The organism is Nocardiopsis valliformis DSM 45023 (genome assembly GCF_000340985.1).
Classification (GTDB): domain Bacteria; phylum Actinomycetota; class Actinomycetes; order Streptosporangiales; family Streptosporangiaceae; genus Nocardiopsis; species Nocardiopsis exhalans.
Window position 1 is genome coordinate 229,083 of record NZ_ANAZ01000003.1, and the last position, 114,135, is coordinate 343,217.

Sequence of the window (114,135 nt, forward strand, 5' to 3'; positions counted from 1 at the left end):
AGTGCGCCCAGGAGTGATCCGAGAGTGAGCGCGCCGACCAGCATGCCGATGGCCCGGCGGCTCCGTTCGGGCGAGAGCCGGTCCCGGACCAACCCGATCTCCAAGGGGAGCAGGGCGGCGATCGGGCCGAGCAGGACCCGGCCCAGAAGCAGAACCGTGAGGTTGGGCGCGACCGCGACGACCACACTGCCCACGGCGATGAACAGGAGTGACACCCGCAGCATCCGCCGGTACCCGTACAGGTCGCCGAGCCGCCCGAAGACGGGGACGCTCACCGCGGCCGCCAGGTACTGGACCGCGTGCACCCAGTGGAGTTGGGCGCTGGGGATGTCCAGCTCCGCCTGGATGGAGGGGAGCAGGGGACTGGTCGCGCCCTGGAGCAGGCCGCTGGTCAGCTCGAAGAAGACCAGCAGGCCGACCACGGCGACCACACCGGTGACCGTGTTCTCGGTGGTGACCCCCGCCTTCTCGGCGGCACCCGTTCTCTCCGGGGAATCAGGACTGCGTTCACTCACTTGGTTACGCCCTTCTGTGCACGGGGGGGTTCAGGCGGTCCGGGCCAGGCGGCGCACGGCCAGCTCGGCCAGGAGTGCGGCCTGCCGGGGCAGGACGGCGTCGTCGAACAGGGCGTCCGGTGAGTGGTTGGCCGGGGCCGTGCCCAGGTCGATCCCCTCCGGTGCGGCACCGAGCAGGAGCATCGCCCCGGGCACCTCACGCAGCACGAACGAGAAGTCCTCGGAGCCGGCGCCCGGGACCGGGGAGACGAACCCGCTCTGTGCACCGAACAGGTCGTGCACGGTCTCCATGGCGAAGACGGCCTCGGAATCGTCGTTGACGGTGGGTGGGTACTGGACGTCGTACTCGACCTCGGCGGTCAGCCCGTGGGCCGCCGCGATGCCCCTGATCAGGCCGGGGATGCGTTCCTCGAGAAGTGCGTGGTTGGTTTCGGAGAAGCTGCGGACGGTCGCCTCGAACTCGGCGGCGGCGGGGATCACGTTGCTCTGCGACCCGGCGTTCAGCCGGCCGACGGTGATCACGACCGGGTCGAAGACGTCGTAGGTGCGGGTCACGTGGTTCTGGAGGGCGGTGACCATCTCGCAGACCGCTGGGACAGGGTCTTTGGCGGTATGCGGGGTGGAGCCGTGTCCGCCGACACCGCGCACGACCACCCGCACGGTGTCCGAGGCGCTCATGACCACGCCGGACTTGGTGGCGAGCAGGCCTTGGGGGACCGTGTTCGAGGCGACGTGAATGGCGTAGGCCGCGTCGAGAGGCTTACCCGCCGCGTCCAGGACGCCTTCCCCGATCATCTTCGGGGCACCGCTGTAGCCCTCCTCCCCCGGCTGGAACATGAACACGACGTCGCCGTGCAGCTCCTCGCGCATCTCGCAGAGGATCTTCGCGGCGCCGACCAGACCGGCCACATGCAGGTCGTGCCCGCAGGCGTGCATGCGGCCGTCGATGGTGGAGGCGTAGTCGACGCCGGTGGTCTCCTGGACCGGCAGGGCGTCCATGTCGCCGCGGAGCAGGACGGCACCGCCGGGATTGGCGCCCCGCAGGACGGCGGTCACCGAGGTGAGCGCCCGGCCGACGCTGAGTTCGAGTGGCAGGCCGTCGAGGGCAGCCAGGATCCGGTCCTGGGTGAGGGGCAGGTCCAGTCCGAGTTCGGGCTCGCGGTGCAGGGCCCGGCGCAGCTCCACCATCTCCTCGCGGAACTTCTCCGCCCGGTCGACCATCAGCATCCTGACCTGCCCTTCTTTCGATTGCTTTCGCAGGCCAGAATGGGGCCAGGGACCCAAAAACTGCCGAAATATTCAGGAAATCCGTAGAACTGGAGCACGAGGTGCAGAAAAACCGCATGCTTGACGACGTGGACCAGCAGCTCGTCCACGCCCTCCAGATCTCTCCCCGGGCCGACTGGTCGCTGGTCGGCGGGGTACTCGGTATCGACGCGGTGACCGCGGCCCGACGCTGGCAGCGGATGTCGGAATCGGGCGCGGCCTGGGTGAGCGTGGCACCCGGTACGGGGCTGAGCGGGCAGGGGAAGGGCTGTCTGGCGTTCGTGGAGGTGGACTGCGTGAGCGGGGCGCTGCTCGATGTCGCCCGGGCCTTCACGTCGCTCCCCTACGTGGTCACGGTCGAACACGTCACCGGTGAACGCGACCTGCTGCTGACGGTGATGCTGGAGGACGTGGGGACTCTGTCGCGCTGGGTCGTGGGATTCCTGGACACGATGGAGGGCATCCGTTCCAGCCGCACCCACGTGGCCGGAGCGGTGTTCACCGAGGGCAGCCGGTGGCGGCTGCGCGCTCTCGATCCCCGACAGGCGGACCGGATCGCGAAGGACGTCCCCGCACTCGAACCGGCAGGTGAGCCGGACGCCCTGGACCGGCGGCTGATGGTGGCGCTCTCCGTTGACGGGCGGGCGTCCTACACGGACCTGGCCCGGACCTGTGGCAGCTCACCGGACACCGTGCGCCGCAGGGTCCGCCGCCTGTTCGCCTCTCGCGTGGTCCAGGCCCGCTGTGAGGTGTCCCGGCCGTTGTCGGACTGGCCCGTCGCGGTGATCGTGTGGGCGCAGCTGCCGCCGGACGAGATCACCGCGGCGGCTCAGCGGATCAGCAGCATGCGCGAGGTCCGGTCGTGCGCGGGGGTGACCGGCCGTCACAACCTGATGGTGGCGGCGTGGAGCCGTTCGGTGGAGGACGCCCAGCGGTTCGAGGCGGAGCTGGTGCGGACCGCGCCCAGGCTGGTGGTGGGAGACCGTTCGATCGCGCTGTGGCCGATGAAGCTCAGCGGCCACCTGCTCGACCAGCACGGTTTCCGGACCGGGATGGTACCGGTGGACCCGTGGGACGTGGACACCGGAACGGTGCTCTGAGCCCAGGTCCGGGTCGAGGCGACCCAGCCCAGAAGATACCGGGGCCGGGCCGCCGTGGTTCCTTCGTGCGGCTTCAGCCGGTTCCTGTGTACGGGTTCAGCCGGTGCCGAGGGCCCGGGTCTGCTGCTGGGCGGCGGCCCGCAGGGCGGGCACCGCGACCGCCCGGGCAGCGGGCTCGGGCTGCCCATCGTCCGATCGATCGCCACCGCCCACGGCGCCAGGGCCACCGCGAAAGCCCGCCCGGAAGGGGGTCTGGTCGTGACCGTCGGCTTCCCGGAGCTCTGATCCCCGCCACCCGATCCGAACAGACGGTCAGACAGACGGTCAGACAGGCAGACGGACAGGTCGACAAGTGGACACTCGGGCACACCGTTGCCGTGACGAAGCAGTCGTGACGAAACTACGCAACGAAAGCAAGCCCCAGTGGTAGGGCGATCCCAGGAGCGGAAAACAGGTGGCGGGCGTAACGTTTCTCGGCGCGGGTTATCCACAGCCTGGGGACAGCGGCTGGCACACGCACCCCCACCCGACCTGATGTCGATATCGGGTGAGCCTCCACTCCCGCCCGCTCCGTGCTGCCCGCGTTCCCCCGAAAGACCAAGCAGCAGGGCTGCGGGGGCACGAGTCAAGGCGTCAAGGACAGGACGTCAGGCCCGGGGCTCGGGCTCCTGGGTCTGAACGGCGGACTTGGCGACGCCGTTGGTGGGCACGGTCAGCAGACGGATCCCGTAGGCCGCCACCAGGCCGCACAGCAGGGCGACCGCGCCGCCGAGCCAGCCGCCCGCGTAGGTCTCGCCCATGAACACGACCCCCACCAGCGCCGCCGCCACCGGGTTGGCCAGCGTAGTGACACCCAACGGCGCCCCCAGGTCCATGCCTTGGTAAGCGGCCTGTGCCAGGAAGAGCCCGAAGACCGCGATCACCGCGGTGGCCAGCGCCGACGGGTGCGTGAGCCCGGCCAGCAGGCCGTCGCCGAAGGCCCACACCGCGGTCTTCACCGTCGCCGCGGACACCCCGAAGGCGATTCCGGCCGCGGCGGCGAGCAGGTAGCTGCGCCAGGACGTGGAAGGAACCCGGCCCGCGATCCCGGCGATGGCGGCGAGCAGAACGACAGCCCCGACTCCCACCAGCACCGAATCCTCGGCGGACAGCACCCCGCCCTGGTCACCGGTGACCGTGACCGCAAGCAGTACCCCGAGCGCCAGCATCGTGTAGGCGGCGCCGTGCCACTCCGCGCGGCGGACCTTGCGGTGGGCGAGCCTGGCCGACCACGGAATACCGAAGATCAGCACCAGCACGCCGAGGGGCTGGATGACGGTCAGCGGCGCGAAGCTCACCGCCGCCACCTGGAAACCGGCGCGGCCCCCGTTGAACACCATCGACACCCACCAGAGCGGGTGACGAAGGATCGAACCCAGTTGCCTACGGCCGGTCAGGGGTTCGGTCATCCGAACGGCGAGCCTGCGCTGGGCCACGGCGGCGGCCGTGTACGAGACACAGGACAGAACACCGAAGGTGATCCCGAGCCACATGCCATACGACAAAAGGGTCATGGCACCCATCCTCCCGGGCGGTCAGGAGGGGGGACAACGGGGGTACGGCTGACTCTGCGGGATTACGCGGAGACGCCACGGGGAGCTGGAACCGCGGCGGAGCGTGCCCCCGCGGCCGCCACCCGGTCCTCGCGGGAGCAACGGAAGTACCGGTTGGCGGTGGGTGTGAAGGCCGCCACCGTCGCCACCACCACGGCCACGACGTAGACCAGCGTGTGCGCGATTCGCACGAGCAGGGCGACCCCGTGGCCCTCATAGCCCAGTCCGACGAACACCCCCAGCCCCGACAGCACCCCGATCCCCATGGACACCAGCACGCTCACCAGTCCCACACCGGTCATGAGCACCACCAGGGTGACCCGGGACCAGCCGTGGCCGCGGGCGAACCAGGCCACCAGGAGGGCGGAGAAGGTGTAGAGCAGCGCGCGCGTGACCAGCGCGAGCCACGGCACAGCCCCGCCGTCGGCCAGTCCGGGGGCGACAGCGAGGGAGGTCTCGGTGATCCCCGCCGCGATCGCCACCGCCCACAGGATCGTGGCCCAACGCACCGGATTAGGAAGGGTCAGGTTCGGAAGGGTTCTGTGCATGGAACCCAGGTTCCCGCGCCGGGGCGGCTGTTTCCATGGTGGTGATACCACCACCATCCGTGGTGCGCGCTCCCCTGTTCGCGAAAGTGCTCGGTTGCGGGCAGCACGAAGCGGGCGGGAGTGGAGGCTCCCCCGGTATCGACATCAGGCCGAACGTGAGAGCTCCTTCCAGAGCCGTGCTCCAGCCTGTGGATAACGGGGAACCGCCGCCCCTGACCTCCCTTCCGTTCCTTGCACCGCTTCCACCCCTGCCACCCCTCCTGCCTCTTCCACCGCTTCGGCGCTGACCGCTGCTTCGGCGCCGGCCATCCATCCCTCAACACCGACGCCTTGCTTCAGGCCCGGGTGTTGCCAGCGGGGACCGTGCCGCGGTAGAGGGCAGAGACCACACCCTCGATGTCGGGTTCGCGCAGGGTCAGATCGGCGACCTCCTGTTCCCGGGTGACCTCCGCGATCACCCGGGCCGGGTTGTCCGCCAGCTCCAGCCACTGGCGCGGGCCGTCCACCCGGACCGTGGTCGCCCCGCTGACCTGGATCGCGGGGACCGGGGCGACCAGGTCGACCACCAGCACCCGCGGGGTCGGGACGGTCGCGCGCAGTTCGGGCAGATCGCCGTCGAAGGCCAGTCGGCCCTTGTCGATCACCATCACCCGGTCGCACAACCGCTCCACGTCACCCAGGTCGTGCGTGGTGATGAGGATGGTGGTGCCCCGCTCCCGGTTGATCTTGAGCAGGAACTCGCGGATGGTCGACTTGCTGACCACGTCCAGGCCGATGGTGGGCTCGTCCAGCACCAGCAGGCGCGGGGCGTGCAGCAGGGCGGCGGTCAGGTCACCGCGCATCCGCTGACCCAGGCTGAGCTGGCGGACCGGGGTGTCCAGGAACGGTTCGAGCTCCAGGAGTTCGGTGAGTTCGGCCAGACGCTCGGCGTGGGCGTCGGCGGGTACCCGGTACAAGTGGCGGGTGAGGGTGAGGCTGTCGCGCAAAGGCAGGTCCCACCACAGGGTGGTGCGCTGACCGAACACCACCCCGATCTCCCTGGCCAGGCGGGTGCGCTGGCGGGACGGATTCATCCCGGCCACCCGGACGCTGCCCGCGGAGGGGGTGAGGATTCCGGTGAGCATCTTCATGGTGCTGGACTTCCCGGCGCCGTTCGGGCCCAGGTAGCCGACGATCTCCCCTGGCTGGACTGTGAACGTCACGTCCCGGACCGCGCTCACCGTGCGCCGGGTACGGCGCAAGAGCGGCCCCTCGGAAAGCACGAAGTCACGGCCGAGCCCGACCGCCTCGATGATCGGTTCGGCGGAGGGTGAGGCGGGTGGACCGGGGACGGCAGGGGGAGTGACGGGTTCGGTGATCTGTTCTTCGGTGGGCATCGGTCAGCTCCCGGTGGATCGGTAGTGGCGTAGCCCGAACCGCCACACCAGGGCGGCGACCAGGGCGAGGGCGACGGCGACGAAGGGACCGAAGTAACGCAGGAACTCGGGCAGGCCCATCGGATCGGGGCGATCCAGCAGGTAGAGCGCGGGCTGCCAGCTCACGAAGGCCAGCGGCACCACGAAGGTCACCGCCCGCACCAGGTCGCGGCCGTAGATCGCGATGGGGTACTCAGTGAACGCCTGCCCGCCGTAGGTCACCGAGTTGGCCGCCTCGCGCGCGTCGGCGACGAAGAACTGGAGGCAGCCCGCGAGCAACCACACCGAGGAGCAGATGGCCACGCCCGAGAACAGCAGGACCACGAGCATGAGCACTCGCCCCGGCGACCAGTCGATATCGCATTTGACCAGGGCGAACACCAGCACGATGAGTGCAGGAACCACCCTGCCCAGGCGGCGCGGGGAGAACTGGTCGGTGGCCAGCTGGATGAGCGGTGAGACGGGGCGGACCAGCATCGTGTCGAAACCGCCGGTGCGAATCTGCTCACCGAGCCGGTCCACCGCTCCCATGAGGAACTGCGCACCGCCGAAGGCGAAGGCGGCCAGCGCGTAAATCAGCAGCCCCTCGTACATCGAGAACCCCGCAAGTGTCCCAGCGTGGCCGAAGACCACCACGACGGCGCCCATCTCGGCCAGCGAGGCGAGCACGACACCGGTGGTGAACAGGGACAGCGCCATCGGGTACTGCGCGATGGCCCGGCACCAGGTCCAAGCAAGCAGAACACAGGTTCCGAGCGTCCGGCCCACGCCCCCGAGCGGGTTCCGCAAGCGGGGCGCCTTCGGGGTGCCCGGGATGAGAGCGGAGAGTGTGTCAGCCACCCTGGATCACCACCTTGCGCGTGGCTCTGCTGGTCAGCCAGGCACCGAGGGTAAGCAGCGCCACCGCCCAGCCCGCCTGCAACAACAGCCCGCCGAACACGCTCCCGCCCGGCAGCGTGTCCTTGCCGAGGAAGACCTCCGCGGGGATCTGCACCATGGACGCCCACGGCAGCAGTCGCAGCACGTCGGCGACCCCGGTCGGGAACAGGGTGAGCGGGAGCAGCATCCCGGCCAACACCGGACCGGACGGGCCCGCGATCGCCCACACGCCCCGGGTGTCCAGCAGCCAGAAACCCACCACGGAGTACAGATAGCGCAGCCCGAACCCGACCACGACGGCCAGGGCGAACGACACCAGTGTCAGTATCCAGCGCACGGGGTCGCCGGGCAGGGCCAGGGAGAACAGGAGCGCGCCGATCACGAAGGTGGGCACGCTGCGGAAGAGGAAGTCGAAGGTGACCCGGCCCAGGTCCTGGGCCAGCCACCACCCGAGAACCGGGACCGGGCGGAGCAGGTCGATACCCACCGCACCGCTGCGGATGCGTTCGCTGAGGTCGAGTGCCGGTCCCATGATGGCGAGCGGGGCCAGCAGCGCCTGGGCCACGTACACCTGGGTGACGGCGTCGGTGGCGTCGTATCCGTTGATCTCCGAGCGCGCCGTGAACAGCGCGATCAGCACCATGGCGTTGATCGCGCCGAAGACCGAGTTGGTGAACACCCCGGCGGCGGTGGCCGCACGATAAGTGGAATAGCGGCGCAGCCCACGGGCGTACACCGCGCAGTAGACACGCACGGGCGTGGCTCCCCTGGCAGGTAGAGAACGTGCAGAAGCATCCGGTCTCAACCACGGAGATCCCTCAGGGGACTGCGGGGAGACACGGGTTCGGCACGTCCCTGGGCCGGAAGGCCAGGTCCGGGTCGCCGCGAAGCAGTGACACTAGCACGACCTGTGAGCGGCCGCCCCGGACTCCGCCGAAACCGATCGCCCCGATGACGGCGACTGCCTGGCCCGCGAGGATGCCGAATCGCGATCCGACCATCGAGAACCCCGGACGACCAGGCCTTTTGCAATCCCTGCCCGCTCAGCAGAATCGTTTCCGTGAACAGCGGAGAAGCGCAGAAGCCTGCGCATGGCACCGAGAGAACCCCTACGGAAAAGCATTCCGCGGAAAGAGTCCCCGCGGCGAAGAACACGCGCGTCATCCTGGCGACCGTGCACTCGGACGCGCACATGTGGAACCTCGTCTTTCTCCAGATGCTCCTGGAGGAGCACGGCTGCACCGTCCACAACCTCGGCCAGTGCACCCCCGTGAAGACGGTGCGTGACGCGGCCGTCGCCGAACGCCCCGAGCTGATCGTCATCAGCAGTGTCAACGGGCACGCCCACCTCGACGCGCTCCCCCTCATCGAGTGCCTGCGCGCCGAGCCCGCCCTCGACGACACTCGCATCATCATCGGCGGCAAGCTCGGCATCCAGGGGAAGGCCGACACCGAACGGAACGAACGCCTGGTCGAAGCCGGTTTCAACGCGGTGATCGAGTCCTCCGACAACCCCTCGGCCTCCCAACTCCTGCTCGAACTCGTCTCCGAGCGGCCCCGATCCGAGCAGCTCGTCCCCGGTCAGCCCCGCCCCCGACAGCTCCAGGGGTCATGATGCGCACCAACGGCCGTTTCCAGAACTTCGTCCACTCCGCCGCGGCCCAGGGCCGCCTGGTGGTCCAGCCCCGGATGGGTGTCTCGGATCCGCTCCGCATGCGTGCGGGGCTCCTGGCCGTGCGGGACGCCACGGCCACCACCGTCGGCACCGTGACCGTGGACAGCTACACCCGTGTCAACGACCACGCGGCAGCCCGCCGGGCGCTGGACTCCGGAACCGGACTCAACGGTTTTCCGATCGTTGCGCACGGCGCTCAAGGCACCCGTGACCTACTCGCAGGTGTCGCCGACGCGACCTTCCCAGTCCAGGTGCGGCACGGTTCCGCCCAACCCGAGGAACTCTTCGAGACCCTGATCGAGGCAGACGTCGACGCCACCGAGGGAGGCCCGGTCAGCTACTGCCTGCCTTACAGCAGGGTTCGGCTGGCGGAGGCCGAGAGGTCCTGGCGGCGCTCGGTCAGCCTCGCGGCCTCCTCGAACCGAGACCTCCACATCGAGACCTTCGGCGGCTGCATGCTCGGGCAGCTGTGCCCGCCCGGGCTGCTCATCGCCCTGAGCGTGCTGGAGGCCCTCTACTTCGCCGAGCACGGCATCCGCAGCGTCTCGGTCAGCTACGCCCAGCAGACCCATTTCGGCCAGGACGTGGCGGCCGTGCTCGCCCTGCGCCGCCTGGCCTCCGAGCTGTTGCGGGACATCGACTGGCACACGGTCGTCTACACGTTCATGGGTGTCTACCCGCACACCGAGATCGGAGCTTTCTGCCTACTGGAGGACAGCGCCCGGCTGGCTGTCGCAGGTGGGGCCGAACGTCTCATCGTCAAGACACCGGCGGAGGCGCACCGCATCCCCACCTTCTCCGAGAACGTCTCGGCCCTGGAGTTCGCGGGTGCCGTCGCGGCCTTCACCGAACCGGAGTCGCTCGAGGCGGACGACCCCGATCCGCTGTACGAGGAGGCCGCGCAACTCGTCAGCGCCGCCCTCGCGGGGGCCGAATCAGCAGGGGACGCGCTGGTGAGCGCCTTCAGTCGGGGCCTTCTCGACATCCCCTACTGCCTGCACGAGGACAACGCCAACCGCGCCAGAGCCGGAATCGATCCCAGCGGGCGTCTCCGATGGTCCGACACCGGTCGGATGCCCATCGAGACCGCGGTCGGGGAGAGTTCCTCCGTCGGCGCGGCCCGGCTCCTGGAAATGCTCGACCACAACCGTGACCGGTTCGACCGGATGGCCATCACCGGCATGCCGAGGAGAAGCCTGTGACCAGCATCGAAACCAGCGAAGCGACCAACTCCGGGACCAGCGCCACAGCCAGCACCGGACCCGGCACTGGCACCACCCCCGCCTCCGAACTCGCCGTGATCGCCCGAAGGGGCTTTCTCAGGACCTCCGTCAGCCAGGGAATACCCGGCCTCTCCCAACGTGACGGCCGGGGTCCCTGGCGCGGCATCGACACCGACTTCGCACGTGTCGTAGCCGCGGCGCTGCTCGAGGACTCCGAGGCGATCGAGTGGCGCCCGGTCTCCCCCTCCGAACGCATCGCCTCCGTAGGGTCGGGCGCCTCTGACCTGGGCGCCTGCAACACCAGCTGGACCCTCACCCGGGAGGAGCAGGTCCGCTTCATCGGGGTCCTGTGCCACGACGGCGAGGGGTTCCTGGTCCACTCCGACCTGGGAGTCTCCCGCGCGGAGCAGCTCGGCGGCCGCCGCCTCGTCGTACAGGCCGGAAGCACCTCCACCGAGAACCTCGCACGCTGGCACAACCGCGGCGGCCCCGCCGTCGAGATCGTGGCGGCCCCCACCCCCGAGGAAGCGCTGAGGACCTACGTGGAACGCGAGTGTGACGGCTACGTCCTGGACCGTACAGGGCTGGCCGGAATCCGTTCCACCCTGCCTTCGCCGGAGGAACACACACTCCTGTCCGACACCATCTCCGACGAACCCCTCTCGCCCTTCGTCTCCGCCGCGGCGCCCGGTCTGTTCACCGTGGCCCGCTGGTGCCTGCACCTGCTCATCGCGGCCGAGGCGGCTCAACTGCGCGGTGAGGACATCGCCGCGACCGCCGACCCCCTCGGGCCCCGTATCGGGCTCTCCCCGGGCTGGGCCACCCGTGCGCTCTCCGTGGTCGGCCACTACGGGGACCTGTACGCGCGCAACCTCGGCCACTCCTCACCTCTGGACCTCCCACGCGGCCTCAACGAGCAGTGGTTCAACGGCGGATCCCACTACGCCCCGTTGCCCCGGTGACCGGGCCGATCCGAACCCGCCACCCGGTCTACCGCACCGCGCAGGCAGACCCGCCCCACACACAAGAAAAGTAAGGAAACACCATGATCACCGCAGCAGAGGCTCATACCAGGAAGATCGGGATGGTCGAGTTGACCATCGCGATGCTGGTCTCCGGCACCGTCGGAGTCTTCGTCATCGAGTCGGGGAGCGATCCGTTCACGGTGACCTTCTTCCGATGCGTGTTCGGGGTGGCCGCCCTCGGCCTGTACTGCTGGGTCCGCGGCTACCTCAAGAACACCGGGCTGACCCGCAAGACCCTGCTCCTGGCCTTGGTGGGAGGCGTCTTCCTCGTCTTCAACTGGGCGTTCCTGTTCCTGTCGCTGTCGATGACCTCGATCTCGCTGGCCACGGTCGTATACCACACCCAACCGTTCTACGTGGTCGTGCTCGGCGCCCTCGTCTTCCGTGACCGGATCACCGGCAGCAAGATCGCCTGGATTGTCCTGGCCTTCGTCGGTTTCCTGTTCGTCACCGATCTCAGCACCCTGCTGTCGAGCCCCGCTTACGGGCTCGGCGTCCTGTACGCGCTGATCGCCGCCGTCCTCTACGCCTTCGCGACCATCATCGCCAAGTGGCTCAAGGGCATCCGACCGCACATCATCGCTCTGCTCCAGGTCTCCGTGGGCATCCCCCTGCTGCTGCCCTTCGTCGACTTCGGATCCGCTCCGCAGGCCGCCACGGGCTGGGCCTGGCTGGTGGGTATCGGCGTCATCCACACCTGCCTGCAGTACATCCTCATGTACTCCAGCTACCAGAAGCTCGAAACGCCCGTCATCGCAGTCCTGTCCTTCGTCTACCCAGCGATGGCGATCGTGGTCGACATGGTGGTCTACGGCACGTTCATCACCCTGGGGCAGGCCATGGGCATCGGCCTGATCGTGTTCGCGAGCCTGGCGACCTCCCTCGGATGGACCGTTCCCGGCATGAGTAAGCCCTCGTCGGGAGCGCCCTCACCCGAACAGAGCACCCCGCCGGCAGAGGTCGAGGACCGGTCCGGGGAAACCGCTGAAGCCGACGGCACAGGGGGCCGGTCCGGTTCGGGGACGCACGCACCGAACCAGGACAGCGTCCACTCCTCGTGACCCGTTCCGCTCCACCCATACGCCCCTTCTCCACCCGATCCCTTTCCCTCTTCACCCCTCACCCCCTGGAGGTTCCCGTGTTCCCCAGCCCCCCGCGCGTCGCCGTGGTCGGTGCCACCGGCGCTGTCGGACAGACCTTCCTCTCCTTGTTCGAGGAGCGTTCCTTCCCCCTCTCCGAGCTCCACCTGGTGGCCTCCTCCCGCTCCGCCGGGCGGACGGTGCACGCCCTGGGAACGGAGTACACCGTTCAGGACATTGAGCACTTCGACTTCGGCCGGGTCGACATCGCCTTCTTCTCCGCCGGGGGCTCGGTGAGCAGGCAGTGGGCGCCCAAGGCGGTGGCCGCCGGCGCACTGGTCATCGATAACACCAACACCTTCCGGATGGACCCGGACACCCCGTTGGTAGTGCCCCAGGTCAACGCGAGGACCCTCATCCAGGGCACCACGAGCGGCATCATCGCCAACCCCAACTGCTCCACCATTCCCCTGGTCCGGCTGCTGGATCCGATCCATCGGCGTTGGAGTGTGGAATCGGTGGTGGTCTCCACCTACCAGGCCGCCTCCGGCCGAGGAGTCAGCGGTGTCGAGGAACTGCGGCGTACCAGCGGGGAGTTGGCGGCCTCCCCCCACGGTGAACCGGAGGTGACGGCCTTTCCCGAAGGGCTCGCCTTCAACGCGATCCCCAACATCGACACTCTGCTGGAGAGCGGTTCGACCCTGGAGGAGCGCAAGATGCTCCAGGAGTCCCGCAAGATCCTGGGCGAACCCGACCTGCACGTCACCGCCACATGCGTTCGGGTCCCCGTCGTCAACGGACACTCCGAAGCGGTGCACGTTCGCCTGGGGCGGGAGGCCGACCGGGCGAGCCTGGTCCGTCTGCTCTCCGAACAGCCCGAGGTGAGGGTGCACGACCTGGCGGAACCGGGGGCCTTCCCCACCCCTCGTTCGGCCGCTGCCGAACCCGATCACGTCCATGTGGGGCGCGTGCGCGTCGTCGAGGGAGATCCGCGATCGGTGTGGTTGTGGTTGGTCTCTGACAATCTGCGCGTCGGGGCCGCGCTCAACGCCGTCCAGATCGCCGAATACCTGGCAGAGGAGGCGTCGTGAACCCCAAGCCCACCGTCGCCAAGTTCGGTGGATCAACCTTCGCCGAACTGAGCGACTACGCGAGGATCGCCGTCTACCTCCTCCAGGGGGTTCGTGACCGCGGGGTGCCCTCCGTCGCCGTGGTCAGCGCGATGCCCGGGGAGACCGAATCCCTGCGTGAGCGCCTGGCCGAGGTCAACGCCTCGCCCTCCTACCGGGGTACGGCTGGCCTGCTCACCCTCGCCGACATCGTATCCGCCCAGCTCCTCCAGGAGGCGGTGATCGCCGCGGGCGGTACGGCCCTGGCACTCCCCCCGAACGGGCACGGGATCGTCACCGACCGTGATTGGACCTCGGCTCGCATCCTGTCTCTGTCCGCCGATCCGGTACTGGATGCGGCCCGCGAGCACGACGTCGTCGTGGTCCCCGGAGGGCCCGCGGCCGACGGCACGGGGACGCCCACGTGGATGGGCAAGAACAGTTCGGACCTGGCAGCGGTGGCGCTCACCGCCGCCCTCGGCGGAACCGAGTGCGCCATTCACTCGGATGTGCACAGCGTGTACGACGCCGACCCCGCGCTCGTTCCCACGGCCGCCCCGCTTCCCTCACTCAGTTACGGCACGGCCTCGGCCCTGAGTCTGAACGGAGCCAAGGTGCTGCACCACCGCTCCGTCCGTCTGGCCTGGGAACGCGGGATCACGATCCACTGCCGCGGCAACCGGGATCCCTACGAGTACGGGACCACGATCGGACAGCGGGGCGCGCCCGTGCAGGCGGTTCTCATCGACCTCCGGGCGGAGCTCTTGGGCTTCACCGACGACCAGACGCTCGACAAGGCTCGGGCCGCCCTGAGCTCCCGGAACGTGGACACCATCGAGGTGCCCGGAGACGAAGGACCCCTGATCTCGGTTCCCGGCGGTTACTCCGACTCGGAGCGCCTCCTCGACGACGCCGGTATCGACCACGTGCGTCGCCCCGGGCGGGTCGTCACCGAAATCGACGGAGCCCAAACACACCACCACGTCGTGCCGGACGAGGAATCGGCTCTCCGCCTGGGGAAGCGCCTGCACCACGCTCTGTCCTCCGACCGCCGCTGATCCCCTTCCCCGGCAGCCAGACCAGGAACCGGCGGCCACCCCAGCCCCGGAAACACCCCTTTTCTCAACGAAGGAGACCCCTTTGAGCATTGACACCGCCGCCCCCGCCCGCCCCTCGACCCTCGGACACGTCCAGCTGGCCCCGGACGCCGGTGCGCGGTTGCGGGCCCGGCTCCTGGCCGCCCCCGACCACGTCACCGAACCGGATCTCGCACTGACGGAGATGCACCGCGCCTTCATGGAGCTTCCAGGGGAGTCCCTCCAGGCCATCATCGACTTCGGCCGACACATGGACACTCCCGGTGTGACCCTGGTGGGGGGTCTGCCCGTGGACCCGGGGCTGACCGCCACCCCGACTGACGGCGGGCCGAGCCGGGACAAGCGCACAGCGGTCTCCGAGGGCTGCCTGCTGGGGTTGTCCCGGCTTCTGGGCGAACCCACCGGGGTCACCAGCGAGAAAGACGGACAGATCGTGCACGACGTGATCCCCGTCGCCTCGGGCGCCAAGGCACAGACCAACCAGGGTTCGGCCGTCTTCCTCAACTTCCACAACGACATCGTCTACGATCCGAGCGGCATCTACACACTGAGCAGCCCCGACTTCCTGGTTCTGGTGTGCCTGCGCCAGGACCACGAGGCGCGGGCCCTCACGCACTACGCCGACGCCCGCGACATCTGCGCTCTCCTCGGTTCGGAGACCGTGGCCGAACTGCGCAAACCCCTCTTCCGCCTGAACGCTCCCGGAAGCTTCTGCCGCGAGATGGGCCGGGCCCAGGTGCTCGGGCAGCCCGCGCCGCTGATCAACGGACCGGAGTTCGCTCCCGAAATCTCGGTCTCGGCCAACGGTGTGGAGCCCCTGACCGAGGAGGCCAGGCAGGCAGTCGAGGCCCTCCAGGTCGCTTGCAGGGAGGTCGCGCACCAGGTGGCGCTCGAACCCGGTCAGGCGCTGTTGATCAACAACCGCAAGGGGCTGCACGCCCGGTCCCGGTTCGAGGCACGCCACGACGGCACGGACCGCTGGCTCCAGCGCAGCTACGTGCGTACCTCGCTGTGGCCCATCCGGTACCGGCTGAAGGAGAACCAGCGGCGCGTCTTCTGACCGGGGCCGAACGGAATCGAACCGGGACCGGAGCCGGACGGCACCAGGCCGGGCCCCGACGGAACCGGGCCGGGGAGACCCAGGGGTCTCCCCGGCTTATTCGTGCATGAGCCTGGCCGCGGTAGTGATGAAGGTGCGCAGGACCGTGTCCTGGCGGGTGTCCCGCCAGAGCAGCTGGGTGTGCACCTGGAAGGGCGCCTTCCAGTCCAGGGCGACCAGATTCTTGGCTCTCAGTTCCTCGGCCACCGTGACCGTAGGCAGCAGGGCGACCCCCAGACCGGATCCCACCCCGCGCTTGATGACGTCGGTGTTGCCCAGCTCCAGGACGGGGAAGGGCTCCCCGGTGCCGGTTCCGGAAAGTACCCCTTGGAACAGGTCGCGGTAGGCGCAGCCCGGTTCCGTTCCGATCACCCGTTCCCGCCGCAGTTCCTCCACCGCGATGTCGGAGGTGTCGGCCAGGCGGTGATCGGGCGCGGCCACCAGGCTGAGGGGTTCGGCGCAGAGCACTTCATGGCCCAGGCCCGGGAAGTGATCGAGTTCGGCGATGACGAACCCGCAGTCGTAGGTGCCGCCGCGCAACGCCTCCACGGTCTCGGCGCACAGGCTCGGCCGCAGGGTCAGATCGATCTGGGGAAACCGTAGGTGCATGTGTTCGATGAGCGGTAACAAACGGTAGGCGGTGATGCTCTCCATACTTCCGACGGAGAGCCTTCCCGAAGGAACCTCGTCACGAACGGCCTCGCGGGCCTCAGAAGCCAGTTCGATGAGGTTGACCGCGTAGGGGAACAGCTTCTTCCCCGCATCAGTCAGGCGAATCCTACCGGGGAGACGGTCGAACAGGGTCACACCCAAACTCTTCTCGAGTGCTTGGACGTGCCCTGTGACCGTCGATTGCGAATACGAGAGGTCGGTCGCGGCTCGGGTGAAGCTCTGTTGTCTCACGACTGATACGAAGGATGCCAGGTGACGGTTTTCCATCCGGCCCTTTCAGAGGTCTCTCCACAGGGATGCGGCGCCCGTCCCAACATGATCGACACAGCGCACCAACAACCACCGAACACGGGTCACGGGTCACAGGTACAGCGACTCACAATGCTAACCGAGCCGATAGCCACGCCAAGTCGTTGATACCCCTTTTCTTTGACCGAACCCGGCCACAGGAACCCGCGAAAGAACGAAAGGAGGAAACTCATATCAGCAGTTCAGCAGGGGTTGGGCAACGAAAGGCAGGGGCGTTCGATCCGGATCGTAACCCAGTGGCCTGACAGCTTCAACTCCACATCGAACGAGAAACTGTTCCGACAAACCTCGGACCACCTCGATTTAGTTGACTACAAATATCCCACCAGCAACGATTCCGGTGTCTCCCACCATGGGGCTCCCCGGCGCAGAAGCGGAATGGCCGTATAAACGCCTTCGGGATTCCGGGAATCCGCTGGTCAGCCGATCAGCACCGGACGGGCGGATCAGCCGCGACCGGCGAAAGGCATCTCCCGGGCCATGACCGTCACGGTCGGAACGTTCACGTCCAGGGGCAGGGACACGATGTGCGCGATCGTGTCGGCCACGTGCGCGGCGTCGATGCTCGGCTCCGCACGCACCGAACCGTCGGCCTGGCGGGCCTGGGCGAACCCGGCGGTCATCGCGGTGGCGGCGTTGCCGACGTCGATCTGCGTGCAGGCGATCCCGTAGCCCCGCAGGTCCAGGTTCATCGACGCGGTCAGGCCGCTGATCGCGTGCTTGCTCACCGTGTAGGCCACACTCGACGGCCGCGGCACGTGCGCGGAGATGGAGCCGTTGTTGATGATTCGCCCGCCCTGCGGGGACTGGGCCTTCATCATCCCCGCGGCCTCCCGCGCGCAATTCAGCGATCCGGTGACGTTGGTGTCCAGGACCTCGCGCCAGGCGCTGTCCTCGATCTCGTCCACCGAAGCGGCCGGGCCGAACACCCCGGCGTTGTTGAACAGCGCGTCCACCCGGCCGAAGCGCTCATGCACCGCCCCGAACAGCGCCCGGACCGACTCCGCCGAGGTCACGTCCGTCTCGACGACCACCGCGCCGGGGCTGCCGTCGGCGGTTTCCTCCAGGGTCTTCCTGCGGCGACCGGCCAGCACCACCGAGTGCCCGTCCCCGAGCAGCCGCCGCGCGGTCTCCCGCCCGATCCCGGCGCCTGCCCCGGTGATCACGATGACCTTGTGGTCGTTCCCAGCAGCCACGGCCAGCCCCCTCGTTCGGTCCGATCCAGCAGCAGGAGACTACCGACCGGATCCGACACGGTCGCACCCGGTCCGGTGCCCCCTCACGGGCCCCACTCGTTCAGCACCGGCCAGATGACCACCGCAGCTCAGACCCTGCGCGGTGCCGGGTACCGGGCCGACGTCCTCGACCTCTACTCCGACGCATGGGCCCCCAGCCCTCGCCCGCGAGGAGTTCGCACCGGTGGCAGTCCATTTCACACCGCAGGCCGAGCAGATGCGTGCGGGCGAGAGCCTGGTTCACCAACCCGACACCGTCCTCATCGAGTGCAGCACAGGACCGTCCAGGCTCAGGCCCCTTCCGCCGCATCGAAGAACCAGGCGATGGAGAGCGCGCCCGGGTCGAGGACCTGCTGGGCTCTCTCGCCCAGGTAGCTGGCTCGGCCGCGGTGGGCGATCATGCCGCTGGTGGAGTCGGCGCCGGTGCGGGCAGCTCGGGCGGCTTCCTGGAGGGCCTCGCGCCAGGAGTGGGTTTCGGTGGCGGCGAGGGCCTCGGTGGCGGGGACCATCGCGTCGACCATGGTCTTGTGGCCCACCTCGGCCTTGCCGAGGCGGCGGACGGCGCCGGTGGCGGTGTCGAAGGCCTTGGCGAGGTCGGACACGGCCCATGGAGCGGAGGGGCCTGCGCCCAGGCGGCCGAACCAGAGGCCGAAGAGCGGGCCGCTGGTGCCGCCGGAGGCGAGGAAGGTGTCCGAGACGGACTGGAAGACCTGGGCCGGGCTCTCGCCCTCCAGGTTGGTGCGGGCGCGTTTGAGGGCCGAGCTGATGTTCCAGCCGAAGTCGCCGTCCCCGGCCTGTCTGTCGAGCTCGGTGAGCTCGTCGGCGTCCTTGATCACCCGGTCGGCGAAGGCGAGGATCCAGGCCTTCGTCTGCTCACCGGTGAGTTCGTTGGGTTCGGTCATCTTGGTTCCTCCGCTCACCAGACCAGTGCGGGCGTCCGCACCGGTGCGTCCCAGAACTTCACGAGGTCGTCGGTCAGCGCGGTGAGCGTGATCGACAGCCCCTTCATGTCCAGCGAGGTCACGTACGGCCCGACGAGAGAGCGGGCGATGTTCACGCCCAGGCCGTCGAGGACCCGGCGGGTCTCGCGCGCCGCCACGCCGAGTTCCAGGCCGTGGGTGGCGCCCAGCCCGTTGACGATGGCCAGGACCGAGTCCCCGCGTTTGATTCCCACGGACTCGATCAGGGGTCCTACCAGGCTCTCCACCAGGCCCGCGGCTTCGAGGGCGGGCCGGGTCTCGATGCCGCGTTCACCGTGGATGCCCACCCCGAACTCCATCCGGCCAGGCTTCAGCTCGAAGGACCGCTTGCCGGTCATCGGGTTGGTGCACGCCTCGAAGGCCACGCTGAGGGTGGCCGAGCGCGCCACCACGTCCTGGCCGAGCAGACGCACGTCGGCCAGCGGAACCCCGGCCTCGGCGGCGGCCCCGCAGATCTTCTCCACCGCGACGACCGCGGCGGTCCCCCTGCGTCCGGGACCGCCGTCATCTTCGCGTTGGGTGGCGAGGTCGTCGTCGACCAGCACCTGTTCGACCCGGTGGGTCTCGGCGAGGAGCTCGGCGGCGATGGAGAAGTTCAGGACGTCGCCGGTGTAGTTCTTGACCACCATCACCGTGCCCTCACCGGTGTCCGCGGCGCGGATGGCGGCCCGCACCTGGAGCGCGGTGGGACTGGCGAAGACATCACCCGGGACGGCGGCGTCGAGCATGCCGGAGCCGACGAAGCCGGTGTGCAGCGGTTCGTGCCCGGACCCGCCGCCGGAGATCAGGGCGACCTTCCCCGTGGCGGGCACGCGCCGGGTGACGAACAGGGGGTCGGTGTGCACGTCGACCAGGCCGCCGTGGGCCTCGGCGAGACCCTCCAGCGCCTGTTCGACCAGGGTCTCGCGTTCGTTCATGAAGAACCGGCTCATGCCGCCTCCTGGGTTCGGAAATCCCTTGTCCGGGCACCGCGCGACGAGCAGGGCGTTGTGTCCCACCCCCTGCCTACCCACTCCCCACCCACACCACCTCCAGCCGATCGGCCGAGCAGCTTCTGGCCGATCGGCTGGCCGGTCGGCCGATGCGGCCGACCACCCGGCTGGCAAAGACTGAAAAAAGCTGCCAGGCGTGGCACGACGAGCAGAACCAGACCCAGCAGCACCAAGCGACAGGGGGACAAGTCGACATGTCGGCAACAACCAAGGGCTCCGGCGGGCTCCCGCCCAGGGCACCGCGCAAACTGGCGCCCGATCTGGCCCGCGGTGCCATGCTGCTGCTCATCGCGATGGCCTACGCGGGCGTGTACGCCGGGGTCGGCTTCGGCACGGACGTCTCGGGTGAGGCGTTCTGGGACCGGGCGACATCGCTGTTCACCACACTCTTCCTGGACAACCGGGCCTTCCCGATGTTCGCCATCCTCTTCGGCTACGGCATGGCCTGGATGGTCTCCCGGCAGCGCGCGGGGGGCACTTCAGAGCAGGAGGTCCGCCGGTTGCTCCGTCGCCGTGGCGGCTTCCTGCTGCTGTTCGGCTTCGTGCACGCGTTCTTCGTGTTCCCCGGCGAGATCCTCACTTCGTACGGTCTTGCTGCGCTGGTCACCGGCTGGCTGCTGCTGCGCTCGAACCAGGCGATCGCGCGCGCCGCCGTGGTGTTCGCGGTGTTCTACGCGATCACCGTGCCGCTCTCGATGGTCGGCATGGCCATGAGCGGTACGGCGGAGGGCACGGAGGACAACTGGGTCCTCCCCGGTTACCTCACCGCGGAGGACTGGATCGGACGCCTGGTAGGCCTGCCCATCAGTCCGCTGTTCATCGCCTTCGCCTACCCGCTGCTGCTCCTGGTGGTCATCGGGTACCGGGCGGGCCGCGCCGGTCTGCTGGACGACCCGGCGGCGCACCGGGGGTTCCTCACCGGGATCGCGGTCGTCGGCATCTCGGTCTCCGTGCTGAGCACGCTGCCGATCGCGCTGGCCGTGCAGGGCGTCCTGTCCCCCGGAGCGGTCACCGAAGGGCTGTACATGGCCCTCCAGGTTCTCAGCGGGGTCCTCGGCGGTGCCGGGTACGCGGCGCTGTTCGCCCTGTGGGGCACCCGCCTGGAGCAGACACGGGGCCCACTGACCCGGGCGGTCGCGGCCATGGGCCAGCGCTCCCTGACCTTCTACATTCTCAACTCGGTGCTGGTCGCGGTGGTACTCCACCCGGATCTCGTCGGACTGGGCACCGTGACGGGCGGTGCCGGTGCGCTGCTGGTGGCGGCGCTGGCCTGGTCGGTGAGTCTGGCGCTGGCCGCCTGGCTGGCGGTCCGCGACCGCCCGGGCCCGCTCGACCAGCTGATGCGCCGCTGCGTGTACGGCGGCCGCAAGGCCCGCAGAGCAGCAGCCGAAGCCGAGCGCCGAGGAGCCGAGAAGCCGTAGCTCCGGGTCGGAGCAAGCAGGTTCGGACGGGGGTGGGGGCCTTGCCGGGTCCTCCCCTTTGACCCGGGGCCCGCGCCACCCCCGTCGCTCAGCCTGAACCCGCCCGCGTATGCGGTGGGTTCAGGCGAGTTCGCGGCCGGACGGCTGTCCGGCGACCGAGATGCGCAGCACCGTCGGGAGCCGGTCCAGGTCCAGGGACAGGCGCAGTCTGGCAAGCGCCTCGTTGCGGCACCGTTGCCACACCGCGGCGGGGTCGGCGTCCTGCGCGAGGACCAGGTCCAGCAGCAGGCAGGGTTCGCGCGGGGACTCGGTCAGTTGGGCCCGGCCCCGGCGAACCCCCGGATAGGCGCTGATCTCACTGGCCAGGGCCTTACAGGCAGCGCGAGCGACGACGTCGGTCCGGCCCCCGTCCCCCTCCACCAGGTGGAGTGAGGACACCCGTGCCGAGCGCCCTTGCACGAGCAGCCAGCGCAGTGCCACCACGACCACCAGCACGGCCAGTGCCGCGACCGCGTACGGAACCCAGGGCGCGGCCAGCAGCGGGGCCGCCCGCTCGGCCACCGACCCGAGGGTCTCGTCCGCGACCCCCTCAGCGAAAAGGGGGAAGGGCCCGTACACCAGCAGGGGCACGACCGCCCCCGCGGCCAGCAACAGCACACCCACGAGGGCCAGACCCTGCCGGTTGCCCCGGGCGGTCCGGCGGGCGCGGCGGTGCGGGTAGGGCTTCACCGGAGTCCTCCCTTCACCGACCGGACCTTGGCGCGCACTTGCACCGGGCGGGCCGGGCCGAGTTCGAGGACGCGTTCCCGGACCCCGTTCTCCACCCGCGCCCGCAGTCCGGGGGCGGCGTGCTCGGGGGCGTGGACCACGACCCGGACGGTGCGGCCCCGGATCCGGGCGCGGGCCCCGGTGACGCCGTCCGTCTCCTGGGCCGCGCTCTCGGCGATCCGGCACAGCCCCCGCCGGGACAGGCCGACGACCAGGTCCCGGTCGTCGGTACGCAGCACCATGTGGCTGCTCTTGCCCGGGATGAGTGCGGTGAACAGCAGGTACAGACCGATGACGGCGGTCGCGGCGGAGGCGATCATCATCTCCGGCCCCGCCCAGCGCGCGCCGATGGCCGGTTCGGAGACCCGTTCCACCGGGACGAACCGCAGCGGGGCCCCGGCCAGCACGGCGATCAGCTCGGCGGCGGCCAGGCCCGCGACCAGCACGGTCACGGTGCTGACCACGACGGCGGCGGTGGACCTGCGCGGCCGGAAGGTGCGGACCGCCACGCGGTGGGCGGAGCGCGCGTCGGCTCCGGACACCGGCTGCCCCGGGGCCGTGCCGGGCCCGGCCAGGTCGGGCGCCCCCGGGTTGGAGATCGTCGCGCTCACCACCGCGCACCCCCGCCCTCGTGTTCACGGGTGAAGAGGGTGGACAGGTCCGTCTCCCCGGCGTAGGCGCGCCCGGCCAGGAACCCGGCGATGCCGAGGACCAGGACGAGGAGGAAGGCCCCGAACCCGCCGAAGTAGGCCACCAGGCCGAGGACGGACCCGTAGGCCAGACCGACGATCGACCACATCGTTCTTGCTCCTTACTGCTGTGTGGGGGAGGGATACGTCAGCGGACGCGGGGCTCGGCCGGGGCGTCCTGGGAGTCGTCGTCGGGCAGGTGGATGTCGTCGACGGTCACGTTGACCTCGGTGACCTCCAGCCCGGTCATGCGCTCCACCCCGGTGGTGACGTTGCGGCGGACCACCGCGGCGAGGTCGGGGATGGAGATGCCGTACTCCACGACCAGGTTGATGTCGATGGCGGTCTGGGTCTGGCCGACCTCGACGGAGACGCCGCGGGCGGCGGTGTTGGTGGAGGTGGAGCCGGGGATGCGCTCCCGGACGGCGTCAAAGGCGCGGGCCGCTCCCCCGCCCATCTGGTGGACGCCGCGGACCTCGCGGGCGGCCATCCCGGCGATCTTGGCGACGACGTGGTCGGCGATGTCGGTGCGCCCGTTGTCCGTGGAGCGGTCGGTGCGCTCGGGCGCCCGGTCGGTGCGGGCGATGTCGGGGCGGCTGCCCGTGCCGTTGGAGGTGCTGTTCGACTGGGGGATGTCCAGGTCGGCAGGGGTGGGGGCCTCGTGGATGTCGGTGCGGGCGGTCGCGGGGTTCTTGGCTGCCATGGGGTGCTCCTGTTCGTCGGTGCGGATCGGTCCCGACGGTCCTTCTGTGCGGGCCGTCGTAGGGAGGACACGGGAGAGGGGGGTTGGCTCACGGGAAAAATAGTGTGACCTGGAACACATTTGATGATCGCGAAAATGCTACGTAATGTAGTTAACTTCTGACGACAAGTAGTTGCCCCGGCTTCGGGAAAGCTGGATCCCGCAGATGCACACGGATACGGACACCGCAGCACTACCGGAGAGCGTGCTCGTGGAACGGGCACAGGACGGCGACGACCGCGCCTTCGAGGCCCTCGTGCGCCGCCATCAGGACGTCGTCTACCGCATCGCCCTCCGCACCCTCGGCAACGCCGCCGAGGCCAGGGACACCGCGCAGGAAGCCCTCATCACGGCCTGGCGCAAGCTCCCCGACCTCCGGGACCCGCACACGTTCCCGGCCTGGCTGCACCGCATCGTCGGCCGCCTCGCGCTGAACGCCCTGCGCGCCCGCCGCCCCGAGGAACCCGCCGAGGCGGAGGACTCAGGGCTCAGGGAGAGGGGCGCGGGCCCCGCCGACCGGGCCCTGGCCACAGACCTGAGCGAGGCCCTGCGCGAAGCCCTGTCCGGGTTGCCACCCCCACAGCGGATCTGCTGGGTTCTTCGGGAAATGGAAGGATTGGGCTATGAGGAGATAGCGGAGATCGTCGACACGACCCCGACCGCCGTACGCGGGCGCATCCACCGCGCGCGTACCCATCTCGTGGAGGCGCTCGAACCATGGCGGTAGACCCGTCCGACGACCACGAACTGCTGCCCTGCGGCACCTCCGCCGACGAGCTCCTGGACCACCTCCGGGAGGATACCGCCACGGCGCACGAGCGGACCTGCCCGCACTGCCGGGCCGCCGCGGAGGAGTTCCGGCCCCTGCTGTCCGCGCTGGGATCGGTGCTGGGCGAGGACCGCGAGGTCACCGCCCCGCCCGGGCTCCTGGACGACGTGATGCGCGCGGTACGCGCCGAAGGGCGCTCCAAGGAGACCCTCCGCCTGCCCGGTCCCGGCTCCGGCAGGGGATCCGGTTCCGGCCCGCACTCCGGCGGCGCACCCGGTGACACCCGGATCCGCCACTCCGCGGTCTCGGCGATGCTGCGCGCCTGTGTGGACCCGACAGAGGGGTTGATCGTCGGCCGCTGCCGGATCGAGCGCACCCCGGACGGGTTGGCCGTCACCGCCACCGCCCGGGTCCTGACCGGCACTGTCATCCCCGACGCCACCGCGGCGGCCAGACGGGCCATGGCCGCCTTCGTGGAGGACCGTCTGGGCCTGCGGGTCGCGCGGATCGACATCGACGTAACCGACGTCATCGACCTCGGCTGAAGTGCCCCCGCGGCCGAGCTGATCCCGCACACGCGGGATGCGGAGATCCAGCTGACCGGTACGGCTTCGAGGAAGGGCGGAACTACCGGTCCGCGCTCTTCGACGAGGAGTGCGGTCGAGAGCGGCGGGCCCATGATGAGCTCCTTCTTCCGAAGGCCTCCGGAGAGGTTGCCCTCGCAGGCGACCGCCAGGTCCGGAGGCCCTGACGCCCACGGCCACCCCTGCCCTCTCATTCACCGTGGGTGACAAAGCCTGAGCAAAATCGTGATCGGCATCACTCTCGGTCGTTACCGCGTGGACACAGAACGACGAACGGGCGCAACCTCGGCTTGGCACCTTCGAGGGCATGGACGCTTTCAGTGGCAGCCGTGGAACCAACGACTCTCACGGATTCTTCGGCCGCGAGGTGCTGGAGATGGGGACCCTGCTGTTCGCCGCCGGAGCGGCGCACCTGCTGGTGGTCTCCCTGGGACACAGCGACAGCGGGGTCCGGACCCTGATCGTGCTGGGGGTCCTGCTCCTCGCGTTCTCCGCCCTGCACCGCTGGCGCAGGCACCGCCGAACCCGCCGTCAATCACCCGCCTATCCCGTGGCGGCCGCCCTCGCGCGGCACCGCCCCGACTCCCCCGTGGAGGACCGGCTCTGGAGCGTGCGCGTCACCGTAGCCGACGTCCCCGGCGGGCTGGCCGCCCTCACCGGCCGGTTCGCGGCACTCGGGGTCGACATCCGCCTCATGCAGGTCCACCCGGACGGCACCGACGCCGTCGACGAATTCTTCGTGAGTGTTCCCCCGACCGTCGACGAAGCCGACCTGCGCCGGGCGGTGCGGGATGCCGGAGGCCGCCGCGCCGTGGTGCGCACCGCCGATGTCCACGAGCTCAGCGACACCACGAGCCGCACCCTCACCATGGTGGACGCGCTGGTCACCAGCTCGACCACCCTCGAACGCTGCCTGATCGCCCTCGCCGCCGCCCACGACGTCCGCCGCGCACCGATGCCCGTGGGCTCCGAGGATCACGCGGCCTCCGACGGGTCCCGTGCGCCCCAGCCCCGGGAGGAACTCCTCGGTACCACCATGCTCCTGCCCGCGCCCGGCGGCGGCACCCTGACCGTCCACCGCGCGGGGCTGCCGTTCACCCCCGTGGAGTTCGCCCGCTGCCGTGCCCTGGCCCAGGTGGCCTGTTCCCTGGAGGCCCGTTCCCTGGTGGGGAGACCGGACCACCGTTGACCGGTGGGCTCCGCTCGTGGCCGGGTAAGGATCCGTTGTCGTCCCGTATGCCGCCCGTCGTGAACCGGGGCGGTGCTCGGGGCGTCGGAGCACAGTGGGTCCCGGACGGGACCCACCCCCGGAGCGAAAGGCACCACCATGACATCGGACCTGCCCGGCGCCTGGAAGACGCTGGAGGCGGGCGACGCCCCGGCCGCGGTGCAGTCCCTGCGCGCGAGCGCGGACGACCTTCCGGTGCGGGACCTGGCCGAGTTCACCGCCGCGGTCGCCCGCGCCCAGGGCCTGGACGACCTCGCGACCGTGTCCGAAGCTCTGCGGGAGCAGCCCGACAGCGCCCAGGCCTGCTACGACTTCGGGTTCGAGTGCTTGGAGGTCGGGGCCCCGCACCTGGCGGTCCCGGCACTGCGGGCCGCCCGGGCGCTGGCCCCCGCCGCAGCCCCGGCCCTGTGGGAGCTGGTCTCAGCCATGGAGGACCAGGAACGGCACGCCGACGCGGTGCGAGAGCTGCGCGCCTGGCAGGGCGACCTCCCGGACTGGCCCGGCGGCTACCTGCTCGCCTACAACGCCCTGTGCTCCGGGGACGTGGACACCGCACGGGAGGTCCTCGATCACTTGTCGACCCCCGAGGACGACAGCTGGGACCTGGCCCACGACCGGATCACCCGGATGGTGGACCGCGCTGGGACCGCCCGTACGGCGAGTGCCCTGGACGGCCAGGACCTGCGCGGCTGGCAGTTCACGCTGACCGGGTCGATCCTCGGGCACCTCTCCCCGTTCGGCTTCGACGAGGGCATGAACGGCCGGTTCGCCTACCTCGGCGACCAGTACGCCCTGTGCCGGAACGGTCTGCTGAACCTGGCCGCGGTGCTGGAGGCCGCCGGGGCGCGGCCGGACGCGGTCATGCCGCTGCCGGACCGCTCCAGCCGGATCCTCGGCCTGGCTGCCGCACGGCTGCTGGACCTGCCGGTGGTCCCGGTGGACCCCGAGCGTTCGGACGCCCTGGTGGTCGCCTACGACCTGAACGACACCGAACCCGAACTCCTGCGCGCACTGGCGCCCCGCGCGCCCGGGCAGATCCTGTTCGAGCGCGCTTCCTGCTGGACCTCCCCGCCCGGGGTCAGCGCCGACGTGGTCGCCGTGCTGCACCAGCACATCGTCGAGCCGTGGGGCGAGACCCTCCGCATGCCGCCGGGTCCGGACAGCGAGGTCGAGCGGATCCCAGCGGACGACTCCCCGGAGGAGGAACTGGCCGAGCGGATCCTGGCGGCCGAACCCGAGGAAGGGGAAGAGGATCGGGACGCGGCGCTGGTGCCCTTCGCCGAGGCGGTCGCGGACCACTGGGCCCGGGGCCCGCGCCTGCCGGTGGCGACATCCGGCCCGGTGCGCAGCTCCCGCTTCGAGTAGTCCGGGCAACTCGGGTAGTCGGACCGTCGCCGGAGATCGGACCGTCGCCGAAGAGTCGGAACCCCGGAACCGCCGGTGACCTGGCGGTTCCGACGGCGACTGCCCCGGGGCCGGGACAGCGGCGAACTTGTGGGTAAATGGGACGTATGGTTTCCCCCCGATCACCCTTCGCAAGGAACACCGTCCGAACGACCACCCTCACCCTCGGGGCGGCCTGCGCCCTGGCGGTGGGGTCGCCGCTGCTGGCCGCACCGGCGCACGCCGTACCCGCACCCGCCCCGGCGGCCGCCGTCTCCTCCCCCACCACGGTGGAGGTGACCTCGGACCTGCGCACCGGTGACACCGGCGCCCAGGTGAGCGCGCTCCAGGAACAACTGTCCGCGCTCGGCTACTGGATCGACGGCGTGGACGGCCATTTCGGCCTGCACACCGAGCACGCCGTGCTGGCGCTCCAGAAGGCCGCCGGTATCGACCGGGACGGGATCGTCGGCCCCGACACCCGGGCCGCGCTCAGCGCGGGCACGGTCCCCTCCGCCACCACGGAGGCCGGTTCGGTGGTGGAGATCGACCTCGAACGCCAGTTGCTGCTGGTCGTCACCGGCGGCGAGGTCCAGAGCGTGATCCACACGTCCACCGGTTCCGGTCAGCCCTACGAGGGCTCCGACGGTTCGGAACGGATCGCCACCACGCCCACGGGCGAGTACGCGGTCTTCCGTGACGTCGACGCCTGGGACCCGGGGCCCTACGGGGCGCTGTACCGGCCCAAGTACTTCAACGGCGGTATCGCCGTGCACGGCTACCCCAGCGTCCCGGCCCAGCCCGCCTCCAAGGGCTGCGCCCGGGTGAGCCTGGCCGCCATGGACTGGCTGTGGGAGCAGGGCCACCTGGACGTGCACGCCACCGTGGTCGTGCGCTGACCCGCCCCCTTCCCGGGCCCGCGCCGTTGTGCGTGGGCCCTTTAGTGTTGTTCAGGGGCTTTAGGTGGCTTTCGTGTGCGCGGGACCACATCCTGAGCCGTGTTCGCGCGTGCCTGGCGGGTAGGAGGGAGCTCGTGCCCTTCCTCATCGCCACCTCCCCCGGCCGCCCCGATCACCCGAACGAGGACTTCGCCGCCGCGACCGCCACCTGCGCGGTCCTGCTCGACGGGGTGAGCGCCCCCGCCGACCTCGACAACGGCTGCTCGCACGGGGTCTCCTGGCACACGCGCCGGCTGGGGGCGCTGTTGCTGGCCGGTGCGGACGCGGGGATGAACCTGCGCGACGCGCTGGCGGACGCGATCACCTCGGTCTCCGCCGCGCACGAGGGGACCTGCGACCTCGGGAACCAGCAGTCTCCTTCAGCGACGGTGGTGGCGGTCCGGGTCGGCGCGGACCACCTGGAGTACCTGGTGCTGTCGGACTCGGTGCTGCTCACCGAGGAAGGCGGGAAGGTCCAGCTACTCGCGGACACGAGCCTGGACGACCTTCGGCCCCGGTTGGCCCCGGGGACCCTGGCCCGCTCCTGGCGCAACGTCCCGGGCGGGTTCTGGACGGCGGGCGCCAACCCCCGTGCCGCCGAGGAGGCCCTGGTCGGCACGGTGCCCAGGGGCGCGTTCCTGGCGATGACCGACGGTGCGAGCCGGGCGGTGGAGGTCTTCGGGGACCTGTCGTGGGAGGACTCCTTCGACCTGGCACGGCGGCAGGGACCGGGCGCCCTGGTGAATCGGGTCCGGGTACTGGAGGCGGCGGACCCGTCGTGTCAGAGGTATCCGCGCGGAAAGGTCAGGGACGACTCCACCGCGCTGTGGTGGGAACCCTGATCCTTAGTTACGGACACTCTTAATACACAATTTCGGTCCTGCCATTTATTCAAAAGGGAAGATCATTTTCCAGTGGCAGTCAAGTGAACAGGGAAAAGAATGTTCCTGACATTACGGACGTTTTCCATGGGGCCAGAGATCACCTTTGATCCGTTTTCCTAGAAAAGTCCCCAACAGGACACCCCGTGGCGAAGCTACCGTGTCGGAAAGAGACGCACGCCTCCCACAAACCCGGACACCAGGCGCTTTCGCGTGTCGTCTTCTTCCGGTAGATTTCCCTGTAACCGATCAGTCGGAGTTCCCGCCACAACGCCCCCATCCGACGGCCGGTCTTCTCAGAACCCCCTTGTCCGCACCCGTGCCATACAGGTGCTGGAGATTCTTTCCATGATCCCGGCCGTCTCGCCGACTGCCGAAAAGGAGGCAGTGTGCGTGTCCCGGGCGTCCTCGAACCGACCGGTCCCAACCGCTCACTCCACCGGGCCGGTTGGCTGGACCGCGTCCCCTCCGAGCCCATGACCCTCCCCATCGATCCCACCGAGAGTGTGCGCCCCGGACCGGAGCAGCGCCCCAACCCCATGGACGCGAACACCCCCGCGGAGTTCCTCCTCACCATGCGCCGCTACCTCGCCTGGGCCGGCGACTGGTCGTACCTGGAGCTGGAGTACAAGTGCGGCGGCGTGGTCAGCTCCGCCAAGTTCCAGCGCGCCCTTGAGGGGACCGAGCTCCCCGGCTACGTGTTCCTGATGGCCTTCGTGACCGCCTGCGTCGGCACCGACGAGGGCGAACGCCTCCGTTGGGCCACCTCCTGGCACCGCCTGCGCCGCGCCGCCCGCGCCGAGGAGGACGCCCGCCTGCGCGTCCCCCAGCAGGAGGCCCAGCAGCCCGACAACGGCAACCGGCCGCACGGCAGCTAACCCCTGTCCGCTCTACACCGGCCGCTGACCGCCGCGCTCAGGCGGCGGCTTTCAGGTAGGTAAGCAGGTCGTCCACCAGGCCCGCCGGGTCAGTGCGCCCCTTGTCCGGGGTCAGGTGTCCGGCCAGGGCCAGGTCCACCGCGCCGTGGGTCAGGGCGTGCACCAGCGCTGCCGCGCGTTCGGTGTCCCCCGAGGGCAGGTGCCTCTGCCGCTGGGCCTCGGCGACCACCGTGACCAGTACGGCCCTCGCCTCGGTAGCCGCCCGCCCCAGGGAGGCGGACTCGCTGTTCCAGGCGCCGAAGACCAGCTTAAACCGGGCCGGATGGTCAAGCGCCCAGGTCGTGTAGCGCAGCAGCGCCCCGCGCAGGCTCTCCGGAGCGGCCGGGGGCAGCGTCCGCAGCGACGCCCCCAGGGCGTCGAGCTCACCCGCCGCGACCTCCGCGAGCAGGTCCTCCTTGTCGGCGAAGTGCTTGTACGGGGTGTTGTGCGAGACCCCCGCCAACCGCCCCACCTCGCGTAGCGTCACCGCCTCGGGGCCGCCCGAGTCCAGGAGTCGGGCGGCGGCGTCGAGGAGCTTGTCCCGGGTCGTGGTCGGCATCCCCGCAGACTACCGAGCGGGCCACCAGTTGGCGCGGCCGAGCAACCGCATGGACGCGGGCACCAGCAGGGTGCGGACCAGAGTGGCGTCCAGAACCAGCGCGATGGACAGACCGATACCCAGGGTCGTGATGACCAGCGAGTCCGAGACGATCCCCGTGGTCGCCAGCACCACCACCATGAGCAGGGCCGCGCCGCTCACCACCCCGCCGGTCTGCTGCAGCGCACCGGCCACGGAGCGGGCGGTGTCTCCGGTGCGCTGGTACTCCTCGCGGGCGCGGCTGACGATGAAGAGTTCGTAGTCGGTGGTCAGTCCGAAGGCGATCACCAGGACGATCCCGTACAGCCACAGGTCCGTGGTGCCGACCGGGGCGAACCCCAGGAGCGGGGCGAGGCCGCCCTCCTGGATCGCCCAGGTGAGCAGTCCGAACGTGGCCGCCAGGGAGAGCACCGCGGCCAGTACCGCCTTGACGGGCAGCACCACGGACCGGAAGGCCAGGCCGAGCAGGACCAGGGTGGCCGCCACGACGAAGGCGAGCACCCCGGGCAGGGCGGCGAGGGTCGCCTCGGTGTCGTCCAGGGTCGCGGCCGGGGTGCCCACCCCGCCGACCAGGACCTCCTGCGCCCCGGGCGGGGCGGGTTCGGCACGGATCGCACGGACGAGGTCGAGGTTGACCGGGTCGTCGGGCGCCCCGTCGTAGGAGACCCAGAGGTGCGCGAGCCCTTCCGCGGCGTGCTCGATCCGCGCGCCGGAGGCCCCGGGCAGGGTGTCGAGCCGGTCGGCGAATGACTCCAGCCCGACCGGGTCGGCCGCCCCCTCGCCGACCACCGCGACGTCCAGCACCGCGCTGGCGGGGCCGCCCGCCGGGAACTCCTGTTCCAGAATCCGGGAGCTGATCTGGCCGTCGTTGTCCGGCGGCAGGTAGCGGTGGCTGACGGTTCCGGCGCTGAGGTTCAGCAGGGGCAGGGCGGCCAGGACGAGGACCGCGGTCACGGCGGTCAGACTCAGCCAGGGACGGCGCATCACCCGGTTCGCGAGACGTTCCCACAGCCCGGTGACGCTGCCGGGGGAGGTCAACGCGCGGATCGGCAGCGCGAGCCGGTTCACCCGGTGGCCGAGGACGGCGAGCAGCGCGGGCAGCACCACCACAGCGGCGACGATGTTCAGCAGGACCACGCTGATCCCGCCGAGCCCGATGGAGTGGGAGATGGGCTGGGGAAGCAGGAGCATGCCGCAGAGGGCGATCGCGACGGTGATCCCCGAGTAGGCGACGGTGCGCCCGGCGGTGGCGAGGGTGGGCGGCAGCGCGGCGGCGACGTCACCGGTGCGGGCGAGTTCGTCGCGGAACCGGCCGACCACGAACAGGCCGTAGTCGATGGCCAGGCCCAATCCGAGGAGCACGGTGATCTGCAGGGCGAAGACGGACACCTCGGTGACCTGGGTCCACAGCCGCAGCAGGGCGGTGGCGCCGATGATCGAGAGCACCCCCAAGACCAGCGGCAGGAGGGCGGCGACCAGGCCCCGGAAGACCACGACCAGCAGGAGGAAGAGCAGTGGCAGCGCGATGAGCTGCGCGGTGAACAGGTCGTTCTCGGCGATCACCTGGAGTTCGTGGACGCTGGTGAGCTGCCCGCCCAGGTGGTGCTCGAAGCCGTCGGCGGGCAGGTGTTCCAGGACGGCCTGGTAGGAGGTGAGCCGCTCGGTCTCGTCCGCTCCGGTCAGGGTCAGGGCCAGGTAGGTGGAGCGCTGGTCCTCGGAGATGTAGAGGTCGGGGTCGTACGGCCCCGGGTCCCGGTGGTGGAGCACGGACTCCACGTGTTCCCCGGGGAGCCGGTCGAACACCTCTTGCAGGGCGGCCGCGTGCGCGGGTTCGTCCACGGCGGCGGAGTGGTCGGTCCCGGCGGGCAGCGTGTAGACCGCGACGGCGTCGACCCGCTCGCCCCCGGCCCCCTCGGCCTCTTCCAGCAGGGCGTTGACCCGTGCGGTCTCGGTGCCCGGGGCGTCGTAGCCGGAGGTGCTGAGCACGCCGAAGACACCCGCGCCCCAGAGTCCGGCCAGTGGTACGGCCACCACCGTCACCAGGACGACCGCCCAGCGCCAGCGGTGGGTGAACCGGCCCAGCAGGGAGAACATACGTGCCTCCTTGGTTGACAATGTCAACCCATGGTCGTGAGGGGCGCACGCCACCCCGAAGACAGCCGGGACGGCGTGTAGACACTGACAACTTTAGGCCTCAGGTTGACGCTGTCAACCCCTTCGGGGTGCTCGAAGCCCGCCTGACAAGCCTCTGGTGAGCGCCCTCACCCCGCACGGAATCCCTTATGGGCAGGGGATTTCCACCTGTGGTTCGGATCACCGACAAACCCGGGTCAAGCGGGGATTGCCCTCCCGTGGTCACCCGTTGCACGCGGAGTGTCCCCGCATGGGACCGCCCATCAGGTGCCCCACCCGAAGGTGGCTCACGGCGCCGAACACCAACCCCCAGGTTGACCCTGACCTTCCACAGCCATGCTCTGGAGAGCTCGTGAGCCTTACCGCTGTGCGCTCGAACGCGCGCCGAAACAGCCCGAACGACCGCAACATCCAGCACGACGAGCACGACCGCAACGACGGCGGGCGGAACAGCGGCGCACGTGTTGGCACCCCGCCCTCGCGCCGCTCCGTCGCCATGCTCGTCCTCGTCCTCGGCGTCCTATCGGCCATCGGCCCGCTCGCCACCGACCTCTACCTGCCCGCGCTCCCCGAGATCGCCGCCGACCTCGGGGCCAGTGAGGCCCGGGTCAAGCTGACCCTGACCGCCGTGATGGCGGGCCTGGCCCTCGGCCAGCTGGTGACCGGCCCGCTCAGCGACCGCTGGGGCCGCCGACTGCCCCTGCTCGTGGGGACCGGCGTGTTCACGGCGGTGACGTTCGCGATCGTGTTCGTGTCCTCGGCCGAGTCGTTCATGGCGCTGCGGTTCCTCCAGGGGCTCTCCGCCGCGGCCGGCCTGGTGGTCTCCCGAGCCGTGGTGCGGGACGTGTTCCACGGCGACACCGCCGCCACCTTCTTCTCACGACTCATGCTGCTCACCGGGCTCGCGCCGATGCTCGGCCCGGTGCTGGGCGGACAGCTGCTGCTGTTCGGCCCCTGGCAGCTGATCTTCGGGGTGCTGGGCCTGACCGGGGCGGCCACCTTCACCCTGGTGCTGTTCGCCCTGCCCGAAAGCCTGCCCAAGGAGCAGCGGCGGCGGCAGGACCCCCGGGTCCTGGCCCGCACGTTCGGCCGGCTGCTGCGCGACCCCGGGTTCATCGCGCCGACGATGGTCCTGGCGCTGAGCTTCGGGATGAGCTTCACGTACATCTCGGCGTTCTCGTTCGTGTCCCAGGCCGAGTTCGGGGCGACCGCCCAGCAGTTCAGTCTGATCTTCGGTGTGACCACGCTCGGAATGATCCTCGGCAACCAGGTCAACGTGGTGCTGATCCCCCGGATGGAGCTGCGCCGACGCCTCGGCCTGGGGCTCGCGGGCGCGGTCGCCTCCGTCGGCGGGATGGGCCTGCTGGCCATGATCGGCCGGGCCGACCTGCTGACGGTCACCGCCGCGCTGTTCGTGATGATGGTCTTCACCGGGCTCATCTCGCCCAACGCCACCGCCATGGCGCTGTCCGGACAGCCCTCGGAGATCGCCGGGACCAGCTCGGCGCTGCTGGGCACCCTGCAGTTCGGGGTGGGTTCGGCCCTGGCCGCCACCGCGGGTCTGACCGGCTCCACCACCCTGGCGAGCATGACCGCGGTGATGCTGGCGACGGCGGTGGGCGCCGCCCTGGTGTTCCTGTTCACGGCCGCGCGCGGGCGCACCGTCAACCCGGCCGTCTGACCCGCTGGAGCCAACACCCGCAGAAGTACCCACAAGATCCCCGAACAGCGCGGATCGGGGCCCTTTCCGTCGTTCGCCCACAGGCTATACACACGGGGTATACATGGTGTGTATAGTCGGATCCATGTCACTCGGCCAAACACTGTTGGGGCTGCTGGAAACCCGCCCCCAGCACGGATACGACCTCAAGCGGGCCTACGACGAGCGCTTTGCCACCAAGCGGCCGCTCGCCTACGGGCAGGTGTACGCCACCCTGTCCCGGCTCCTGAAGAACGGGCTGGTGGAGGTGGACTCGGTCGAGCCCGGCGCGGGTCCCGAGCGCAAGCGCTACGCCGTGACCGACGCCGGGGTCACCGACGTCGAGCGGTGGCTCGCCAGCCCGGAGAACCCCGAGCCCTACCTGCAGAGCACCCTGTACACCAAGGTGGTGCTCGCCCTGCTCACTGGCCGTTCGGCCGATGACATCCTCGACGTCCAGCGCGCCGAGCACCTGCGCCAGATGCGCGCGCTCACCCGCCGCAAGTCCGACGGGGACCTCTCCGACCAGCTCATCTGCGACCACGCCCTGTTCCACCTGGAGGCGGACCTGCGGTGGCTGGAACTGACCGCCGCCCGGCTGAACGACCTCGCCGGGGAGGTCCGCAGCCGATGACCACCAGCCTCTCCCCGCGCGGCCGTGACACCCCGGGCACCCCGACCGAACCCCTGCTCACCGCCTCCGGACTGAGCCGCTCCTTCGGTCCCACCACCGCCCTGGTCGACGCCTCCCTCACCCTGTACCCGGGGGAGGTCGTGGCGGTCATGGGCCCCTCCGGCTCCGGCAAGTCCACCCTGCTGCACTGCGTGGCCGGGATCGTGCGGCCCGACGGAGGCCGTGTCGACTACGACGGCACCGACCTCACCGAGGCCTCCGACTCCCGGCTCAGCGATCTGCGCCGCACCGACTTCGGTTTCCTCTTCCAGTTCGGCCAGCTCGTGCCCGAACTCTCCTGCGTGGAGAACGTCGCACTGCCCCTGCGGCTGGGCGGAGAGTCCCGGCGCCGGGCCGAACGCACCGCCCTCGACTGGCTGGAACGGCTGGACGTGGCCGAGGTCGCGGGGAAGACTCCGGGTGAGTGCTCGGGCGGCCAGGGCCAGCGCGTCGCGGTGGCCCGTGCCCTCATCACCCGCCCCCGCGTGGTGTTCGCCGACGAGCCCACCGGTGCCCTCGACTCCCTGAACGGGGAACGGGTGATCCGGCTGCTCACCGACACCGCCCGGGAGAGCGGGGCCGCCGTGGTCCTGGTGACGCACGAGCCACGGGTGGCCGCCTACGCCGACCGCGAGGTCGTGGTCCGGGACGGCCGCACCCGTGACGTCGGAGGGCTCGGATGAGTCTGCGCGAACGCACCCCCGGACAGATCCGGCAGCGCCGGCCCCTCTCGTCTTTCCTGAACGACCTCTGGCTCGGAGCGCAGCTCGCTCTGCGCGGTGGCAGGGAGGTGGTGCTACGAACCGTGCTGACGGCGATGGGGGTGGGTGTGGCCACCGCCGCCCTGCTTCTGGCCACCACCCTGCCGACCATCCTGGAACACCTGGGCGAGCGGCACGCGGCCCGGATGGACTACCAGGTGGCGGAGTACCCACCGCCCCCTGCGGGCGACAGCACCCTCTTGTTCAGGATCGCCGACACCGACTACGAGAGAAACCCGATCCACGGACGGATCGTCCGCGCCGAAGGCTCCAACCCCCCGCTTCCTCCCGGCGTGACCGAAATCCCCGGCCCCGGAGAGATCGTGCTCTCCCCCGCCCTGGCCGACCTCCTCGACGACCCGGAGCACGAGGTACTCCAGCGCAGGTTCGACCACACCGTCATCGGGGAAGTCGGCCCCGAGGGCCTCATGGGGCCGCACGAGCTGGTCTACTACCTCGGTGACGGGGAACTGACCCTGGACAACGCCGGGAATCGGATGACCAGCTACGGCGGCGAGCCCGGGCCCAGGGGGGACGAGCCGGTCATCCTGATGCTCGGTGTGGTGGGCGTGGTCGTCATGCTCACCCCGGTGGTCGTCTTCCTCGGTTCGGCGGTGCGCTTCGGCGGCGAGCAGCGCGACCGGCGTCTGTCGGCGCTGCGGCTCATGGGCGCCGACCGCGGGGCCACCCGGCGTATCGCAGCCGGAGAGACCCTCCCCGGAGTCGCGCTCGGCCTGGTGCTCGGAGCGGGTTTCTTTCTCGCCGGACGCCCGATCGTGGAAGCGGTGCCGGTCGCGTCCGGGCTGTACGCCACCGACGTGACACCGCACCCGGTACTCGGCCCCCTGGTGTTCCTCGCGGTACCGCTGCTGGCCCTGTGGGTGGTGCTCGGCTCCCTGCGCGGTGTGGTGGTCGATCCGCTGGGCACCGTACGCCGAGCCGAACGGCCGCGTCCCCGACTGTGGTGGCGGCTGCTCCTGTTCGTGCTGGGGATCTCCCTCATCGTTGTGAGCATGCGGTTCAGCCTGGGCGGAGGGCTGTGGGTCGCGATGGTCTCGATCGGGCTTTTGGCCGCCCTGTTCGGCATGACGGCCGTTCTTCCCTGGCTGGTCGACCGGCTCTTCGGCCGCGCCTCGGGTGGCCCCCTCTCCCTGCAGCTGGCCCTGCGCCGTCTGGGCGCGGCGGGCGGCGGACCCACCCGCGCGGTCAGCGGGATCGTCGTAACCGTCGCGGGCGCCATCGCCCTCCAGACCCAGTTCGCGAACGCCTGGAACGATTCCACCGTGGAGATCGCGGAGTTCGTCGAGGAGGTGTACGCGACCGACGAGTTCGGCGCGTCCGGGTTCCAGCTCCAGGTCGACCTGCGCTCGGTCCCGCCCGGGAGCGACCCCACCGCCGTGGCGGAGACGCCGGGCGTGGAGGAGGTCCTGGACTACAGCAGGGTCGAGGGCGTCACCGACGACGGCTCCGACGTCCGAGTCCTCGTCGCCGATTGCTCCTCGCTCCAACAGATGGCCGACCTGCCCGTCTGCTCCCCCGGGGACGCCTTCAGCGGGGTGCCGGGGCTGGAACCCGGTGAGACGCTCATGGTCGGGGGCGGCGAAGAGGCGTCCGCGGCCCCGTGGACCGTGCCCGGGTACACCGGCTTCGAGGGGCCCCTGGTCGAACACCCTTGGCAAGGGTTGGGGCACTCGGCACGGGACGTCGTCCTCGCCACCCCGGAGGCGGCCGCTCTGCCCGAGGGGGTCGCGGTTGCGGGCTCGCTCTGGATTCGGGTCGACCCGTCCGTCCCCGCGTTGGAGGAAGAGCTCAGGGCCGCCGTGGCGTCCCTGGACCCGACGGCCCAGGTGCACTTCCCGATCACCAGCGCGACCCTCCCCACCATGGTCAGGATGCGTGCCGCGCTCATCGCCGGGGCGCTCGCCTGCCTGGCGGTGATCGCCGCCGGATTGGTGGTGGGCACGGTCGAGCAGATCCGCGAGCGCAAGAGGGTGCACGCTGTGCTGACCGCCTTCGGCGCCCGCAGACGCACCCTGGTGGCCTCGGTTCTGTGGCAGACCACGCTGCCCGTGCTCCTGGGCCTCGCACTGGCCACGGTGACCGGGATGGCCCTGGGCGCCCTGACCCTGCTCCTGGTCGGGTTCCCCGTGGCCTTCGTGTTAACGGACATCCTGATCATCGTCGGCGCTGGTGCCGGGGTGGCGCTGCTGACCACCCTGCTGGCCCTGCCCGCGCTCCTGCGGACCATGCGCCCGGAGGGTCTGCGCTGGGAGTGAGTGGCCTGGTGGGTCAGCTGCCCCGGGCGGACCCACCGTCCGGGTCCGGGCCCTTCTGGCGGGAGGGCCCGGACCCGGCCTAAGCTGGGGCAATGTCCGAATCCGGCGGGATGCCCGAAACCGAGGAATCACCCGGGGAAGGGTCGCCCGGCGCCGAGTCACCTGTGGCCGGGGCGGTCTGGCCCGGGGAGCTGCGCCCCTACCAGCGCGAGGCGCTGGCGAAGGTGGACCGGCGCTGGTCGGAAGGGGCCCGGCGGACGTGGATCGTGCTCCCGCCCGGTTCCGGCAAGACCCTCGTCGGCCTGGAGGCCGCCCGCCTCCTGGGCCGCCGGACCGTGGTTCTGGCACCCAACACCGCCATCCAGGGGCAGTGGATCCGGCACTGGGAAAGCTTCGACCGCCCCGAGAGCTGCACCGCCGGGAACGACCGGGCGCTCGGGCACGCCGTCAACGTGCTCACCTACCAGTCGCTGGCCGTCTTCGACCCGGACGCCGAGACCGACGAGGAGGGGCGTTCGGCCACCCCCGTCCGCGACCGGCTGCACGCCAACGGGCGGGCCCTGGTGGACGCGCTGCACAACGCCGGTCCGCTCACGCTCCTGCTCGACGAGTGCCACCACCTCCTCCAGGTGTGGGGGCGCCTGCTCGCCGAGATCCTGGACGAGATACCCGACGCCCACGTGATCGGACTGACCGGAACCCCCGCCGGAAGCCTCACCACCGCCGAGAAGGATCTGGTCGACCGGCTCTTCGGCCCGCCTGTCACCGGGGCTTCCATCCCAGCGCTGGTCCGGGACGGGTACCTGGCCCCCTTCGCCGAGCTCGTGCACGTCACCGAACCCACCCTGACCGAACACGAGTACCTGGCCGGGCAGGGGTCGAGGTTCACGGCGATGTGCACGGACCTGCTCGCCCCCGGGTTCGCGACCACCGACTTCCTGCCCTGGCTGGACGCGCGCTTCGTCTCCCGGGACGCCCAGGCGGGCGGCCGGGTCGGCTGGGCCACGCTGGCCGCCCGCTCCCCCGAACTCACCGACGCCGTGCTCCGCCTGCACCACCAGGGACTGATCGCGCTGCCCGACGGCGCCCGGATCCACGAGCGGCACCGGCACCCGCCGCAGGCCGAGGACTGGACGGCGCTGATCGGCGACTACGCCAAGAACTGCCTGGACCCCGACTCCGAACGCGACAAGGCGGCGCGCCAGCGCATCCGCTCCGCGCTACCGTCCGTGGGCTACCACCTGACCCGCAACGGCATCCGCCGCGGCGCCTCCCCCGTGGACCGGGTGCTGGCCCGCAGCGCTGCGAAGTCCCTGGCCACGGTGGAGATCATCGCCGCCGAGAAGGACGCGGTCGGCCCCCGGCTGCGCGCCCTCGTGCTGTGCGACCACGAACGCGCCTCCGCCCGAGCGCCTGCCGCGCTACGCGGCGTACTCTCCGACGACGCCGGTTCGGCCTGGCTCCAGGTGCACCAGCTCGCCACCGATCCGCGCACCTCGCTACTGGACCCGCTGTTGGTCACCGGCCGGACCGTGGCGACCGGGCCGGGCACCAGCGCGGCCTTCCTGGAGTTCGCCCGCGCCGCGCTTCCCGGGGTGGAGCTGTCCGCGCGCGAAGTGGACGGCCTGCACGTGGTGGAGGGCGGCTGGAGCTCGCGCACCTGGGTGGGTGTGGTGACGCGGTTCCTGGAGTCCGGCCGCTGCCAGGTGCTGGTGGGCACCCGGGCGCTGCTCGGCGAGGGCTGGGACGCGCGCGGGGTGAACACGGTGGTGGACCTGACCACCGCCACCACCCCCACCGCCGTGGTGCAGAGCCGGGGGCGGGCGCTGCGGCTGGACCCGGAGTGGCCGGAGAAGACCGCGCACACCTGGACGGTGGTGTGCGTGAGCCACGAGCACCCGCGCGGGGCGGCCGACTGGAGCCGGTTCGTGCGCAAACACGAGGGGTACCTCGGGGTGAGCGCCGACGGCGAGGTGATGAGCGGGGTCGCGCACGTGGACCCGGAGCTGTCGCCGTACGAGCCGCCCGCCGACCCGAGGGCCGTGAACACCCGCATGCTGGCCCGCGCGGCCGACCGGGAGGGCACCCGGGAGCGGTGGCGGCTGGGTTCGGGGTACGAGGACACGCTGCTGCCCACGCTCCGGGTGTACGAGAGCCGCGCTGTTTCGGCGGGGACGGCGGCGCGGGCCGCCGAAGCGGGCCGGGACGTGGTGCGGCCCGAACCGCCCGAGGTGCTGGTGGGCGACCAGGTGATCTGGCCGGAGCCCGACGACACCGAGCCCGTCCCGCAACTCCTGGCCACGGTGCTCTTCGGCGCGGTCGCGGCCCTCAGCCTGGTCCTGGCGCCGTTCGTGCCCGGGATGCTCGTCGCGGCCGCGGGGTTCGGACTGGCGGCGCTGCTCCACTGGTGGTTCGACGCCCGCCAGGTGCGCCAGGAGACCCTGGCGAAGCGGCGGGAGGCGGCCCGGATCCGTTCCCTGGCCGGCAGACCGGTGGAGACCTCCCGTTACGCGTGCGCGGTGGCCGACGCGCTGCGCTGGGCGGGGCACTCGGCCAGCGGCGCCGAGGGGGTGCGCATCCACGTGGACACCGACGGCGTCTACCGGTTCACGCTCGCCGACCCGGAATCGGCGGAGCTGTTCGCCGAGTCCCTGGACGAGACCCTGGGTCCGCTGGTGGGCGACCTGCGCTATCTGATCCCCCGGCACGTCCTCACCGTGCCGGAACCCTCCGCGGACGGGGACCAGGTCCCGGGCAGGCCCGTCCCGGGCGCCCCCGCGGACCCAACCGTGCCGGTCTTCCACGCGGTGCCGTCGGTCCTGGCCCGCAACAGGAAGGGCGCGCTCGCCTTCGAGAAGGCGTGGCAGCGGTGGGTGTCCCGGGGCGAGGTGGTGCACAGCCGCACTGAGGAGGGCCGGTCCCTGATCGCCGCACACTTCGGCAGCTCTCCGATCGAGGTGACCACGGCCCGCCGCCTGGCCTGGGAGTGAGTCGGCGGCCAGGGATGTGCGCTCAGGGCCGCGCGGCCGCTCCCGCGTCCGGGGCTGCATCAGGCGGACCTTCACCTTGTGGACACCGGGTGTTCGGTCCGGGATCGCCCGCCCCTGGTTGGCTCGGCGCGGACGCGACCGTGTCCGGCTCCCCCGAACCTCCAGGAAGCACCATGCGCACGCCCCTGACCGCCTCGGCCGTCCTGGCCTTCGGCCTCACCCTGGCCGTTCCCGTCCACGCCGACGAGGCGCCCTCGTACGGGGCACCCGAGGCGAGCGGGGCCATCGAGGTGTCCGCGCTGGGCACCTACCACTCGGACGTCTTCGACGCTTCCGGGGCGGAGATCGTCGCCCACGACCCGCGCACCCAGCGGCTCTTCGTGGTCAACGCCGCGGCCGCGACCGTGGAGGTCCTGGACGTGTCCGACCCCGAGCGGCCGGAGAAGCTCTTCGAACTGGAGACCTCCGGGGTCGGGGCGGCCGACGGCTCCGTGGTGGAGGAGGGCGGTGCGACCAACTCCGTGGCGGTCCACGGGGACGTGGTGGCGGTGGCCGTGGAGGCGGCCGACCGCACCGACGACGGCTGGGTGGTCTTCTTCGACACCAACGGCAGATCCGTGAACGCCCTGCGGGTCGGTGCCCTGCCGGACATGGCGACCTTCACCCCCGACGGACGCATCCTGCTGATCGCCAACGAGGGTGAGCCCGACGACGACTACACGGTCGACCCCGAGGGTTCGGTGAGCGTGATCAAGGTGAGCCGCAGGCCCGCCGCGCTGACCCAGGACGACGTGCGCACCGCCGACTTCCGCGCCTGGGACGAGGGCCGCGAACTCCACCCTGACGTGCGGGTGTTCGGCCCGGACCTGTCCACCGGCGAGCCCGGAACACCGGGCCGGGTGGCCCGCAACCTCGAGCCCGAGTACATCGTGGCCGACACCGCCTACAGCGCCCACGTGGTCCTCCAGGAGGCCAACGCCTTCGCCGTGCTCGACCTGCGCACGGCGCAGTTCACCGACATCATTCCGTTCGGGCTGAAGGACCACCTGGAGCCCGGCAACGAGTTCGACGCCTCCGACCGCGACGACGCGATCAACATCGCCAACTGGCCGGTCCGGGGCACCTACCAGCCGGACGGGTTCGACTCCTACCGCTGGCAGGGGCAGACCTTGCTGGTCACCGCTAACGAGGGTGACGCGCGTGACTGGGACGGTTACTCGGAGGAGACCAGGCTCAAGAACCTGGTCGTGGACGAGGCCCCGCTATGCGAGGACTCCCCGCGGATCCGGGAGTTCCTGGCCGACAACGACCAGGGGATCAGCACCGTGGAGGAGCTGCTGGCCGACCACAACCTGGGCCGCCTGACGGTGACCGCCGCCGACGGGCTGCGCGCGGACGGCAGCTGCTACGAGGACATCCACGCCTTCGGCGGGCGCTCCTTCTCGATCTTCACCACCGAAGGAGAGCAACTGTTCGACTCCGGCTCGGACTTCGAGCGGATCACCGCCGAGGCCGCGCCGGAGTACTTCAACTCCAACCACAGACAGAACAGCTTCGACACCCGCAGCGATGACAAGGGCCCCGAGCCCGAGGACGTGGTGCTGGGCCAGGTGGAAGGTCGCACCTACGCGTTCATCGGCCTTGAGCGGGTCGGCGGGGTGATGGTCTACGACGTCACCGACCCACACGACGTGACTTTCAGCCAGTACCTCAACAACCGCGACTTCAGCGCCGCCCCGGACACCCGCGAGGCCGGGGACCTGGGCGCCGAGGGGCTGATCTTCATCGACGGCGAGGACTCCCCGGTCCCGGGCGTGCCCGTCCTGGTCGTGGCCAACGAGGTCTCGGGCACCACCACCCTGTTCCGTGTCGACCGGGCCTGAGCAACGGCGCACAGTGGAGGGAGGGCGGTCGGGGCGGCACCGCCCGCCCCGCACTGATGACCTGGTGTTGGTGGGACGGCACGTAACATGGCGTTCCGCCGTCTGCCGGACCGAACCCGCGTGATGGTGCAAGGCACCCCTGAACGGGCATGAAGTGATCCTCAGGCCGAGACGCAGGTGGTCGACATGTCCGTCAACGACGAGCTGGTCGAGATGTTCGCCGGGCTGCTCGAGGACTCGCATCTGACGACGATCGAGCAGTTGCCGACGACCGTGTGGCGACGCGCCGAGCGCGCGGGCTTCCACAACGTGGCGATCTACGTGGTGGACCTCCAGCAGGAGGTGCTCCGGCTGCTGGTCCGCGACGGCGGCCGGAAGGACGAGGACCCCGAGTACGGCACGACCGAACTGCCGGTGAACAGCACCCTGGCCGGACGGGCCTTCGAAACCCTCACCCCGCTGAGCGAGGCGGGCTCCGAGCTCGACCGCTGGTGGATCCCGCTCCAGGACGGGGCCGAGCGGCTCGGCGTGCTGCGCGTGGACGCCGAGGAGTCCACGGAGGCGACGCTTCGGGCCATGCGCGCACTGGCTGTCATGGTCTCGATGATGGTGGTGGTCAAGCGCGAGTACAGCGACTCCTTCGCGCGGCTGTGCCGGACCCGCCCGATGAGCGTGGCGGCCGAGCTCCAGTGGAACCTGATGCCGCCGATCGAGTTTGCCAACCCCCAGGTGACGGTCAGCGCCGTCCTGGAACCGGCCTACGAGGTGGGCGGGGACGCCTTCGACTACGGGATCGACAACGACGTGGCCCACCTGGCCGTGTTCGACGCGATGGGTCACGACGTGACCGCGGGCCTGGCCGCCAACCTCGCGGTCGCCTCCTACCGCAACAGCCGGCGGGAGGGCGCTCCCCTGCTGGAGACGGGCGAGATGATCGAGGCGACCCTGGTGGAACACCTGGGCACCACCCGATACGTTACCGCGCTCATCGCTGACCTGAATCTGAAGACCGGACGCCTGAAGTGGGTCAGCCACGGCCACCACCCGCCGGTACGGATTCGCGACGGACGCCTGGTCGACCTCCCCGTCTGCCAACCGGGCTCCCCACTCGGTGTCGACCTGGGCCTGGGCGCGACCGTGTGCGAGGAACAGCTCCACCCGGGTGACCGCCTGGTGCTGTTCACCGACGGGATCACCGAGACGCACAACCCGGGCGGCGACGAGTTCGGCCTGGACCGGTTCGTGAACTTCATCGTCCGCCACAACGCGGAGGGCCTGCCCATCCCGGAGACCCTGCGCCGTCTGATCCACAGCATCCTCGACTACCACGGCGGTGCCCTCCAGGACGACGCCACGGTGCTGTTCATGGAGTGGCACGGACCCTGACAGCGCCTGCCCGGGCGCAGAGTCGGGGCGCGCTGATCCGGTCGCACACGGAACGACGCGAACCGCAGAAAAAGGTTCACAGAATTCGAGCAACGACACAGGGAATTCCCCGGGAATCCGACACAGGGAAACTCGAGGAGCGCTATCCGATTGTCATTGCCTGGTGTCCTTTGCCTTCCCTTTGCGCTAATAGCGTCTTCAGCCGGCCAGTGTTCACGCAGTTCAAGAGCGCAGCACTGCCCGACCACCCGCGCACGCCCCCCTGACGGACCGACTCGAACGCGCAGCATCCCCTTCCCGGACGGAAACCCGAAAATCGGCTGGTCGTACCGAATGAGGATTCCTTGAATTCCTGTTCCCGCAATCGCACCCGCCGCTCCCTCCAAGGCGGCCTGGCCTTCATCGCTTTCGGCGCCCTCAGCATCGCGGCCGCCGTGCCCGCCCACGCCGACACCGGAGAGGGCAGCGAGGATGACGGGGACCTGGCCCGGACCGGTGTTCCGGTCGTCGGTCTGATCGCCGCCGGCGCGGCCGTGACGGCGGGCGGTGGCGCGGCCGCCTACCTGGCCCGCCGCAGGAAGAACACGGCGGAGAACAGCGAGAGCTGATGCTCGGGCGGAGTCGGTGCCCGGGGATTCTCCCCGGGCACCGTCCCGTCAGCCCCGTGGGAAGAGGGCGTCGACGAACGGGTTACGGAACTTGCCCTCGGGGGCGATCCGTTCCAGCAGACCGGCGAAGTCGGCGGCGCGCGGGTAGGAGGCCACGACCTCCTCCGGGGGCAGCGTGGAGAGTTTGCCCCAGTGCGGGCGGGCGCCCAGCGGGGCGAGGCGTTCCTCCACCGCCGCGAGCACCGGGGCCACCGCCTCCGGGGCCGGGAGCCAGGTGAAGTGGAAGGTCACCGAGTCCCGACCGTAGGAGGGGCTGAGCCACAGGTCGTCGGCACGGACCGTGCGCACCTCGGAGATGTGCAACACGGGGGCGATCAGGGAGCCGATCCCGCGCAGCGCGGCGAAGGCCTGCGAGACGGCCGCGCGCGGCAGGTAGAGCTCGGACTGGAGCTCCTGCCCCGCGCTCGGTTGAAACTCGGGCCGAAAGTGCGGCAACCGCTCGAACCAGGGGCCCGCCAGGCCCAACTGCTCAGTGGCAGGATCGGTCAGCGCCCCGGGGACCGGATGTTCGGGGCCGGTCGCCGCATGTCCCCCGGCCCAATCGCCTTCGGGGTCGCCCTCGCGGTGCTTGAGCCAGACCCGCCCGGTGTCCGACAGCCAGTCGGTGAACAGGCTGACGCTGTACGCGGAGCCGAACACCGCGTCGAAGCGGTCCGCCACCTCGTCCAGAGGAACGTCGAGCCGGACCCGCTGGGACACCTGGAAGGCGGGCTCGATCTCCAGTGTGAGCCGGGTGACCACACCCAGGGCGCCGAGCGCCACCACCGCCCCGGGAAAGGCGTCGTCGCCGCGGCGCAGCCATGTCGCTTCCCCGTCCGGACCAACCAGCTCGATCCCCCGCACGGCGGCGGCCAGGCAGGGTTGTGCGTCCCCGGACCCGTGGGTCCCGGTGGCGCAGGACCCGGCCACCGAGATGTGCGGCAACGAGGCCAGATTGCCCAGCGCGAAACCCCGCCGGTGCAGTTCCGCGGCGAGCTCGGCGTACCGGGTTCCCGCGGAGACGGTCACGGTGGACGTCGACGGATCAACCTCGATCTCCTGCGGAAGCGCGTCCAACCGGACCAGGTCATACGTGGAGTCCGCGACCCCGTTGAAGGAGTGCCCGCTGCCCAGCGCCCTGATCCGAGGGCTGTCCCGTACCAGGGCGCGGAGCTGGTCGAGGCCGACGGGCCGGTGGATCCGGGGACTGGCGTAGGTGAGGTTCCCGGCCCAGTTGCGGACCGGACCAGAAGAGGAAGACGGGGAGGAGGAGACAGCGGAGGAGGACATGTGGGCTCCGGGGGTTGGTACAGGTCCGCCAGACCTTACCTGGGAGCGTTTCTCATCCGGATGACCGGTCGGCGATGCGACGACCGCCGACCGGCGGACCGCAGCGCGTCCAGACGCGCCGCGGTGAAGTGTGACGAGGTGATCCTGAGGTTCGTGGCCTGAGAGCCCTTTCTCCCTTCGGAGATCTCGAAGGTCACCTCCTGAACCCTCGATAAGCGTCTTGATGCCCTCAGTCGCGATTTCCTCGCCAGCGGCGAAGATGTCCTCGTCGGAAGCCCGGCTTGCCTGAGCAGGTACCGGGCTTCCTGGAAGCAGGGCAGCACAAAAGCGACTGCCGGGCTGTTTTCACAGGCCCGGCAGTCGCTCCACTGTCTCAAGGTGGCGCACTCGGGAGGACTCGAACCCCCAACCTTCTGATCCGTAGTCAGATGCTCTATCCATTGAGCTACGAGTGCAGGTCTTCAGTTGTGTGTCGCCCGGGTGAGCTGCGCTCTCCCTTGCGACGTCTCCGACTCTATCACGGTGCTGGAGTGCCTTCGCGCCATTTTCGGGTGTGACGCGGGCCATGCGGACGCCGCCGGGGTTCCGGCGGCGTCCGGGCTGGTCAGATGGCTTCCTCGACGGAGGCCGCCCACAGTTCCAGGGCGGTGTCGACCTGGTCGGCGTTGACCACCAGGGCCGGGATGAAGCGGACGACGTTGCCCGCCGGGCCGCAGGTCAGGAGGAGCAGGCCGTTCTGGGCAGCCGCCTGCTGGACGCGCAGAGCGGCGGCGCCGTCGGGCTGGCCGTCCGGGGTGACGAACTCGTTGGCCTGCATCAGGCCGCGGCCGCGGACGTCGCCGATGGCCGGGTTGGCCTCGGCGACCTTGGCCAGGCCCTGCTGGAGGCGCTCACCCTGGCGGGCCGCGTTCTCCACGAGGCCCTCCTCCTGGATGACGTCCAGCGTGGCGAGGGCGGCGGCGCAGGACACGGCGTTGCCGCCGTAGGTGCCGCCCTGGGAGCCCGGCCAGGCCTTCTCCATGACGGCGTTCGGTGCGGCGATGGCCGAGAGCGGGAAACCGCTGGCCAGGCCCTTGGCGGTGATGACGATGTCCGGGCGGATCCCCGAGGGCTCGTGGCCCCAGAAGGTGCCGGTGCGGCCGAAGCCGGTCTGGACCTCGTCGGCGACCAGCAGGAACCCGTGCTGATCGGCGCGCTCGCGCAGCCCCTGGAGGAAGGCGTCCGGGACGGGGACGTAGCCGCCCTCGCCGAGGACCGGTTCGATGAACACCGCGGCGGTGTCCTTCGGGGAGGTCACCGTGGCGAACTGGTAGTCCAGCTCGCGCAGCGCGTAGGCCACGGCTTCCTCTTCGGAGAGGCCGAGCCGGTAGGCGTACGGGAAGGGCGAGACTACGACGCCGGGGACCAGGGGGCCGATACCGGCGCGGATTTTCACCCCGGAGGTGGTCAGGGAGGCGGCACCCATGGTGCGGCCGTGGAAGGAGCCCTGGAAGACCACGGCGTTCTGTCGGCCAGTGGCCTGGCGGGCCAGGCGCAGGGCCGCTTCCACCGCCTCGCTGCCGGAGTTTACGTAGAACAGCCGGTCGATGCCCTCGGGCAGGACCTCGCCAAGCCGCTCGGTGAGTCGCAGCAGGGGCTTGTGCATCACGGTGGTGTACTGGCCGTGGATCAGCGTCGCGACCTGCTCCTGGGCGGCGGCGACCACCTTCGGGTGGCAGTGCCCGGTGCTGGTGACTCCGATCCCGGCGGTGAAGTCCAGGAAGCGGCGGTCGTCATCGTCGTAGATGTAGACACCCTCGCCTCGTGCGGCGACGACCGGGGTCGCCTGCTTGAGGGCCGGGGAGAGCTCCGCCATGCGATGGCCTCAATTCCTTGTATCGGGTTCCGTAGGATTGTTGACAATCGACGCTGCTATGGAAACATCCGGGACGCGGCGGTGTCCAGCGGGCGCACGTCGGGCAGTTCTGACCACAGGCCCCCCGGTACCGGGGCGGCCCGTCGACGGAGGAGAGAACATGTCGGATCGCGAAGCACAGGTCGTCGCACAGGTGGACAAGAGGCTGTTCCTGGGCGGAAAGTGGCGGGATGCCTCCTCCGGAACCACCTTCGAGGTCGAGGACCCCTCCACCCGCAAGGTGCTGTGCGAGGTCGCGGACGCGGGCAAGGAGGACGCACTGGAGGCCCTGGACGCGGCCGAGCGGGCGCAGCCGGGGTGGGCGAAGGTCGCGCCCCGTGAGCGCAGCCAGATCCTGTACCGGAGCTTCCAGCTGCTCATGGAGCGTCAGGAGGAGCTCGCGGTCCTGATGACCCTCGAGATGGGCAAGCCGCTCGCCGAGGCCAAGGGGGAAATCGCCTACGCCGCCGAGTTCTTCCGCTGGTTCGCCGAGGAGGCCGTGCGGATCGACGGCGGTTTCGCCACCTCCCCGGACGGCAAGTCGCGCTTCCTCGTCATGCGCCAGCCGGTCGGCCCCTGCATGCTCATCACCCCCTGGAACTTCCCCATGGCGATGGGGACCCGCAAGATCGGCCCGGCCATCGCCTCCGGGTGCACGATGATCCTCAAGCCCGCCCACCAGACCCCCCTGTCCGCGCTGGCCCTGGCCGGGATCCTCAACGAGGCGGGCCTGCCCGAGGGCGTCCTGAGCGTCCTGCCCACGACCGACCCCGGCGGGGTCACCGAGCCCCTCCTCACAGACGGCCGCATCCGCAAGCTGTCCTTCACCGGGTCCACGGCCGTGGGCAAGAAGCTGCTGGAGCAGAGCGCCCACCAGGTCCTGCGTACCTCCATGGAACTGGGCGGAAACGCGCCGTTCCTGGTCTTCGACGACGCCGACCTGGACGCCGCGGTGGACGGGGCGATGCTCGCCAAGATGCGCAACATCGGCGAGGCCTGCACGGCGGCCAACCGGATCTACGCGCAGTCCGGGGTCGCGGAGGAGTTCTCCCGGCGGCTCAGCGAGCGCATGGGCGCGCTCCGGCTGGGCCGGGGGCTGGACGACAACGCCGACGTGGGCCCGCTGATCGACGACAAGGCCCGACAGAAGGTGCAGAGCCTGGTGGACGACGCCGTGGAGCGGGGCGCGCGCGTGCTCGTCGGCGGCGGGGCGGGCGAGGGCCCCGGGCACTTCTACCAGCCGACGGTGCTCGCCGACGTCCCCTTCGCGGCGGAGCTGTCCAACACCGAGATCTTCGGACCGGTAGCCCCAGTACTGACCTTCGAGACCGAGGAGGAAGCGGTCCGGGCCGCCAACGACACCGAGTTCGGCCTGGTCAGCTACCTATACACCCAGGACCTCAACCGGGCGATGCGGGTCAGCGAGGCCCTGGAGACCGGCATGGTCGGCCTCAACCAGGGCGTGGTGTCCAACCCGGCGGCGCCGTTCGGCGGGGTCAAGCACTCGGGTCTGGGCCGCGAGGGCGGCCGGGTCGGCATCGACGAGTTCCTGGACACCAAGTACGTGGGCATCGGCGGACTCTGAGCCGCAATGTTGGGTCATATCTCGTACGAGATATGACCCAACATTGCGCGGTACTCACGTACAGTGGGGGAATGAGCAGGAGAATTCTCAACACCATCGGAGTGGACGAGGCCCGCACCAGACTTTCCGAGCTGCTCGCCAAGCTGTCTTCCGAACCGGCGGGCGAACCCGTGGCGGTAGGCGCCTACCGGAAGCCCCAGGGGGTGCTCATCTCGGTCAGGGAGTACGAAACCCTGATCCAGGTCTACGAAGAGCACGTGCGGCGTAGGGAGACGGAAGCCGCCCTCATGTCCGTCCGTGCCGAAGGCGGCGATCCGTCACCCGAGGCCATCGACGACGTGGAGCGTGCCGCCGCAGGCGAGATCACCTATGACGAAGCACGGGAACGGATACTGGAACGCGCTCACCGATGGACAACGACCCCTACTGCTACCCCGGTACAGAGGTCCTCAGGAATCGTTTCCACATCCTCGATCCAGCCGTCCTCGGACGATACGAGGACGAGCTCTCACTACTGAACCTGCGCAGACTGGTTGATCACCCCGTCCCCGGCGACTACGACCTCGCGCACCTGCGCCGCTTCCACGAGGAGATCTTCGGGGACCTGTACCCGTGGGCGGGCCAGATCAGAACCGTGGACATCGCCAAGGGGGCCCAGTTCTGCCCGGTCCGAAACATCCAGCACTACGCGGTCGAGATCTTCACGCGGCTGGCTCAGCAGGACCACCTCCGCGGCCTCGAACGTGAAAAGTTCGTATTCGACCTCACCGAACTCCTCGGTGATCTGAACGCACTGCACCCGTTCCGTGAGGGCAACGGGCGTGCGCAGCGAGCATTCATCGGACAACTCGCACGGGACGCTGGTTACAGGATCGCTGGGGAACGCCTGGACGGTGACCGCAACAACCACGCGTCCGCGGCGAGTCTGGCGCAAGGGGACAACAGCTTTCTCCGGGCCATGCTGGACGAACTCGTCGAGGGCCCGGGCTGACCTGACAGGGCGGATGCCCCGGGGTTCAGGCCCCGGTCCCGGTCTCCGGGTCGAGGGACTCGGCGTTGATCCGGGCGACGGTATCGACCATGTGCGACTCGATCAGCTCCAGCAGCCGCTCCTCGGCGCCCTCCACGATCGCGTCCAGGATGCGCCGGTGCTCGTCCAGGAGCTCCTGGGGCTCGGGATAGACGTCCTGCATCACGGTCAGGCACATTCGGGTCTCCACCAGGAGGGTCTGGGCCATGCGCTCCAGGCGTGAGTTGCCCGCGCAGCTGACCAAGGTCTGATGGAACTCCTGGTCGGCATCGCTCATCGCGGTCCGGTCGCCGCTGGCGGCAGCCTCGGCCAGTCGGTCCACCGCGGGGGTGAGACGGGCCAGGGCCTCGCCGCGGTTGCCGCGCATGATCAGCTCGCAGGCGGCGCGTTCCACCGCGAGGCGAGCCACGTAGACGTCCCGGACATCGTCGGGGGTCAGCTCGCACACGAACAGGCCCCTGTGCCGTTCGCTGCGGAGCAGGCCCTCCTGGACCAGGCGCTGCATGGCCTCGCGGAGCGGACCCCGGCTGACCCCCAGCTGCCCCGCCAGTTCGGCCTCGCCGAGCTGGTCCCCGGGGGCTAGGGAGCCGTACATGATCGCGGACCGCAGCTGGTCGGCGATCAGCTCGGCGGTGGACCGCCGGGGGACGGGTCTGAGCTGACCAGGGGCTGACATGGAGATTCCCTTTCTTCGGAGCTGCGGGGTCGTCTTCGGAAGCAACGGGGTCGCGGCACAAATGTGACGAACCGGGCGCGGGCTGGCCCTGAGGTTAACCGGCGGCGAAGGCGCTCCGGACCACGGAGGCCCCGGAACGGAAGAGCGTGCCCGGGCCGGGCCTGGCCTGGCATTGACCGGCGAGCCGGAGCCCCTCCCAGACGCTCACCTGATTGGCGGTGAGCACGGTCTTGCCCAGCAGGGCCTCCATCGGTTCGATGAGGTCCGCGCTGTGCAGGGCGGTGTCCGGGACCACGACGGCCTCGGCTCTGGGGTGGTCGTTGGAGATGACGAAATCGAGCGCGTCGTCCGGGTCGAGGTCGCCCACCTCGGCGGCGGTGGCGATGCCGTGGCTGGCCAGGGACAGCACGGTGAAGCCCGCCTCGGTAAGGAACTCCACGAAACGCTGGGCGACGTCGTCCGGGTAAGTGGCGGCGATCGCGACCCGGGAGATCCGCAGCTGGGCCAGGGCGTGCACGAAGGCGAAGGAGGTGCTGGAGCTAGGCACCCCCGTCACGTCCCGCACGCCCTGGACTTGGCGTCGGGCACCCTCCCAGCCGAACACGAAGCTTCCGCTCGTGCAGGCCCAGACCGCGGAGTCGACCTCCATGGCGGCGAGCTCCTGCGCCCCCTTGGCGAGCACGGCCTCGCTGCCGACGTCCAGCAGGGCGTCCACCCGGTGGGCGTCCTCGCGCATGAGCGTGTGCACCACGGGGAGTTCGATCTCCCCGCCGAGCAGTTCGGCGAAGGTCTTGTAGTCGTCCTCGGCGCTGTGGCCGGGGTACAGAATTCCGACACGGGTCATGGTTCTCCTCCTCGCGGTTCGAGGCGCTGGCGCCCTCCGGGCAGTGGTCACGCGGCGCTGGGCGCCGCGACGTCAATCAGCCGCTGTCCGTGGGCCACGGCCCGGCGGTCGGCGGCCCGCAGCAGGCCCCACATGGTGACCTGGTTGGCCGCTATCACCGGTTTGCCCAGTTCCCGTTCCAGCGGCGCGATGATGTCGTAGGTGAGGACGTTGGTGCAGCTGATGTACACGGCCTGTGCGTCCGGGTGATCGGCTTCGTGCACCGCGCGGGCGACCTCGGCGTAGGTGACCTTCCAGATGTGGCTGAGCAGGCCGAGGCCGACGCTGGAGGTGACCGCCACGTCGTGTTCGGCGAGGTAGGCGAGCAGGCGGTCGGTGACACTGTCCACGTACGGGGTGACCACCGCGATCCGGTCCGCCCCCAGGGTCTCCAGAGCGCGGATCAGCGCTCCGGAAGTGGTGACGGCGGCCGGTGCGCCCGCGGCCAGCATGGTCCGGTGGAGTTCGCGTTCGCCCGCCGCGCCGTGGACGAAGCTGCCCGAGGCGCAGGCGTAGCCGACCGCGAGGGGCTCGGGGGCCAGGAGCGCGCGGACCGCCCTGGTCACGCTCTTGCCCTTGCTGAGGGCGGCGGCCTGATCGACCGTCACCGGAACGTGCACGTACGGCAGGCGGGTGACGTGCAGCGAGACGTCGTCGGGCGCCCAGCGCCACAGTTCGCGGTCGAGCGCGAAGTCGTAGGGCGCGATCACGCCGATCCCCGCCTGCCACGGGGTCCGTGTGGCCGCCGACAGTTCGACGACCTCGTGTACGGCGGCCTGTTCGGGTACGGGCGCACCCGCCGCGTGGAGTGCGGCTTCCAGGCCGTGCTCGTGGGCCGGCCGGTCTCCCTGGTTCCGCATCGGTCACTCACCTCCCAGTGCTGTTCACAGTGCTGTGCTTTCGGACTTCCGGGCTTCGGAGCTTCCGGGCTTCGGAGCTTCCGGGCTTCGGAGCTTTCGGGCTTAGGGGCTTACGGACTTGGGGGCGGGCGCGCTCGGTCAGCGCTCGAGCCGCTCGTACAGGAGGCGCTCACCGACGCTGCCGGAGCGCCAGACGTCGTTGCAGGCCTCGGCCATGGCGGGAAGGTTCTCGATGACAGTGGCGAACACGTTGCCGGGCACCCAGCCCACGTCGCCGTTGAGCAGGAGGTTGTTGCGCCCGTAGAAGAGGGCGAGGTCGATGACGCCGGGCAGGTGGTCGATGCCCTTGTCCTCCTTGAAGGAGCGGTCGAGCATCCCCCCGTCGAAGGAGAAGTAGACGATGTCGCCGGGGATCGGGGTGACGGTGGGGTTCTCCTGGCCGGGTTCGGGGTCGGCGAACCTCGGGACCATCGTGTAAACCTCGTTGCGCGCGTACTTGGCGTGCTGGACGGCGTCACCTTGCGGGAGGGCTTTCCACACCGCCTCGCAGGTACGGGGCGCGTCCTTGTCGAGCAGCTCCGCCACGCAGGAGACCCCGCGTTTGGCGAGTGTGACGGTCATGTAGCGGGGCAAGTGCCCCCCCCTTCGAGTGCTGGTCCTTCGACGGGATTTCTACGGGTTCCGCTGAGGCTTCTGGGTTCCCGTGGGCTCCTGGGTTCCCGTGGGCTCCTGGGTCGCGGGAATGTTGATTGTCGACAATCTTACGATTAACCCTCGGGGGCGGCAATAGACCTCGAGAGGTGTGGGTATCCCGCCAGCGTCGGGGCAGCCCCACATGCACCTTTAGCCGGAAACAGTCGTTTTGTGGATTGTTGACAATCCTATGTCGGCTCCCTAGCGTTTCCCGTGCAGGGCGGAACCACCCCTCGACGGCAGGATGAAGAACAAGGCCAGAGCGCCGAGATCAGAGCACCGCCGCAACCGGAAAGCACGCCCGTGAACAGTTCCACCGCCACCCCGTCCGCGCCCGACCGTCCCCGTCTCCTCGTCCTCCGAGGGGACGACCTCCCTCCGGGGCACGAACGCATCGACGACCACCCCGGACTCGGAGAGGTCGTCTACGCCACCGCCGACGAACTCCCCGCCAAGCTTCCGGGCACGGACGCCCTGCTGGTGTGGGACCTGTTCACCGAGGCCCTCTCCGACTCCTGGACCAAGGCCGACTCCCTGCGCTGGGTGCACGCCGCCACCACGGGCGTGGACAACCTGATGTTCCCCGGGCTGGTGGACAGCGACGTGGTGGTCACCAACTCGCGCGGCGTCTTCGACGAGCACATCGCCGAGTACGTCCTGGGGCTGGTGATCTCCTTCGCCAAGGACTTCCACCGCACCTGGGAGTACCAGCACGACCGGCTGTGGAAGCACCGCGAGACCGAACGGGTGACAGGCAAGCGCGCCCTGGTCGTCGGTACCGGCCCCATCGGCCGCGCGATCGCCCACAAGCTCCAGGCCGTCGGCATGGAGGTGCGCGGCTCGGGCAGCCGCGCCCGCGACGGCGACCCCGACTTCGGCTCCGTCGCCGAGTCCACCCTGGCCGAGCGGGCCCGGGGCGGCGGGAACACCCTGCACACCGAGGTCCCCGAGGCCGACTACGTGGTCATCGCAGCCCCGCTCACCGAGGCCACCCACGGCCTGGTCGACCGGCACTTCCTCGACCTCATGAAGCCCACCGCGCGGCTGATCAACATCGCCCGCGGCCCCATCGTCGTCCAGTCCGACCTGGTCGCCGCCCTGGACCGGGGCTCGATCGCCGGTGCGGCACTGGACGTCTTCGAAAGGGAACCGCTCAAGGCCATCAACCCCCTGTGGGGCCTGCCGGGTTCCGTCGTCTCTCCGCACATGTCCGGTGACGTGGTCGGTTGGCGGGAGGACCTGGTGGAGCTGTTCCTGGACAACCTCGCCCGCTACCTGGACGGGCGTGAACTGCGCAATGTCGTGGACAAGAGCCGGGGCTACGTACCCGGCTGACCCCTCGCGTGACTTGGGAGGCTGAAGTGACGATCCGTTCCGACCGGGCCGAGACCGACAACGCTGGTGCGGCCGTCGGTACGGCCGAAGGCTCCACCGGAGCCGACGGAGGTGCCGCGCGCGGCGCCCCGTTGGCGCGCATGGGAGACCCCGTGACCCCGGCCGACCTGTCCGCCGAAGAACTCCTGCACGCCTACTCCACCGGGGAGCTCTCCCCGGTGGAGGCGGTGGAGGCGGTGCTCGACCGCATCGAGCAGGACAACCCCGCGTTGAACGCCTTCTGCCTGGTGCGCCCCGAGGAGGCGCGCGAGGCGGCCCGGGCCTCCGCCGAACGGTGGCGGCGCGGCGAACCGGTGGGAAAGCTGGACGGGGTGCCCGCCTCCGTCAAGGACATCCACCTGACGAAGGGGTGGCCCACCCTCAAGGGGTCGGTGGCCGCCTCCCAGGAGGGCCCGTGGGACGAGGACTCCCCGGTGGTGGCCCGGATGCGCGAGCACGGGGCGGTGTTCGTCGGCAAGACCACCACCCCCGAGCTGGCATGGAAGGGTGTCACCGACAACCCGCTCACCGGGATCACGCGCAACCCGTGGGACCTGTCCACCACGCCCGGCGGCTCCAGCGGAGGTTCGGCGGCGGCGGTGGCGGCCGGGATGGGTCCGCTGTCCACCGGCACCGACGGGGGCGGGTCCATCCGCATCCCGGCGAGTTTCACCGGGGTCTGCGGGATCAAGCCCACCTGGGGGCTGGTCCCGCACTACCCCGCGAGCCCGTTCGGGTCGCTGGCGCACACCGGGCCGATGGCCCGGACCGTGGGCGACATGGCGCTGATGCTGGACGTGATCAGCGGCTTCGACGCCCGGGACTGGATGGCGCTGCCCACCCCGGGCCCTGGCCTGGCCGAGGCGGGCCGCGGTGCCGACCCCGCGGAGCTGGTCCGCGGGCTGCGGATCGCCTACAGCCCGACGCTGGGCGGGCAGCACGTGGACCCGGAGGTGGCCCGCGCGGTCGCCGAGGCGGTGCGCGTGTTCGAGTCGCTGGGCGCCAAGGTGGAGAAGGCCGATCCGGGGTTGCCGGAGTCCGTGGACGAGTTCCACGTGCTCTGGTACTCGGGCGCGGCCAAGGCCACCGAGAAGCTCACCGCGCGGGACCGGGACCTGCAGGACCCGGGGCTGCGGGCGATCATCGAGGAGGGGCTGACCTACTCGGCACAGGACTACCTGACCGCGATGGCACTGCGGATGGCGATGGGCGCCCAGATGGGCCGCTTCCACGAGACCTACGACCTGCTGCTCACCCCGACCATGCCGATGGTGGCCTTCGAGGCCGGGCTGGAGTCGCCGCCGGAGCTGGCCGGGCGGCGGTGGACGTCCTGGGCCGGGTTCAGCTACCCGTTCAACATGACCCAGCAGCCCGCGGCGAGCGTGCCGTGCGGGTTCAGCGAATCGGGGCTGCCCATCGGTCTGCAGGTGGTGGGCCCCCGCCACTCCGACGAACGAGTACTGCGCGCGTGCCGGGCCTTCGAGCTCGCCCGCCCCTGGGGGGCGCGGCGGCCGTGAGGGTGCCACGCAAGGCGATCTCTCGGTGACGGGATGATGACGATGCGGCGACAGTAGCCACATCCCCACCAGCCGTGAACAGGTGCTTTGCTCCCCGGGCAGGAATTTTGTCCGTTTCCAGGACTTTTGCCCGGGGAGTTCAGTGCCTTAAGGCCCCCGCTGGACCCCACACAGGCGTTAACGTCTTCATCGGAGTGGTGTCACGCGCGCACGATGCGGGATGAGGGAGGACCGATGACCGGTGGTGGAGCCGAGGGTGCTCGGAAACAGATCAGGGTCTTCCTTGTCGACGACCACGAGGTCGTCCGGCGCGGCGTGGCCGCGCTGCTGGAGACCGAGGACGACATGACCGTCGTCGGCGAGGCCGGAACCGCAGAACAGGCGCTGGCGCGGATCCCCGTCGTCCTGCCCGACGTGGCCGTGCTGGACGTGCGGCTGCCGGGCGGTTCGGGCGTGCAGGTGTGCCGGGAGATCCGGTCCGACCACCCCGAGATCGCCTGCCTGATGCTCACGTCCTTCGCCGACGAGGACGCCCTCTACGACGCCGTCATGGCCGGGGCCGCCGGGTACGTGCTCAAGCAGATCCACGGCGCCGACCTGGTCGGCGCGGTCCGCACGGTGGCCGCCGGCGGTTCCCTGCTGGACTCGGGCAGCACCGGGGCGATGCTGGAGCGGCTGCGCGGCGCACAGGCCGAGCCGGACCCGCTGGCCGAACTGACCCCCCAGGAACGGCAGATCCTCGACCTCATCGGCGAGGGCATGACCAACCGGCAGATCGGCGAGCGGCTGTACCTGGCCGAGAAGACCGTGAAGAACTACGTGTCCGCGCTGCTGGCCAAGCTGGACCTCAAGCGCCGCACGCAGGCCGCCGTCCTGGTCGCCGAGCTCCGCGGCCGCCGCTACTAGTACCACCCGACACCCTCACCGGAACAGGCCCTTCATCTCGAAGGGGCCTGTTTTGTCGGCATGCCTCAAAACCAGAGATCCATAAATACCCACTTTGGTACTGTGGGCATTACCCACACTGGGTGCTGTGCGAAGGAGGAGCCCCATGGACCTGGTCAAGAGAGGGAGCCGAGGACGCATCACCCTCGGAGAGTCGGTCCTCACCAGCGAGTACTACGAGGTCGAAACAGGGGACGATGGGACGGTCATCCTGCACCCGGTCAATGTCACCCGCGCCAACTCTCAGGTGTTCGAAGAAAGCAGCGAGGCGATCAAGGCCTCTGTCTCCCGGGAAGACGTCACCGACGCCGTATCCGAAATACGGGAGGGCCGTTGATCGTCATTGACGCCTCCGCCGTGATCAACGCTCTCACCAGTAGGGAGGGGCCGGGCAAGGCGGCCCGGGACCGGCTCGGCCCCGAAGAGCTGGCCGCGCCCGCCCTGCTCGACTGGGAAGTAGCCTCCGTACTGCTGTCCCTGTCCAAGCCCGGACGGGGCCGTGAAGCCAAACTCTCGGCGGATGACCGGGATCTGGCGATGGAAGCGTATGAACGGCTGACCATTGTCCGCTACGGCCTTCACCCGCTCTGGCCGCGTATGCAGGCCTTGTCGGCCAACCTTTCCAGCTACGACGCGTCGTACGTGGCGCTCGCGGAGAAACTCGGCGTACCGCTGGTGACAGCTGACCGCCGCATCGAACGCGGGGCACTGACCAGCGCATCCATCGAGATCGTCTAGAAACGAGAACGCCGCGAGGCTCCGTCTGGCCGCTTCCCTCGACGACGGGGCCCACCTGCGAGAATGAAGACTTCCTCATGTCCGCTTCATCCGGACGCCGTCTTCCTCGGGGACGCTCGACAGTATGAGATCACCTCTGGTGCCGCTGGCTCTCGGGGCGCTGGCGGTCGTGCTGTTCGCGACCGCCGCCCTGGTCTGGGCTGTGTTCCTGCGCGCTCCCGACCCGGGCCCCGCCTCGGAGGTGGTGGTCGGCGAGTCCCCCGACGCCGTCACCGCCGAACCCACCGATGACGGCCCGGTCGGACAGCCGCCGCCTGTCACCGACCGGGAGGGCACCGGGAGCTCGTCTACGGAGCCCTCACCCGAACCCGAGCCCGCCCCCGCGCCGACAGGGTTTCCCTTCGCCTGCCTCGACGAGCACGTGAACCACGAAACCTGGGACGAGGACCAGTGGGACGACTGGTGGGAGGACTGCCTGGACGCGCGGTACGAGAACGGGGACGACGACGATGACGACTGACCGCCCCCTGGGCGGACGCGGTGCCGAGGGTGCTGACGGCAACGATCCCGACGCCACCACCGTGCACGTCCCGCCCGGCCGCGCCAGACCCGCAGGCCCGGCCTCCGGCTCCGAGGGGCCCTCGGGGCGCACCTCGCTCTTTCCCACGATGGTCATCCGCGGGCCGCAGCCCGAGCTCCCCCAGCGCCGACGGGTGCCCGCCCGACTGCTCATCATGGTGTGGGTCGTGCTGCTCATGGCCGCTGTTCTGGTGCTGGTCAACGTCGTCACCTGGAGCGCCCTGACCGCCCGGACCGACGAGCGGGTCGACCGCGCCCTGGCCCAGGAGACCGCCGAGTTCCAGGAGTTCGCGGCGGTCGGTGTCGACCCGAACACAGGTGAGGCCTTCACCGACGTCGCCTCCCTCATCCGGGTCCACTTGGAGCGCCAGTACCCCGAGGACTCCGAGATCCTCTTCGGGTGGGTGGACGAGCCCGACGAGAGCGCTCAGGAACAGACCGCCTCGCGTAGCGGGCGAGGCGCGGCCGAACCCGACGCCGGGCGCATCCGGCAGGGGCAGGAGCCGCCCTACGACCTGTCCGCCGACCCCGAGATGGTCGAGGCGGTCCTGGGCTCCGACAACGCGCGGGGACAGCTGGACACCCCCGCCGGGCCGGTCGAGTGGGAGAAGGTCCGCGTGCTCCCGCCGGGTGAAGAGGGCACGGCGGGGTGGTTCGTGATCGGCTACTTCACCGCGCAGGACGACGACACCACCGGCGGGACCATGAGCACTATCGCGCTGGTCAGCGGCCTGGGGCTGCTCGCCGCTGCCACCGCCGCCTGGTGGGTGGCCGGTCGCATCCTCGCCCCGGTCCGGCTGGTCCGGCAGACCGCCGCGGAGATCTCCGAGGAGGACCTCACCCAGCGCATCGAGGTTTCCGGCCGGGACGACATCGCAGCCCTGGCCGAGCAGTTCAACAGCATGTTGGACCGTCTGGAGGGCGCGTTCACCGAGCAGCGCCGCTTCGTCGATGATGCCGGGCACGAACTGCGCACCCCCATCACCATCGTGCGCGGCCATCTGGAGCTCATGGGCGACGACCCCGAGGAGCGCCGGGAGGTGGTCCGACTGGTCACCGACGAACTGGACCGGATGGGCCGCATCGTCGAGGACCTGCTGCTGCTCGCCAAGGCCCAGCAGCCCGACTTCGTCCGCCCCGAACCCGTCTCCCTGGCCGAGCTCACCAGTGACATCGACGCCAAGGTCCGGCGGCTGGGAAACCGGGACTGGCGGCTGGAGGCCCTGGCCGAGGAGACCGTGCGGCTGGACCCGCAGCGCGTCACCCAGGCGATGGTGCAGCTCGCCGCCAACGCCGTGCGGCACACCCCACCCGGTTCCACCCTGCGCACGGGTTCGCGGGTCAGCGGGGCCGAGGTACGGCTGTGGGTGTCCGACCAGGGCCCCGGCATCCCCGCCGAGGAGCACGGACGCATCTTCGAACGCTTCTCCCGGGGCGGGCGCACCGCGCGCGGCGACCGCGGCGCCGGGCTGGGCCTGGCCATCGTCCGGGCCATCGCCGAGGCCCACCACGGCCGGGTGGACCTGCACTCGGCCCCCGGGGCGGGTTCCACCTTCACCCTGGTCATCCCCCTGGCCCCCGTTGACGGACGCGTTGGAAGGGAACACCTGTGAGCCGGGTACTCATCGTCGAGGACGAGGAGCGGATCGCCTCGTTCGTGCGCAAGGGCCTGACCGCCAGCGGGTTCACCACCACGGTGGTGGGCACCGGCGCGGAGGCCGTGGACTACGCCGTCACCGGCGGGTTCGACCTGATGCTGCTGGACCTGGGGCTACCGGACACCGACGGCTTCGACGTGCTGCGCCGGGTGCGCTCCCTGGGTGTGGACGTCCCCGTGGTGATCCTGACCGCCCGGGACGGGGTGCGCGACACCGTGACCGGGCTGGAGATCGGCGCCGACGACTACGTGACCAAACCGTTCCGGTTCGAGGAGCTGTTGGCCCGGGTGCGGCTGCGGATGCGCACCGAGCGCACCGCCGACCTCACGGTGCTGCGCGCGGGCGGGCTGTCCCTGGACCTGCGCACCCGCCGGGTGGCGGTGGGCGAGGACTCCATCGACCTCACCGCCCGGGAGTTCGCCCTGCTGGAGCTGCTCATGCGGCACCAGGGGCAGGTGATGACCCGGCAGCAGATGCTGTCGCACGTGTGGGGTTACGACTACGACCCGGGCTCCAACGTGGTGGACGTGTTCGTGCGCGCGCTGCGCCGCAAGGTGGGTTCGGAGCGCATCGTGACGGTGCGGGGCATGGGGTACCGGCTGACCGGCTGAACAAGCCGGTTGGGCGGCCGGGTGACGCAGTCGAGAACGGCGACAACCCCGTCATCCGAAGATGAGCGTTCCCTCATGGAAGGCTCATAAAGACCTCACTGTGGCCTTCCACGATGGTCACATGTTCTTCTTCGCGCTGGCGGTCGACCTGACCGCGATCACGGTGTTGTCCTACGTCCTCTACTTCCGCAGGCACGGCCGGCGGGACCTGGTGCTCGCCTACGTGGCGCTCAACGTCGGCATCTTCGCCGTGGTCTCCATGCTGACCCAGCAGGAGGTGGGTCTGGCGGTCGGCTTCGGGCTGTTCGGGGTGCTGTCGATCCTGCGGCTGCGCTCGGACCTGATCAGTCAGGGGGAGATCGGCTACTACTTCGTGGCGATCGCCCTCGGTCTGGTGAACGCGGTGGCCGCCCCGACCCCGTGGCTCATGGTGGGGCTGAACGCCCTGCTGCTGTCCGCCCTGTACCTGGCCGGGCACCCGAAGCTGCTGGCCCGCACGCAGCGGCGGATCATGACGCTGGACGTGGTGCACGAGGACCCGGTGGCGCTCCGGCAGGACCTGGAGGGGCGGCTGCGCGGCCGGGTGCGGCACGTGGACGTCACGGAGGTGGACTACGTGCGCGACCTGATGGTGGTGGACGTGCGCTTCCAGGAGCCGAAGCTGACCCAGGTCCCGGGCCCGTCGGCCGAGCGCCGCCAGCCGATGCCCGCCTGGTGGGGTGACCGTTGAGCCCCGACTTCTCCCCCGCTGCCACCGGTACCGGCCCGGGAGCCGGACCGGTGAGCCCCGTGAGCCGTCCGGCCGAGGGACCGCCCGGCCTGGAACGGCTGCGGCCCGTGTCCCTGGCCGAGATCAACGAACGCGCCGCCCTGGTCACCCGTACCTGCCGCAAGTACCTGCTCCCCACGGAGCTGGTGCCCGCCCTCTTCGCGGGGGCGGAGCGCGGGTTCGGGGTACTGGAGATCGGCGGCCGGACCTCCTTCCTGTACTCCTCCACCTACCTGGACACCCCGGACCTGCGGACCTTCCACGACCACCGGCAGGGGCGGCGGCTGCGCTACAAGGTGCGCACCCGCACCTACGTGGACACCGAGACGAAGATGTTCGAGGTGAAGCTGAAGGGCGCGCGCGGGATCACCGACAAGGTGCGGACCGAACTCCCGATGGACGCCCCCGTGGACCGGTTGACCTGGCAGACCCGGGACTTCCTGGACCGTTCCCTGAGCCGCTGCCGCATGGACCCGCCGGACGTCCTGCTGCCCGCCGCCGTGACCGACTACCTCCGGACCACGGTGGTGGCCCTGTCCGGCGAGGAGCGGGTGACCGTGGACCACGACCTGGTCGGGTACCGGGGCGACTGGGAGGTGCGGATGCGCCCGGACACGGTGCTGCTGGAGGTCAAGACCCGGGGCGGGCTGACCGCGACGGAGCGGCGGCTGCACGAGCTCGGGGTTCGCGAGTCGCGGTTCAGCAAGTACGCGGCCGCGCTGGCCGCCCTCGAACCGCGGCTGCGCGGCAACCGCTGGCACCGGGCGACGGGCCGCTGCATGGACCGTCCGATCCCCTCGCGCAGCCACGAGAGCGCAGTTCATGCCGGTTGACGCGGTGCCGGAAGTTTCACGTGAAACATCCGGTACCGGTTTCGCACCCGGCCCTGACCGGAGAAAGCAAGCGGCCGCCGCCTCGTAACCGGTCGAGGCGGCGGCCTTTCGCCGTGAACCCTCTCCCGCTACAAGAGGGAGACCACGGCACCACAATGGTTGCACCCCGTACCCCACAGGTCCAGACCGGCAGAGCCGCCTTCATGTCCTGGTTGGCCGCCTGGATCGACCCGGAGGCCGAGCCGGACACCGTCCCGGATCACGGCTGAGGCCCGCAGTCCCGTCAGTCGGCGGGGTGCAGGTCCAGGCTCCGGAGGAGCTGGGCGTTGAGGGCAACGATGATGGTGGACAGGCTCATCAGCACCGCACCCACCGCCGGGGCGAGCACGATACCGATCGGGGCCAGCACACCAGCGGCCAGCGGGACGGCGGCGATGTTGTACCCGGCGGCCCACACGAGGTTCTGGATCATCTTCCGGTAGCCCGCCCGGGAGAGCTTGCGGACGGAGACCACCCCGCGCGGGTCGTCCGAGGCCAGGACCACCCCGGCGGACTCGATGGCCACGTCGGTTCCGGCGCCGATGGCGATGCCGACGTCCGCACGGGCCAGGGCGGGGGCGTCGTTGACCCCGTCGCCGACCATGGCGACCCGGTGCCCCCGGTCCTGGAGGTCGCGGACCACGGCGTCCTTCTGGTCCGGCAGGACCTGGGCGAACACCTCGTCCAGACCGAGCTCGGCGGCCACGGTGTCGGCGACGTTGCGGGCGTCGCCGGTCACCATCGCCACGCGCACGCCCTGGGCCTGGAGTTGGCGGACAGCCGAGGCCGACTCGGGCCGGACCTCGTCGGCCAGGGCCAGTGCACCGATCACGGCGCCGTCGGCGACCACGTGCAGGACGGTGGCTCCCTGGTCCCGCCAGGGTCCGGTGCTCCGGGCCAGGTCGGCGGGTTCGGTGACGCCGAGGGAGTCCAGGAGCGCGGGACCACCCACGTACACCGCGGTCCCGTCGACGGTGGCCTGGACCCCGTGCCCGGTCAGGGAGCGGAAGCCGGTGGCCTCGGGCACCGGGCCCGCCTCGGCGGCGGCCCGGACGATCGCCTTGGCCAGCGGGTGCTCGGAGTCGGACTCCACCGCCCCGGCCAGGGCGAGGACGCTCTCGACGGACCGGCCTTCGGCCGCGGCGGTGCCGGTGACGGCCGGGGCGCCCTTGGTCAGGGTGCCGGTCTTGTCGAAGAGCACCGTGTCCACGAGGCGGGTGCGCTCCAGGGCCAGCCGGTCCTTGACCAGGATGCCGTTGCGCGCGGACAGCGTCGTGGAGATCGCGATGACCAGCGGGATGGCCAGCCCCAGCGCGTGGGGGCAGGCGATGACCAGCACGGTGACGGTCCGTTCGACCGCCTGGCTGCCGTCGCCGAGCAGCAGGCCCCAGACCACGGCGGTGATTACGGCGGCGGTCAGCGCGAACCAGAACAGCAAGGCGGCGGCGCGGTCGGCCAGCGCCTGCGAACGCGACTTGGACTCCTGGGCCTCGCTGACGAGGCGCTGGATCCCGGCGAGGGCGGTGTCGTCGCCGACCGCGTCCACCCGGACCCGGACGGAGGAGTCGGTGGCCACGGTCCCGGCGACCACCCGGTCGCCCTCGGCACGGCTGACGGTGCGGGACTCGCCGGTGATCATGGATTCGTCCACGGCCGCGCTGCCCCGGACCACGGTGCCGTCGGCGGGGACCCGGCCGCCGGAGCGGACCAGGACGGTGTCCCCGGTACGGAGTTCGGCCACGGGGACCTCCTCAGTCCCGCCGTCGGGGCCGACGCGTTCGGCGCGGTCCGGCAGCAGGGCAGCGAGGGCCTCCAGGGCGCCGGAAGCCTGTCCGAGGGCGCGCATCTCCAGCCAGTGCCCGAGGAGCATCACCACGACCAGCAGGACCAGCTCCCACCAGAAGTCGAGTTCCGTGCCGACCACCCCGAAGGTGGCGAGCATGCTCGACCCGAAGGCCACGGTGATCGCCATCGCGACCAGGGTCATCATCCCGGGCCTGCGGGCACGCAGCTCACCGGGGACCCCGGCGAGGAAGGGCCAGCCGCCGTAGAGGAAGACGACGGTGCCCAGGACCGGCGGCACCCAGGTGAGGCCGTCGGGGACGTGGTAGCCGAGCCAGCCGGCGACCATGTGGCTGGTGAAGACCACGGGCACGCTGAGCAGCAGGCTCCACCAGAACCGGTTGCGGAACATGGCGGCGTGGTCCCCGTGCCCGCCGTGGCCACTGTGTCCGCCGTGGTCTTGGTGGCTTCCGTGGCCCTGATGCTCCCCGTGGTCCTCGTTTCCGCCCTCTGTCGTGGTGCCGTGGTCCCCGTGCTGCCCTGCGCTCATGTCGTACTCCCCTCCGCATCCGAAAATACCCGCATGGGGTATCTGACCCGCGGACGCCGCCCCTGTCCGCGCGCCCCCTCCAACAGATATACCCCCTAGGGGTATTTTCGACAACCCTCGAACCCTGCCCCGGACATAAAAAACGCCCGCCGGGGCTCCCCGGCGGGCGCACTTCTGTGGATTTTCGGCTAGCTTCTGACCTGGGCGGAGTCCTCGGACTCCTTGCCGTACCAGGGCCACCACTGGACGGTGTGCCCGTGCGGGATCATCCGGTCCAGGCGGATCGTGAGCCTGAGTGCGAACCCGCCCGCGATCATCCCGGCCACCAGGTCCGTGAACCAGTGGAAGTGCAGGTAGATCGAGACGGTCGCCTGCAGGAGCGCGATGCACACGATGCAGTAGGCCAGTCGTTTGATGATGTGCGGCCGGGCCGCGCCGAACCTGATGATGAGGAACAGCACCAGGCCGTAGATGAGGATCGCGTTGGCCCCGTGTCCGGAGGGGAAGGCGACGTTGCCCGCCCCGGCGAAGAAGTCGGGGTCGTAGTGCTTGGCGTGGCCCCGGTTGAACAGCAGCTTCATCACGGAGACCATCGACATCATCCCGAAGACGCCGCCCGCCCCCAGGATGATCGGTCTCCAACTGCGGTGCCAGTAGGCGAGTTGGAGTGTGGTCACCCCCAGGACCGGCAGGGCCACATAACGGGAGGCCACGTTGTCCGGCCAGAAGATAAGGGGCTCGCGCAACACGTCCCAGTAGGGCCGGTGCAGCTCGTTCAGGAAGTTGTCGACTGGGTGCAGCGGCCCCGCGGCCAGCATCGTCATGACGATCAGCGCCACGAAGAGCATGATCGCGATCCGGTCCGAGGCGAGCCCCCACGCGATCTCGCTCACACTCGGCCACTTGACCGCGCGCACGACGGGCGGCCCCGGGTCGAGTTCCTTGGCCCGAACCACGGGGATGGGGCCGCTGTACGGGCCGGGCTCGGGCGTGCGCCGTTCCTCTGGCACGTGCGACCTCTCCGCCTCCCGCGACGCTGTCACGTGGGGCGTTGTCGTCTGTCTGGACCGCGCATGCCGGGTCCGCGAAGAATGCGTCATGTGCTCAGTGCTGTCTCACACGTCGTGGGCTTGCCTGTGGCACTGCTGAGGCGTGGGGGACGGGCTAGCCGCGGTTGTTGGGACTGGTCCTGACGTCATCGGGGCCGACACGGGTGTTGGTGCTACGGGCGTTGGTAACGTACCGAGGGGAATCTCCCCACACCCCTTCGACGGTCGAACCTTCGGGCTGGTTCACGGTGTTCGTGACCGACCGCCGGACAGGTTCGACATCCGAGGTTCGGAACTGGTCGGCAGTGGCGTCTGCGTTGGCGCTCGCTACCGCTCAAGTGCTGTCAGCGCAGGTCAGGGCGCTCTCGTTGGGCCATCGCCGTGACGTGGGTAACTCTCCGTACGGCTTTGGGTGGTTATTGCCAACATGCGAGCCTACCCGGACACTTACCCTCATTGGTGGTTTCGCGGGTCAAGTGTGACTCTTCTACCTCGGACTTTGCCCGAAGCCCACGCCGGAGACCCGTGCCTTTCACCGGGACGCGACCGGTTCGTGAGGGTTCCGTTAGCGCTTCGAGGCCGACTGTCCGGCCGACCCGCTCGCGTGTGGCACTCTTCAAGGAGCTTGTCAGACGCTGGAGTGTGTCGACGCGTGTGCTGGTCGCGCACGGGTCGGGAAACGGAAGGGCCCTGGATGGTCGACCTCCCACAGTTGCCGGACGACCCCTCGAAGCTGGCCCGTGAGCCACTGAGGGAGCAGATCCGGCAGGTACTGGTCGAGGGTCTGCTGTCCGGGCGGTGGCAGCCCGGCGAACGCATCGTGGAACGCAGGATCGCGACGGAGCTGCGGGTCAGCCAGGCTCCGGTCCGCGAGGCGCTCCGCGAGCTGGAGACGCTGCGCCTCATCGAGACCGTGCCGAACAAGGGGGCCAGGGTCAGGGCCTTCGGGGTCCAGGACATGGCGGAGATCTACCCCGTCCGCGCCGGTCTAGAGCTGGTCGCCGCACAGTTGGCCGCTCCGCGCCTGGCCGAGGACGCCTCCTCGCTCGAACGCGAGGTGGAGGCGCTGCAGCGCGCCACCGCTCAGGGCGACGTCACCGAGCAGATTAAGCACAGCGTGGAGTTCCACCGCGAGGTCGTGCGGGCCGCGGACAACAGCGTGCTGCTGCACACCTGGGAGTCCCTGGGCGTCGAGGTGTGGACGGCGCTGTCCGTGCGCTGGCTCAACATGGAGCTGCACGCCAAGGCCGCCGACCACGCGCAGATCACGCGGGCTTTCCGCGAGGGGGATCCGGCCGCGGGCCAGATGCTCAGCGAGCATGTCCTGAACTACGTCGAGGCCGCGCTCAAGACGCACGAGGGCAGTCGGTAGCCACGTCCTGGGAACCCACGAGCGCTTACCGGGCTCGGTCTTCCTCTCCCGCACCCCGACCGGGCTTGTCCCCGTCTGCCCCCGTCCAGTGCATCTCGCACACGATCACCGGCCTCCCGCGCTCCGTGGGAGGTCTTTTCGTAGGCCCCACCCGAGAGAGCTGCGTTATCACCTGGTGCTTTGCACCAAAGTTCGGGTATCTCCCGTAAAGTTGTATTGATCGATCATCGATCAGACCGTAGAGTGTGCGCGACACACGTCACATCAACACGCGTGTACCCCCTGGTGGCACGGGGTCGTTCAGCCGGCCGGTGAACGAACTCGGCCGACCTCCCGGCGGATGCTTACGGCACCCCAGACCGGGAAGCAATGCCGTCAAGGGTTTCGGCGTGACAACTGCACACGTGACCCGACTCGCTTCGTGTCCGCAACCGGGCCCTGCCACGGCCCCAGCGGACACGCCCCGAAACAGCCACACGTGCCGCCGCCGATGAGCCCGGCGGCGGCACACGCCCAGGCCGCGCCCGACAGCGGGGCCAGGGCGGGCCCCGTCACCCGGCCCACAGGCCGCCGCGGCGGGACTCCGCGCACGTAGAAAGGCACACCATGGCTGACACGGCCAAGCCGAAGGGCGGCACCGCCCGGGGCACCGCGTCCCGGCGCCGGAGCCGCAAGGACACGGCTCTCAGCAACGAGAAGCCGGAGACCCTCCTCGACTACTACCGCCAGATGCTCTTCATCCGACGCTTCGAGGAGCGCACCGGACAGGCCTACACCCAGGCCCGCATCGGCGGTTACTGCCACCTCAACCTCGGCGAGGAAGCCACCGTCGTCGGTCTGATGGACGCCCTGCAGGAGCGCGACTACCTGTTCACGAACTACCGTGACCACGGGTACGCGATCGGCAAGGGCATGGACCCCAAGCGGGTCATGGCCGAGCTCTACGGGCGCGTCGACGGCGTGTCCAAGGGCTGGGGCGGCTCCATGCACATGTACGACACCGAGACCCGCATGCTCGGCGGCTACGGCATCGTCGGCGGTCAGCTCCCGCTGGCCACCGGTGCGGCGCTGGCCGTCACCTACCGCGGCGGCGACGAGGTCGTCATGTGTCAGATGGGCGACGGCACCACCAACATCGGCGCCTGGCACGAGTCCCTCAACATCGCCAAGCTGTGGAACCTGCCGGTCGTCTTCGTGGTGATCAACAACTTCACCGGCATGGGCACCACCGTGGAGATGTCCTCCGCCGAGCCCGAGCTGTACAAGCGCGGCGCCGCCTTCCGCATCGAGGGCGAGCGCGTCGACGGCCGTGACGTCCTAGCCGTCCGCGACACCGCGACCCGGCTGGTGGAGCGCGCCCGCGAGGAGCAGACGCCGTTCCTGCTGGAGGCGTGGAGCTACCGGCAGAAGGGCCACTCCGTCGTGGACCCGGCCAAATACCGCAGCGAGGAGCAGCGCGACGAGGCCCGTTCCGAGGAGAACGACCCGATCGCGCTCTTCGACGCCAAGCTGGCCAAGGCCGGAATCCTCACCGACGAGCTGCGCGAGGAGATCGCCGCCTCGGTCAAGGCCGAGGTCGTCGAGGCCGCCGACTTCGCGGAGAACAGCCCGAAGCCGGACGTGTCCACGCTCTTCGACTACACCTACGCCACCCCGGTACCGAACGAGTCGCGGCGCATGCCCGCCGACCCGGTGTTCGCGGAATAGGGAAGGAACCACTCACATGTCCGTGATCACCTACCGCCAGGCCCTGCGGGACACCCTCCGGGCCGAGATGGTGCGCGACGAGAACGTCCTCGTGATCGGCGAGGAGATCGGCGTCTTCGAGGGCTCCTACAAGATCACCGAGGGGCTCCTCAAGGAGTTCGGCCCCCGGCGGGTCAAGGACACCCCGATCGCCGAGGAGGGCTTCGTCGGTGCCGCCGTCGGTGCCGCCATGCTGGGCCTGCGCCCGGTCGTGGAGCTGATGACGATCAACTTCTCGCTGATCGCCATCGACCAGATCATCAACCACGCCGCCAAGATCTACGGGATGTTCGGCGGTCAGACCAGCGTTCCCATGGTCATCCGCACCCCCGGTGGCGGCGGCCAGCAGCTCGGCGCGACGCACTCGCAGAACATCGAGCTGTTCTACTCCTTCATCCCCGGCCTCAAGGTGATGGCGCCCAGCACCCCGGCCGAGGCCTCCTCGATGCTGCGCGCGGCCATCCGTGACGACGACCCGGTGCTGTTCCTGGAAAACCTGGGCCTGTACAACTCCAAGGGCGAGGTCCCCGAGGACTACGCCGAGCCGGAGAACGACAACGTCGCCACCATCGGCCGTGCCGCCGTGACCCGCGAGGGCAGCGACATCACGCTGATCGGCTACTCCCGGATGGCCATGGTCGCCACCCAGGTCGCCGAGAAGCTGGCCGAAGAGGACATCAGCGTCGAGGTCGTGGACCTGCGCAGCCTGCGCCCCCTCGACCGGCAGACCTTCGTGGACTCGGTCAAGAAGACCGGTGCCGCGGTGATCTGCGAGGACGACTGGCTCACCTACGGGATCGGCGCGGAGATCGCCGCCTCGATCCAGGAGGGGGCCTTCGACTACCTGGACGCCCCGGTGCGCCGGGTGGCCATGGCCGAGGTGCCCATGCCCTACGCCAAGCCGCTGGAGACCGCCGCCCTGCCGTCGGTCGAGTCGATCAGCACCGTGATCAAGGAAACCCTGAGCGCCGTCGGCAAACGGGTCGGGTAGAGGGAGTAGTCAATGAGCGAGATCCACATGCCGCGCCTCTCCGACACCATGGAGGAAGGCGTCATCTCCACCTGGGTGAAGAAGGTGGGGGACAAGGTCGCCTCCGGTGACGTGCTGGTCGAGATCGAGACCGACAAGGCCGTCATGGAGTTCGAGGCCTACGAGGACGGTTACCTCGTCAAGCAGAACGTCTCCGAGGGCGACACCGTGCCGATCGGTGAGGTGATCGGTTTCATCGCCGACTCCCCGGACGCGGTGCCCGAGGACTCGGGGTCCTCCGACGCCCCGGCTGCGGAGGAGAAGGAGGAGCCCAAGGACGACGAGTCCGAGGACGGCGCGAAGGAGGAGCAGCCCGCCGAGGCCGCTCCGGCTCCGTCCGCTCCCGCCTCAGGCGAGTCCAACGGCGAGCGCCCCCGTACCTCCCCGCTGGCCCGCCGGCTGGCCAAGGAGTACGGCCTGGACATCACCAAGATCAAGGGCTCCGGTCCCAAGGGCCGGATCGTGCGCGCCGACATCGAGGCTGCCGCCAAGGACGGCTCCGCCGCCCACGACGCTCCGGCCGCCGAGAAGAGCACCCCCTCGGCTTCGACGGCTCAAGCGCCCGCCGCCCAGGCCACCTCGACCCAGGACGACGTCCGGGGTTCCGAGGAGGTCAAGACCAGCAACGTGCGCAAGGTGATCGCGCGCCGTCTGACCGAGAGCAAGCAGACGGTTCCGCACTTCTACCTGCGCCGCGCGATCGACGCCGAGGGCCTCAAGGCCTTCCGTGCGCAGATCAACGAGCAGCTGTCCAGTACGGGCGTGAAGATCAGCTTCAACGACCTGATCGTCAAGGCCTGCGCCACCGCGCTCAAGCTGCACCCGGAGGTCAACACCTCCTGGATCAACGACACCCTGGTCCAGCACCACCGGATCAACGTCGGCGTGGCCGTCGCCGTGGACGCCGGTCTGGTCGTGCCGGTACTGCACGACACCGACAAGGCGACCCTGTCGGAGATCTCCACCCGCACGCGCGAGCTCGCGGGCAAGGCCCGGGACAACAAGCTCAAGCCGCAGGAGATGAGCGGCGGCACGTTCAGCGTGTCCAACCTGGGCATGTTCGGCATGGACAGCTTCTCCGCGGTGATCAACCCGCCGGAGGCCGCCATCCTCGCCGTCGGTGCCATGCGCCCGGAGGCCGTGGTCGTGGACGGTGAGGTGGCCGTCCGCAACCGCATCGCCCTGGAGCTGTCCGTGGACCACCGCGCCGTCGACGGTGCCGTGGGTGCGGCGTTCCTCAAGGAGCTCGCCGAGATCCTCGAAGAGCCCATGCGGATCATCCTGTAACACCGATCATGTGACGCCCCTTGCCTGACGCCCCGGCCGGAAACACTTCCGGCCGGGGCGTTCGTCGCTGCCCCCGATCACTCATCCAGGGCAGGGAACGTCCTGGTCGTCGGCGATCCATTCCTCCATGGAAACGTCGGGGATGTCGTCGACACTGTCGTAACCCAGCTCCTCCAACATCTCCTCCTCCGTCCACTCGTTCGGATCGACCTCGTGGAAGGGCAGGACGACGTACCAGCGGTTCCGCTGGTACCAGCGGTACTCGATCTCGAAGACCATCACATACATGGTCTTCTGCTCGCCGTCTCGCTCCCCGTCGAACCGGACGCTACAGGTCCCGTAGAAGGACTGTTTCGCGTGCGACTCGTGCACGACGAACTCGGACCCGCCGTACTTCTCCAGGGCCAGTTCGGCACGGGCACGCGGCTCGTCGGGCTCCCCGAGTTCCTGGATGGTGTCGACGTCGCCCTCGTTGAGCGCCCGCACGTAGGCTTCGGCGACACCGTGAGCGGTATCGCCGCCACCCGCAGGCTGAAGCGAGCAGGAGCCCAGAAGCAGACAGACCATCGAGGCAGCGACGAACCTCGAGATCAAAGACAGACGACGCATCCCCACAACCTCCTCAAAGAACACCGACCAACCGTCAGGTGCGGTGCGTAAAGAACCTGGCTTCCGGGAACTTCGCTTTCAGTCTGCTCAGCTTCTGTTCCTTGGTGTCCACGCTGTGGTAGTTCAGGTACTTCTCGTTTTTCTTGCCGGTCTTGACCACGATCATCGTGTGATCCTTGGGCCCTTTCCCGCTCCAGATGGCCTGAACGACATCTCCCGGGACCAGATTCTTCTGCGCGATGCTCTTGGTCCGCTTGGACTTGTCCCGGGCGAAGATCCCCCAGTTCTCGGCGGCGGCCCAGGTGAAACTGGTCTTCTTGACCGTGGACCCGTGGAACCACTTCGTTTTGTCCCTGCGGTTATTCGCACCGGAGCCGATATGGGACCACCCGCCGGCTCTGAGAGCCCGGGAGACGAAGTTCGCGCAGTCCTCTTTGTATGCGCGATAGCTCTTGTTGTGGTTTCTTACGTACTTCTGGGCGTGGTCGACGATCTTCTGCTTGTTCTTCTTGCTGACCGCATCGCGCCCATCTCGCCACTCCTCTCAGCGCCCTCGAGCGTGAGGGGCGCCTCGGCTTCCCTGGCGACCTCGGGTTCGGGGCTGGCGGGACCCGGGTCGATGACCTGGGTACTCGGGAGCAGAACACCACCGCTGAACTCGGGCATCGACTCCAGCATCACCCAGCCCGACACCTCCTGGAGGAACGTGAAGTCGTGCCGTAGCCAGTACTCCTCGAACTCCGGCTCGTCCGGCTCCGGGTTCTCGTAGTGAAGTCTGGTGTTCTCCTCGACAGTGATGATCAGTCGATCACCGTCCGCCCGCGTCTCGATCAGTGACACGGCGACGTCGGCCGCGGAGTTGCCACCGTCGACGGAGCGGTGGACCTCCCGGGTGGTCTCGATGACGGCGATGTCGTCATGGATGCGCTCCTCCAGCTCCACATCGGTGACGAGTCCGTCGGAAAGGGTCGTGAACAAGGACGGAGCATTGGTGAGCTGGTCGGATCGCAGGGCGAGGTAATCACGTGCCTGCTGCAGAAGATGGGCCTCGTCCTCGGGCGAGACTCCGACCTCCGCCGAGGCGGTCCCCACCGGCAGGAGGAGTAGCGCGGTCGCGCCCAGACCGGCCGCGAACAGGAAAGCACGTCGATCCCATGACAATGAGAACTCCTGGGGAACAGAGTGAATGGTGCACCGTCACACTGGTGCGGAGCTCCCCGAATCTAGCGCGCCAAACAAGAAGAATATTTCACTGACTGCGATGAGTCCGCTTCCGGACAAGATCGAACCAGACACATGGCCAACCGCGATAGACCTCTCCCGAATTCAGCAACGGATACCCTCCACCGAAGAATCCCCGCCCTTCGACGCTCCCTTCCCGTACTCCAGGTGCGGGACTGCCCGAAACCAGCAATGGGAAATCCACAGGCCGCAGGCGCGGTGTGACCCACAGCCTGTGGACAGAGCTCCGGGCTTGCCTACAGGAGCAGTGCGGTGACGTGGCTGACCACCATCCCGGCAGCCAGGGCCATACCGAAGGTCAGCGTCGAGGCCGCCCAGTCACTGCGCCACCAACGCGGGGCCCGGTGCCGCCCGCGCGGCTTGCGGGGCGGGAACGGGTCGTCGGGTTCGGTTTCCCAGCGCTCGGCTTCCCTGGCCTTGCGCTCGGCGTGTTCGCGGCGGTCCTTGTCCACGGCCATCCACTCGGGGACGGCGCCGTTCTTGAGCCGGTGGGCGACCCTGGGGTTGCCCGCCATCTGCCGGAGCAGGCGCTGTTCGCGTTCGGAGAAGGTCTCCGGAGCCATGACCACCCGGCGTGGTGCCGGTGCGGAGGTCCGGGTGAAGCGGGCTCCGTGCGGGGCGTCCAACACTGACCTGATCATGGTGTCCACGGCGGTCATCGCTGACCACCGCCCAGCGCGAACTCGGCCCACACCGCCGTGCCCAGCCCCGCGCAGAACGGGAACGGCACAACCGGGTAGGCACCCCACCGCACGGCGAGCATGTCCACCATCAACAGGCCCCGGCCGCGCTCGGCACTCAACCACTCCTGCTCGGTACGGTCGGTCGGGATCTGCGGGCAGGACTCGCGGGCACCATCGTCCACGACCACCAGACGCAGCACCCCCGGCTCGGACTCGAACAGCGCCCGCAGGACCCGGCCACCGGAATCGCCCGAGAGCGTGTGCTCGATCGCGTTGGCCACGAGCTCGCTCGCGCACAGCGTCACCGTCTCGACCAGGTCTTCGCCGAACCCGGCCAGGTCGGCACGCAACTCCGCGCGCACCGCGCTCATCCGGGACAGCTGTCCCGGGTAGATCCGCGCCTGCCAGCGGGCAGGGCTCAGGTGAGGCACAATGGACATGTCGACAACTCGCTTTCTTTACAGATCTGCTTGTCGGCCTGCTCTGGGGGTGTTTGGCGCACCCGCCAGAGCTTTTTTCTTGAGTACTGCTGATGGTCCGCGCGCCCGCCGGACTTGAGGAACCGGTGCCGCAGCGGGTACGCGGGGCTTTGAGGGTGGTCCGGGCTCTAGATACCGGGCGGGTTGGTTCCCCGAAGGCGGTGTCCGAGCAGTCGGAGGAGTTCGTGTCGGGTGGGTGCGGTGATGCGCTCCCAGCGGTCGCCTTCACCCGTCCAGTCGAAGGGTCGCCGGGCCACGTAGACCTCATGGGGTGGCCGGCCCTCGATGGTCAGGTTCCACTGCTTGTAGAGCAGCGGGCACAGGATGTGCTCGGGGACGGGCAGCTCGTCTTCACAGGACAGGTTCGCCTCGGAGGATGTCGGCAGGCTTGCCCCATCACCCCCGACCGGCCTGAGCGCGTGAGTCGGGTCGGGGTGCTCGGAGATGGCCTGGTCAACGATCAGGGTGGCCAGCTCTGCGTCGGCTTCCTCGCGGGCGATCCGCAGCGCTTCCCGGATCAGGGGGAGCCGGTTGCGCAGAGTGTGGGCATGCCACTCCGCCAGCTGTGAGGCGGTCAGGTGCGCGGGCGGATGCAGGGCTTCGTCGAGGACGGTGAGCAGGTCCCTGGTGTAGATGTCGTGCATCAGAGCACCGCCCCCAGCCGACGTAGCCCGGACAGGACAACCTGAAGGATCTCCAGGGGCGCGGTGTCCAACGGCCGCCGAGGTGCCGGGATCAGCGGAGGCCGAGCCGAGCGCGCGGGCCGCGCTTCGGAGTGGAAGGGCAGGTTCGCGGCGAAAGCACGCACACGCCCAGCCCTGCGGGGGCGACGGCGACACATCAGCTCGGCCGCGCGATAGCGCACATAGGTCAGCTCAGACAGGTTCAAGCAACGCGGCATAGCGCGGCTCCTGGTCTTCGGATGCCGGGTGGGAAGTCCAGCGGGGACGAATACATGCCCCATACTGACTCCGTCAGACTGACACGTCAATAGGACACTGTCAGACTGACCCAAATGCCCACTTCTGAGTAGGAGCTTTATGATCCAGAAAGCGGAGCACCCCGAACCAGAGAAGGCAGAAGCCCCCGTGGCACCACCGAACCAGCCCAGCATCGAGCGCCGCCGTTTGGCCGCCGAACTGCGCAGTCTGCGCGAGGGCACAGGGATGACCACCGAGGAGGCCAGGACTGCACTCGGATGGTCGTCAGGACGCCTCAACCACATGGAGGGCGGGCGTCATTCCATTCCAGACGCGTCGGGACTGCGCGCTCTACTGGACCTCTACAAGGTCACCGATGCCAGCCGAAGAGAGGCGCTGGAAGCACTCCGCAAGGAGGCCAAAGCCCGGCCGTGGTGGCGAGACTACGAGGACGTCCTCACCGATGGCTTCCTCGGGTGGGAAGCCCGCGCACGACGCATCTTCGCCTACCACCCGATCGTGGTTCCCGGCCTGCTACAGACACCGGAGTACGCAGCCGCATCCGCACGAGCATCTCTGGCCCGCACCGAGGAGGAGATCGGACGTATTGTCGCCGCTCGCATGAAGCGGCAGGAACAAGTGCTCGGACGTTCGGATGCGCCCGAGTTCCGATGCGTTCTCGACGAAGCCGTCCTGCTGCGCTTGGCCGCGCTGCCAACTGAACTGGCCCAGGGACAGCTTCGCCACCTGCTGGACACAGCCACCACTGTGAATACCGTAAGTCTGTTGGTGCTGCCCATAAGCGTTGGCCTACACGGCTGTCTCCATGGCTCGACAGTGCTGCTTGAGTACGACGACGAGCGGGACCCTCCGATCGTGTACCTCGAAACACGGAGCCGGGGCACCTACGTGACCGGCCCAGCCCAGGTGGCGGACTACCGCCTTGCTCTGGATGACGTGACCGCAGACGCCTTGTCAAAGAGCGCCAGTATCGACTTGCTCAAGAACCTGATCACCGACTAGAAGAGGCACCCGTGTATTCATCCCGCGAGTTCCACAAGTCCAGCTACAGCCCGAACGAGTCCGCGTGCGTCGAGGTTGCGGAGGGGGCAACCACTGCGATGCGCGACACCGAGAATCGCGAGAAAGGCACCTTGGCGTTCCCGTCCGCCGAGTGGCGAGCGCTGCTCGATGCCGCCCAGCGCGAGGCTTAGACAAAAACGCGGAAGCCCCCACCTGTGAGGGTGAGGGCTTCCGTGTATTCATCCCGCGAACAATGCACCCCGATGCTGCGGAGGCGAGAAGCAGGCTCCTGTGACCGTAACTGGCCGGGGAGAGTTCAGGGCAGTACATCCGCACCGACCATGCCTGAACCACCCAAACCAACGACGCCCCGACCATCCGAACTGGCCGGAGCGTCGGAGTTCGTGGAGCGACCGATCCCGAATCTGTTCGAGTACGACAGCACTCGGGACGGAAGCGCCCCTGGTGCCTAGAGAGCTCCGCCGGTGAGCGCGAGCCACTCACCAGGGGCAATCAACAGAACAGTGCTGCGGGGGTTCTTCGAGTCACGCAGGCCGACCACGTCAGTCGTGTGTTCGGTGATGGCGACCTCGACGCAGTCGCCGGTGCCGCTTCCGCTGGCTTTGCGGAAGTCCGTGTCCTTGAACAGGGGGTTCATCTGTCAGCCTTCCTGGAAGTGGTGCTCGAATCCGATCTGGGAGCGCAGTCCGGCCCGGGGCAGGTATTGGCGTAGTGGAACAGCGTTGGCCCGGCACACCTGGCGCCAGTGCACGTACTCATCAACGACCACCGGGTCGCTGGTGACGTCCACGTGCGTCAGAGCGCCATCGTCGTCGTAGACCATGCGCCCCACGCGCTCATCGTCGAAGAGCCAGTAGTCCCCATCGGGCACTCCCAGTTTCTCCGCTGTGGGTCGCGGCAGGATGGCGATCTCCTCACCCGCGTCGATGTTTGACGGGTAGGCACAGGTCATCTCGAAAATGACGTACTCGGTGAGCGGTTCGCTCACCACGTGCACGCGTCCGATCGAGGCACCCCTGCGGTTGATGGCGCGCACCCGGTCCGCCCAGGGCCCCAGCCATGACGGATCCTGGGGCAGACCGGCGCGGAACCTCTCCAGGGGCACGCGCTCGCTCTTGGAGTCATAGAAGTCCAGGGTCTCCAGCCGGAAGACCTGATGTCGGAAGTCGTCGAAGGTACGGAAGAAGTCGGCCATCGTCATCACGGTCACTGCGACGCTCCGATGTGGGGGTGGTCGTGGACACGTTAGTCTGAACAGCGTCTTCAGATTCGAATCATCCGAAGACTTTTAAGACTCAATCAGGACTAGTATGGGAGAAGTCGTGCCGGAGGGCAAGAGATCCGACACCGCCAGACAAGAGCTCGCCTCCCTGCTGCGAACGGCTCGCCTCGATCGCGGGATGTCAGGACAAGAGTTGGCAGCTGCCCTGGGCTGGTCGCAGTCGAAGGTCTCCAAGATCGAGAACGGCCGCACCCGACCTTCCAGCGATGACGTCCGGACCTGGCTTGAGGCTTGCCGGGCATCTGCCGAAACGCTCCACCACGGCTCCGAGCTGGCTGAGGGCGCTCTCGTGGAATCGCGCCACTGGAGAGTGATTCACGCTGACGGGCTGAGCTCCGGCCAGGGCGGGGTGAAGGCCCTGGAAGCACGCTCGGACACGGTCCGCTCCTTCCAACCTTCCCTGATCCCGGGGCTGCTACAGACCGCCGAGTACGCCCGTCAGGTGTTGACCGCTGTCAACATCTCCGGCCAGAACGACATCCCCGAGGCCGTCTCAGCGCGCATCAGTCGCCAGGACGTGCTCTACGACAGCGATCGACGCTTCGAGTTCACACTCACCGACTCCGCTCTGCGCTGGCACCCGCAGGGGAGAGAAATCCTGCCCGCACAGCTGGATCGCCTGCTCTCGATCGCCACCCTGACCAACGTCTCCCTGCGTGTCCTACCACTCGGGGCGCCCTTCGGCCACCTGCAAAGCAACGGCTTCCTGTTGTTCGAAACCCAGGACGAGCCCACCGTCATCGTGGAGACATTCACCAGGGAACTCCGCATCACCGACCCACAGGAAGTCGCCCAGTACCGCGACATCCACACCCGCCTGACCGAGCATGCTCTTTCCGAGGACGACTCCCGCACCTACATCCGCGATCTCGCCACGTCCACCTGACCGCTCGATACCCGACGCACGCGCTCCATTGACTTTCAGTCAAGTCCAAGATTAGTCTTAATTTAGTCAGATCTGATGTCGGGAGGAGTGTGCGTGGTCCTGTTCCTCAACGGCCCCGTCCAGAACGGCGATTTCACTTTCCGCAACGCCCCTGGCAAAGCTGTGGGGATCAGACTCGCCTCAGCCCTGAACAAAGTTCTCGGCCAACCCGAGGTTCCGCACCTGTGGAACACCGCCACACTCTCCGGCGACATTCGCTACCGCGCCCAGGATCGTCCCCATGCTCTGCCGCGAGCCGCGTTCGAACTCGCGCACCTGACCAACAAGTACGGGCCCGGCATGCCCCAGCCCACAACAGTTGTCACCGACGCCGACCCCGGTGTCGCTGAGCTGGCGTTGACCATCGTCGACGAGCACCTGGCCAACGGGGTGCTGCGCATCGGCGCAGCGAATGTTCAAGAGTGCGCGGGATGCGGGCACACGGTCGGGCTCGGCGCCAGACGATGCACCTCATGCACAAATGAATGTCTGCGGGTTCGGTCAACCCGTCACCTCATCAAGGACAACGCTGCGGGGCAAGCCACGTCGGCTTCTGAGCTTCTGCACATACGCAACCGGCGGCGTCAGCACCACCTGGATGAGATCAGCCGCCATGTCCCCCACCTCCTATTGCTCTCCCGGCCTCGATCGCATGGCGTCCGCCTGGACGCTCTCGGCCTGCACGGTCACGTCCTCGATCCACGGGCTGGTCTCCACGTGACCGCTCTCTTTGCTGCGCAGCGGCAAGGTGCGGAACTGGCCGCCATGACCGTGACCCCGAACGCCCTCGCGCACATCGCGGCCTACGCAAGCGGATTCGTCGATCATCACGGACACAGATTGCGGTACGCGCTTCATGGGCGCGTTCCCTACGACGCGGTGCCAGCGCTCCAGCGCGTCTACGCCTTCCACCACGCCGATGACAGCGACCGCCGTGTCTTCGAGTCCTGGTTCCTCCCCCTACTCGCGCTACGGAACAAGAACCGAACCCACCCTGGACAGCTACCCGCTTTGGTGAAGTACTTCCTCAAGGTCAGGCGCGCCGAACCCCAGATCGACCAGGATGAAACCGCCGAGCGCCTTCGGGAGAAGATCACGATGGGAGACCCTGACTGGGTGATGGACAAACACCTTCTGGCTGCCGCGCTGAACAGGTACGAGAGGTTGATGCCGCGTGTCTGAATGGGAGCTGGTGAAGGATCGGACCGCCTCAGCCGGCGCGGTCTGGCGCTCAGCTGACGGGCAGTACTTCAAGAGAACCGGCGGCTCCGAGGTCGCAGAGGAGTCAGGGCACCAGAGCCTGCTCTCAGAACTCGGCTTTCCGGTCCCTCAACCAACCCAGAGCGGCACAGACGGCACGCTGAACTACTTCATCGAGCCCAGTGTCGGCCAACGCACGCTACATGAACTCGCCCTGGAACAAGGGCGGGCGAGCAACGGCAGGGTGAGCGATGCTCTGGTCGACCGGGCTACCGAGATCTCCGCGAAACTGCTCCAAGCCCAGGCCCGAAGCCCGCTCCCCACCAACGAGGTCTCTCTGCGTCGTTGGTTCTCGGACGCGGGGTTCACCGGAGTCGTTTTCGCTGAGAACCCGGACTTGGACACACTTTTCGTACGCTCCCTCATCGACCAGGCCGTGGACCGGCTGTCGGAAGTCCCCATGTGCCACAGCCACCTGGACTACGGACTGCCCAACGTCTTCGACGAGACGGTCATCGACTGGCAGCACCACGCCCCGGCGCCTCTGGGGTACGACGTCTACCCGATGCTCGACATCGCGGCGTTCAAAGGCGGCGGCAGAGGTTACGCCTTCAGCCCCGAGCAACGTCTCCGCTACGTCAGCGCTCTGGACGAGGTGGCCAAGAGCCTTTCTGGGAAGGCGCTGAGCCTCTATCTGGGTGACTTCCTGTTGGTCAAATGCTTCTTCTTCCTCGCTCTCATGCGACCGAAACCGGGACAGGGCACCCGCCCGGACAAGCAGAGGAAATGGCTCTACCGAAGAAAGCTTTTCACGTTGGGAGTCGATGAGTATGCGAAGTCCCGAACGATTGACACCGGATTTTTCCCGAAGCTCAGTGAGTTCGAAGACACGCCGGGAAAGCCCCATCCGTGACCGTGACTACCTTCTCGACAAGGACGGGATGATCTTCAAGGTCATCGGAGACTCCCATCCCGAATCCCACTACCTCGGCTACGTGAAGTACTACCCTGACGCGCGCGGCGATCGGAGTCTCTTCGGTCGCAGCTACCGCCAGAACAGCGTGGTCTCCAAGTCGTTCGGCATCCTGGCTGACCGGCCCGAGTGCTACGTGTACTCCGAGATGTTGGGATGTGTCATCACAGGGGTGCCACGTAGCCACGTGGCCCACCACTACTCGGCGCGCGAGACCCTACGCGAACTGCTGGTCGAACCAAGAGACCGCGAGAACCTTGCCGTGGGAAGGGATCTCCTCGCGATCGTCCGACACCTCGATCAACGGCAACAGCTCGACCTGTTCGGCGTCACTGGATCCTTCCTGGTGGGATGCGCGAATAAACGATCGGACATCGACCTCGTCTGCTACGGGAAAGAGGGGTACCGAGCGGCACGGGAAATCTTCGGCTCCTCAAATCTGATCCAGCCCTATGCGGGAGAGAACCAAACCCTTCTCTACCTGCGCAGGGCGAAGTACATGGAAGGCAGCGGCTTCGACACACTCCTCAAACAGGAGCAACGCAAGTTCCAAGGCCTCACCACCGGATCCGGCGCGCATATCAACTGTGAGCCTCTCCGCGAGGATGACGTCGGACCCCTGCACGGGCTTCAGGCAAAGGAGATCGGTGAGATCACGCTCTTGGCGACGGTCACCGATCACTCCGAGGGTGTTTCCACCCCCGCTCTCTACGAGATCAACGTGGAAAGGGTCCTCAGCGCGACCGTGGACGACCCGCAGACCTTCGCCAACCGGGTTCGCTATCTGCGCTCCTACCTGGGCGCTTACACAGGGGCGTTCCGCTCCGGTGACGTGGTCCACGTGTCCGGAAAGCTCGTCCACCTGCTCGAAGGTGGGAAAAGCTCCTTCGGTGTGGAACTGACCCCCTGGAGCGCGAGCCGGTCCTACATCGCGGACTTGACCGCGAACGTTCCCGTCCCGCAACGAATCCCCTGACTTCTGCGGGGACCTTCAATCACGGATACCCCTGCCTTCACTACAGGATTCGCGGCAGAACACAGGCATCCCTGACTGATGAGGCGTCGGTCAGGTCGGTCCCCTGGATGCGGTGCCCGAGCAACCGGAGGAGTTCACGTCGCGTAGGCGCGGTGATCCGCTCCCAACGGTCACCGTCACCCGTCCAGTCGAAAGGGCGCCGGGCCACGTGGATCTCCTGAGGAGCGACGCCCTCGATGGTCAGGTTCCACTGCTTGTAGAGCAGCGGGCACAGGACGTGCTCCGGGATCGGCAACTCGTCTTCGCAGGACAGGTGCGCCTCAGAGGGTGCGGGCAGATCGCCCTCGGCCACCCTGTCCGCGTGAGGCGAGTTGGGGTACTCGAAGATGGCCTGGTCGACTATCAGGGTGGCCAGCTCTGCGTCGGCCTCCTCGCAGGCAACCCGCAGCGCTTCCCGGATAAGCGGAAGTCGGTTGCGCAGGGTGTGGGCGTGCCGGTCAGGATCTCGACCTCCTACTTCCGTCTGGACGTCGGCGAGAACACGCGGCTCGACGGCGAGGGGTTCGTTCTCCCCACCCTCCAGACCGCCATCGAGGACCTCGGCCACCGCTTCGGCCACGCCGTGGAAACCCTGACCGCGCGCCCCGCCACCCCCTATGAGGCCGACCTCCTGGAGGTCCCCGGCGAGTGGGTCGTCCAGGTGCTCCGGGTCAGCTACTCCACCAAGGAGGTTCCGATCCATGCCCTGGAGGCGATCTGCGCCGCATCCCGGCACACCTTCCCCATCGGCCAGGCAGTCGGCAGAGACCAGTTCTGACCCCACAAAAACGGCCCCGACAGGCAACCGGAAGACTCTTGGCCGCTTCCGGTCACGCTGGACAACTGGCCAACCCCGAAGAGTCATGCCACGATTATTAAAGAATATTCTCGACTATGAGACCAGGCGCTGATGCGGCTGACGTTCCTGGGCACTGACAGTGGGGACGGCCACTGCCCCACCCTCTACAAGACCGACCGCGGCACCATCGTGGTCCAGGGCTACAAGATCAACGACCCCGAAGCGACGGGAGACATCCGCGACCTGGCAGAGAACGAAACCCTGGTCGAGATCCCCCGCGAACTCCTGCGGTTCGCCAACGAGGACGAGTGACCCATGTCCAGGAGCATCACCAGCGACGAGTTCGCCCAGCAGTTCAAGGACTTCAAGCACACGGCCTGGAAACTGGAGGTCCGCGACCGCTACAACGTCAGCAAGGAAGCCTCGGACGTCCAACACTTCCTCCAGACAGGCGACCTGGGACGCAAGGAGAACTTCGCCCAAACCTCCAAGTGGCACAGGAACGTCACCAGCGGCACCGCGGAGGGCAAGGCCTGGCAACGCGTCCGCGTGGTCACCGAACCCCTGAGCGACTACATCCGCTGGGAACACGCCGTCACCCGGTTCAACATCCAAGCGGGCGAGGACATCCGCTGGCTCCCCAGGCACCACCCAGCAGTCCAGGAACTGCCTGACTTCGACTTCTGGCTGTTCGACGACTCCTGGGGGTGCCTGCTGCACTTCGATGGCGACGACACCCCCGGCAAGTCCGAGCACATCGACGACCCGGCCACCATCGCCCTCTACCGTCAGTGGCGCGGCATCGCCTGGCAGCACGCGATCCCGCACAGCGAGTACGACCCCCAGAACAGTAAGCGGTTCAATACCTAGGTGACCTACAGCATCGAACGCGCCCGGCAGGATCTGGGCAGGCGGCTCCGCGAGATACGCCGGTCAGCGGGACTGACCGGCGTACAGCTCGCGGAGCTGTTGGCGTGGAGCCAGTCGAAAATCTCCAAGATCGAGACCGGGCGCCAGGCCCCAGAGGCAACTGAGATCGCGGCCTGGACCCGAATCTGCGGCCGGGAGGACCAGGCGGCCGACCTCGCCACCCGCCTGACCGAGCTGGAGTCGATGTGGGTCGCCTGGAAGGACCAGCTACACCACGGCCACAGTGGCATTCAGGCGCGGATCGCCAACCAGGAAAAGCAGGTCCGGGTCTTCCGGGGCTATGAGCCGATGCTCGTTCCCGGCCTGTTCCAGACCCCCGACTACGCACGCGCGGTACTGGAATCAGCGAGCCGGAAAAACCGCTCAACCTCCGACGTCGAGGACGCCGTCCAACGGAGAATTCAGCGCCAGGACGTGCTCTACCGTCGAGACAAGAGTTTCCGCTACCTCGTCTCGGAGGCAGCCCTGCATCACAGACGCGGCGACCGGGACACCATGGCGGCCCAGATGGACCGGCTAATCACGTTGAGCAGACTTTCCAACGTCTCCTTCGGGATCATCCCTTTTGATTCCTCTCCCCCCTATCTGCCCAACCATGGGTTCTGGATTCAGGACGAAACCACGGTGGTCGTCGAAACCATCTCTGCTGAGCTGACCCTCACCCATGACGTCGAGGTAGAGCAGTACCTCCATGTCTTCCAGATGGCTTCCTCCGGAGCCTGCTTCAACGACAAGGCAAGAGCCCTACTGGGCAGGGCCGCGAAGCAGGCCAGCGCCTGACATCCTGAGGGCCACAGATGAAGAAATCCAGGGATATTCTGGGTTATTCGATTAACCCTCAACCACGAGATCTTCGGAGGCAATCTCCTACCTGGGGTTCTCCCGGTTTCCGACAACCAGCATCAGAAGCGGCAGGGGGATGAGCACAGCCCAAACACGGTGGAGCCCCTCCCATTCAGGCGCGGACGGCGGGTACCAGAGCCAGAACTCGCTCCGGTACATGAGGGAGACGGCCACGAGCACCAGCAGCACCGTGCTTCCGATGAGCGCCGCCGGGTATCCGTTCATACGGCGCCGTACAACAGACGTGCAGGCCAGACCCGTCAGAATGACCACGGCCGCTTCCACCGGCAACCCCGCGAACACCCCGCTGTGCTCCTCGGGCAGTCGCAGCTCCACCGACAGGTAAGTGACACCCCAGCCAGCCGCCGCGGCCGCCCCGGCCAGCAGTGTGCGCGTCCACTGACGCATCCATCGGGGCACGGGTGAGGCCGCGGTCGTGTTCTCCGCAGCGTCCGCCAGGCCGAATCCGGCGGCCGCGCCCAGAAGGACCGCCGCGGAGCGAAGCGACACCGCCAGCAGGTCGGTATCGACGTACGGCCCGGTGAACCCCCAGGCGGTGATCAGGACCGACACGAGGGCGGCCACGCCCAGGGGAACCCAGTCCATCGCCCGGGCGGTCGCAAACACGATCCGCGGCATCACGCGCATGCGGTCCCCCGTTCGGCACCGCTCGGCTCCCGGGGTGGAACTGCCACGCCGAGAACGTCCGCGGCCTCTTCCAGGGTTGTCTCCACGTCCACCAGCCGCTCCCACTCCTGGTGCACCAGCGTCTGGGTGTTCGGGTCCGCCAGGAGCTCCTCGGCCATGTCGAGTTCAGCCTGGCCGTAGGAGACCGCCCCGAACACCGAAGCCGGAAGCTCCACCACCACGACCTCATCCGAGCCGACCTCCGCCATGTGCTCACGTTCAGTACCCGCGGCAACGGGGGCTTCGGTCTGACTGAGCAGCCACAGCGCGATGACCGTCCGGGCCTGACCCGCGGCGTCACAGCCGAAGCCTCCCTGACCGTCCGACTGCAGCACGTCCGGGGGAGGGAAACCCGCCATGGACGCGGCCACCGATCCGGCGACCGCACGCCGGTACTCGACCTCTCCCCCGTTTCTGCCCCAGGTGGTACCGACCAGGGCGTACCCCCCGCCTTCCAGGTCGTTGAGGGCGTATCCGGTGTACTGGTAGACGGCTTCGAGCCGGGGTGCCTGAGACGGAGCCGCTTCAAGCACCGGGTCGATCGCGTCCCGCCACAGCGGCACCCAGGGCTCGAAGCCCGGCAGCGCGCAGTAGTCGACTCCGTCGTGCTCCTCGCAGGCACTCGCCTGACCGGTGACTGTCACCCGCCCCTCGTGCGTCCCGGCGAGTTCGACCGGCTCTGCCCCTTCGGAGGCGGATGGGACGACGGTCAGGGTCGCGGCACCCACCACGGCGGCGGAGGCCGCGACCGCGGCGACTGCCGTGCCGGCGGTGCGCCGGTGGCGCGCCACCGCGGCCAGGGAAACCGCGGTGACCAGGGCTGCCAGGTAGAGCAGGTGCCATGCCGGCGGCCGGGCGGCTTCGAAGGGCATCGCCTGGGTGGGGACGAGCGGCAGCAGCCAACTGTCACGGAACTGGAACAGCGACCACACGATGAGCATGAGGGCCACGGGGGCCGCGACGGGGGAAGGCACCCAGCGCCCCAGCGCCACTCCGAGCGCGCCCATCAGCATGACGGCCAGAACCCCGGCCGCGAGCTCCTGGGGCCGGAAGACACCGGCGGGGGACGCACCCACGAGCAGGGACGGCACATGCAGGGACAACACGAGGAGCCCCGCGGCGGCACCGCAGAACAGGGCCGCGCACAGGACGGACCAGGTTCGGTTCGCGGCCGGAACCGGCAGGGATTCCAGCAGGTCAGCCGTACCTCCACGCCGTTCTCTGAGCACCGCCAGATTCGCCGCGAGCATGACACCCGCTCCGACCAGGACAAGAGTGGTGGCGGCGTCCACGCTCTGGATCGTCCAGTCCGTCATGTCCCGCCACGTCGACAGGGTTCTGGACACGAGCAGCACCAACACCAGGGGCAGGACGAGAGGGCTCCTCGCGAACCGGTGGATCTCGGCCCACGTGAGCGCCTTTGCAGGGGAAGTCAACGGAGTCTCCCGATGCCGTTCTCCGTGTCGGCCGCGTTCGGCGCGGATTCGAGCAGGAGGAGGTAGCCGTCCTCCACCGCGGGTTCGGCTGCCCGCGCCCCCGGAGGCCGCTCGCCGATGCTCCGGTAGTCCCCCGAGGCCGTGCGCCACATCGCGTGCTGCCGCCCTGGCGGCCGCTCGGACACCCACACCCGGCCCCGGGCGTGGTCCGCCAGTTCCTGAGGCGTCCCGGCGAAGAGGACCCGACCGTCCCGGTAGACCAGGACCCGGCCGCACAGGGCGGCGACGTCATCGGTCTGGTGAGTCGACAGCACCACCGTGCGCTGCTCGCTCTTGCGCGAGATCAACGTGCGGAACCGCATGCGCTGCTCCGGGTCCAAACCGACGGTCGGTTCGTCCAGGATCACGAACCCGGGGTCGGCCAGAAATGCCTGTGCGATGGCGAGGCGCTGTCGCATGCCACCCGAGAGCTTCCTGATCTTGGACCCCGCGGACGCGGACAGGTCGACCTCTGCCAGAGCACGCGCCACCGCCTCTTTGCGCTCCTCCTTTTCGGAGATCTCCCGAAGAACCGCGATGTAGTCGAGCATCTCTCGACAGGTGAAGTTCGGATACATTCCGGGGTCCTGCGGAAGGTATCCCAGGTTCCGGCGGATTCTTGTCCGCTCGGATGTGATGTCGGGGTTCAGACCGAGGAGTTTCAGCTGCCCCGCGTCGGCCCTGAGAACGGTGGCCAGGCACCTCAGAAGCGTGGTCTTCCCTGCCCCGTTCGGCCCCAGAACCCCGGTCACCCCCATGGCCAGGTCGAAGTCCAGCCCGTTGATGACGCGGTGCGTGCCGTAGGACTTGCTGAGCTTTCGCACCGAGATGGTGTGCTGCACTATCGCCCCTCTCAGCGGTATCGTGCATTCGCGCGCGGCTGTGCTCGATGAGGGCGGGCACAGGCCCGATCTCCAGGGACTCCGCTGGTCGGCTTCGTGCCCCTCGGTCAGATCTCCACAGCCCCGGCCGATCAGCAGTTCTCGGCGCACGATCCGTGGCTGACCCAGCTGCCGCCGCTGCGGGTTATTTGAATTTACAAAATCATCGACCCGATGGTGCGCGCAACCAGAATCCCACCCTCCCCAGCCAACAGAACTTCCTCAAAACACCAAAGCACTGGTCGTTGCAGTTCATTTGACGAATGACCGCATTCGGCCACGAACAGGCATTGACACCTTCTCGCAATTTACGATAACTCCACGCAAGGGCTCTGGTGAATTCAGGACACGGGGACACCCAGCCGCAGGCCAGAACTTCAAGAGAACCGGCGCCGCAGCCCGCCAACGCCCTGGCCGGACTCGCCGGAGTGTGACCGTTCTACGCCCTGACCACCGTCGGACTCGTCGTCGGGCAAGGAGTGATCTTCCTGCGTGTGAGCAGGGACCTCTGAAAAGCCGACAAGGACAACGGAGCTCGGGGCCGGCACCCTGGCCTGGCCGGGCGTTATGCATTGCCAGAAGTTATCCACACCCTGTGGACAGAGCCCCCCTGCTCCCACATGAGTAATGCGGTGACATGACTGACCGCCACCCCGGCGGCCAGGGCCTCCAGAGCGAATTCACTGGCTGATACCGCTCTTCTGGCCCCGTAGGCCCATGGCGATTGAGTAGACCATGGCAGCCAGCCCGAAGAAGACGGCCACTCCCGGCATCCCCGAGAAGTTGGGCGTGAAGTACAACTCAGGAAGCCCCCCGACCTCCTCGACAGAGGACTCGATTACGCAGGGGATCCTTATATCGGATCCCATGAAGAACGACATCGCAACGGTTGCAACGGCCGTGACTACAGTGACGAAGATCCCGATGAAATCTCCGGAAAATACTCCAGATAATGCACGGACAGCCATATTGGATCCCCTCGGGCAAGAATGCAGATTCGATCATGCGTGGCGGGGCATCGACCAGAACGCAACCACCACCCGCGTGAAAAAACCGACTCATCTCACACATCGAGTGAAGCCATCAGACAAAATCCCTGGGACGAAAATTACCCAGGGTAAGGAAATTACCCAGGACGAGGGAATTACATTGGGAAAATGGAATCTCCTTCCCCGCAGGTAAGCGAGCTGGATGAAAAGTCCAGTTTCGCTTGGCCAAATATGGCCAGGGGTCAGGATCGGATAGCCCGGCGGAATTTCATCCCCGCCGGGCTGCCCGCCCCTGACCGCCTTTCCCCTTGGAACCCGACGGCATGAGCGTGATCGAGTGCGATACCCAAGCGTGACGCCCCGGCCGAAGCCCTTCCGGCCGGGGCGTTCTGTGCTTCCAGGTGTTGCGCACAGCCTGTGGGCGGAGATGTCGTTCGGTCACCGGTCTCTGCCAAGATCGGTGCGACCGCCGTGGAAAGCAGGAGAAAACGTGACGAAGACGGACCAGCGCACCGGGGACCTCCGAGGGCTCGCCCTCACTCTCCGACAGCTCGAGGTAGCGAAGTGGACCGCCGTGGAGTTGCGCCGCGTAGCGGACGACCAGGGCTGGGAGTGGTCCGAAGATACCGGTGTTCCCCGCCTGCGGACCGGATCGCCGTTCGGCGAGGCCTGGCTGTCCGTGGTCGACTCCACCCTGGAGGACTACGTCACCACGGAGGAGTTCGTCGGACTGCACTTCGTGATCGCCGAAAAGGGCACTCGGGCGCAGGAGGAGATCCAGGCCTTCCGAGAGGCGCACGAGGAGCTGCGGGACGTCCTCGGCCCGAGCTACCTGCTGGGCGCGGACGACACCGACGTCTCCTTCCACTGGGACGCTCCGGATTGGGGCGCCCCCTACGTCCGGTGGCGGGACCAGGCCGGGCCGAACCTGATCGAGCTGCGGGCCACCGTGCACGGAACGGTCCTGACGCTCCGGCCCAAGGGGCCGGCCGAAGGCTGGTACTGCAAGACCGTGGAACACTCCGCCGGGTGGGTCGGCGGCTTTGTCATCAGCGTTCTGGCCTCGGAGAACGTGGGCCTCCAGCTCCCAGGGGTCACCCTCCACTCGGAATGGCGCGACTACGGCGCGCACCTCGCCAAGGCGCTCCGGACCAGGGCCGCGGAGGTGACGGCGCTCGGTCTGACCCAGTCACAGGGGTTGTACACCGCCATCCCGGGCACGGGCACGGGTCTGGCATTCTCACTCAGCTTCGGCGAGCAGGTGGAGGTGGGCATCACGACGATCCTGGAGGAGGACGCCGACCTGGAGTCGATGGACCTGCCCTCGATGGGATGGGTCCAGGCACCCGAGGAACGTCGTTACGAGGACGACATCGTCCACCTCGCCCCGGTCCAGCAGTACGACGAGGTCAACGGTGTGCGCCTGGCCCTGATGCTGCTCGAGGTGGCCGAACAGGCAGGTCTGGATTCACCGGAGGGCCTACTGGCCGCCGAGGACCTCGCGTGGCTCCCCTGGGTCGACCACAGCTTCGGGCCCGGTCGAATCAAGGACTACGGGTTCGCTCTCAGGGTCACCCAGTGAACGTGTAGCGTCCGGGGCATGGCTCACATCCTTCATCTCACGGAGCTCTCGCATTGGCGGGCCGGTGGCGACGTCGAAGCTGATTCACTTTCCTCTCAGGGGTTCCTGCACGCCTCTCCGGACGAGGCCACCATGCTGGCGGTGGCCAATGCGTTCTACTCCGATCCCGCAGAGCCGATGATCGTGCTGGTGGTGGACACCGAGAAGGTGCCCGCCGAGGTGCGCTGGGAGGCAGCTGATCCCACTCCCCCACCTGGGGTCGGGCCGGACGTGCTCTTCCCGCACGTCTACGGGACGATCCCGCGACCGGCCGTGTGCGCTCTGCGTCGCCTGGTCCGGGACCCGTGGGGCCGCTACACGGCCCTGGAAACAGTGATGGAGCCCGGCCCCTGTCTCTAGGTCGACACGGAGACACGGAGACACGGAGACACGCCGATGAGTCGACCTGCGGACACGTCGCCTTGCCGGTCTCCCCCGCGGGCGTCCTTCATCTGGACGGAGTGGTTCTCAGTGCTGTGCGGGCCGGGCCCGGTGCCGCGAGTTCGGCCGTTCGTCGGCAAAGAGCTCTTCCGGAGGCTGTGGGTATCTCTGGTGGCACTCAGGCGGGAAGCTGACAGACCAAGGTGAAGCGGCCTTCAGGGGTCGCACCCGTGTGCGCGGACCCACCCAGGGCAGCGCAACGGTCCGCGATACTTCGGAGCCCTGTCCCCGTTACGACCTCCTCCTGACCTGGAGCACCGTCGTTGCCCACCACCAGGGTGACCCAGCCCTCCTCCTCTTCCAAGGAGAGATCGACCCCGGTGGCCTCACTGTGTACGAGCACGTTGGTCACCGACTCGCGCAGGACGAGGGCGAGTTCCCGGTCGATCCGCTCCGGCAGCGAGCACCGAGCGATGTCGGTGGACAGGTCGACCGAGGCGTCGGCAAGGAGCGCGGTGGCTCGCTCCACCTCTGCGGCGAAAGTGCTGTTCCACGTCGACGCGGCGGCCGCCCGAACCTCGGAACGGGCATTGCGCGCCAAGTCCACCAGGCTGCGGGTCTCTTTCTCCAGGTCGGGGTGGCCCGACCCCATCTTCCGGATGATCTCGCCCTTGAGCGTGATCGCCGTCAGCGTTCCACCGAGGATGTCGTGCAGGTCGATCGCGAGCCGACGGGGCTCGTCCGCGCTCCGGGGACGCTTTCTCTCAGGGCCCCGCCGGATCGGTAACAGGAGGTACGACAACACGAGGGCCGCTCCCGCAACGGTCAGGTGGCCGGCCGCCCAGAACAGAACCCAGAGGGTTCCCACCCGGAAGAAGAGGAGAAGGGTCAGTGGCAGGAGTGTCAGGACGACCCCGGCGGCCAGCAGCAGAAGCGTTCTGGTCATCCCCGAGGAAGAACGGGCCGAGACCAGGGCAGAGGCCGCCAGCAACCCCGTCGCGGAGTGCCAGGACCACCCTCCGAAGAGCAGCAGCGGCACCGCCACCAGGGCCTGGACAAGAAGCAGAGAGTACTGGGCAGCGCCCTGAGGAGAGCGGGACATGCTGCGCACCTGTGCGAGGTGAATCCCCACGGGCACCGCGTACCAGAGGCTGACGAACCCGAGATGGTACAGAAGTCGAAGCCCGCTGGCGTTCCCGAGGAGCACGGGGGCGCTGAAGGTCGTCACAAGGACCAGAAGCGTTCCGAAGACGGCGACGGGGCCGACGTACAGCGGGATCGCCCAGCGTCGGCGTGCCGCCGCGTCCACGCGGGGCGGCGCCTTTTCTTTTCTCCCTCTGGAAATCACTCGCGCCACTTTATCGTCACCGCTTCCGGCAGCCCGCCCACCGAAGGGTCCATTTGGCCAGGATCGGACAATCTCGGATTCGATGACAACCACGGTTATTGAACCGTACAATATCTTATTTTCGGCCGCCCCTTCCTCTGATTGTCCACTTTGACCTGCGAGATCCACCCCTGCCGCCGAGGACCCTCTCCGCCCGAACGCCCCGCAGGAAGGCAACTCCCACACCAGTGGAAACAGCGCACGCTGGTAGGAATATCCCTATGATTCGTGTGATCATCGCGGAGGACATGCGCCTTCTCCGCGATTCCCTGGTCCGGCTTCTCTCGTTCACCTCGGACATCACCGTGGTGGCTGAATTCGAGAGGGGGGAGCACGCGGTGGCCGACGCACCGCGTCACCGACCCGACGTCGCGGTGCTCGACGTGCGACTGCCGGACATCAACGGGTTCGAGGTGGCGCGGCGGCTCCAGAACCCCCTCCCCCGCTGCCGGACCCTGTTCATGACCAGCTACGCCACCCCGGCCAACCTCCGCCAGGCCGCAGCGGTCGGGGCCTACGGGTTCATCGCCAAGGACCGTTCCGCCGACGCCCTGGCCGAGGCGGTCCGAAGCGTACACGCGGGCCGCAAGGTGTTCGACCCCGATGTCGTAGCGGACGCGTTGACACACACGGCCAGCCCGCTCACACCTCGGGAGGTCGAGGTTCTCCGCCTGGCCGCTCGGGGGGAGCCGCCCGGTGCCATCGCACGGAGTCTGTCGCTCGCGGCCGGAACCGTGCGCAACCACCTGGCAGCGTGCACCACCAAGCTCGGCGCACGCAACCGGGCGGACGCGTTCCGGATCGCCACCGAGAACGGATGGCTCTGACCCACCCCGGTCATCGCGCCCCGCTCAGCTCGGCGAGGCGATGGGTGATAGTCGCGACGGTGGGTAGCCGCAGGGAGCCGACGATCGCGCCGTCTCGCAGGAAAAGGACCTGGTCGGCGTGGGCCGCGGCGGTCGGCTCGTGCGTCACCATGACCACCGTCTGCTCCAGCTCGTCCACCGTGCGGCGCAACAGGCCGAGGATCTCCTCGCCGGTCGCACTGTCCAGGGCCCCGGTCGGCTCATCGGCGAAGACCACCTCCGGACGGGCCATCAGCGCCCGGCAGATCGCGACCCGCTGCTGCTGGCCTCCCGAGAGCTGGTGTGGGAAGCGGTCGATGTGGTCGCTCATACCGGTACGCCGGATGATCGTGTCCAGCCACCGCGCATCGGCTTTCCGACCGGCCAACCGGAGCGGAAGCACGACGTTCTCGCGGCCGCTCAGCGCGGGGAGCAGGTTGAACGACTGGAAGACGAAACCCATGCGCTCACGCCGGATCAGCGCCAGTTCCCGCTCACGCATGCCCCCGATGTCGGTGTCACCGAGAACTACCCTGCCCCGGGTGGGTTCGGCCAGCCCGGCCGCGCACTGCAGGAGAGTGGTCTTACCCGACCCCGAGGGCCCCATGATCGCGGTGAACGAAGCCGCGGGAAAGTCCACACTCACCCCCGCCAACGCCCTGACCTCGGACTCCCCCGCCCCGTAGGTCTTCCAGACCTGCTCCAGCCTCACCACGGGACCGTGCCGCTCTCCCGCCGGCTCCCTGAGCTCTCGCCGTTCCATGTCTCCCTGTTCCGTCCGCATCCGGCCGCTTCCCTTCTCTCTCTGGAATCCGGTCACTTCAACCCCGCCTTCTCCAGCCCTCGGCCCTGGGCGTCGACCAAACGGCTGTACAGACCCCCGAGGTCCATGAGCTGCTCGTGTGTTCCGCGCTCCTCGATCCGCCCGTCGGCCATGACCACGATGAGGTCGGCCTCCCGAACCGTCGCCAGCCGGTGAGCGATGACCAGTCGGGCCCGGTCCGCCAGTTCCGTCCGCATGGCCTGCTGCACCGCCCGCTCCGTCTCGTTGTCGAGGTGGGAGGTGGCCTCGTCCAGAACCACGACGGGCGGGGCCTTGAGGAACAGGCGTGCCAGGGCCAGGCGCTGACGTTCCCCGCCGGAGAGCCGAACACCGCGGTCACCCACGACCGTGTCGAGGCCGTCGGGCAGGTTCCGCACCATCTCCCAGATCTGGGCCGCCCGGCAGACCCGAACCAGATCCTTCTCCTCCGCCGCAGCCCGCGCGAAGAGGAGATTGGCCCGGATGGTGTCGTTGAACAGGAACGTCTCCTGGGTCACGGCGCCGACGGTCCGTTGAAGGTCGTCAGCGGACAGGTCCCGGATATCCGTTCCAGCGATCTCGACCCGCCCATGCGCGGTCTCCCAGGTCCGGGTGAGCAGCCGGGCAAGTGTGCTCTTCCCGGCTCCGGAACGCCCCACCAGCCCTACGGTCGTCCCCGGTTCGATGGTGAGGTCGATGTCCCGCAGCGTCGGACCGCGCGTCACCTCGACCAGGTCGTGTTCGGCGGCCAGGGAGGGGACCACCAGCCGCTCGGGGGACGGATAGGTGAAGGAGACACCGTTCAGGACCACCGACGGTCGCGGCTCAGCCATCGCCCGTGTCGGGCGCGCCTCGACGGGGGCGCCGCTTCCCGTGGGGCGGAAGCGCATGATCTCGGCGACCCGGCCGAAACTCACCAGTCCCGCCACCAGCTCCATCTTGATACCGCTCAGCATCGCGATGGGACCGTAGAGACGTCCGAGCAGCGCGACCACGGCCACGAGAGTCCCCATGGTCATCGTCTCCGACACCACCCAGAGGCCACCGACGACGTAGATCGCCGCGCCGATCAGCCCCGTCGTCACGGAGACAGCGGCCCCGAACCCGGCGCCCAGCCTGACCTGGCGCAGGGCGTGTGCGCGGACGCGGGCGGCCGTCGCCACGAAACGCTCGGCCATCGTGTCGTGCGCACCGTGGAGCCGAACCACTTCGGCGCCCTCCGCGCTGAACTGCTCGGTGACACAGGTGTCCAGGTCAGCGTAGGCGCCCATCTCACGTTGGGTGGCGTCACGGACCCTGGGCGCGAAGTAGACCGCGAGCCCGTACATCACCGGAGCCAGGACCAACAGGACCAGTGAGGCCCGCCATTCCAGGAGGAGCAGCCCCAGACCGGCGACCACCAGGGTCGAAACGGCGCCGGTGAGTGCCGGGACGGTCGACGAGACCAGCTGCTGGACCCCTCGGACGTCCCCGTGGATACGCGAGACCACGGCCCCGGGACGGGCGTAGGCGAAGAAGCCGGGCCTCTGTGTGTGCAGGTGGGCGAAGAGGTCCCCGCGGATGCGCAGGGTCAGCCGCTCACCCAGCCGGGAGGAGTACACGTTCTCGGCGTAGGAGATCCCCGCCTGCACGAGTGTGAGCGCTACCAGCAGACCGCCCAGAGTGAAGACGAGTCCGGTGTCCCCTCTCAGCACACCGTCGTCGATGAGGCGCTGTCCTACCAGGGCGGGCAGAACGACGAGCACCGAGTTGACGAGTACCAGCAGCATCTGGAGGAGGACGCCGACCGAGAAACCCCGCAGGAAAACGGGGAGCGAACGGTACCGGGCTGATCGGTCAGTCACGGGTCCTCCGCACACCGCGTACCGCGGACAGCGCCCCCAGCACCGACAGGAGCAGGGCCGCGCCCCCGAGAGCGGCTACCGGAGCGACCGGAATCACCTCGGGGATGACGGACAGCATGTCCGTGCCGGTGGGCAGGGTGATCAGGACGGCCATCCACAGGGTGGCCAGTACGGCCACGGCGAACACCAGGGCGATGGTCATGAACACCTCTGCGGACACCATCCGATACGTGCTCCGCCACGTGATGCCCAGCATCCGACCACTGGCGAACTCCCGTCGGCGGTCGAACTGGGCCGTGCTGATCGCGTTGACCGCGGCGAACATCATGAACATCCCCATGAGAAGGAACGCGGACGTGCCGTTCCGGTTGTTCTCGGCCCACTCCTCGGTGAGGACCTGTCGCATGCTCTCGCGGTCGTGGAGCGCGAAAGCCGATCCGTCCTGCCCCGGCGGGAAGACTTCTTCGAGGCCGGCACGTGCGGTGTCCTCGTCGGTCCCGGGCACGATGTCGAGGAACACCCCGTCCGGAGCGCCGTGCCGGAGCCCGATCCCGTCCGCCGCGGCCGGGCCGAACGCCACGCTCCTGTTGAGGAAGCTCGCGTCTCCGACGACCCCGGAAACGGTGAAGGTGTGCTCACGCTCATGCCCGGGGATGGCGAAGGTGAGGTCGTCGCCGACCTCGATCCCGTTCCTCTCCGCGTAGGACCCGAGCATGATCAACGCCCCCGCAGCCTCCGGGATGTACTCGCCCTCGACGATGTCGAGGTCGAGCGTGTTTTCGGCGTCGCCGCGCAACACCATCGCGGCGTCTCCGTAGGGTGAGGGCGCCTTGACCTGCGGTTCGATGGGGATGAGCCGCGCCGTCACCGTTGACTCGACGAAGGGGAGGGCGTCGATCTCCTCTCGGGTCCGCTCAGCGAACCCGTACCCGGACGAGAGCACGAAGTCCGCGGTGACACGCTGACTCTCAGACATGCCGTAGTGCCAGTTGTTGTACATCTGGGACGCCGAGGCGGCACCGACGAGTGTGATCCCGAGGAGCAGGGGCCCGGCGATCCCGGCGAACCTCCGGTGGTAGAAGGCGACGTTGGCGACGGACAGTGCGGGCCCGTCCCGCGAGACCCGGTTCACGGCCGCCCTCAGCACGATGGCCGTCTGGCCCACCAACCTGGGTCCGAGCAAGCCCGAGGCGATCACCGCCAGAGCGATGAGGAGTGTCGAGACGTACTGTCCGACGGTTTCCCTCGGTACTCCGGGTACGGCCAGAGCCGCAGCGCCCAACAGCATGGCGGCGACCGCGAGCAGCCCCAGGACGATGCGTCCCCTCTTGAGTTCCGGCCCCTCGGTGGTGGCCTCCGCGATGGCCTCCGAAGGCCGGATCCGTAGTGCGCTCCCGGCCGCGATGAGCCCGGCCGCCAGTGCCGCGAAGAGAACCGCCGCTACCGAGACAAGAATCCCGGCAAGGGTGAAATGGACCTGGAAAGCAGGGCTCAGCCCGCCGCGGAACAGACTCACACCGTCAAGTCCCAGGTTCGCCAGGGTCGCACCCAAAGGGATACCGATGATCAGAGCGGCCACGGACAGCAGGACCGCCTCCCCCGTGACCATGAGACGAACCTGACCGGGGGTGGTGCCGATCGCCCTCAGCATGGCGATCTCCCGGCTCCTGCCGCGCACGGACAGGCCGATCGCCGAGGCCACGGCACCGATGGTGCAGACGACGGCGAGCTGAACGAGCATCAGCATCGACAGGGCGATCCGCTCGTCCTCGTCCGCGGACAGGTTCCCCTCGGCCGGACCGCGGGCGTCCCCGGTGAGCGCCGCGTACCGGTCCCCTCCCTGCTCCGCGATCAGGGACCGGACAGCGGCCAGGAGGTCTGCCTCGCCCGTTCCGCCCGCCGGATAGACGCCGACGGCGTCGACGTATCCGGGGGCGTAGTCCTCCATCCCGCCGACATAGGCCTCGGAGAAGAAGAGCGCGGACTGGTGGAGCCAGTCGGTTCCGTTTGCCAGGCCGGCGACACCGGAGATCGTGAAGTCGGAGACTTCACCGAGAACGAGCACATCGACTGACTGGCCCACGGTGAACCCGCCCGCGTCTGCGAGACCCTGGTCGATCACGATCTCGTCCTCGGCGCGCGGGGGCTCCCCCGCGGTCACCTCCAGCGGGGTCAGCCGGGCACTGGTCCACGCGTGCCCGAAACCCCACACCGTGTCCGGGTCGGTGAGCACTGTGCCGTCGGGGTCCAACAGAGTGGCCGCGAACGTCACTTCAGGCACGGCTTCGCTGACCTCGTCGAGCGCTTCGAGGTCGTCGACCAGGGACTGAGGCGCCCGGCCCTCCCTCCCCTCCGGAACGACGACCAGGGGGACTCCCGCATAGCGTTCGACCGTCTCCTCCTGCAGACCGGCCGAGAAGTAGACAAGGGAGAATCCGCTCACCATGACGGTGGAGATGACGAGAACGATGGTCGCACCGATAAAGGCACCCGGCCTGTGCCGAACCGACCGCCACCCCAACCACGCCGAGGTCAAACTCATGCGACGTCCTCAGAATTTCGACGAATAATGCAGAAAACCGTGGCCCGCCCCGAACCGGAGCGGGCCACGGTCACAAGGAGAAGAATCCTCTAGTTGAGCGGACGACAACCGCCGGTGGAGAAAGCGCTGGCGCACCATCCGTTTTTGTGCGAGTAGTAGTAGCACCCACCGGTGGAAGCACCACTGTGATTAACCTGGTTGTCAGCGCTCGGACCGAGGCCCTGGAGTTCATACAGCGACATGATCGATCTTTCTGCATTGTTTTTCTCTGGGTTTCTCGACACGAGGTGTTCAGATTTTTCTGAATTCCTCAGCCGAGAAGAAGGGAAGACTGATTCCGGGGCCTGACGAGGTGAGCGCCCGTTCGGCGCTGTGCAGGGCGAGGAGGACCCCGGCCGATCCCGTAGCGAGATCGGTGGAAAGCCGTAGGAGCTGGTTCCCGGGGAAGACCCGTTGGTCTCCGTCACGGAGCACGTGCCAGTTGAGGGCGTCCACCGCCGCCACGAGCTCGGCCGCACGGGTCTCGGACGCCGCCCCATACATGGCAGCCGACGCCATGATGAGCCCCGCGTGCCCCTCGAAGAGCCCGGGGAACACGCTGAACCGGCTGTTCACAGCACTCGCGGCGGCCGCGCGATCGACCTGGAGCTCCGTGTCCTCGACGTGGTCCAGATAGCGGTTGATGACCATGCCGGTCCCCGCGCTGCCGATGCCGAAGTAGGGCAGGAGCCGGTACTCGTCCTTGAGGAGGAGCGCGCCGTACTCATCGGTCTCACACTTGGCGAGATCCCGGCGGATCGCCTCCGCCGCCACGTCGAGGAAGGCGTGCTCTCTGGTGGCCTCGTACAGGCGAATGAACAGGAGCGCCGGCCCAGAGGGGCCGCGCAGGGCTCCGCCGGGTGATCGGAACGAACTCCAGGCATCTGAGCGGTCCGGCGTACGGGCCCGCAACTGCTCCGCGATCCGCAGGGCACGCTGGAGAAAGGCGTCGTCGCCGCACTCGGCGTGGAAGTGGAGCCAGTTGAGACCGATCCCGGCCAGCCCGCTTTCCAGGTCGACCGGAAGTCTCTCCTCGCCTCGGGCGAACGTCCGGTCGAGCAGGGCGACCGCCTCGTCCCGGTACCCCAGGTCCCACAATGCGTAGGCGATGCCGTGGTCACCGCCATAGAACCCGGCGGTGGCATCCGCACGCTCGGCCAGGGCCCGTTCCCGGAACCACTGCTCTCCTTCCGTGAACCGGATGCCCTGGGTACGGTGGAGGGCCCAGAGCACACCGGCGGCGCCGTGCGCGAAACCCAGTCCCGCGTAGGGGAGTCCGAACTGCGCGATGTCTCCGGGGAAGAGCCGGTCGGCCCGGTGCGGGGTGGCGCTCGTCAGGATGCCCTGGGCGATATCGGCGCAGACGTGGGACCACGAGTCCGCCACCGGTGCCAGGTCATCGATGTCGGCGGGGGCGCTGACCCGTCCAGCCTCGGCAGGTACCGCGGGCGGCTCAGCGGAGGTCTTCCCGGCCAGGAAGTCGAGCTCGGCCGTAAAAGTGTCCGCCTCCAACCGGTAAACCTCGCAGGCCCGCCGTGCGACGTGGCGCATCTTGTCCGGGGCCAGTTGTATCAACGACGTGACCGGGGCGAAGAGAGCGATCTTGAGCAGGGCCAGCGCGTAGATGTCGATGTCGGAGCCGCGCAGGTCCGGCGGGGCCATGAAACCCGGATTGCCCATCGGGGGGCGGCGACGCTGCCGTTCGAAAGCGGCCGCCTCCCAGTCGATGAGCGTGATCTGGCCGTCTTCTCCGACCATCACGTTGTTCGGGTGGAGATCTCCGAAGACCACCCCTCGCTCGTGTACCTCGCGTAAGGCATCCTGAACACGCTCCCAGACGCCGAGGGCCCAGTACCTGTAATCCCCCATCTCACGGGCGACCCGAGGGCCGTGCGTCAAGGGGTTGCGCTTGGCGAGCGCGGAGTACAGGGGTATCCCGTCGACGTACTCCTGAACGAGGAACTCGTGTCCGTCGAGTGTCAGGTAGTCGATGAGGGCAGGGACCTGCGGTACGCCCTCCAGGTGTCGGAGCATGTCCCGTTCCCGGCGCAGCCGGGTCACCGCGTCCTGGTCGTGTCCGTCCAGCCCGGCGAAGGGGCGACCCTCCTTCAGGACTACCGTCCGGCCGGTCGCCCGCTCGACCGCCTTGTACACTCCGCCGCTGTTGGAGAAGTGGATCGCGTCCTTGACCTCGTAGGGGAAGTCGTCGAGCACCGGGCTGCGGTACCGGTCGACGTGCGGTCGGAGAAACTCCGGAAGAGCAACCCACTCCGGAACCGTGAAGACGACGCCGCGCGGATCGGGCTCCAGGGCCCCTTCGGGAGTCTCGATACAGATCTGGCCTCGGCCGTTCCCGTCGTCGACCAAACGCTTGGCGAAAGCGCCATAACGTGTGTAGAGGGGGCCGTCCCCCCAGCGGACGTCGCTGAGGATGTAGGGGCCCTCCTCGCCGCGCAACTCCTCGCCCAGTTCGGTCAGAACGCGGTGTAGCACGGTCTCGTCGGCAGGGTAGAGCGTGAAAAGTTTCCCGCTGGCGACCCGGGGCGCGTATTTGACGTTCTTGTTCCGAAAACGCCCTGGCCCGGGCACCACCTTAAAGGCGAGCCGCTCCCGCAGGCAGTATTCCCACACCCGGGTGGTGACGCTTTCCGCGTTACCGAGGTGCGCGGAGACATGGACCTTCCACCCCTGGAGGGGAAAATCGAAGACCTCGGGCGAGAAGTTCACCCACTCCTCGGCGTCAACACGAATCCACCCTTTCGGGCGGGGATTCTGACGGAGCACGGCGAATAAGTCATCATCGTGAGCGGAAACATTTTCGGGGTGATCGTAGTGATACGGGTCAGCCGCGCAGTAGAGGTCGTACTCCGCTGACATTCCAGCCTCTCCGCCTATGTTCGCGTGATTTCCTCAGTCTCTTGTGACTTTAGAATTCACCCGATCACGGAGGCAAGGGCACTCCTCATGACTTCACCGTGCATTTTGCACGGTGCGGCGGAGAGCCGCACCCGCATGACGAGGGCCCCGGGCCGCAGAGAAACCTCTCTACGGCCCGGGGCCCGCTCGGCCCTGCTCGGGTGCGACCGCTCAGGCGTGGCCGAGGCCGGTCTGGTCGGACGCCACGTTGCTGTGCTGCCCGACGCTGGTCGGCACCGTGTGGCGGGCTCGACCCTTGTCGATGCCGAGGAGGCGGTTGAAGTGCCCCTTCTTGCCGACCACGAACCAGGCGACCGCGCCGAACAGCGGGGCCCAGAGGATGAAGATGACCCACAGGAGCTTGCCGCCCCCGGAGGTGTCGCCGTCGATCAGCGCCGAGATGACCGCCGCGATCACCAGCACGATGACGGCGAGGAAAATCAGCCCGATGATGATGCCGGTGATACCGGTCAGCCAGGCGAGAGCGGGACTGACGTCGTCCACGTTCCGCGGCAGGTCGGCCCGGCTCACCTGCTCCGAAAGGTTCGTGATCATGACTCCCCCAAGCAAGACGTAGTTGCCTCGATACACAGGGTAATAAACCAGGGTGGCCAGGCACACACATTCCGACAGTTTCGGGCGTTTCCCTGACCTGGACGGCGCACTTCCGAATCCGTGGTCCCCCACTGGCCGGGGCCGACTACTTTCGGGTAGCACCCCCCACCAGGCTTTTCCACTGCTTTACTGGAAGCATGGGCAAGCTTCGGCGATCTGGCAGGTCCACCCCCTCCCTCCTCCCCGGGATCGGCACCGGAAACGGTGGCGGCACGGGCACCCGTGACCACCGACTCGTGCGTACGGCCAGAACCACCCCGCATACCGGGGGCTCGGCAGAGGCCGGGTGAGCGGTGTCCAGGCAACCCCAGTACCTCTGGCTGGCCGACCAGCTCCGCGAGCCGATCCTCAACGGCGAACTGACCCCCGGCACACGGCTCCCCTCCCGTACCCGGCTGGCCCGCGCCTACCGGGTCAGCGAGCAGATCTCCCGCACCGCCCTCCGGCTCCTGGTCACCGAGGGCCTGGTCGAGGCCAGGCCCGGATCCGGGTACTACGTGCGGACCGTCCCCGAGGTCTACCGGCTCTCCCGGACCGACGCCACCTCCGGCTCCGGCCTGGGCCGTCTCTCCCGCGAACTGATCAGCACCGAACAGGAGCTCTGCTCGGCCCCGCTCAGCTCCAGGCTCCGGCTCCGCGACGGCGAACCCGTGTACCTGACCACCTCGCGGGGGTTCTCCGCGAACCGGCCGGTCACCCTGCACCGGTCCTGGGAACCCGCGGTCCTGACCGCGGGAACCCTGCGCACCCCCTTCGACGCCGCCGAGACCGGCCCCCTGGACCGGCTCAGCGCGGCCGGGTTCCCGGTGGACCGGGTCGTGGAGGAGGTCGGGGTCCGCGCTCTGCGCGACTCCGAGGCCGTACTCCTGGACTCGGCCCCCGGGGTAACCGTCCTGGTCGTCGAACGGACCCACTACAGCGGTGACCGCCCGGTCGAGACCTCCGACCTCATCGGCTCGGCCGAGCAGTGTCGACTTCTCTACAAACTGTCCCTCGCCCGCCCGCGCACCAGGCGCTAGCACCCCACACCCCAGAATCCCCCGTGATCTTGCTACCAGAAGCAAGTTCGGCGCCTTGGGTTTCAGTGGCTCAGCGCTTCTGGTAGCAAGATCACGGAGCCTGGGGCAGGGGGCAGGGGTGCTGGGGGCAGCCGCGCACGCCGAAGGGCGGTGGCCCGTCTCCTCCGCGAACCTCTCCGCGGAAGGGGCGAACCACCGCCCTCAGTTACTCTCCGGCCGGGGCAGAGCTGATCAGATCAGCCCCGGACACGGTCAGGCTCAGGCCTGGGTGAACTCCTTGGCGACGACCTCGGCGATCTGCGCGGTGTTCAGCGCGGCGCCCTTGCGCAGGTTGTCCCCGCACAGGAAGAGGTCGAGCGACTTGGGGTCGTCGATGGACTGGCGGATCCGGCCGACCCAGGTCGGGTCGGTGCCCACGACGTCGTTCGGGGTCGGGAACTCGCCCTTGGCGGGGTCGTCCAGGACCTCGACGCCCTCGGCGGCGCCCAGCAGCTTGCGGGCGTCGTCGGCGGCGATCTCGCTGTCGAAGGTCGCGTGCACGACCAGCGAGTGCGTGGTGATTACCGGGACGCGCACGCAGGTGGCGGAGACCTTCAGGTCCGGCAGACCCAGGATCTTGCGGGACTCGTTGCGGACCTTCAGCTCCTCCGAGGACCAGCCGTCGTCCTTGAGCGAACCCGCCCACGGCACGACGTTGTAGGCCAGCGGCGCCGGGAAGGGGCCGAGCTCGTCGACGGCCGAGCGCATGTCGCCCGTGTTGTCACCGAGGGTGCGGTCCGAGGCGGCCTTGGCCATCTGGTCGCGCAGGACGTCGATGCCCTCCTGGCCGGCGCCGGAGGCGGCCTGGTAGGAGGAGACCACGAGCTCCTTGACGCCGTAGGTCCGGTGCAGGGCACCGATCGCCACGATCATCGACAGGGTGGTGCAGTTCGGGTTCGAGATGATGCCGCGCGGACGGTTGCGCACCTGGTCCGCGTTGACCTCGGGAACCACCAGCGGGACGTCGGAGTCCAGGCGGAACGCACCGGAGTTGTCGACGGCGACCGCACCGCGAGCGGCGGCGATCGGCGCCCACTCCTTGGACACCTCGTCCGGTACGTCGAACATGGCGACGTCGACGCCGTCGAAGACCTCGGGCGCCAGCGCCTGCACGACGACGTCCTCGCCGCGCACGCTCAGGACCTTGCCCGCGCTGCGCGGGGAGGCGATCAGGCGGATCTCGCCCCACACGTTCTCACGCTGGGTGAGGATGTCGAGCATGACGGTGCCGACGGCGCCGGTCGCGCCGACGATGGCCAGGGTGGGAAGACGGTTGCTCATCGGCCGGTACCTCCGTAGACGACAGCCTCGACCTGGTCGGCGTCGAGCTGGAACTCACTGTGCGCGGCCTGGACCGCGGCGTCGACCTGGTCCTCCTCGACGATGACCGAGATGCGGATCTCCGAGGTGGAGATCATCTCGACGTTGGTGCCGGAGGAGGCGATCGCGTCGAAGAAGCGCGCGGTGACGCCCGGGTAGGAGCGCATGCCGGCGCCGATCAGCGAGACCTTGCCGATCTTGTCGTCGTAGCGCAGGGAGTCGTAACCGACCTTCTCCTGGACCTTCTTCAGGGCGGACACCGCCACCTTGCCGAACTCCTTCGGCGCGGTGAACGAGATGTCCGTGCGGGAGGTGGAGACCGCCGACACGTTCTGCACGATCATGTCGATGTTGATCTCGGCGTCCGCGAGCGCCTTGAAGATCGTCGCGGCCTCACCGACCTTGTCGGGGACGCCGACGACGGTGATCTTGGCTTCGCTCCGGTCGTGGGAGACCCCGGAGATGATCGGCTGTTCCATGCCTTCGCTTTCCTCGACTTCCGAAACGATCCACGTTCCAGGCTTCTGGCTGAACGACGAGCGGACGTGCAGGGGAATGTTGTACTGGCGCGCGTACTCGACGCAGCGCAGGTGCAGGATCTTCGTGCCGCTGGCGGCCATCTCCAGCATCTCCTCATAGGAGATCTGCGGGATGCGCTGCGCGGTGGGAACGACGCGCGGGTCGGCGGTGAACACGCCGTCCACGTCGCTGTAGATCTCGCAGGCGTCGGCGTTGAGCGCGCCCGCGAGAGCGACGGCAGTGGTGTCGGAACCGCCACGACCCAGGGACGTGATGTCCTTGGTGTCCTGGGAGACGCCCTGGAAGCCCGCGACGATGCAGATCGCACCCTCGCCGATGGCCTCCTGGATGCGCCCGGGGGTCACGTCGATGATCTTGGCGTTGCCGTGCAACGACGTGGTGATGACCCCGGCCTGGGATCCGGTGAAGGAACGGGCCTCGTACCCGAGGTTCTCGATGGCCATCGCCACGAGGGCCATCGACATGCGCTCACCGGCGGTGACGAGCATGTCGAGCTCGCGCGCCGGAGGCATCGGGGAGACCTGTTCCGCCAGGTCCAGCAGTTCGTCGGTCGTGTCGCCCATGGCCGAGACCACGACCACGACGTCATGTCCCGCCTTTTTCTGAGCCACGATCCTTTGGGCTACTCGCTTGATGGCTTCCGCGTCAGCCACGGAAGACCCACCGTACTTCTGCACGATTAGGGCCACGATCGATGCTCCTGAGGAGTTGGGATCAAGACAATTAACAATCGGAGTGTAGCTAGCGACGCCAACAACACCCGCTCCGACCTGCGGAGGGAGGGCGTGGCGTCTTGACACACCAGCGCTCGGGCCTACCCGTTCGAACGGAGGTTACTCATATTTCGACCAGATTACGGCGAAGTGTGAGCTAGAACTCCAGGCTGCGGCGGCCCTCGAAGGCACGTCCGAGAGTGACTTCGTCGGCGTACTCGAGGTCGCCGCCGACGGGCAGCCCGCTGGCCAGACGGGTGACTTTCAGGCCCATGGGTTTGACCAGCCGCGCCAGGTAGGTCGCGGTGGCCTCCCCTTCCAGGTTCGGGTCGGTCGCCAGGATGAGCTCGGTGATCTGGCCGTCAGCCAGGCGGGTCATGAGCTCCTTGACCCGGAGGTCGTCGGGGCCCACACCCTCGATGGGGCTGATTGCGCCCCCGAGCACGTGGTAGCGCCCGCGGAACTCGCGGGTGCGTTCGATGGCGACGACGTCCTTGGATTCCTCGACGACGCAGATGACGGCGGCGTCGCGGCGGGCGTCACGGCAGATACGGCACTCGGTTTCCTCGGCGACGTTGCCGCAGATCGAGCAGAAGCGAACCCGCTCCTTGACCTCGACGAGTGCGTTGACCAGGCGCTTGACATCCGCGTGTTCCGCGGACAGCAGGTGGAAGGCGATGCGTTGCGCGCTTTTCGGACCGACGCCGGGCAGCCGCCCGAGCTCGTCGATCAGATTCTGAACCGCGCCTTCGTACATACCTACCCACTCGGTCGGAACCGGGCCGGGGCCCGGCGGGGCTGCTCCTGTCCCCTCACCCCACCGTATCGGGGGGCGGTGACCTCTTGCGACGGCGGCCCGGTCGTGTCTCGGCCGAAGGCACCGGAAGGCGGGAAGCCGCCGGAAAGGGCGCCGCCCCGGTGCCGGTGGGCACCGGAGCGGCGACTGCGAGGATCCGAGGTGTGCCTCGAAGATGGGTCTGAAGGCAGGCCTAGAAGCCGGGGAGACCGGGCATGCCGCCGGGCATCCCGCCGCCGCCCAGACCCTCGGCCAGCGGGCCCATCTTCTCCTGCTGGAGGCGCTCGACCTGCGCCTCGGCGTCACGGATGGCCGCCAGGACCAGGTCCGCCACGGTCTGCGCGGTCTCCTCCGCGTCGGTGGGGTCCACGGCCTTGGGGTCGACGGTGATGTCCTCGACCTGTCCGCGCCCGCTCAGCTTGACCTTGACCAGGCCGCCGCCGGAGGTGCCCTCGACCTCGGCCTCCTCCAGGGCCTGCTGGGCCTGCGCCAGCTGCTGCTGCATCTGCTGGGCCTGCTGAAGCAGGGCCTGCATGTCCATTCCGCCAGGGTTCACGGCCATCTCCTCGCCGCACACATGGTGCTGTTCGTAGCTGCGTGTCACTTGCCTGTGAGGGTAACCGGTCCGACCAAGGCTCCCCCGCTGCCTGCGCCGACAGCTCGGCCGGCGTTCACCCGGCCTTCGGTCGGGGAGTTCCTGGCGTTCTCGATGACCTCGTCCAGGGCCTCCCGGGTGCGTTCCAGACCGCGGATCGCGCCGGTCACCCGGTCGCGTTCGGCACACAGCCAGTCGAGCAGGTCCGGCGCGGGTTCCCCGCGCTCCTGCGCGTACACGCAGGGCAGCAGTTCACGGATGGTCTCGGTGTTGAGCCCGGCCCCGAGCAGGCACTGGACGCGGTCCACCCGCTCCACCGCGTCCTCGCCGTACTCGCGGTGGCCGCCGGACGTGCGCCGGGAGGCGAGCAGCCCCCGCTCCTCGTAGTAGCGCAGCGAGCGGGGGCTCACCCCGCTGCGCGCGGACAGTTCACCGATACGCACAGGCACCTCCGGCACGATGCGTGACCCTGGTCACGAACACTTGAACCTCACACGGATGTCAGATTCTACGCTCGCGTCATGGACACCTCGACGAAGCACCCGAACGAAGACCCGAACCAGACCCCGAACCCTCTGCTCAGCACCTACGACCTCGGCCCGCTACACCTGCCCAACCGGGTCGTCATGGCCCCGATGACCCGGCTGCGCGCCGACCGCGACGGGGTACCCACCGAGCTCATGACCGCCTACTACACCCAGCGGGCCGGCGCGGGCCTGATCGTCTCCGAGGGGATCGCGCCCAGCATGGCCGGACAGCAGTACCTGACCGAGCCGGGCCTGTACTCGGCCGAGCAGGTCCGGGGGTGGCGGCGCGTGACCGACGCCGTGCACGCGGCGGGCGGCCGGATCTTCGCCCAGCTCATGCACGCCGGACGCGGCGGGCACCCGGCCAACCGCCCCGACGGCGGTACCCCGGTAGCGCCCTCGGCGGTGCCGCGGACCGACCTCGTACACACCCTGGACGGCAAGGTCGCCCCGGTCTCCCCGCGCGCGCTGACCACCGGGGAGATCGCGCGGACCGTCACCGAGTACGCGGACGCGGCCCGGGCGGCGCTGCGGGCCGGGTTCGACGGGGTCGAGATCCACGGGGCCAACGGATACCTGCCGCACCAGTTCCTCGCCGACAACACCAACCTGCGCACAGACGCCTACGGTGGCGGGACCTCCGGCCGAATCCGGTTCCCCGTGGAGGTCACCGAGGCGGTCGCGGACGCCGTCGGGGCGGACCGGGTGGGGCTGCGGCTCTCCCCCGGGAACCGGCAGTTCGAGATGGTGGAGCGCGACCCGGCCCCGGTCTACCGGGAGCTGCTGCGCCTGATCGCGCCGCTGGGCCTGGCCTACCTGCACGTCACAGAAGATCCCCGCCACCCCGCGCTGGCTGAGGCGCGCCGGGACTGGTCGGGCACGCTCGTGGGCAACACCGGCGAACACGAGGCGACCACCCCGCAGAGCGCGGCCGCGCTGCTCGACGGGGGACGGGCCGACCTCGTCTCCGTGGGACGGCCCTACATCGCCAACCCGGACGTGGTCGAACGGCTGGCGGCCGGGGTGCCCTGGGCCGAGATCCGGGAGAAGAACTTCCACTACACGTCCGGCGCACGCGGCTACGTGGACTACCCCGGGCATGACGAGGCCGACGGAACCAGCGGCAACGGCTTTGTAGGCGGCAACGAGTACTTGGTGGCACCGTTGACCTGATTTCACCAGGCGCGAGGTCGAGGAGTAGCGAAAAAATCACGGTCGGTTGAAAGGATGTCCCGCGGGGTTCCCGGGTACCACTGATATCCGGGGACACCATCCTTGAACAGCGAGAACAACAGGGGACTGAGGACGTGTTGACCGCCAGAGAGCGTAACTCGGCTCTGATCGAGGCGATAATCGCGGACGGCACGCTGACCGACGCCGCACTCGTCGACGCCTTCCGTTCCGTGCCCCGTCACCTGTTCATCCCGGAGAACGGCGCGCTGACCGCCAACGGCGGCGCCCTGAACGCCATGGGCAACCCCGACCGCTGGCTGGCCGCCGTGTACACGGACAACGCCATCGTCACCAGGATCGAAGGGCCCGAAGTGCCCAGACAGCGCGGCAGAGGAGCCGCCACCTCGTGCAGCTCCGCGCCGACCGTGCTGGCGCGGATGCTGGAACTCGCCGACCTCGCTGACGGGCAGAAGGTGCTGGAGGTCGGCACCGGCACGGGATGGAACACCGCGCTGCTCGCCCACCGCCTCGGCGACGGATCCGTCACCTCGGTGGAAATCGACGAGCGGTTGCTGGACGCTGCCCGGGAGGCGCTCCGGGACGCGGGGTTCTCCCCCGGCACCCATCTGACCGACGGCCACGGCGGCTACCCGGAAGCGGCGCCCTTCGACCGGATCATCAGCGCCTGCGGGGTGCGCCGGGTGCCCGCGGCCTGGCTCGAACAGCTCACCGACGACGGACTCGTGGTGTGCCCCTGGGGGATGTTGGAGAGCGCGGGCGTACTCATGCGGCTCGAACTCGGCGCCGGGGATGCCGGGGCCCCTGGGGGTTCAGGCGTTCAAGGCCTCGCGGCGCTGGGCCGCTTCCACGGCGGGGTCGGGTTCGTCCCGTTGCGCACGCCCGGTTCGGCCCTGCCCCCGGTACGAGACGCCGGACAGCAGCCGGACGAGTACCGGCTCACCCAGGTCGACCCGGTCGCCCCGATGCTGGCCTTCGCCTCGGCCTTCGCCGTCTCGGTCATGGTCCCGGACTGGCGGATGCGGCGCCGGTGGATCGGCACGGGTTCGGGGATGTGGCTGTGCGACCGGTGGGGGGAGTCGTGGGTGCGGATCTACCCCTACGGCACCTCGTGGATGATCGAGCAGGGCGGACCCAGAAGTATCTGGGACGAGGTCGAGGAGGCCCTGTTGGAGTGGTCCGCCCTGGGAAAGCCCGGCCCGAGCCGGTTCGGCCTGCTGGTAGCGGCCGACGGGGAGCAGCGAGTGTGGCTGGACGCACCGGACGGACGGTCCTGGCCGGTCGGCTCCCTGGTCTGAGCGGGGTCGCTGCCCGCACGAGGTCGGGGTTCGTACAGGGCCGGGGCTCGGGCGGAGCCGCCAGGGCCCGGGAACGCCGACGGCCCCCGACCGGTCCTGCCGGTGGGGGCCGCCGCCGAGCGGTCATGACTGACCCGCGGTGTCCTTGCTCTCCTGGGTGGAGTGCTTCTCCCGAAGCTTGCGCAGCAGCTCCTGCTTGCGCTCGCGCGCGTCGTCGCTGGGACCGCCCTTGGCCTCGGCGCTGTTGCCGCGCATCGCGGACCGGGAGACGGTGGTGCGCTGCCCACCCATCCCGAGAAGGTTGTCGCTGTTCTTGGACATGTCTGTTGTCCTTCCCTGCACCGACCAACGAGACATAGCGTCTCGTTTAGATCGTCGCACCTGATAATACCGGCTTTAATACGAGACGTCTCGTCATTTCCCAGCGGATACCGTGGAGCCATGGCCGACAACACCGCTGAACAGAACCGACGGGCCCCGGATCCCCGCCGTCGCAGCCAACGCGCGCAGAACGCCGTCATCGACGCCGCCGCCGAACTGCTGGGTGAGGTCGGTTACGCCAAGCTCACCGTGGAGGCCATCGCCGCCCGCGCGAAGGTCGGCAAGCAGACCATCTACCGCTGGTGGCCTTCCAAGGCCGCCGTGGTCTTCGAGGTCTTCACCAGGCTGACCGGGGCCGAGGCCGGGCTGCCCCTGCCCGACACCGGCGACCTGGCCGCCGACCTCAAGACCGTGTTCCGCGCCACCGCCGACGAGTTCGCCGACCCGGCCATGGACCGCACCACGCGGGCCTTCACTGCGGAGGTCCAGCACGACGAGGAGTTCGCGCGAGCCGTCACCGAACGGCTCATCCAGCCCAACAGCGAGGCGGTCCGGGCCCGGCTGCGCTCCGGGCAGGACGCCGGTCAGCTCGCCCCGGACGCCGACCTCGACCTCGCCGTGGAGATGCTCAACGGTCCGATCAACCACCGGTGGCTGCTGCGCACCGGACCGCTGACGCACGAGTACGTGGACCGGCTCGTGGACACGGTCCTGCGCGGACTGCGGCCCTGATCCCGACGCTCGGTCCGGGTCCGGGCCCGGGTTCGGATCCAGGTCCGGGTCCAGGACAGTAGGACGGTCAGGCCTCGGGGGCGGCCCCGTGTTCGATCTCCTCAAGCAGCTTGCCCCCGAGCTCGGTCTCGATGAGCGCGGCGCCGCCGCCCGCGGGGCGCGTGCCCGAACCGCCGCCGGAACCACCGGAGGTGTTCGAGCCCGACCCGCCCTGGGGCTGGCTGTTCGGGGCTGGAGCGCTGGACGCGGGAACACTCGGCGCGGATGCACTGGGTACCGGAGCGCTGGGTGCCGGGGCGCTGGGCTCGGCCGTCTTCGGGGCCGGTCCGCGCTGAACGGGACGGCCGAAACCGCCATCGTCCGGCGGCGGGGCCGCGGCACCGTCCTCGTACGGGTCGGGCGGCGGCTCCTGGAGCCCGGTGACGATCCGGTCCGGCGGCGGACCCGCGGGCTGCGCGGGGGCGGCCTGCGGGGCCGACGCGGCTTCGGGAGCACCGGGCCCGGGCTGTTCCGCCTGCGGGGCGGGGGCCGGGGCGTCCCAACCCGCGGGCTCGGCAGGCTGCGGCGCCTGCGGCTGCGGAGCCGGGCGCGGAGCGGGTTCGGCGCGGCGCGGGGGCGCCTGGTTGCCGCCACTGGCGGGGGCCACCCGGACCTCGGCCCCGAGGACCTGCTGAATCGCGCCGGCGACGACCTTGTCGCTGCCGCTGTTACTGAAGCCCTTGGCCTCGTTGGGCTTGCTGAAGCCGAGCAGCACGGTATTGCCCTCGACCCCGACCGGCTGGACGTCGCTGCCGGTCAGCACCATCCAGGTGAACCGGCGGCGGCCCTTGACCGCCTCCAGGATCTGGTGCCAGGCGCCCTGGACCCGGCCCAGGTCGAGCGGGCCGCCACCGCCCGCGGGTGCGGACGCCGCGGCACCCTGCGCGGGTTCGGGGGCGTTGCGCGGCGGGGCGTCCCAGCCCGCGGGCTCACCGGCGGCCGCTGGGGGCGCCGGACGAGGAGCGGGTTCGGGTGCGCTGGGCCGTGCTGGCGCCTGCGGCGCGGGCGCGGCAGGCGCAGGAGCCTGAGGAGCCGGGGCCGCGGGAGCAGGTGCGGCGGGTGCCGGAGCTGACGCGGCCGGGGCGACGGCGCCGGAGGCGACGCGGCGCTCCATCTGCTCCAACCGGGCCAGCAGCGCGGCGCCCTGGGCGCCGTCGGTGGCGGGCAGCAGGATGCGCGAGCACATGAGTTCCAGGAGCAGCCTGGGCGCGGTCGCACCGCGCATCTCGGTCAGCCCCTGGTTGAGGATCTCGGCGCCTCTGGACAGCTCGGCCGGGCCGAGCCGGGCGGCCTGTTCCTTCATCTGCTCCGCGGACTCCGGAGAGACGTTCACCAGCCCCTTGTCCAGGGCATCCGGGACGGCGGCGAGCACCACGAGGTCGCGGAAGCGCTCCAGCAGGTCCGTGGTGAAGCGGCGCGGGTCGTGCCCGCCCTCGACGATCCGGTCGACCAGGCTGAACGCGGCGGCGCCGTCACGGGCGCCCAGGGCGTCGACCATCTCGCCGAGCAGGCTGGAGTCGGTGTAGCCGAGCAGGGAGACCGCGCCCTCGCGGGTGATGCCGCCCTCGTCCGAACCGGCGATGAGCTGGTCCAGGACAGAGAGGGTGTCACGGGCCGAACCGGCGCCGGCGCGCACGACCAGCGGCAGTGCGGCGGGGTCGTAGGAGACGTCCTCCTGCTTGAGGAGGTCCTCCATGAGCTCCTTGAGGGTGCTCGGCGGAATGAGCCGGAAGGGGTAGTGGTGGGTCCGCGAACGGATCGTGCCGATGACCTTCTCGGGTTCGGTGGTGGCGAACACGAACTTCAGGTGCGGCGGGGGTTCCTCCACCAGCTTGAGGAGCGCGTTGAAACCCTCGCGGGTCACCATGTGCGCCTCGTCGATGATGTAGATCTTGTAGCGCGAGTTGACCGGTGAGAAGAACGCACGTTCGCGCAGGTCGCGGGCGTCGTCGACACCACCGTGGGAGGCGGCGTCGATCTCGATCACGTCGATGCTGCCGCCGCCGTCGGGGGCGAGCGCCACGCAGGAGTCGCAGGTCCCGCAGGGGTCGGGGGTGGGGCCCTGCTCGCAGTTGAGGGAGCGCGCGAGGATGCGCGCGCTGGTCGTCTTGCCGCAGCCGCGCGGGCCGCTGAAGAGATAGGCGTGGTTGATGCGTCCGCTGCGCAACGCCTGGCGCAGCGGGTCGGTCACGTGTTCCTGACCGCGCACCTCACCGAACGTCGCGGGACGGTACTTGCGGTACAGCGCGATGCTCACGGTGTGATCACTCCCCTGTGTCCCTGCCTCGGTCCCATTCAACCCCTTGGCAGTGACAACTCACGCCTGGTCGGGGAAACCGGAAGGGGGCGGCACTGGGGCGAGACACCCCCAGAAACAAGAAAGGACCCCCCGCGCACCCGCCAGAGCCCACTTATCCTTGCTGCCTTCCGGCCCTGGGGAGGTTCATAGGGTGACGCCGCACGAGGGGTCTGCCCCGAGTGTATCCGAACCGCGGGCCCCCGCAACCCGAGCCGGACCCTCTCCCGGCACCCCTCCGAATCCGTTCGAACCACTCCCGAGAAGCCTGTAGAGTGATCCACGGAGGATTCGCCTAGTGGCCTAGGGCGCACGCTTGGAAAGCGTGTTGGGAGCAATCCCTCAGGGGTTCGAATCCCCTATCCTCCGCCACAGGAACGAAGGCCCCGATCGCGCTGCGATCGGGGCCTTCGTCGTTGCCACCCTCAATTCCGGTGATGGCGGGTATCAGCGAGCAGGGGCCGCTACGGCGACGGCGAGCGCGATGCCGGCCGGAACCCGTCGAGGGCAGTCCCATTGGCCCCTCGCGTCCGCCGCGTGCTGTGCGGGCCGTGGCCGTGCGGGCCGCCCTCCGCCTTGGGTTCAGGCCGGTGAGGCCCACGCCCCCGCTGTCGCCGCACCGTGGCGCTGCCGGGACCGGAGGGCGGGCTACTTTCCGACCGTGCTGGCGACCCAGTCGCCGTGCTTGGCCGCTTCGGTGAAGACCCACGGGCCCACGCATGCCACGTTCTCGTCGTAGTCGCCGTCACGACTGGTCAACCCGATCAGTTCCCAG

The 114,135-nt window shown here is 69.0% G+C and carries 110 protein-coding genes, 2 tRNA genes, 1 other RNA gene and 1 pseudogene (2 of these 114 running past the window's edge); 60 read left to right on the forward strand and 54 right to left on the reverse strand.

The window, feature by feature from the left end:
* Positions 1-515, reverse strand: the 5' end (the start) of a protein-coding gene (locus tag D457_RS0103710; protein WP_017579298.1) for an MFS transporter. The gene continues 937 nt to the left of window position 1, outside the view; only the first 515 of its 1,452 coding nucleotides appear in the window; its start codon is at positions 513-515; the stop codon falls past the left edge of the window.
* A gap of 30 nt (positions 516-545) precedes the next feature.
* A complete protein-coding gene (locus D457_RS0103715; RefSeq protein WP_017579299.1) occupies positions 546-1,742 on the reverse strand; it encodes a M20 metallopeptidase family protein in 1,197 nt (398 codons plus the stop codon).
* 116 nt (positions 1,743-1,858) lie between these two features.
* On the opposite strand from D457_RS0103715, the gene D457_RS0103720 reads away from it, so the two are divergent.
* Complete coding sequence (locus tag D457_RS0103720; RefSeq protein WP_017579300.1) at positions 1,859-2,881, forward strand: Lrp/AsnC family transcriptional regulator; 1,023 nt, start codon at positions 1,859-1,861, stop codon at positions 2,879-2,881.
* A gap of 54 nt (positions 2,882-2,935) precedes the next feature.
* Entirely contained in the window at positions 2,936-3,166 is a 231-nt protein-coding gene (locus D457_RS37670; RefSeq protein WP_017579301.1) for an ATP-binding protein, read from the forward strand.
* Between the two features lie 362 nt (positions 3,167-3,528).
* Here D457_RS37670 and D457_RS0103730 read toward each other — a convergent pair whose 3' ends face one another.
* The 5 genes from D457_RS0103730 to D457_RS0103750 form a co-directional block, all read right to left on the reverse strand.
* The gene (locus D457_RS0103730) at positions 3,529-4,434 is read right to left on the reverse strand and encodes a DMT family transporter (protein ID WP_239646003.1); all 906 of its coding nucleotides are present in this window, start codon (positions 4,432-4,434) and stop codon (positions 3,529-3,531) included.
* A 62-nt stretch (positions 4,435-4,496) separates the two neighbouring features.
* Positions 4,497-5,021: a hypothetical protein gene (locus D457_RS0103735; protein WP_017579303.1), complete on the reverse strand. Its 525-nt coding sequence runs from the start codon at positions 5,019-5,021 to the stop codon at positions 4,497-4,499.
* Between the two features lie 335 nt (positions 5,022-5,356).
* Positions 5,357-6,397 (reverse strand): ABC transporter ATP-binding protein, encoded by a 1,041-nt coding sequence (locus tag D457_RS0103740; protein ID WP_017579304.1) that lies wholly within the window; start codon positions 6,395-6,397, stop codon positions 5,357-5,359.
* 3 nt (positions 6,398-6,400) lie between these two features.
* Positions 6,401-7,276, reverse strand: coding sequence for an ABC transporter permease (locus D457_RS0103745; RefSeq protein ID WP_017579305.1), 876 nt, complete (start codon positions 7,274-7,276; stop codon positions 6,401-6,403).
* Positions 7,269-8,069: an ABC transporter permease gene (locus D457_RS0103750; protein ID WP_017579306.1), complete on the reverse strand. Its 801-nt coding sequence runs from the start codon at positions 8,067-8,069 to the stop codon at positions 7,269-7,271. The genes D457_RS0103745 and D457_RS0103750 overlap by 8 nt, the downstream gene beginning before the upstream one ends.
* 306 nt (positions 8,070-8,375) lie before the next feature.
* Between D457_RS0103750 and D457_RS31815 the strand changes: the two genes are divergently transcribed.
* The 7 genes from D457_RS31815 (at position 8,376) to D457_RS0103785 (ending at position 15,583) form a co-directional block, all read left to right on the forward strand.
* Positions 8,376-8,930, forward strand: coding sequence for a cobalamin B12-binding domain-containing protein (locus D457_RS31815; protein ID WP_275040982.1), 555 nt, complete (start codon positions 8,376-8,378; stop codon positions 8,928-8,930).
* Positions 8,930-10,192: a methylaspartate mutase gene (locus tag D457_RS0103760; protein WP_152514133.1), complete on the forward strand. Its 1,263-nt coding sequence runs from the start codon at positions 8,930-8,932 to the stop codon at positions 10,190-10,192. The genes D457_RS31815 and D457_RS0103760 overlap by 1 nt, the downstream gene beginning before the upstream one ends.
* A complete protein-coding gene (locus D457_RS0103765) occupies positions 10,189-11,175 on the forward strand; it encodes a transporter substrate-binding domain-containing protein (RefSeq protein WP_017579309.1) in 987 nt (328 codons plus the stop codon). The genes D457_RS0103760 and D457_RS0103765 overlap by 4 nt, the downstream gene beginning before the upstream one ends.
* A gap of 83 nt (positions 11,176-11,258) precedes the next feature.
* Complete coding sequence (locus D457_RS31820) at positions 11,259-12,299, forward strand: DMT family transporter (protein ID WP_152514134.1); 1,041 nt, start codon at positions 11,259-11,261, stop codon at positions 12,297-12,299.
* Between the two features lie 77 nt (positions 12,300-12,376).
* Positions 12,377-13,408, forward strand: coding sequence for an aspartate-semialdehyde dehydrogenase (locus D457_RS0103775; RefSeq protein WP_017579311.1), 1,032 nt, complete (start codon positions 12,377-12,379; stop codon positions 13,406-13,408).
* Entirely contained in the window at positions 13,405-14,484 is a 1,080-nt protein-coding gene (locus D457_RS0103780) for an amino acid kinase family protein (RefSeq protein ID WP_017579312.1), read from the forward strand. The genes D457_RS0103775 and D457_RS0103780 overlap by 4 nt, the downstream gene beginning before the upstream one ends.
* Before the next feature lie 82 nt (positions 14,485-14,566).
* On the forward strand, positions 14,567-15,583 hold the full coding sequence (locus D457_RS0103785; protein WP_017579313.1) for a TauD/TfdA family dioxygenase: 1,017 nt from the start codon (positions 14,567-14,569) through the stop codon (positions 15,581-15,583).
* A gap of 96 nt (positions 15,584-15,679) precedes the next feature.
* Here the strand turns inward: D457_RS0103785 and D457_RS0103790 are convergent, their stop codons facing one another.
* The 4 genes from D457_RS0103790 to D457_RS0103805 form a co-directional block, all read right to left on the reverse strand.
* Positions 15,680-16,561, reverse strand: coding sequence for a LysR family transcriptional regulator (locus D457_RS0103790; RefSeq protein WP_026116300.1), 882 nt, complete (start codon positions 16,559-16,561; stop codon positions 15,680-15,682).
* Between the two features lie 488 nt (positions 16,562-17,049).
* Positions 17,050-17,799, reverse strand: coding sequence for an SDR family oxidoreductase (locus D457_RS0103795; protein WP_017579315.1), 750 nt, complete (start codon positions 17,797-17,799; stop codon positions 17,050-17,052).
* A 329-nt stretch (positions 17,800-18,128) separates the two neighbouring features.
* A complete protein-coding gene (dhaL, locus tag D457_RS0103800; RefSeq protein ID WP_017579316.1) occupies positions 18,129-18,740 on the reverse strand; it encodes a dihydroxyacetone kinase subunit DhaL in 612 nt (203 codons plus the stop codon).
* Positions 18,741-18,754: 14 nt separating this feature from the next.
* Entirely contained in the window at positions 18,755-19,750 is a 996-nt protein-coding gene (locus tag D457_RS0103805) for a dihydroxyacetone kinase subunit DhaK (RefSeq protein ID WP_017579317.1), read from the reverse strand.
* Between the two features lie 254 nt (positions 19,751-20,004).
* Here D457_RS0103805 and D457_RS0103810 point away from each other — a divergent pair, with 254 nt between their 5' ends.
* Positions 20,005-21,231 (forward strand): DUF418 domain-containing protein, encoded by a 1,227-nt coding sequence (locus tag D457_RS0103810; protein ID WP_017579318.1) that lies wholly within the window; start codon positions 20,005-20,007, stop codon positions 21,229-21,231.
* Positions 21,232-21,351: 120 nt separating this feature from the next.
* Here D457_RS0103810 and D457_RS0103815 read toward each other — a convergent pair whose 3' ends face one another.
* The 4 genes from D457_RS0103815 to D457_RS0103830 are packed head-to-tail and all read right to left on the reverse strand — an operon-like array spanning position 21,352 to position 23,391.
* Positions 21,352-21,960, reverse strand: a complete 609-nt coding sequence (locus D457_RS0103815; RefSeq protein ID WP_017579319.1) for a hypothetical protein — start codon at positions 21,958-21,960, stop codon at positions 21,352-21,354.
* On the reverse strand, positions 21,957-22,610 hold the full coding sequence (locus D457_RS0103820) for a DUF6286 domain-containing protein (RefSeq protein ID WP_239646004.1): 654 nt from the start codon (positions 22,608-22,610) through the stop codon (positions 21,957-21,959). Before D457_RS0103820 ends, D457_RS0103815 begins: the two co-directional genes overlap by 4 nt.
* Positions 22,607-22,798 carry a hypothetical protein gene (locus tag D457_RS0103825; protein ID WP_017579321.1) on the reverse strand — a complete coding sequence of 64 codons (192 nt, stop codon included), beginning with the start codon at positions 22,796-22,798 and terminating at the stop codon, positions 22,607-22,609. Before D457_RS0103825 ends, D457_RS0103820 begins: the two co-directional genes overlap by 4 nt.
* A gap of 38 nt (positions 22,799-22,836) precedes the next feature.
* Positions 22,837-23,391 carry an Asp23/Gls24 family envelope stress response protein gene (locus tag D457_RS0103830; RefSeq protein WP_017579322.1) on the reverse strand — a complete coding sequence of 185 codons (555 nt, stop codon included), beginning with the start codon at positions 23,389-23,391 and terminating at the stop codon, positions 22,837-22,839.
* A 205-nt stretch (positions 23,392-23,596) separates the two neighbouring features.
* Between D457_RS0103830 and D457_RS0103835 the strand changes: the two genes are divergently transcribed.
* The 7 genes from D457_RS0103835 to D457_RS31825 all read left to right on the forward strand — a co-directional run bounded on the left by D457_RS0103835 (position 23,597) and on the right by D457_RS31825 (position 30,091).
* The gene (locus D457_RS0103835; RefSeq protein WP_017579323.1) at positions 23,597-24,157 is read left to right on the forward strand and encodes an RNA polymerase sigma factor; all 561 of its coding nucleotides are present in this window, start codon (positions 23,597-23,599) and stop codon (positions 24,155-24,157) included.
* Positions 24,148-24,744: a hypothetical protein gene (locus D457_RS0103840; protein ID WP_017579324.1), complete on the forward strand. Its 597-nt coding sequence runs from the start codon at positions 24,148-24,150 to the stop codon at positions 24,742-24,744. Before D457_RS0103835 ends, D457_RS0103840 begins: the two co-directional genes overlap by 10 nt.
* A 346-nt stretch (positions 24,745-25,090) precedes the next feature.
* A complete protein-coding gene (locus D457_RS0103845; protein WP_017579325.1) occupies positions 25,091-25,972 on the forward strand; it encodes an ACT domain-containing protein in 882 nt (293 codons plus the stop codon).
* 138 nt (positions 25,973-26,110) lie between these two features.
* Positions 26,111-27,376 carry a hypothetical protein gene (locus D457_RS0103850; RefSeq protein ID WP_017579326.1) on the forward strand — a complete coding sequence of 422 codons (1,266 nt, stop codon included), beginning with the start codon at positions 26,111-26,113 and terminating at the stop codon, positions 27,374-27,376.
* 146 nt (positions 27,377-27,522) lie between these two features.
* Entirely contained in the window at positions 27,523-28,293 is a 771-nt protein-coding gene (locus D457_RS0103855; RefSeq protein ID WP_017579327.1) for a L,D-transpeptidase family protein, read from the forward strand.
* A 134-nt stretch (positions 28,294-28,427) separates the two neighbouring features.
* On the forward strand, positions 28,428-29,174 hold the full coding sequence (locus tag D457_RS0103860; RefSeq protein ID WP_017579328.1) for a protein phosphatase 2C domain-containing protein: 747 nt from the start codon (positions 28,428-28,430) through the stop codon (positions 29,172-29,174).
* 428 nt (positions 29,175-29,602) lie between these two features.
* Positions 29,603-30,091 carry a hypothetical protein gene (locus D457_RS31825; RefSeq protein ID WP_017579329.1) on the forward strand — a complete coding sequence of 163 codons (489 nt, stop codon included), beginning with the start codon at positions 29,603-29,605 and terminating at the stop codon, positions 30,089-30,091.
* 37 nt (positions 30,092-30,128) lie between these two features.
* On the opposite strand, the gene D457_RS0103870 is transcribed toward D457_RS31825, so the two are convergent.
* Positions 30,129-30,689 (reverse strand): TetR/AcrR family transcriptional regulator, encoded by a 561-nt coding sequence (locus tag D457_RS0103870; protein ID WP_017579330.1) that lies wholly within the window; start codon positions 30,687-30,689, stop codon positions 30,129-30,131.
* Between the two features lie 9 nt (positions 30,690-30,698).
* Entirely contained in the window at positions 30,699-32,822 is a 2,124-nt protein-coding gene (locus D457_RS0103875; RefSeq protein ID WP_017579331.1) for an MMPL family transporter, read from the reverse strand.
* Positions 32,823-33,213: 391 nt separating this feature from the next.
* On the opposite strand from D457_RS0103875, the gene D457_RS0103880 reads away from it, so the two are divergent.
* From D457_RS0103880 to D457_RS37675, 8 genes are all read left to right on the forward strand, one after another.
* Positions 33,214-34,542, forward strand: coding sequence for a multidrug effflux MFS transporter (locus tag D457_RS0103880; protein ID WP_152514136.1), 1,329 nt, complete (start codon positions 33,214-33,216; stop codon positions 34,540-34,542).
* 124 nt (positions 34,543-34,666) lie between these two features.
* Positions 34,667-35,194 carry a PadR family transcriptional regulator gene (locus D457_RS0103885; RefSeq protein WP_026116302.1) on the forward strand — a complete coding sequence of 176 codons (528 nt, stop codon included), beginning with the start codon at positions 34,667-34,669 and terminating at the stop codon, positions 35,192-35,194.
* Positions 35,191-35,916: an ABC transporter ATP-binding protein gene (locus D457_RS0103890; protein WP_017579334.1), complete on the forward strand. Its 726-nt coding sequence runs from the start codon at positions 35,191-35,193 to the stop codon at positions 35,914-35,916. Before D457_RS0103885 ends, D457_RS0103890 begins: the two co-directional genes overlap by 4 nt.
* Complete coding sequence (locus D457_RS0103895) at positions 35,913-38,270, forward strand: FtsX-like permease family protein (RefSeq protein WP_017579335.1); 2,358 nt, start codon at positions 35,913-35,915, stop codon at positions 38,268-38,270. Before D457_RS0103890 ends, D457_RS0103895 begins: the two co-directional genes overlap by 4 nt.
* Positions 38,271-38,380: 110 nt before the next feature.
* Complete coding sequence (locus tag D457_RS0103900; protein ID WP_039830972.1) at positions 38,381-41,260, forward strand: DEAD/DEAH box helicase family protein; 2,880 nt, start codon at positions 38,381-38,383, stop codon at positions 41,258-41,260.
* A 173-nt stretch (positions 41,261-41,433) separates the two neighbouring features.
* Positions 41,434-43,143, forward strand: a complete 1,710-nt coding sequence (locus D457_RS0103905) for a choice-of-anchor I family protein (protein ID WP_017579337.1) — start codon at positions 41,434-41,436, stop codon at positions 43,141-43,143.
* 186 nt (positions 43,144-43,329) lie between these two features.
* On the forward strand, positions 43,330-44,529 hold the full coding sequence (locus D457_RS0103910; RefSeq protein ID WP_026116303.1) for a PP2C family protein-serine/threonine phosphatase: 1,200 nt from the start codon (positions 43,330-43,332) through the stop codon (positions 44,527-44,529).
* 344 nt (positions 44,530-44,873) lie between these two features.
* On the forward strand, positions 44,874-45,137 hold the full coding sequence (locus tag D457_RS37675) for a hypothetical protein (RefSeq protein ID WP_017579339.1): 264 nt from the start codon (positions 44,874-44,876) through the stop codon (positions 45,135-45,137).
* A 48-nt stretch (positions 45,138-45,185) separates the two neighbouring features.
* Here the strand turns inward: D457_RS37675 and D457_RS0103920 are convergent, their stop codons facing one another.
* The 3 genes from D457_RS0103920 to D457_RS0103930 form a co-directional block, all read right to left on the reverse strand.
* Entirely contained in the window at positions 45,186-46,466 is a 1,281-nt protein-coding gene (locus D457_RS0103920; RefSeq protein WP_017579340.1) for an FAD-binding protein, read from the reverse strand.
* A gap of 379 nt (positions 46,467-46,845) precedes the next feature.
* Positions 46,846-46,921: transfer RNA gene (locus D457_RS0103925), tRNA-Arg, on the reverse strand.
* Positions 46,922-47,070: 149 nt separating this feature from the next.
* The gene (locus D457_RS0103930; RefSeq protein WP_017579341.1) at positions 47,071-48,321 is read right to left on the reverse strand and encodes an aspartate aminotransferase family protein; all 1,251 of its coding nucleotides are present in this window, start codon (positions 48,319-48,321) and stop codon (positions 47,071-47,073) included.
* A gap of 160 nt (positions 48,322-48,481) precedes the next feature.
* Here D457_RS0103930 and D457_RS0103935 point away from each other — a divergent pair, with 160 nt between their 5' ends.
* From D457_RS0103935 to D457_RS0103940, 3 genes are all read left to right on the forward strand, one after another.
* Positions 48,482-49,945: an NAD-dependent succinate-semialdehyde dehydrogenase gene (locus tag D457_RS0103935; RefSeq protein ID WP_017579342.1), complete on the forward strand. Its 1,464-nt coding sequence runs from the start codon at positions 48,482-48,484 to the stop codon at positions 49,943-49,945.
* Positions 49,946-50,016: 71 nt separating this feature from the next.
* A complete protein-coding gene (locus D457_RS35590) occupies positions 50,017-50,463 on the forward strand; it encodes an antitoxin VbhA family protein (protein WP_152514137.1) in 447 nt (148 codons plus the stop codon).
* A complete protein-coding gene (locus D457_RS0103940; RefSeq protein WP_017579343.1) occupies positions 50,355-50,936 on the forward strand; it encodes a Fic/DOC family protein in 582 nt (193 codons plus the stop codon). Before D457_RS35590 ends, D457_RS0103940 begins: the two co-directional genes overlap by 109 nt.
* Positions 50,937-50,961: 25 nt before the next feature.
* Here the strand turns inward: D457_RS0103940 and D457_RS0103945 are convergent, their stop codons facing one another.
* The 4 genes from D457_RS0103945 to D457_RS0103960 form a co-directional block, all read right to left on the reverse strand.
* Positions 50,962-51,651, reverse strand: a complete 690-nt coding sequence (locus D457_RS0103945; RefSeq protein ID WP_017579344.1) for a GntR family transcriptional regulator — start codon at positions 51,649-51,651, stop codon at positions 50,962-50,964.
* A gap of 94 nt (positions 51,652-51,745) precedes the next feature.
* Positions 51,746-52,495, reverse strand: a complete 750-nt coding sequence (locus D457_RS0103950) for a maleate cis-trans isomerase family protein (RefSeq protein ID WP_017579345.1) — start codon at positions 52,493-52,495, stop codon at positions 51,746-51,748.
* Between the two features lie 47 nt (positions 52,496-52,542).
* Positions 52,543-53,394, reverse strand: coding sequence for a maleate cis-trans isomerase family protein (locus tag D457_RS0103955; protein WP_017579346.1), 852 nt, complete (start codon positions 53,392-53,394; stop codon positions 52,543-52,545).
* A 138-nt stretch (positions 53,395-53,532) separates the two neighbouring features.
* Entirely contained in the window at positions 53,533-54,015 is a 483-nt protein-coding gene (locus tag D457_RS0103960; protein ID WP_017579347.1) for a DUF3830 family protein, read from the reverse strand.
* Positions 54,016-54,390: 375 nt separating this feature from the next.
* Here D457_RS0103960 and D457_RS0103965 point away from each other — a divergent pair, with 375 nt between their 5' ends.
* From D457_RS0103965 to D457_RS0104010, 10 genes are all read left to right on the forward strand, one after another.
* Complete coding sequence (locus D457_RS0103965; RefSeq protein ID WP_017579348.1) at positions 54,391-55,422, forward strand: D-2-hydroxyacid dehydrogenase; 1,032 nt, start codon at positions 54,391-54,393, stop codon at positions 55,420-55,422.
* 26 nt (positions 55,423-55,448) lie between these two features.
* Positions 55,449-56,978, forward strand: a complete 1,530-nt coding sequence (locus tag D457_RS0103970) for an amidase (protein ID WP_017579349.1) — start codon at positions 55,449-55,451, stop codon at positions 56,976-56,978.
* 234 nt (positions 56,979-57,212) lie between these two features.
* On the forward strand, positions 57,213-57,884 hold the full coding sequence (locus D457_RS0103975) for a response regulator (protein WP_017579350.1): 672 nt from the start codon (positions 57,213-57,215) through the stop codon (positions 57,882-57,884).
* Between the two features lie 145 nt (positions 57,885-58,029).
* Positions 58,030-58,260: a hypothetical protein gene (locus D457_RS0103980; protein WP_017579351.1), complete on the forward strand. Its 231-nt coding sequence runs from the start codon at positions 58,030-58,032 to the stop codon at positions 58,258-58,260.
* Positions 58,257-58,661 (forward strand): type II toxin-antitoxin system VapC family toxin, encoded by a 405-nt coding sequence (locus tag D457_RS0103985; protein ID WP_017579352.1) that lies wholly within the window; start codon positions 58,257-58,259, stop codon positions 58,659-58,661. Before D457_RS0103980 ends, D457_RS0103985 begins: the two co-directional genes overlap by 4 nt.
* A gap of 124 nt (positions 58,662-58,785) precedes the next feature.
* Positions 58,786-59,181: a hypothetical protein gene (locus D457_RS0103990; protein WP_026116304.1), complete on the forward strand. Its 396-nt coding sequence runs from the start codon at positions 58,786-58,788 to the stop codon at positions 59,179-59,181.
* Complete coding sequence (locus D457_RS0103995) at positions 59,171-60,853, forward strand: sensor histidine kinase (protein WP_017579353.1); 1,683 nt, start codon at positions 59,171-59,173, stop codon at positions 60,851-60,853. Before D457_RS0103990 ends, D457_RS0103995 begins: the two co-directional genes overlap by 11 nt.
* The gene (locus D457_RS0104000) at positions 60,850-61,509 is read left to right on the forward strand and encodes a response regulator transcription factor (RefSeq protein WP_017579354.1); all 660 of its coding nucleotides are present in this window, start codon (positions 60,850-60,852) and stop codon (positions 61,507-61,509) included. Before D457_RS0103995 ends, D457_RS0104000 begins: the two co-directional genes overlap by 4 nt.
* Before the next feature lie 121 nt (positions 61,510-61,630).
* Positions 61,631-62,239, forward strand: coding sequence for a DUF4956 domain-containing protein (locus D457_RS0104005; protein ID WP_039830925.1), 609 nt, complete (start codon positions 61,631-61,633; stop codon positions 62,237-62,239).
* Positions 62,236-63,111, forward strand: coding sequence for a polyphosphate polymerase domain-containing protein (locus D457_RS0104010; RefSeq protein ID WP_017579356.1), 876 nt, complete (start codon positions 62,236-62,238; stop codon positions 63,109-63,111). Before D457_RS0104005 ends, D457_RS0104010 begins: the two co-directional genes overlap by 4 nt.
* Positions 63,112-63,394: 283 nt before the next feature.
* On the opposite strand, the gene D457_RS0104020 is transcribed toward D457_RS0104010, so the two are convergent.
* Both D457_RS0104020 and D457_RS0104025 read right to left on the reverse strand, forming a co-directional pair.
* On the reverse strand, positions 63,395-65,482 hold the full coding sequence (locus D457_RS0104020) for a heavy metal translocating P-type ATPase (RefSeq protein WP_017579358.1): 2,088 nt from the start codon (positions 65,480-65,482) through the stop codon (positions 63,395-63,397).
* 188 nt (positions 65,483-65,670) lie between these two features.
* Positions 65,671-66,399, reverse strand: a complete 729-nt coding sequence (locus tag D457_RS0104025; RefSeq protein WP_239646015.1) for a phosphatase PAP2 family protein — start codon at positions 66,397-66,399, stop codon at positions 65,671-65,673.
* An 826-nt stretch (positions 66,400-67,225) separates the two neighbouring features.
* Here D457_RS0104025 and D457_RS0104030 point away from each other — a divergent pair.
* From D457_RS0104030 to D457_RS0104045, 4 genes are all read left to right on the forward strand, one after another.
* Positions 67,226-67,903 carry a GntR family transcriptional regulator gene (locus tag D457_RS0104030; protein ID WP_017579360.1) on the forward strand — a complete coding sequence of 226 codons (678 nt, stop codon included), beginning with the start codon at positions 67,226-67,228 and terminating at the stop codon, positions 67,901-67,903.
* Positions 67,904-68,509: 606 nt separating this feature from the next.
* Complete coding sequence (gene pdhA, locus D457_RS0104035) at positions 68,510-69,610, forward strand: pyruvate dehydrogenase (acetyl-transferring) E1 component subunit alpha (RefSeq protein WP_017579361.1); 1,101 nt, start codon at positions 68,510-68,512, stop codon at positions 69,608-69,610.
* A 16-nt stretch (positions 69,611-69,626) separates the two neighbouring features.
* Positions 69,627-70,640: an alpha-ketoacid dehydrogenase subunit beta gene (locus tag D457_RS0104040; RefSeq protein ID WP_017579362.1), complete on the forward strand. Its 1,014-nt coding sequence runs from the start codon at positions 69,627-69,629 to the stop codon at positions 70,638-70,640.
* A 12-nt stretch (positions 70,641-70,652) separates the two neighbouring features.
* Positions 70,653-71,966 (forward strand): pyruvate dehydrogenase complex dihydrolipoamide acetyltransferase, encoded by a 1,314-nt coding sequence (locus D457_RS0104045; protein ID WP_017579363.1) that lies wholly within the window; start codon positions 70,653-70,655, stop codon positions 71,964-71,966.
* A gap of 81 nt (positions 71,967-72,047) precedes the next feature.
* Here the strand turns inward: D457_RS0104045 and D457_RS0104050 are convergent, their stop codons facing one another.
* The 6 genes from D457_RS0104050 to D457_RS0104080 form a co-directional block, all read right to left on the reverse strand.
* On the reverse strand, positions 72,048-72,575 hold the full coding sequence (locus D457_RS0104050; RefSeq protein ID WP_152514138.1) for a hypothetical protein: 528 nt from the start codon (positions 72,573-72,575) through the stop codon (positions 72,048-72,050).
* Between the two features lie 34 nt (positions 72,576-72,609).
* Positions 72,610-73,068: an amidase domain-containing protein gene (locus tag D457_RS34500; RefSeq protein ID WP_083926655.1), complete on the reverse strand. Its 459-nt coding sequence runs from the start codon at positions 73,066-73,068 to the stop codon at positions 72,610-72,612.
* Positions 73,041-73,736, reverse strand: a complete 696-nt coding sequence (locus tag D457_RS0104065; RefSeq protein WP_017579367.1) for a hypothetical protein — start codon at positions 73,734-73,736, stop codon at positions 73,041-73,043. The genes D457_RS34500 and D457_RS0104065 overlap by 28 nt, the downstream gene beginning before the upstream one ends.
* A 317-nt stretch (positions 73,737-74,053) precedes the next feature.
* Entirely contained in the window at positions 74,054-74,476 is a 423-nt protein-coding gene (locus D457_RS0104070) for a hypothetical protein (protein ID WP_017579368.1), read from the reverse strand.
* On the reverse strand, positions 74,473-74,871 hold the full coding sequence (locus tag D457_RS0104075; RefSeq protein ID WP_017579369.1) for an ATP-binding protein: 399 nt from the start codon (positions 74,869-74,871) through the stop codon (positions 74,473-74,475). Before D457_RS0104075 ends, D457_RS0104070 begins: the two co-directional genes overlap by 4 nt.
* Before the next feature lie 236 nt (positions 74,872-75,107).
* On the reverse strand, positions 75,108-75,623 hold the full coding sequence (locus D457_RS0104080; RefSeq protein WP_017579370.1) for a hypothetical protein: 516 nt from the start codon (positions 75,621-75,623) through the stop codon (positions 75,108-75,110).
* 396 nt (positions 75,624-76,019) lie between these two features.
* On the opposite strand from D457_RS0104080, the gene D457_RS0104085 reads away from it, so the two are divergent.
* Positions 76,020-76,922 carry a helix-turn-helix domain-containing protein gene (locus tag D457_RS0104085; RefSeq protein ID WP_083926657.1) on the forward strand — a complete coding sequence of 301 codons (903 nt, stop codon included), beginning with the start codon at positions 76,020-76,022 and terminating at the stop codon, positions 76,920-76,922.
* Positions 76,923-76,933: 11 nt separating this feature from the next.
* Positions 76,934-77,113 (forward strand): DUF397 domain-containing protein, encoded by a 180-nt coding sequence (locus D457_RS0104090; RefSeq protein ID WP_017579372.1) that lies wholly within the window; start codon positions 76,934-76,936, stop codon positions 77,111-77,113.
* A 278-nt stretch (positions 77,114-77,391) separates the two neighbouring features.
* Here the strand turns inward: D457_RS0104090 and D457_RS0104095 are convergent, their stop codons facing one another.
* Both D457_RS0104095 and D457_RS0104100 read right to left on the reverse strand, forming a co-directional pair.
* Positions 77,392-77,580, reverse strand: coding sequence for a DUF397 domain-containing protein (locus D457_RS0104095; RefSeq protein ID WP_017579373.1), 189 nt, complete (start codon positions 77,578-77,580; stop codon positions 77,392-77,394).
* A 3-nt stretch (positions 77,581-77,583) separates the two neighbouring features.
* Positions 77,584-78,138, reverse strand: a complete 555-nt coding sequence (locus D457_RS0104100; protein WP_239646005.1) for a DUF6879 family protein — start codon at positions 78,136-78,138, stop codon at positions 77,584-77,586.
* 115 nt (positions 78,139-78,253) lie between these two features.
* Here D457_RS0104100 and D457_RS0104105 point away from each other — a divergent pair, with 115 nt between their 5' ends.
* From D457_RS0104105 to D457_RS0104130, 4 genes are all read left to right on the forward strand, one after another.
* Positions 78,254-79,111, forward strand: coding sequence for a helix-turn-helix domain-containing protein (locus tag D457_RS0104105; RefSeq protein WP_026116310.1), 858 nt, complete (start codon positions 78,254-78,256; stop codon positions 79,109-79,111).
* Between the two features lie 93 nt (positions 79,112-79,204).
* Complete coding sequence (locus D457_RS35595; protein ID WP_152514139.1) at positions 79,205-80,332, forward strand: hypothetical protein; 1,128 nt, start codon at positions 79,205-79,207, stop codon at positions 80,330-80,332.
* A complete protein-coding gene (locus D457_RS0104125; protein ID WP_017579379.1) occupies positions 80,325-81,263 on the forward strand; it encodes a phosphotransferase in 939 nt (312 codons plus the stop codon). Before D457_RS35595 ends, D457_RS0104125 begins: the two co-directional genes overlap by 8 nt.
* Positions 81,181-82,299: a hypothetical protein gene (locus tag D457_RS0104130; protein ID WP_083926658.1), complete on the forward strand. Its 1,119-nt coding sequence runs from the start codon at positions 81,181-81,183 to the stop codon at positions 82,297-82,299. The genes D457_RS0104125 and D457_RS0104130 overlap by 83 nt, the downstream gene beginning before the upstream one ends.
* Positions 82,300-82,339: 40 nt before the next feature.
* Here the strand turns inward: D457_RS0104130 and D457_RS31835 are convergent.
* Positions 82,340-82,792, reverse strand: a pseudogene (locus D457_RS31835) (hypothetical protein); the annotation flags it as partial.
* Here D457_RS31835 and D457_RS0104140 point away from each other — a divergent pair.
* The 4 genes from D457_RS0104140 (at position 82,790) to D457_RS0104155 (ending at position 84,847) form a co-directional block, all read left to right on the forward strand.
* On the forward strand, positions 82,790-83,116 hold the full coding sequence (locus tag D457_RS0104140) for a UTRA domain-containing protein (RefSeq protein ID WP_239646006.1): 327 nt from the start codon (positions 82,790-82,792) through the stop codon (positions 83,114-83,116). The pseudogene D457_RS31835 and the gene D457_RS0104140 overlap by 3 nt on opposite strands.
* A 132-nt stretch (positions 83,117-83,248) precedes the next feature.
* Positions 83,249-83,449: a hypothetical protein gene (locus D457_RS0104145; RefSeq protein ID WP_017579383.1), complete on the forward strand. Its 201-nt coding sequence runs from the start codon at positions 83,249-83,251 to the stop codon at positions 83,447-83,449.
* A 3-nt stretch (positions 83,450-83,452) separates the two neighbouring features.
* Positions 83,453-84,007 (forward strand): DUF6879 family protein, encoded by a 555-nt coding sequence (locus D457_RS0104150; protein WP_017579384.1) that lies wholly within the window; start codon positions 83,453-83,455, stop codon positions 84,005-84,007.
* Positions 84,008-84,847 (forward strand): helix-turn-helix domain-containing protein, encoded by an 840-nt coding sequence (locus tag D457_RS0104155; protein ID WP_017579385.1) that lies wholly within the window; start codon positions 84,008-84,010, stop codon positions 84,845-84,847. It begins immediately after the preceding gene.
* Positions 84,848-84,934: 87 nt separating this feature from the next.
* Here D457_RS0104155 and D457_RS0104160 read toward each other — a convergent pair whose 3' ends face one another.
* The 4 genes from D457_RS0104160 to D457_RS0104175 all read right to left on the reverse strand — a co-directional run bounded on the left by D457_RS0104160 (position 84,935) and on the right by D457_RS0104175 (position 88,921).
* Entirely contained in the window at positions 84,935-85,558 is a 624-nt protein-coding gene (locus D457_RS0104160) for a hypothetical protein (protein WP_017579386.1), read from the reverse strand.
* Complete coding sequence (locus tag D457_RS0104165) at positions 85,549-87,033, reverse strand: hypothetical protein (protein ID WP_017579387.1); 1,485 nt, start codon at positions 87,031-87,033, stop codon at positions 85,549-85,551. Before D457_RS0104165 ends, D457_RS0104160 begins: the two co-directional genes overlap by 10 nt.
* Positions 87,030-87,914, reverse strand: coding sequence for an ABC transporter ATP-binding protein (locus tag D457_RS0104170; RefSeq protein ID WP_017579388.1), 885 nt, complete (start codon positions 87,912-87,914; stop codon positions 87,030-87,032). Before D457_RS0104170 ends, D457_RS0104165 begins: the two co-directional genes overlap by 4 nt.
* A gap of 719 nt (positions 87,915-88,633) precedes the next feature.
* Positions 88,634-88,921 carry a hypothetical protein gene (locus tag D457_RS0104175; protein ID WP_017579389.1) on the reverse strand — a complete coding sequence of 96 codons (288 nt, stop codon included), beginning with the start codon at positions 88,919-88,921 and terminating at the stop codon, positions 88,634-88,636.
* A gap of 511 nt (positions 88,922-89,432) precedes the next feature.
* On the opposite strand from D457_RS0104175, the gene D457_RS31840 reads away from it, so the two are divergent.
* Together D457_RS31840 and D457_RS0104185 are read left to right on the forward strand one after the other, a co-directional pair.
* Entirely contained in the window at positions 89,433-90,524 is a 1,092-nt protein-coding gene (locus tag D457_RS31840) for a hypothetical protein (RefSeq protein WP_017579390.1), read from the forward strand.
* Between the two features lie 18 nt (positions 90,525-90,542).
* Entirely contained in the window at positions 90,543-90,923 is a 381-nt protein-coding gene (locus tag D457_RS0104185) for a DUF952 domain-containing protein (RefSeq protein ID WP_026116312.1), read from the forward strand.
* A 199-nt stretch (positions 90,924-91,122) separates the two neighbouring features.
* On the opposite strand, the gene D457_RS0104190 is transcribed toward D457_RS0104185, so the two are convergent.
* Positions 91,123-92,253 carry a sensor histidine kinase gene (locus D457_RS0104190; protein WP_017579392.1) on the reverse strand — a complete coding sequence of 377 codons (1,131 nt, stop codon included), beginning with the start codon at positions 92,251-92,253 and terminating at the stop codon, positions 91,123-91,125.
* A 299-nt stretch (positions 92,254-92,552) separates the two neighbouring features.
* Here D457_RS0104190 and D457_RS0104195 point away from each other — a divergent pair, with 299 nt between their 5' ends.
* Positions 92,553-93,158 (forward strand): response regulator transcription factor, encoded by a 606-nt coding sequence (locus D457_RS0104195; RefSeq protein ID WP_017579393.1) that lies wholly within the window; start codon positions 92,553-92,555, stop codon positions 93,156-93,158.
* Between the two features lie 10 nt (positions 93,159-93,168).
* Here the strand turns inward: D457_RS0104195 and D457_RS0104200 are convergent, their stop codons facing one another.
* The 5 genes from D457_RS0104200 to D457_RS0104220 all read right to left on the reverse strand — a co-directional run bounded on the left by D457_RS0104200 (position 93,169) and on the right by D457_RS0104220 (position 101,874).
* Positions 93,169-93,939, reverse strand: a complete 771-nt coding sequence (locus D457_RS0104200) for an ABC transporter ATP-binding protein (RefSeq protein ID WP_051072867.1) — start codon at positions 93,937-93,939, stop codon at positions 93,169-93,171.
* A gap of 53 nt (positions 93,940-93,992) precedes the next feature.
* Positions 93,993-95,822, reverse strand: coding sequence for an ABC transporter ATP-binding protein (locus tag D457_RS31845; RefSeq protein ID WP_017579395.1), 1,830 nt, complete (start codon positions 95,820-95,822; stop codon positions 93,993-93,995).
* The gene (locus D457_RS0104210) at positions 95,815-98,364 is read right to left on the reverse strand and encodes an ABC transporter permease (protein ID WP_017579396.1); all 2,550 of its coding nucleotides are present in this window, start codon (positions 98,362-98,364) and stop codon (positions 95,815-95,817) included. The genes D457_RS31845 and D457_RS0104210 overlap by 8 nt, the downstream gene beginning before the upstream one ends.
* A gap of 291 nt (positions 98,365-98,655) precedes the next feature.
* Entirely contained in the window at positions 98,656-101,280 is a 2,625-nt protein-coding gene (gene lanKC / locus D457_RS31850; protein ID WP_083926659.1) for a class III lanthionine synthetase LanKC, read from the reverse strand.
* Between the two features lie 210 nt (positions 101,281-101,490).
* Positions 101,491-101,874, reverse strand: a complete 384-nt coding sequence (locus D457_RS0104220; protein ID WP_017579398.1) for a PLD nuclease N-terminal domain-containing protein — start codon at positions 101,872-101,874, stop codon at positions 101,491-101,493.
* Between the two features lie 353 nt (positions 101,875-102,227).
* Here D457_RS0104220 and D457_RS0104225 point away from each other — a divergent pair, with 353 nt between their 5' ends.
* Positions 102,228-102,953 (forward strand): GntR family transcriptional regulator, encoded by a 726-nt coding sequence (locus D457_RS0104225; protein WP_017579399.1) that lies wholly within the window; start codon positions 102,228-102,230, stop codon positions 102,951-102,953.
* 258 nt (positions 102,954-103,211) lie between these two features.
* On the opposite strand, the gene D457_RS0104230 is transcribed toward D457_RS0104225, so the two are convergent.
* The 5 genes from D457_RS0104230 to D457_RS31855 form a co-directional block, all read right to left on the reverse strand.
* Complete coding sequence (locus D457_RS0104230; protein ID WP_017579400.1) at positions 103,212-104,273, reverse strand: aspartate-semialdehyde dehydrogenase; 1,062 nt, start codon at positions 104,271-104,273, stop codon at positions 103,212-103,214.
* On the reverse strand, positions 104,270-105,541 hold the full coding sequence (locus tag D457_RS0104235; protein WP_083926660.1) for an aspartate kinase: 1,272 nt from the start codon (positions 105,539-105,541) through the stop codon (positions 104,270-104,272). The genes D457_RS0104230 and D457_RS0104235 overlap by 4 nt, the downstream gene beginning before the upstream one ends.
* 181 nt (positions 105,542-105,722) lie before the next feature.
* On the reverse strand, positions 105,723-106,322 hold the full coding sequence (recR, locus tag D457_RS0104240; protein ID WP_017579402.1) for a recombination mediator RecR: 600 nt from the start codon (positions 106,320-106,322) through the stop codon (positions 105,723-105,725).
* A gap of 232 nt (positions 106,323-106,554) precedes the next feature.
* Positions 106,555-106,902: a YbaB/EbfC family nucleoid-associated protein gene (locus tag D457_RS0104245; RefSeq protein ID WP_026116313.1), complete on the reverse strand. Its 348-nt coding sequence runs from the start codon at positions 106,900-106,902 to the stop codon at positions 106,555-106,557.
* A 59-nt stretch (positions 106,903-106,961) separates the two neighbouring features.
* Positions 106,962-107,405, reverse strand: coding sequence for a MerR family transcriptional regulator (locus D457_RS31855; protein ID WP_394297028.1), 444 nt, complete (start codon positions 107,403-107,405; stop codon positions 106,962-106,964).
* Positions 107,406-107,477: 72 nt separating this feature from the next.
* Here D457_RS31855 and D457_RS0104255 point away from each other — a divergent pair, with 72 nt between their 5' ends.
* Positions 107,478-108,656 carry an alkene reductase gene (locus tag D457_RS0104255; RefSeq protein ID WP_017579405.1) on the forward strand — a complete coding sequence of 393 codons (1,179 nt, stop codon included), beginning with the start codon at positions 107,478-107,480 and terminating at the stop codon, positions 108,654-108,656.
* Positions 108,657-108,793: 137 nt separating this feature from the next.
* Positions 108,794-109,972 carry a methyltransferase domain-containing protein gene (locus D457_RS0104260; protein ID WP_017579406.1) on the forward strand — a complete coding sequence of 393 codons (1,179 nt, stop codon included), beginning with the start codon at positions 108,794-108,796 and terminating at the stop codon, positions 109,970-109,972.
* A gap of 123 nt (positions 109,973-110,095) precedes the next feature.
* On the opposite strand, the gene D457_RS0104265 is transcribed toward D457_RS0104260, so the two are convergent.
* Positions 110,096-110,293 (reverse strand): DUF6243 family protein, encoded by a 198-nt coding sequence (locus tag D457_RS0104265; RefSeq protein WP_017579407.1) that lies wholly within the window; start codon positions 110,291-110,293, stop codon positions 110,096-110,098.
* Between the two features lie 120 nt (positions 110,294-110,413).
* Between D457_RS0104265 and D457_RS0104270 the strand changes: the two genes are divergently transcribed.
* A complete protein-coding gene (locus D457_RS0104270) occupies positions 110,414-111,025 on the forward strand; it encodes a TetR/AcrR family transcriptional regulator (protein WP_017579408.1) in 612 nt (203 codons plus the stop codon).
* Between the two features lie 67 nt (positions 111,026-111,092).
* On the opposite strand, the gene D457_RS0104275 is transcribed toward D457_RS0104270, so the two are convergent.
* Both D457_RS0104275 and ffs read right to left on the reverse strand, forming a co-directional pair.
* Positions 111,093-113,321, reverse strand: a complete 2,229-nt coding sequence (locus D457_RS0104275) for a DNA polymerase III subunit gamma and tau (protein WP_017579409.1) — start codon at positions 113,319-113,321, stop codon at positions 111,093-111,095.
* 120 nt (positions 113,322-113,441) lie between these two features.
* Positions 113,442-113,537, reverse strand: an RNA gene (ffs, locus tag D457_RS34510) — signal recognition particle sRNA small type.
* Between the two features lie 107 nt (positions 113,538-113,644).
* On the opposite strand from ffs, the gene D457_RS0104280 reads away from it, so the two are divergent.
* Positions 113,645-113,732 (forward strand) — tRNA-Ser (locus D457_RS0104280).
* Positions 113,733-114,008: 276 nt separating this feature from the next.
* Here the strand turns inward: D457_RS0104280 and D457_RS0104285 are convergent.
* On the reverse strand, positions 114,009-114,135 hold the final stretch of the coding sequence (locus D457_RS0104285; RefSeq protein ID WP_017579410.1) for a S1 family peptidase. The gene runs 635 nt beyond the window's last position; 127 of the gene's 762 nt are visible here — the last part of the coding sequence; its start codon lies beyond the right edge, outside the window — the gene reads right to left on this strand; the stop codon is at positions 114,009-114,011.

Excerpts from the sequence above, each read along its gene's own strand:
- D457_RS0103715 (WP_017579299.1), bottom strand. The coding sequence starts at position 1,742 with ATGCTGATGGTCGACCGGGCGGAGAAGTTCCGCGAGGAGATGGTGGAG.
- D457_RS0103720 (WP_017579300.1), top strand. The coding sequence starts at position 1,859 with ATGCTTGACGACGTGGACCAGCAGCTCGTCCACGCCCTCCAGATCTCT.
- D457_RS0103730 (WP_239646003.1), bottom strand. The coding sequence starts at position 4,434 with ATGACCCTTTTGTCGTATGGCATGTGGCTCGGGATCACCTTCGGTGTT.
- D457_RS0103735 (WP_017579303.1), bottom strand. The coding sequence starts at position 5,021 with ATGCACAGAACCCTTCCGAACCTGACCCTTCCTAATCCGGTGCGTTGG.
- D457_RS0103740 (WP_017579304.1), bottom strand. The coding sequence starts at position 6,397 with ATGCCCACCGAAGAACAGATCACCGAACCCGTCACTCCCCCTGCCGTC.
- D457_RS0103760 (WP_152514133.1), top strand. The coding sequence starts at position 8,930 with ATGCGCACCAACGGCCGTTTCCAGAACTTCGTCCACTCCGCCGCGGCC.
- D457_RS31820 (WP_152514134.1), top strand. The coding sequence starts at position 11,259 with ATGATCACCGCAGCAGAGGCTCATACCAGGAAGATCGGGATGGTCGAG.
- D457_RS0103790 (WP_026116300.1), bottom strand. The coding sequence starts at position 16,561 with ATGGAAAACCGTCACCTGGCATCCTTCGTATCAGTCGTGAGACAACAG.
- dhaL (WP_017579316.1), bottom strand. The coding sequence starts at position 18,740 with ATGACCGAACCCAACGAACTCACCGGTGAGCAGACGAAGGCCTGGATC.
- D457_RS0103805 (WP_017579317.1), bottom strand. The coding sequence starts at position 19,750 with ATGAGCCGGTTCTTCATGAACGAACGCGAGACCCTGGTCGAACAGGCG.
- D457_RS0103810 (WP_017579318.1), top strand. The coding sequence starts at position 20,005 with ATGTCGGCAACAACCAAGGGCTCCGGCGGGCTCCCGCCCAGGGCACCG.
- D457_RS0103825 (WP_017579321.1), bottom strand. The coding sequence starts at position 22,798 with ATGTGGTCGATCGTCGGTCTGGCCTACGGGTCCGTCCTCGGCCTGGTG.
- D457_RS0103830 (WP_017579322.1), bottom strand. The coding sequence starts at position 23,391 with ATGGCAGCCAAGAACCCCGCGACCGCCCGCACCGACATCCACGAGGCC.
- D457_RS0103835 (WP_017579323.1), top strand. The coding sequence starts at position 23,597 with ATGCACACGGATACGGACACCGCAGCACTACCGGAGAGCGTGCTCGTG.
- D457_RS0103840 (WP_017579324.1), top strand. The coding sequence starts at position 24,148 with ATGGCGGTAGACCCGTCCGACGACCACGAACTGCTGCCCTGCGGCACC.
- D457_RS0103845 (WP_017579325.1), top strand. The coding sequence starts at position 25,091 with ATGGACGCTTTCAGTGGCAGCCGTGGAACCAACGACTCTCACGGATTC.
- D457_RS0103850 (WP_017579326.1), top strand. The coding sequence starts at position 26,111 with ATGACATCGGACCTGCCCGGCGCCTGGAAGACGCTGGAGGCGGGCGAC.
- D457_RS0103855 (WP_017579327.1), top strand. The coding sequence starts at position 27,523 with ATGGTTTCCCCCCGATCACCCTTCGCAAGGAACACCGTCCGAACGACC.
- D457_RS0103870 (WP_017579330.1), bottom strand. The coding sequence starts at position 30,689 with ATGCCGACCACGACCCGGGACAAGCTCCTCGACGCCGCCGCCCGACTC.
- D457_RS0103875 (WP_017579331.1), bottom strand. The coding sequence starts at position 32,822 with ATGTTCTCCCTGCTGGGCCGGTTCACCCACCGCTGGCGCTGGGCGGTC.
- D457_RS0103885 (WP_026116302.1), top strand. The coding sequence starts at position 34,667 with ATGTCACTCGGCCAAACACTGTTGGGGCTGCTGGAAACCCGCCCCCAG.
- D457_RS0103890 (WP_017579334.1), top strand. The coding sequence starts at position 35,191 with ATGACCACCAGCCTCTCCCCGCGCGGCCGTGACACCCCGGGCACCCCG.
- D457_RS0103895 (WP_017579335.1), top strand. The coding sequence starts at position 35,913 with ATGAGTCTGCGCGAACGCACCCCCGGACAGATCCGGCAGCGCCGGCCC.
- D457_RS0103900 (WP_039830972.1), top strand. The coding sequence starts at position 38,381 with ATGCCCGAAACCGAGGAATCACCCGGGGAAGGGTCGCCCGGCGCCGAG.
- D457_RS0103905 (WP_017579337.1), top strand. The coding sequence starts at position 41,434 with ATGCGCACGCCCCTGACCGCCTCGGCCGTCCTGGCCTTCGGCCTCACC.
- D457_RS0103910 (WP_026116303.1), top strand. The coding sequence starts at position 43,330 with ATGTCCGTCAACGACGAGCTGGTCGAGATGTTCGCCGGGCTGCTCGAG.
- D457_RS0103920 (WP_017579340.1), bottom strand. The coding sequence starts at position 46,466 with ATGTCCTCCTCCGCTGTCTCCTCCTCCCCGTCTTCCTCTTCTGGTCCG.
- D457_RS0103930 (WP_017579341.1), bottom strand. The coding sequence starts at position 48,321 with ATGGCGGAGCTCTCCCCGGCCCTCAAGCAGGCGACCCCGGTCGTCGCC.
- D457_RS0103935 (WP_017579342.1), top strand. The coding sequence starts at position 48,482 with ATGTCGGATCGCGAAGCACAGGTCGTCGCACAGGTGGACAAGAGGCTG.
- D457_RS35590 (WP_152514137.1), top strand. The coding sequence starts at position 50,017 with ATGAGCAGGAGAATTCTCAACACCATCGGAGTGGACGAGGCCCGCACC.
- D457_RS0103940 (WP_017579343.1), top strand. The coding sequence starts at position 50,355 with ATGGACAACGACCCCTACTGCTACCCCGGTACAGAGGTCCTCAGGAAT.
- D457_RS0103945 (WP_017579344.1), bottom strand. The coding sequence starts at position 51,651 with ATGTCAGCCCCTGGTCAGCTCAGACCCGTCCCCCGGCGGTCCACCGCC.
- D457_RS0103950 (WP_017579345.1), bottom strand. The coding sequence starts at position 52,495 with ATGACCCGTGTCGGAATTCTGTACCCCGGCCACAGCGCCGAGGACGAC.
- D457_RS0103955 (WP_017579346.1), bottom strand. The coding sequence starts at position 53,394 with ATGCGGAACCAGGGAGACCGGCCGGCCCACGAGCACGGCCTGGAAGCC.
- D457_RS0103960 (WP_017579347.1), bottom strand. The coding sequence starts at position 54,015 with ATGACCGTCACACTCGCCAAACGCGGGGTCTCCTGCGTGGCGGAGCTG.
- D457_RS0103975 (WP_017579350.1), top strand. The coding sequence starts at position 57,213 with ATGACCGGTGGTGGAGCCGAGGGTGCTCGGAAACAGATCAGGGTCTTC.
- D457_RS0103980 (WP_017579351.1), top strand. The coding sequence starts at position 58,030 with ATGGACCTGGTCAAGAGAGGGAGCCGAGGACGCATCACCCTCGGAGAG.
- D457_RS0103990 (WP_026116304.1), top strand. The coding sequence starts at position 58,786 with ATGAGATCACCTCTGGTGCCGCTGGCTCTCGGGGCGCTGGCGGTCGTG.
- D457_RS0103995 (WP_017579353.1), top strand. The coding sequence starts at position 59,171 with ATGACGACTGACCGCCCCCTGGGCGGACGCGGTGCCGAGGGTGCTGAC.
- D457_RS0104005 (WP_039830925.1), top strand. The coding sequence starts at position 61,631 with ATGTTCTTCTTCGCGCTGGCGGTCGACCTGACCGCGATCACGGTGTTG.
- D457_RS0104020 (WP_017579358.1), bottom strand. The coding sequence starts at position 65,482 with ATGAGCGCAGGGCAGCACGGGGACCACGGCACCACGACAGAGGGCGGA.
- D457_RS0104030 (WP_017579360.1), top strand. The coding sequence starts at position 67,226 with ATGGTCGACCTCCCACAGTTGCCGGACGACCCCTCGAAGCTGGCCCGT.
- pdhA (WP_017579361.1), top strand. The coding sequence starts at position 68,510 with ATGGCTGACACGGCCAAGCCGAAGGGCGGCACCGCCCGGGGCACCGCG.
- D457_RS0104040 (WP_017579362.1), top strand. The coding sequence starts at position 69,627 with ATGTCCGTGATCACCTACCGCCAGGCCCTGCGGGACACCCTCCGGGCC.
- D457_RS0104045 (WP_017579363.1), top strand. The coding sequence starts at position 70,653 with ATGAGCGAGATCCACATGCCGCGCCTCTCCGACACCATGGAGGAAGGC.
- D457_RS0104050 (WP_152514138.1), bottom strand. The coding sequence starts at position 72,575 with ATGCGTCGTCTGTCTTTGATCTCGAGGTTCGTCGCTGCCTCGATGGTC.
- D457_RS0104070 (WP_017579368.1), bottom strand. The coding sequence starts at position 74,476 with ATGACCGCCGTGGACACCATGATCAGGTCAGTGTTGGACGCCCCGCAC.
- D457_RS0104075 (WP_017579369.1), bottom strand. The coding sequence starts at position 74,871 with ATGAGCGCGGTGCGCGCGGAGTTGCGTGCCGACCTGGCCGGGTTCGGC.
- D457_RS0104080 (WP_017579370.1), bottom strand. The coding sequence starts at position 75,623 with ATGCACGACATCTACACCAGGGACCTGCTCACCGTCCTCGACGAAGCC.
- D457_RS0104085 (WP_083926657.1), top strand. The coding sequence starts at position 76,020 with ATGATCCAGAAAGCGGAGCACCCCGAACCAGAGAAGGCAGAAGCCCCC.
- D457_RS0104095 (WP_017579373.1), bottom strand. The coding sequence starts at position 77,580 with ATGAACCCCCTGTTCAAGGACACGGACTTCCGCAAAGCCAGCGGAAGC.
- D457_RS0104100 (WP_239646005.1), bottom strand. The coding sequence starts at position 78,138 with ATGGCCGACTTCTTCCGTACCTTCGACGACTTCCGACATCAGGTCTTC.
- D457_RS0104105 (WP_026116310.1), top strand. The coding sequence starts at position 78,254 with ATGGGAGAAGTCGTGCCGGAGGGCAAGAGATCCGACACCGCCAGACAA.
- D457_RS0104130 (WP_083926658.1), top strand. The coding sequence starts at position 81,181 with ATGCGAAGTCCCGAACGATTGACACCGGATTTTTCCCGAAGCTCAGTG.
- D457_RS0104145 (WP_017579383.1), top strand. The coding sequence starts at position 83,249 with ATGCGGCTGACGTTCCTGGGCACTGACAGTGGGGACGGCCACTGCCCC.
- D457_RS0104150 (WP_017579384.1), top strand. The coding sequence starts at position 83,453 with ATGTCCAGGAGCATCACCAGCGACGAGTTCGCCCAGCAGTTCAAGGAC.
- D457_RS0104160 (WP_017579386.1), bottom strand. The coding sequence starts at position 85,558 with ATGCGCGTGATGCCGCGGATCGTGTTTGCGACCGCCCGGGCGATGGAC.
- D457_RS0104175 (WP_017579389.1), bottom strand. The coding sequence starts at position 88,921 with ATGGCTGTCCGTGCATTATCTGGAGTATTTTCCGGAGATTTCATCGGG.
- D457_RS0104185 (WP_026116312.1), top strand. The coding sequence starts at position 90,543 with ATGGCTCACATCCTTCATCTCACGGAGCTCTCGCATTGGCGGGCCGGT.
- D457_RS0104195 (WP_017579393.1), top strand. The coding sequence starts at position 92,553 with ATGATTCGTGTGATCATCGCGGAGGACATGCGCCTTCTCCGCGATTCC.
- D457_RS0104200 (WP_051072867.1), bottom strand. The coding sequence starts at position 93,939 with ATGGAACGGCGAGAGCTCAGGGAGCCGGCGGGAGAGCGGCACGGTCCC.
- D457_RS0104210 (WP_017579396.1), bottom strand. The coding sequence starts at position 98,364 with ATGAGTTTGACCTCGGCGTGGTTGGGGTGGCGGTCGGTTCGGCACAGG.
- lanKC (WP_083926659.1), bottom strand. The coding sequence starts at position 101,280 with ATGTCAGCGGAGTACGACCTCTACTGCGCGGCTGACCCGTATCACTAC.
- D457_RS0104220 (WP_017579398.1), bottom strand. The coding sequence starts at position 101,874 with ATGATCACGAACCTTTCGGAGCAGGTGAGCCGGGCCGACCTGCCGCGG.
- D457_RS0104230 (WP_017579400.1), bottom strand. The coding sequence starts at position 104,273 with ATGAGCAACCGTCTTCCCACCCTGGCCATCGTCGGCGCGACCGGCGCC.
- recR (WP_017579402.1), bottom strand. The coding sequence starts at position 106,322 with ATGTACGAAGGCGCGGTTCAGAATCTGATCGACGAGCTCGGGCGGCTG.
- D457_RS0104245 (WP_026116313.1), bottom strand. The coding sequence starts at position 106,902 with ATGGACATGCAGGCCCTGCTTCAGCAGGCCCAGCAGATGCAGCAGCAG.
- D457_RS0104255 (WP_017579405.1), top strand. The coding sequence starts at position 107,478 with ATGGACACCTCGACGAAGCACCCGAACGAAGACCCGAACCAGACCCCG.
- D457_RS0104265 (WP_017579407.1), bottom strand. The coding sequence starts at position 110,293 with ATGTCCAAGAACAGCGACAACCTTCTCGGGATGGGTGGGCAGCGCACC.
- D457_RS0104270 (WP_017579408.1), top strand. The coding sequence starts at position 110,414 with ATGGCCGACAACACCGCTGAACAGAACCGACGGGCCCCGGATCCCCGC.